Source organism: Arthrobacter sp. QXT-31, from assembly GCF_001969265.1.
Lineage (GTDB): Bacteria > Actinomycetota > Actinomycetes > Actinomycetales > Micrococcaceae > Arthrobacter.
Map to the genome: position 1 here is coordinate 167,193 of NZ_CP019304.1, position 115,343 is coordinate 282,535.

Below are 115,343 nucleotides of genomic sequence, written 5' to 3' on the forward strand. Positions count from 1 at the left end.
ACCATACGTTCCGCAGCCAGGTCGACTTCGCATCCGACCAGCCCCAGGAGGGCAGCCCCGAGACGGAGTTTAAGCTGAAACCGGATGTGTCCGTCGAGTTCGACTTCTTCAACCGGGAGCTCGCATTTCCGGATGGCTCGCGCCACGAGGTATGGAGCTTCGAGATTGGAGACTTGGGGCGTCAGTTGCCGGGCTCGACGCTGCGGCTGACGGAGGGGCAGCTCTTCCATGGCACGGTTAAGCCCAGCAAGAGCGTGCACACGATCCACTGGCACGGTATCGAGCCGGATCCGCGCAACGACGGCGTGGGCCACACCTCGTTCGAGGTCTCCGGGGAGTACACATACCAGTGGCGGCCCGATGTTGCCGAACGCGGCAACCCCAACCGTGGCTCGGCCGGAACGTACTTCTACCACTGCCATGTCAACACGCCCCTGCACGTCCAGTACGGCATGTTCGGGGCGGTCATCATTGATCCCCCCGCCAACCCCGCAGCACCCACGCCGGCAGGAACCCGTCGTCATTCGGCGGACGGTCCCCTGTATGACATCGCCACGGAAACCCTGCTCGCGCCCTACTCCATCGATCCGCGCTGGCATGACCTCAACCATGCTGCGGGGCTCTCCGGCGAGAATGCGGGCCTGAACCGCTTCGAGCCTAAACACTTCTTCGTCCTGGGCGGCGCGATCGCCAGCAGGCCGAAGGGAGACCGGGTCTGGGCCATCTCGCAGATGAAGGCTAACGTGGCGCGCGCCGGCAAGTACCCGACCCTGGTGCGGATGGTGAACGTGGACTACTTTCCCACGCTCACGAAGATCACGGACGCGGCGGGCAGGCCGGCGAGGATCGCCGAACTAATCGGTCACGACGGCCGGCCGTTCTGGACCACACCCAACCCCGCGGGACCGGCGGTTCAGCCCACGGCGGCCGGGCAGCCGCTCCTGACTGACATCATCAAGTCCGGCGCCGCGGAGAAGTTCGACTTCCTGCTGCGCCCGCCCGCACCCGGAAACTACACCATCACTATTCAATTCCTGCACTGGATCACCTCGAAGGTCCTCGCCACCCGGACGGTCACCGTCACGGCAGCCTGAGCCCTGCCGGCTGCTCCAGGGGGCGCTCCTCAATTCGAGCGATCAAGTGCTGGACATCGGCGCCCGAGGAGCTCGCCGCAGCGCAGTCAGGCGTCCGGGCATGCCAGTCCTGTGGTCAGCCACCCACGCGCGATCGTGTTCGCACCATGCGGGCATCAAGAAGAGATACTTCTTCGCCGGTGTATTCCGTGGAGTTGACTCGGAACGGCGGCTCGGGAGGTCTCTTCCGTTCTTGTCAGCCCTCCTCTGCGCCGTCGCGAACGCATACTGGCACACGGGGCGACCTGCGGTGTGTAAGTTGGTTGATTCGCGTTCGGTGAGCGTTCATGCCTTTCCGGCCGGATGCCGTGACCCAGGTAGGTTCTGACCAAACTGGCGCCATGGCCTCCCCATAGCGTTTTCCTAGCTCCCAGTGCGTTCCTGTTCGGGACGAAAAGTTGCAGCCACAGCGGGTCTTCCCGGCAGGAACACCCCCGAATGGCGTAGAGCTGCACGACCAATGCCGGTGAGGCGCCCCTTTGAGGGTGGGGCCACCTCATGGCCCCAATGTCGGATGGGCTTTCCCAAGGTCGGAGACAAACACTGGGATCGTTCTGAACCTGGTAGTGACTGATGACCTCCGCTGAGGCTCAGAACCGGCCGGGCCAGGCACCGCAGGAAAATGCGGTGCCTGGCCCGGTAACCACCCCTTCACCCTTCCCACTCCGCCGTGGTGCCCGCGCCCGGGGGCGGCTTCCGCTGCCTCCTGACGCCATCACCCCACGACCAGCCTGGCGGCACAGACTGCCAGGCGCTGGCACCGATCAACACGCCATGGGCTGAAACTGAGGCGTCACCACAAGGTTTTCCAAGCGGGAACCCAAGTGTTTCCCAAGCACCGCCGTACACATTGGATTCCATCGACATCCTTCGGAGGAGACAAGAATGAAACCCAACCCACCAAATTTGTCAGCACAGCGCCGGAGGCCGCGAAGGGCCACGCGCCGGGGCATCGCCGCCGTGGCCGCCGTCCTGCTCACCGCCACCGGCGCGGGCGCCTCGCTGGCCGCAACTCAGGTGACACTAAAAAACCCGGGAAAGCTGACGGCCGTCGGCCCCGTTAACACCGAGTACGGTTTCCCGTCCTGGTACGAGGACAGCAACAAAACCCGCCTCGAGCTCTGCCTGGACGCCGAGAACCCGCTCTGCGGTTTCCTGCCCGGTGACATCCCCGACGAGACCGCCCCCATATCGTTCCCGGACAACTTCCCGGAAGAGGCGTTCTACATGCTCGCCGGCTCCCAACTGACCCTCCCCGGCGGCGGACGCGCCGTCCTGGTCCTCGGTCTGGAGGCAGCGTTCGCCAATTCCGTCATCGAAGGTGACCAGGTGGTGTTCGGCCGGCAGCGCATCGACGTCAGGGACGCGCCGGCCAACACGACCCTGACGTTCAAGCACCCCTACGGCACCGTCACGATCGACACCGACGCCGCCGGCCGGGGCAGGCTCGTCGAAGACATCTCGCCTGCCGCGGGCAACTTCACCACCGCTTTAAAGAGCAACATCGGCCCGTTTTTGAAATGGGACCCGGCCACCGCACCCGCCGCCCCCGAGGGGTACCTCGGGGACCCGGCACAGGATCACACCGTCACCGGAAGCCCGTTCAACTACAACAAGTTCTCCGTCAACGGCGGCGGCCTGTCACTGGAAACCGACCAGTTCACGGTGATGGGCAAAATCTCAACCAACCAGGGCGTCAATACCGACAGCGCGGTCCTGAACGGCACCATGATCGACGTGTTCGCCAGCAGCGGCAATGGCGCCCAGCTCCAGGTCGACGGGCAGGCGGGGGCCTTCGAGACCACGCCTATGCTCAGTGATCCTGACACAGGCCGGTATTACGCCCGGGTCCAGTTCACCGGCACAGCGCCGACGTCGGTCAAGGTCACCAATATCGGTGACAAGCCCGCCAGCAGCAGCCAGATCAGCGTCAGCAAGCCCAGCGGCGTGATGATCACCAAGGCTGTCTTCGACGGAACGAATCTGACCGTCGGTGCGCTCTCGACTGTGGGCTACCCGCTGACGGTAACCGGTCTGGGAACCTTGGAGGAACCAGCTGCCGGAGCGCCGTCCGAGAAGACGTTCGCGGTGAAGGCTCCGCCGGCTACCGTCACGGTGAAAACCGCTGCAGGCGGGTCGGCGTCCCTGCCAGTGACGGTCGCCGGCGGCGCGGCAAGCCCCGTCGGGCTGGATCCTGTTACGCCGGCCCCGGATCCCGGCCCCGTGGTGGACACCGGCAGCGGACCGGTCGCCGGCGAAACGCAGCCGACGACGGCGGTCGCCACCGCCGCATCGGCCACGGTCACCCGCGGCGGAACGGTCCAGCTGGACGGCAGCGCTTCCACCGGCGCCGCCAACTACAAGTGGACCCAGGTCAGCGGCCCAGCTGTCACCATCACCGGTAACACCACAGCGAAACCCACCATCACCGTCCCGTACTACGCCAGGAGCACGGACACGGCACCCCTGACAGCCAAGTCCAACGACCCGATCAAGATCGAGCTGATCGTCACGGATAAGAATGGTGTCGGTAGCGCCCCGGCAACCGTCCAGCTCGCCGTCCAGACTGACACGCTTACGACGGTCGGGTCCCGCCACCGGCTCGGAACCGAACTGCGCATCACCGGCACCTCCACGCTGGCAGGCAACACGGCAGTGCTGATTCCGGCCACGACCGTGGTCATCTACGACACCACCCCGGGCCGGGCGGTGACCAAGATCGGCACGGCACAGGTCGACACCCTCGGCGCCTGGTCCTACCGGGTCAAGCCCGGACCGAACCGGCAGATCACCAGCGTCCTGGTCCAGTCCAGCCGCGGCGGCACCGCCACCGGCGCGGTAGCCACGCGCTAACACTCCACAACGTCGGGGTCCTGTCCGCCCAGCGGCCAGGACCCCGACCCGTGACCGGGAACCATTGAGCGAGGAAGGCCGGGACGCGCCGGCGCTTTGAGTCCCCACCCACGGGCCCCCACTGTGCGATTGGTCCCCGCAATACGGGTGGCTTGATGTGCAGAGCCCCAGGTCTTCCTGATCAAGCCATCTACTGTAGAAGGACAAGCTAGGACAGGAAGTGCCTGATCTTGCGGGGATGGCCGGAGCATCGGAACATGGGGCCGGCCTGAGCGAGTCAAGGAAAGCGCCGCTACTTGAAAGGACGGACCAGATGATGCCCCCGGAGCCGCATCCGGCCCCCGACTGCCCCTGGCATGACGCACCGCCGGTGGCCGGCAAGCCCTGCCGCCACGCCCCGCCGTGCCTGCCCGCCCGGGGCGGGATTCTTCGGCGGCAGGTTCTGCGGCTGATCCACGAAGTCCTCACCGACGAGACCCTGGACCCGGCCACCAGCGCCCGCCTGCTCGGGCAGTTGGCAGCGCACCGCGGACACCCGGAGCAGGCCCTGCTGGCCCATCTCCTGGACGTTCAGACCCAGGACGGGCGGGAAGAATGAGATCAGGCGAAACCAAGCCGGCACTGCGGAAGAAGTCGGGAGCCGCGCGTTCACAACTTCCCCTGCCGCCTGCCCGTGGACCCGGGGCGGCAACGGCCGCGCGGCATGGGCGGCAGGGGCCGTCTCCGCGCGGGCCGGCAGCACGTGCCTGGTCACGGGCACTCATAACCGGCCCGGCCTGAGCGCATGGACCCGGAAACGGTTCCTTGGTATTGGCGCTGCTTGGCGTGAGTCGATCGCCCGCCCGGATACGTGTCCTCCGTATGCAGATCTGGCTGCCCGACCACATAGCCGTCCATACCGTGTTGTGCCAGGTTACTGGCGGAACGGGCGGGCGATGTCCGGCCGGGTTGAGAAGTCTGGACCATGTGCGCTCGGGCTTGGGGTCCGGCCAGTTCCGGTGCAGCGGTGGTTTCAGCCGCTTTAGAGGGTGTTAGCGCGTATCGACCTGGCGGGTGGCCGTGCCGCCCCGGGTGGATTCGGCCATCACGGACGTGACCTGTTGTACCGGGCCGGGCTTGATCTTCAGTGACCAGTTACCCAAGGCGCTAATCGCGGGGGCTCCCAGCCTTCTTGCGGCTCGTCCGGGCGAAACATCATAAATGGTGACCCAGGCTGAGCCGGCGGGGAGGGTTCCGGTGGGCTTGGAGGTGCCGGTGAAAGTCATGTCCTTGTTGAGGCGGTGCCGGGCGGTGGCGATGGTGAGAACGTCGCCCTGCGGTGCCGGTGGTTCATCCGCCGGCGTTGGAGCCGGGGCGCTGGTGACGGGCGCTGGGACCTCGGTTGGCTGGGCCGTCCCGGGTGAGCCGTCCCCCGGTGCAGGCTGGATGGGATGCGGGCGTACGGCTTCGATGGGATCGTTGGGGTCGGGGTCGTTGGTATCGACGCCCACGCTGAACTGGGACATCATGGCGTGGTCCTCGTGCACGAGGTTGTGGCAGTGGACCATGTACCGGCCGCGATGGTGCTCGAACTTCATGAGCAGACGCACGGTCTCGTCCTCCCCGACGTAGACGACGTCCTTGGGCCCGCGTTCATAGGCGAAGGGCGGTTTGCCGTTGCGGCTGAGGATCTGGAAGTCCACCAGATGGATGTGGACCGGATGGAACCAGCCACCAGAGCTGTTTTCGATTTCCCAGGTTTCCACGTCGTCAAGGTCGGGATCAGCCAGGACTTTCCTGAAGCCGCTCTTGACCACGTCGTCCCAGGTCATGCCGCCGATGGTCCAGATGTCGTTGTCCCGCTTCACGCGCATGCGCCGGGTCTTCACCGACTGGGATAGTGTCAGGCTCATGGTGGTGCTCGAGGTGAGCAGCGTCGGCATGACCCTCGCGGCCGGCCCGGACGTATCGATCGCTTCATCCGAGACATCAAAGGCCATGACCTTGCTGGTGTTGTCGTAGTCCACATTGTTGTCGTTGGACAGGTTGCGCAGCTCCACGCGCTTTCCCGCCGGGTACTTGGAGAAGTCGATGAGGATCTCGTAGCGTTCGGCGCTGCTGTGCCGCCAGGAGGTTACCTGCTGGGCGGCGGGCATCAGGCCACCGTCGGTGGCGACCATGGTCACAGGATCTCCGGTGCTCAGGGAGAAGCGGTAGGAACGGGCGATCGAGGCGTTCAGGATGCGGAAACGGTAGATCCTCCGCTGGACCTTCATCACCGGCCACGGGGCGCCGTTGACCAGAATGACGTCGCCCCACAGCCCGGAACTGCTGTTGGCGTTGTAGCCCAGGGAACCGTCCCGGGCGAACATGGCGTCCGAGACGGTCAGCGGCACATCGAACCTGCCCTGCGGGAGCAGGTTGCGTTCGACGTCGTCGTGCAGGTGGTACTGGCCCGCCAGGCCCGAATACACGTTTGGTGCCGTGTTGTGGGCGGCATGGTCGTGGTACCAGAGGGTCCGGGCCGGCTGGAAATTCGGGTACTCGTAGTCTTTGCGGAAGCCATGCCCAGTCAGATCGTTGGCGTAGCCGTCGAACTGCGGCAGCGAGGCCGAACCGTGCAGGTGCGTGGAGGTATCGAGCCGGTACCCCCGCTGCGGGTGGAACAGTGGCAGCACGTTATCCATGACCAGCGTGATCCGCTCGCCCTGGTTCACCTTGATCGTCGGGCCCGGGAACGTCCCGTTGTAGCCCAGGATGGGCGTGCTGAGCCCCGGCACGATATTGGCCCAGCCGAGCTTCTGCTCGATGTGGTAATGGCGCCGTGTGTGGCCGTCGGCGTCCACCGTGGTGCCCGTGGGGGTGAGCTCCGCGGGGACCGGCAAGGTCCGCTGGTAGTGCTTGGGCATGTTGCCCGGATCGAGCAGGCTCGCGGACTTGGCATTGACCGAGGTCAACGGCACGGCCAGCCCAAAGGCGCCGATGGCTCCGACCCCACCTATTTGGATTGCCTGGCGCCGTGAAATTGACATGGACAAAGGGTGGGAGGATCACCCTGCAAAAACACTGGGGAGATGCGGGGACCCGCCACCTGCATCGCGCTCAACGGAGAACCAGGATGCTTCTTCACCCGTGCACCTGCGGGGGGCAAGAGGCCCGGCACGGGCGGTTCCTGCCGTCACCGTCTGCCCCGTGGTCGGCGATCAGGACCGGAGGTCCGATAGACCATTACAGCACAACGGCCCAAACCTTTCAGGGTTGCAGGGTGCAGCGCCCGGCAGACAATCCCTTGGATCAGGAATACGACAGGTTAAGGCGCTGGCAGATGTCGCCATCTGGGCCATGGAATTCTTTGACGCGCCCTGCACTCACCGGAATCCAGGGTTGGATGGCGGCGCGGGCCGGGCAGTTGGACAGGGCACCGGTTCGGCGGCCACCACCTTTATGGGTGGGCGCGCAGGCCACTCTCCAAGGTCTTTAGAAGGCGGTAACAACAAGCTGATGCCGTTCCATTCCCCTAGCGGCAGGTGTATGCCATGAAACTGTTAGCCTGGAAGTCAGGCGGGGGCGCGGGTCAAAGTCGATCTGCAGCCACCACCGTTCCACCCATCAGCGGGCGTCCACGACGCAGCGAACGAAGTAAGCAGCCGGCCTCCTTCAGGCTGCTTGCAGCGGCAACCACCCTGGCGATGCCGGCGGCCATGGGCTTGCCCGTGGTGGCAGCCAACGCGGTGCAGGGACCTGTGGGGGCCGGGTTCACCGTTACCCCCTCCGATCTTTCCTTCATCCTGAAGCAGATTAAGATCGCCGAGGCCCATGTTGCCAACACGACCTCTGAAACAGGACCATGCGGTGCCCTTGTCGGCACCGGCCCCAACCAACTGGCAAGCCCGCTGCTCTCGCTCGGTCTCCGCACGGTGGACGGCAGCTGCAACAACCTCCAGCCCGGCCAGGAGAATTTCGGGGCCACGGACCAAGTGTTCCCGCGACTGGGTTCGAAGTCTTTCGGCGACGCTGAGAGCGGTTCTTTCGGTGGCCCGCCGGTGGCGACCAGCTATAAGCAGAAGTCCGGGGTGGTTTTTGACTCGCAGCCACGCACGATCAGCAACCTCATCGTTGACCAGACCTCGACCAACCCTGCGGCCGTGGCGGCGGCCCGGTTCCCGGCGCGTACCCAGGGCAACGAAGGTGTTGTGCCGTGCACCACGGACCCGAACGCAACCGTTGAACCCCCTGTTGCCGGGGTTCCGGCCGGGTGTGTGCCGTCCGGTCAGACGCTGATGATCCCGAACGTGACCACCGACGTCGGACTTTCTCCGCCGTACAACTCGCTCTTTACCCTTTTTGGCCAGTTCTTTGACCACGGCGTGGACCAGACGGTCAAGGGTGGGGGCACCGTTTTCGTGCCGCTGAAGGCGGACGACCCACTCATCGCGGGTCCGGACCGCATCGCAGGCAACGCCGATGACCTTCCTCCGCAGAAGCGGTTCATGGTCTTGACCCGCGGCCAGAACCAGGCGGGCGCGGATGGCGTCAGGGGCACTGCGGACGACGTCCAGGACACGACCAACACCAACTCTCCCTGGGTCGACCAGAGCCAGACCTACACTTCCCACCCGTCGCATCAGGTCTTCCTGCGCGAGTATGTTAACAATGCTGCGGGCCGGCCGGTATCCACCGGCAAGCTTCTCGGCGGCCCGGCCGGGCCGACTTCCGGAGGCATGGCGACCTGGGCGACCACGAAGGCGCAGGCCTCGGCGCTGCTGGGAATCCAGCTTCTTGACCGTGACGTCGTGAACGTTCCGATGCTTGCAGTGGATCCTTACGGCAAGTTCGTTCCCGGCCCTGCCCGCGGCCTTCCCCAGTTCGTGACGGAGACAGGCCTCGTTGAAGCCGACCGGGCAGCAAACGGCGGCAAAGGAACCCTGGTTCCCTCGAATGTGCGGTATTTCGACACGCCGTTCCTGACCGACATCGCACACAACGCTGATCCTTCGCCGAAGGACAGCGACAACAACCCTTCCACCCCACCAGTCGTCCCCGTCCCGGACTCCGACGCCACGGCATCTGCTGACTTTGAGAATCAGCCAGCGGGTACTTACGACGACGAGATGCTGAACGCCCACTTCATCGCCGGTGACGGCCGCGTCAACGAGAACATTGGGCTGACGGCTATTCACCAGATCTTCCATTCCGAGCATGACCGCCTGGTCGGCGACATAAAAAAAGTCCTCACCAACGACACCTCCGCCACCGGTACTGCAGCGCTCGCCGAATGGAAGTCGGCGGACGGTGCGGACGGGTGGAACGGGGAGCGTCTCTTCCAGGCCGCCCGGTTCATCACCGAAATGGAGTACCAGCACCTGGTGTTTGAGGACTTCGCGCGTAAGGTCCAGCCGGCGATCAACCCGTTCCAGCCGTTCGCGTTCACGCAAACGGACATCAATCCGGCAGTGAAAGCCGAGTTCGCCAGCGCCGTCTACCGCTTCGGCCACTCGATGCTGACGGACACTATTTCCCGTCGCAACGAGGACCAGCCCGGGCCTGATGCCGTTTTTGGCACATCAGACGACATACCTGGCTCTCAGAACGATATTTCGCTGCTGGAGGGGTTCCTAAACCCCCCGGCTTACACCGACGGCGGCCCGGCGGGCCCGCTGACCTCAGAGGAGGCAGCCGGCAGCGTCATCATGGGCATGTCCGACCAAGTAGGCAATGAACTGGACGAGTTCGTTACGGAGACTCTGCGAAACAACCTGCTGGGTCTTCCCCTGGATCTTGCGGCCATCAACATCACCCGTGCCCGCTCCGAAGGTATCCCGACGCTGAACAATCTGCGCAAGGAACTGCACGGTTCGACCAACGATGGGCAGCTCAAGCCCTACACAAGCTGGATCGACTTCGGCGAAAACCTCAAGAATCCGGGGTCCCTGGTCAACTTTGTGGCCGCCTACGGCAAGCACCCGACCATTACCGCGGCCACAACGTTGGAGGCCAAGCGGACAGCTGCGCGGAAAATAGTCAGCCCGGATACCCTTGCAGGCGACGTCCCACCCGATGACGCCGCGGCATTCATGAACAGCACGGGTGCCTGGGCGAATGACGGGACGGTCTCGATCACCGGACTCGACAACGTCGATCTCTGGGTCGGCGGCCTCGCGGAACGGACCAACCTGTTCGGCGGGCTCCTCGGCAGCACCTTCAACTACGTGTTCGAGCAGCAGATGACGGAGCTGCAGAACGCCGACCGGTTCTATTACCTGGCCCGCACCCCGGGCATGAACCTCCGTGCCCAGCTCGAAGGCAACTCCTTCACAGAGCTGATGATGCGCAACACCAACGCCAAGGCACTGAAGGCCGACGCATTTGCCACCGCAGATTGCAAGTTCGAATTGAAGAACCTGGCCGGGACCGCAGCGGCATTCACAGCCTCGGGCAATACCGTGGCTGACGACCCGGCTTCGGAGTGCAACGAGGCGAAGGTCCTGATCCGCATGCCGGACGGCACGATCAAGTACCGGGCATCCAACACCGTTGACCCGGCAGGCATCAACGGCCAGGCGGTCTACAACGGCACGAACAGCGTGGATCGCATTTACGGTGGCGTGGACAATGACACCTTTTGGGGCGGTCCCGGAAACGACGTTATCGAAGGCGGTGACGGTGCCGACGTCGCTCTGGGCGGCGAAGGAAGTGACATCATCACCGACACGGCCGGCGATGATGTGCACAAGGGCGGCCCGGGCAACGACGCCATCGATGCCGGCCCTGGCCTGGACATCCTCATGGGCGGCGACGGTAATGACTTCACCAACGGCGGCGAGAACATCAACGAGACGTTCGCCGGTGAAGGTGACGATTTCGCGATCGCTGGCAAAGGCGAGGACGTTGTCCTTGGGGACGGCGGTAATGACTGGGCGGAAGGCGGAGACGGCCCTGACCTCCTGATCGGTGACTCGAGCAACCTGTTCTTCCTCGACGACTCGCAGAAGCCCGGCAACGACATCCTGTTCGGCCAGGGCGGCGATGACGACTACGACATGGAAGGTGGCGACGACATTGGTCTTGCCGGTCCCGGCGTCGAAAAGGTCGCGGGAGCCTCTGGGTATGACTGGGAGATTGGCCTGGCCGATCCGCAACCGCAGGACGCAGACCTGAACCTGCCCATCCTGCCCCTTGAGATCCTCCAGATTGGCGTTCGCGACCGGTACAACGAAGTTGAGGCGCTCTCCGGCGGCCCGCTGGACGACAAACTGAGGGGCGACGACGTTGTTCCGAGCCAAGTGGGAGGTGAAGGCTTTATCGGCTGCAGCGTTCTGGACCAGAACGGTGTCAACCGTATCGCCGGCCTGAACGAGCTGATCCCGACGCTGCCGACTCCGCTGGCCGACGTCGTGGCAGCCTCGGCGTCCAAGGACTGCCCGGTGCTCAGCGGCACGCACGTCTGGGGCGATGGCAACATCATCCTCGGCGGCGGCGGCAGCGACACCCTTGAAGGCCGCGGCGCCGATGACATCATCGACGGCGACCGCTACCTCAATGTCCGGCTCAGCGTCCGCAACGCTTCGGGCACCGAGATCGGCAGTGCCACGAGCATGACGGCGAAGTACCTGCGGGATGGGGCCGGCAACCTGATCGGCCAGACTCTTCAGGAAGCCGTCTTCGCCGGCACCGTGGACCCGGGCAACATCGTGGCAGTTCGCGAACTCCTTTCCGCCCCCGGCGGCACGGACTCGGCGGTGTTCTCCGACGTCGAAGCCAACTACACCGTGACCACCAACGGCGGAAACGGCCAGCTCGGCTCGCCGGGTTCGGTGACCACCGTGGTCCACAACGGCGGCACCGACGGCACCGATACCCTGCGGAACGTCGAACGCCTGGTGTTCTCCGACAGTGTTGCTCCGGCTGCACCCGTCATCGCCTCCGTAGTCGGCGGCAACGGACAGGCAACGGTCAACTTCACGCCTGCAGGAGGAGCGACCGCAACCGGTTTCAACGTCCGCGTTGTCAACGCAGCGGGCGCCCAGGTCGGCGGGCTCCGCACCGCGGACGCCGATGCCACCAGCCTGGTGGTGACCGGCCTGACCAACGGCCAGGCGTTCCGGTTCCAGGTGCAGGCGGAGAATGCCATGGGCACCAGCCCGTTCTCCGCCCTGTCCGCCGCGGTGACCCCGGCAGCTCCCGTCTTTGCGGGCGCTCCGACCATCGGCACGGCAACGGCAGGCAACGCGCAGGCCACGGTGAGGTGGACTGCCCCCGCGGCAGTTGCCAACGCCACGGCCGTCACGCAGTACCGGGTCCGGGTCTTCGTTGGAGCGGCCGCCACGCCGGCCCGCGAAGTTACCGTCGGCAACGTGACCAACACGGTGGTCACCGGCCTTATCAACGGCACCGGCTACACGTTCGATGTCGCGGCGATCAACTCGGCGGGCACGGGAGCCGCGTCGGCCCGTAGCGCGCTCACCACGCCGCGGACCGAGTTCGTGGCACCGACGATCACCGCCAGGACACCGGCTGTGGGCGCACGTTCGGCCAGCCAGACGGCGAACATCACCGCGACGTTCAGCGAGCCGGTGGCGAACGTCAGTGCCGGAACGGTCGTACTGCGGCTCAACGGCAGCGCGACTCCGATCCCCGCCGCGGTTACGTACAACAACACGACCAGGACGGTGACGGTGAACCCCAACGCCACGCTTCTGGCCGACCGGACGTACAGTATGGCGTTCTCGTCCATCCGCGACACCGCCGGAAACGCGCTGGTACCGTCGGGCTGGCAATTCACCACGGGCCCCGCGCCCACAGTGGCAGCGGCTTCGCCTGCGAACCGCGCGGTGGGAGTGCGGCGGAATGCGAATGTGACTGTCCGGTTCAGCGAGCCGATTGCTACGCCCACCACGGGAACCGTAGTCCTGAGGCTTGGGTCCAGCGTCATACCCGCCACGGTGACGTACAACGCGGCGACCAGGACGGCCACACTGAACCCGTCGGTGACGCTGCAGGCTAACCGGACGTACACGATGGCCCTCTCGGTACGGGACCTGGTAGGAAATCCGACGACCTCCGGGCCGTGGACGTTCACTACAGGTTCGGCGTTGTAGCCGCCTGACAGAAGGCTGGCGGCCCCGCAAGGGCCGCCAGCCTTGCTCCAAGAGCCCACGCCCGGCCCTCCACCACACCGCGCAGCCGCAGCGCAGAGGAGGGCCGGGCGTGGTTTTGTTTGCCGGCGTCTCAGTATTCGGGACAAATGTGGCCGTTCATTGGGTGGACATTATCCGTGATATGTCTGTTTCAACCCGAACCAGGATGGTGGACTTCCAGAACCTTTTCTGGACCAAATCCATCGAGCAGTCAATTGCCGACACCGATGAGCCCGGACGCAAGCTGAAGCGCTCCCTGAGCACCTGGGATTTGATGATCATCAGCACGGCCGTTGCCGTCGGCGCCGGCATCCTTTCGGTCAAGGCCGCTGCGAACTTCGCCGGCCCCGCCGTTACCAAACGGCGAACCACACGGCAACCCTTAGCGAAGCCGTGACGAGCCTGAGCACCGGAACAGTGGTCCTGAGGCTCAACGGCAGTGCCGCTCCCTATCCCCGCCTCGGTCCCGTACAACAACGCAACAAGGACGGTGACGCTCAACCCCAACGCCACCCTCCTCCCCGGACCGGACGTACAAGGTGGCCCTCTCGTCCACACGCGATACAGCTGGAAACACGCCGGCCCCGTCAGGCTGGCAGTTCACCACCGAGGCCCGCACCCACCGTGGTCACGGCGACGCCCGCGAACCGTGCTCTGCGAGTGAGGCGGACGGCAAATGTGACGGTTTATGTTCAGCGAACCGCTTCCTGCCCCGACCACCGGAACAGTTGTCCTGCGGCTTGCTCCCGGCGGCTCTGACTTACAACGCGGCAACTAGAACGGGGACCTTGAATCCGTCAGTTACGCTGCTGGCCAACCGGACGTACATGATGGTAGTATCCGTCCGCGGACCTGGCAGGAAATCCGACCACTACCACGCCGCGGACGTTCACCACAGGCCAGCCAGTCACTTCGGATCCGAACATCACGACAGCGTTAGTTGGCCCGTGCCGGATCAGCGGTCATCCGGCGCCGGAGTCGTCCAATCCACACCCAGCCACGCATGTCAGGTCCCAGCCATGGGCCGCAGTCCCACCCGCGCAAGAAGAACCCCCGCTGGCCATGTGGCTGGCGGGGGTTCTTCTAGCGGCAGGACCACCCGCACAAAGCGATGGGCCTGTCAAGAATTGTAATCTCAATCTTCGACGCTTCGCCATCATGACCGTAAGGACCCTTGCCGCAGCTGCGGCTGCATGCCTCCCAAAGGCTTACAGGAGCCTAGCTAGAAGGGCCGGGCGGAAGCATTTATGACGGTCAGGCGCCGAACAGCCGGGGCACGACCCCGGAGCTGGCGAGGATGAACAGGCCCAGCCCGATGAACACCGCAGGGACCAGCCAGTGTTCTATCTTCTCCAGGGTCTCGGTGACTTTCGGGTGGGTGCCCACAACGCGTCCCAGTACGCACCAGACGGCGACCAGGATGAGGAACACAATGATGGTGACCACGGTGTCCTGGGGGCGCATGGTGCGGAAGATCGGGGTGTAGATGGCGATGTTGTCCGCGCCGTTGGCGATGGTGATGCCGGCGACGCTGAGCAGACCGACTGCACTGACGGCACCTTCCGCTTCCTCTTCCCCGCGTCTGCGCAGGAAACGGATCAGCCCGACCACCCCGATGGCCAGCGGGACCAGGCCGAGCCATCCCACCCATTCGTCCGGGACAAGCGTCAGCCCAAGGGCGGCCAGGACGCTGATGCCGACCAGGGTGATGAATCCCAGATACTGCCCGCCGACGATCTCCCAGGGCCGGGGCCGGCCTTTAGCGGAGGCCAGGAACAGGACAGTCAAAACGACGATGTCGTCGATGTTCGTGGCGGCGAACATGGCTGCCGCGGCTGCGATGATGCCAAGCATGGGCCTGTACCTCTCAGTGTGTCCGGCCGCGGGTTGCATACCCGCCGGGTGGGTCAGATGGACGTCGTGAAGGTTCCGATCAGGTTCTGCAGGCTCAGGATCCAGGTGGTCCAGATGCCGGAGACCATCAGGATCCCGACGAGGATCAGGGTCGCGGCTCCTGCGAGGTTGAAGGCCCTGATGTTCCTGCGCACGAAGCCCAGGGTGCCGGTGACCCAGCCAAAGCCCCGGGCGACGAGGAGGAAGGGGATGCCCAGGCCGATGCAGTAGGCGAAGCCGAGCAGCGCCCCGCGCCAGGCCGAGCCGGTGGTGGTGCTCAGCGCCAGGACGGCACTGAGGGTCGGGCCGATGCAGGGGGTCCAGCCGAGCCCGAATCCGACGCCCAGCAGGGGGGCGCCGGCCAGGCCGGTGTTCGGTTTCCAGGCCAGCTTGGCCGTGCTCTGCAGGAACGGGATCTTCCCGGACAGGGCCACCCCCATCACGATCACGACCACACCCAGGACCCGGGTGATCACGTCGCTCCAGCTCACCAGCCAGTACCCGATGGTCCCGAAGGCCGCACCATACAGGGTGAAGACCGCGGCGAAGCCAAGGATGAACAGCCCCACGCCGGCGGTGGTCCGCCGGCGTGCGGCCTTCCCGTCGGTTCCGGCGAGACCGGAGACGTAGCCCAGATAGCCCGGGAGCAGGGGCAGGACACAGGGTGAGATGAACGAGACCAGACCGGCGATGACCGCCAGGGGCACGGCCAGGAGCAGGGCTCCGGACTGCACACCTTCGGCGAAGAACCCGCCCAGGCTCACGCCCTGTTCTCCGGGTCCTTACCGGGCCGCAACATTCCCAGCACCAGGACGGCGGCTCCCACTGTGACGAAGACGTCGGCGAGGTTGAACGTCGGGAACCATCCGCTGTGCAGATAATCCACGACCCCGGCCCCGTCTAGCCGGTCGATGAAGTTCCCGACGGCGCCGCCGGCAACGAGGATCCCGCCGGCAAAGGAGGTCCTGGACATCTTCGGGGCGCTGACGGTCAGCCAGGTCAGCAGAGCGGCGATGATGACCCCGGTACCGGCCACCACAACACCGGTCGGCAGGGAAGCGCCGAGGCTGAAGGCCACGCCTGTGTTGTACAGGAGCTTGATCGTCAGCAGCGGCGTCTCGATCACCTCTCCCCGGGAGAGGTTTGCCTCGGCCTGGGCCTTGATGAACAGGTCGGCTCCGGCCAGCAGGAGCGCGCCGATCAGCAGCCCGCCCCGGCGTATCCGCGGCCGGGACGGGGGCCTGTTCCGCACCGGTGTTGTCGCGCTCACCGGGCCGGTTCCAGGTTGGGGACGGTGTCCTGGGTGACCGGGATGGTGCCGTACTTGCTCACCCTGCCGGCGCGGACACCGTTGGCGATGACGACGATTTCGGCCAGTTCGTGGATCAGGACGACCGCTGCCAGGCCCAGGATGCCGAACAGGGCCAGCGGGATCAGCACCGCGATCAGGGCCAGGGACAATCCCACGTTCTGGAACATGATGCGGCGGGTGCGGCGGGCGTGCTCCAGTACCTGGGGCAGGTGGTGCAGGTCCTCACCCATCAGGGCGATGTCGGCGGTTTCGATGGCCACGTCGGTGCCCATCGCGCCCATCGCGATGCCGGTGTCGGCGGTGGCCAGGGCCGGGGCGTCGTTCACGCCGTCCCCGACCATGGCGGTCGGCTGCCGGTCCTTCAGGGTGCGGATGATGTCCGCCTTGTCTTCGGGGCGCAGGTCGGCGTGGACTTCGGTGATGCCCGCTGCCTTGCCCAGGGCCTCGGCGGTGAGCCTGTTGTCCCCGGTGAGCATGGCGGTGGTGTAGCCGGCGCGGTTCAGGCGTTCAATGACGGCCTTGGCTTCGGGGCGGAGTTCGTCCCGGACGGCCACGGCACCGATGAGGACAGATTGCTCCTCGACCAGGACCGCTGTCGCGCCGCCGGCCTGCATTCGCCGGACGGTTTCCTTCAGCTCCCCGGGGGCGATCCATCCGGGCCGGCCGAGCCGGGCACTGTGCCCGTCGATGGTCCCTTCGAGCCCGGCCCCGGGAACGGTGTTCAGGTCGGTGACGGTGGCCCGGTCGGTGGTGGCGGCGAGGATGGCCCGGGCGAGCGGGTGTTCGCTGCGTTCCTCAAGTCCGGCGGCGACGGCCAACACCCGCTCGGTGGTGGAGGAGGCGGTGGCGGCGACTTCGATGACTGCGGGTTTGTTCCGGGTCAGGGTCCCGGTCTTGTCCAGGGCGATGGTGCGGATTTTGCCCAGGGTTTCCAGGGCGCCTCCGCCCTTGATCAGGACACCCATCCGGCTCGCGGCGCCGACGGCGGCGACCACGGTCACGGGCACGGAGATGGCCAGGGCACACGGTGAGGCTGCCACCAGGACCACCAGGGCACGTTCGATCCACAGGAGCGGCTCGCCCACGATGAAACCGAAGACGGCGATGAGCGCGGCGGCGATCAGGATGCCGGGGACGAGCTTTTTGGCGATGGAGTCGGCCAGGCGCTGGCCGGGGCCCTTGCGGGACTGCTCGGCCTCCACGATGTGCACGATCCGGGCCAGGGAGTTGTTCTCCGCGGTGCTGGTGACCTGGACCTCGAGCGGGCCGGTGCCGTTGATCGAGCCGGCGAATACTTCACTGCCGGGTCCGGCCTCGACCGGGACTGATTCGCCGGTCAGGGCCGAGGTGTCCAGGGAGGTGCGTCCGGTCAGGACGCGCCCGTCGGTGGCCAGGCGCTCACCGGGGCGCACGACCATGGTCTCACCCAGCACCAGCTCGGACGGGGAGACGGTAACTTCGGTTCCGTTGCGCAGGACCCTGGCCTCGGAAGGGACCAGGTCCAGCAGCGCCCGCAGCCCGCGCCGGGTGCGCGCTACCGAGTATTCTTCCAGGCCCTCGGAGATGGCATAGAGGAAGGCCAGCATCGCCGCTTCCTCGATCTGGCCCAGGATGACGGCGCCCACGGCCGCGATCGTCATCAGCGTGCCGACACCGATTTTGCCCTTGGCCAGCCGGCGCAGGGTGGAGGGAACGAACGTCCACGCTGCGACCAGCAGCGCCGCGGCCTCCAACGGCAAGGTGACCCACTCGGATGCGTCGAGCAGCGACGCAATCCACGCCACCAGCAGCAGGACTCCGGAGACCGCGGCCGCGCGGACCTCGGTCACCTGCCAGAAGCCCTCGGCTTCTTCCTGGCCTTCTTCTGTTTCCGGCTTGTCATCGCCGCATCCGCACGCGTCGCTCACAGTTGCTCCTCTTTGGTGGTCGCGGCGTCGCGGGAAGCGTCGCCGTAGGTCGGGCACAGGCTCACGGCGTTGCCGGTGGCGGCCAAAAGGATCTCGGCCTGGGCCAGGACATCGATCAGTTCCGGACGGGTCAGGGAATAGAACACCTTCCGGCCTTCCGTCCGGCCCGTGACCAGGCCGCAGTCCCGCAGGCAGGCCACGTGCGCGGAGACCGTGGACTGCGCCAGACCCAGTACCTGGGTGAGGTCACCGACACGGGCCTCGCCCCGGGCGATGCGCTTTACGATGGCAAGCCGGGCCGGGTCGGCCAGGGAATGGAACAACGCGGCGGCCGGTTCCAGCCGGGTACCGCTCTTCGTATCAATCGTCATTCACCGATGATATCCAAAGTCGGTGATAGGTGCCAGCCGCAACCTTCATGGCGTTCCGCGTGCAGGTCCGGGGCCAGCGCGCGTGTGGCGCCGCGGCAGGGGTATGTGCGGAGCCGTGTCAGGGCGGCCCGGGCGTCCTGAGAGGATGAAGCCGCTTCGGGGCAGCGCGGGCATCCTGGTAAGGTCGATGCTCAGGTCCTGGGCCGGTACGGTCATGCCGGTCTCCGCGGCCAGTGCCCGGATGGCCCGTCGGATCAGGTCAACGGTGATGTCCTCGCCGGGGCAGCGGTGCCCGGTCCCGGGGTCGCCGGCACCCTGGGGAACCAGGGTGTGGGGGTCCGGCTGCCAAGCGCGGAACCGTGCAGGGTCAAAGCTCTCCGGGTCCTTCCAGATCCGGCCGTCGTGGTTCGTGCCGTACAGATCAAGCAGGGCCCATTGCCCGGCTTTGAACGTGTGCCCCTTCCATTCCAGCGCTTCCCGAGCTGTGCCGCCGACGAAGGGGAAGAACGGATAGTACCGGCGGACTTCCTGGGCGAAGCAGTCCACGTCCGCGTCCTGGCCCGTGTGCAGGAACTCTTTCCATTCCGGGTGCTGCTGCAGTGCCACGGCTGCAAAAACCATGAAGCGGCTGACCGCCACGATGGGCCGGAGCAAGTTGAGAAGTTCCACCGCCGCGATCTCAGCCGCCAGGGCGTTGCCGTGTTCGTCGGTGTGAAATGCGATCGCCGCGGCCGGAGTGTCCCCGGCCGCGTCCGGGCCGCTCCCGCGGAGGGTGCTGATGCAGTCGGCGGCCCATTTTTCGGTGGACCGGCGGCGCCACCGCGCATACCAGTTCGCCGGCCCGACCGCGCCGGCCTTTTCGATCATCAGGCTCAGTTCCCGGGCGCGGCGGCCCACGGTCGCCTGGTCTGCCGGCACTCCGGCCCACTGGCAGGCGGCTGCCGTGAGGATCCGGGACAGCTCCTCGTGGAGTACCACTTCGCCCGCGCCCCGCCACCGCTCCGCCGCGGATCCCCATTCGGTGTCGAAAGCGTGGCCGAGACGTTCCACCGATTCCTTGTTCATCAGTTCACGAAACAGCTGTTTCCGGTGCCGGTGGGCAGACCCTTCGAGGGACTGCACGCTCCCGGCGTCCTGCAGAAGGTGCTGGGCCGAGCGGGGCATGGCCCCCTTGCGGCCGAACCGGCCACCGCCGTAGAAGAACTCCGCCGCCTCCGCGCCGCGGAGGCAGACAACCGGGCGCAGCATCAGCGTTGTGCGGAACAGATCCGTGTCGAACCGGTCGCACCGGCTCGAAATGAACGTGTACCCCTCACGCAGAAGAGCAAGGGAACTCTCAGGCAACTGCACCGTCATGCTGGACCAGCCTTCTCTCGTGCCGCCCCGGCATGGCCGGCGTCAGAGGTGCGCAGGCGGCCCGGGCCCTTCGGGAACCCCAGCGTACCTCCCCGGCCGGGACGCCAGGCCGGGAGCGCCATAGCTTTTCCTAGACCTCAAGTGTGGAAGTGATCAGGGCTTTCAGGGTGCTCTTGTCCAGTCCACCCAGGATTCTTGCCGCGACACGGCCTTCTTTGTCCAGCACGAGGGTCGTCGGGACCGCCTGGGGCGGAACGAAGCGGGTCATGGCCAGCAGCACCTTCCCGTCCTTGTCCTGCACGCTCGGATACGTCACGCCGAAGGTCCGCTCAAAGGCCTCCGCCGTCGGCTTTTCATCCCGGACGTTGATCCCGTAGAACAAGACTCCCTGTGGAGCGAACTCCTGGTACAGCGATTCCAGGTGCGGGGCCTCCACCCGGCACGGGGCGCAGGCTGCGTACCAGAAATTCAGGACCGTGACCGCGCCGGACCAGTCACTGGAGCTGACGGGCGTGCCGTCATAAAGGTTCGCGTTCAAGGCCACCGGAGCGCCGCGCGTCTCCTCGGCGTATTCCTGCACCGATCCGTCACCGGCAATGTAGTTCTTGTTATCCCCTGCCGCCGCCTGCTGGGCGAGGGGGTCGGGTCCGGCGCAGGCGGCCAGGCCAAGGGAGGCCACAGCCGCCAGACCGGTAAAGATGCTGCGCCGGGTCAGTCTGCCGCCGCCGGATGGAGTGTTCATCAAATAGCTTCCTCGTATGACGTGGAGGGGTGGTCCGGGACGCCGCGCACCTGTCCTTCGGGCTGCGGGAACCGCCCCTGCCCGGGGTGCCTTTTTCACGCCACACCCAGGCTCAGCTTTCAACCGGAATCGGTTCAATCGTGTCTAGGCGATATTATCAGGAAGGGGGGTGGCGAAGCGCCGGCCACCCACTTGTACTAATTCTACGTAAGGTAGAACTGCGGGGTCGCAGGCCTCACCCGCTCTTGACACCCCGACTGGAAGGCAGCGATGTCCCTACCTGACGCCCCGGACGCTCCGACAGCGCCGGTCCCCCCGCCGCTGGGTCCCGCCGGGATGCTGCGCTGGGCGTGGACCCAGCTGACCAGCATGCGGACGGCGCTTTTTCTGCTGCTTTTGCTGGCCGTGGTCGCGGTGCCGGGCTCTTTGTTCCCGCAGCGCCCGGCGAACCCTGCCGTGGTGACCCAGTACATCAAGGACCGCCCGGAGTACGGAAAGATCCTTGACTCGCTCCAGCTCTTCGATGTCTATTCCTCGGCGTGGTTCTCCGCGATTTACATCCTGTTGTTCATCTCCCTCATCGGCTGCGTGATCCCCAGGGCCCGGGCACACTGGAAAGCCCTGCGTTCAGCCCCGCCGCGGACCCCCCGGAGGCTGTCCCGCCTGCCCGAATACGGCACGCTCGCGCTGCCGGCGGACGCCGCTGTCGGCCCGGGCGACGCCGTCCGGGACGCAGCCGCAGTACTGAAGAAACGCGGCTACCGGGTCGACATCCGCGACGCCGGCGCCGCGATGCCCTCCCTCGGAGCCGAACGGGGGCTGCTGCGGGAAGTCGGCAACCTCCTCTTCCACACCGCCCTGATCGGCGTGCTGGTTTCCGTCGCGGTCGGAGGGTTGTTCGGCTACCGGGGCCAAAAGATCATCATCGAAGGCGACACCTTCGTCAACACCCTCGTCGGCTACGACAACTTCACCCCCGGCACCAACTTCCAGTCCGCCTGGCTGGACCCGTTCGCCGTCACCCTGGACAAGTTTGAAGTCCGTTTTGACCGCGAATCCACCCGGCAGTTCGGCCAGCCCATCGATTTCAAAGCCTCTCTGACGACCCGGAACAGCCCGGACGCGGCCCCGCAACAGCAGGTCCTGAAAGTCAACGAACCGGTCTACTTCGGCGGAACCGGCATCTTCCTCGTCGGCAACGGCTACGCACCCATCGTCACCGTCAAAGACGGGGACGGGAACACCGCGTTCAGCGGCCCTGTCGTATCCGTCCCCAACGACGCCGTGTACACCTCCACCATTGTCCTCAAGGTCCCGGACGCCTCGCCCTCCCAGCTGGGTTTCGTCGGGTTCTTCCTGCCCTCGGCCATCAAGAACCAGGATGGTGTGTCCTACAGCTTCGACCCGGACCCGCTGAACCCGCAACTGAACCTGAACTCCTACTACGGTGATCTCGGGCTCGATACAGGCAAACCCCAGAACGTCTACAACCTGGACGTAAAGACCCTCACCCAGCTCAACGGCCGGGATCTGCCGGCCGGCGGGATTGTCCTGGACGCCGGGCAGAGCTACACCCTCCCGGAGGGTAAAGGCTCCATCAGCTTCGACGGGCTCAAACGCTACATCGGGGTGGACATCCGCACAGTCCCCGGCCAGGACGGGGTCCTGATCTTCTCACTGATCGCCGTCGCCGGGCTGATCGTGTCCCTGTACGTGAACCGCCGCCGCGTCTGGCTCCGCGCCGGCGCCCACGAGGACGGCCGAACCATGATCGAATACGGGCTGCTGGCCCGCGGCGAAGACCACCGGCTCGCACCCGAAGCCGCCGCCATCCGCGCCCGGCTCATGGCCCGCTGGAACCTCGCCGAGCCCCACGCGACCGACGCCGTCAACGCCCCTGCCCGCTCACCGAAGGAGCACTAATGCCGGACATCAACGAAACCATGGGCCAATACAGCGAGCTGTTCATGCTCCTGGCCGCAGGCACCTACACCGTGGCGTTCATCGCCTTCGCCTGGGACCTGGCCCGCAGCAGCAAGGTCCTGCGCGCGGTGGATCTCAAAGCCGCAGAGGCGGCCCCCGCACGTGCCGGCGTTCCGGTCAGCGCCGGAATCAGCGCCGCCGCTTCCGTTGACCGCCTGGCCTCCCACGTCGGCGGCCCGGCCGGCATAGCCGAACGCCCGAGCTCAACCGCCCGCCGAACAGGAACGGATGCGGCCGGCGCAGGCCAAACTGCCGAACCCGGCATGCGCTACGCCCCGGAACGGCGCGTCCCGGCCCGGGTGGCGGTGGCCCTCACGATACTCGGCGCCCTGATCCACGGCGCCGGCGTGGTCACCCGCGCGTTCGGCGCGGGCCGGGTGCCATGGGGCAACATGTACGAGTTCCTCACCACCGGCGCCTTCGTCGCCGTGGCGGTATTCCTGCTCGCGCTGATCCGGCGCGACCTGCGCTTCCTGGGCACCTTCGTGATCGGTCTGGCCATCATCATGCAGGTGGCCGCCTCGATCGCCTACTGGACGCCCGTGGGGCACCTCGTTCCGGCGCTGCAGAGCTACTGGCTGATCATCCACGTCTCCATCGCCGTGCTCTCCTCGGCACTGTTCACCCTGACCTTCGCGATGTCCGCCCTGCAGCTCGTCCAGTCCCACCGCCAGAAAACCGTAGCTGCCGGAGGCCCCGACAGGCTCGGGTTCATGCGTCTCGTTCCCTCGGCGCTCAGCCTGGAGAACCTGTCCTACCGCATCAACGCGCTCGGTTTCATCGGCTGGACCTTCACCCTGATGTTCGGTGCCATCTGGGCCGAAAAGGCCTGGGGCCGCTTCTGGGGCTGGGACACCAAGGAAGTCTGGACCTTCGTCATCTGGGTGGTCTACGCCGGCTACCTCCACGCCCGCGCCACCCGCGGCTGGACCGGAACCCGCGCCGCCTGGCTGTCCATCGTCGGCTACCTGTGCGTGGTGTTCAACTTCACCATCGTGAACCAGTTCTTCAACGGCCTGCACTCCTACTCCGGCCTGTGATGTCCTCACAGCTGCCCGGGCGTACCAACCGGCCGCGGCGGGACCAGGGCATGCTGCTTTCGGCGGCCGCCGTCCTGTGGCCGCTTCCTGATACCTACTTTCAGTGAGCTCGGACCATGCAATCGTTCTCCACGCAGGAGATCTTCCTGCCTTCACCAACGCTGAGCGCCGTCGCGCTCGGTCCCCTGACGATCCGCTTCTACGCGCTCTGCATCCTCGCGGGCATCGCTGTCGGCACCTGGCTGACCGTCCGCCGTCTCAAGGCCAGGGGCGGGACCTCGTCACAGGCACTGGACATTGTGATGTGGGCCGTCCCCTTCGGCATCGTCGGCGGCCGGCTCTACCATGTGATCACCGACAACCAGTTCTACTTCGGGCCCGGTAAGGACCCCTGGCGTGCCCTGCGGATCTGGGAAGGCGGCCTTGGCTGGGGCGCGGTCGCCCTCGGGCTGGTCGGGGCAGCTATCGGTGCCCGCCGCGCCGGAGTCCGCTTCGCCGCGTTCGCTGACGCCGCCGCTCCCGGACTGCTCCTGGCGCAGGCCCTGGGGCAGGTGGGGAAACTGGTTCAACAACGAAATCTATGGCGCACCCACGGACCTGCCATGGAAACTGCAAACCCACACCATGGACCCAACCACAGGACAGGCTGTTACCACTCCAGAAGGGGCCCCTGAGGTCATCGGCTAATTCCAGCCGACCTTCCTCTACGAATCCCTCTGGTGCCTGACCGCGGCGGCACTGCTGATATTGCTGGACCGCAAATACACGCTCGGAGCAGGAGCGGTCTTCTCCCTCTACATTGTTTTCTACACGGCCGGCCGATTTGCCTTCGAACTGATGCGCTCCGATGAAGCGAACACGATTCTGGGTGCGCGCGTCAACACCTGGGTAGCCGGACTCGTCTTCATCGCCGGGCTGGCCCTCTTCCAAACGCTCAGATCTCGTAGCCGGTCAAAGGTGGAAATGAACGGCACCCTGCCGCACCCGGCACGCTAAAGACCCGGAGGCCGCAATCGCTCCGCACATCATGCCAACGGAACAACCACCCGTCTGGGAAAGACCCCCTGAGGATCCGTATCAGGCATAATAACGGGACAGGACTCACATCCGGGGCCGTGTAGATGCGGGGCTTCATGGGCAAGGCACACTGGCCACCACGGCGACCTTCGGGGCTCCTGTGCTCCCCCTAGCTACGAACAACGCAGCTCCCTCCATCACGGATTCGCCCCTCAATTCGCTCCATCGGGAGGAAAACCATGACCTATGACCTCGTAATCCTCGGAGGCGGCAGCGCCGGCTACGCCGCCGCGCTGCGCGGGTCGCAGCTTGGCATGACGGTGGCCCTGATTGAGGGCGACAAGCTTGGCGGGACCTGCCTGCACCGCGGATGCATCCCAACCAAGGCGCTGCTGCATTCAGCAGAAGTGGCCGACACTATCCGGGAGAGCGAAGCATTTGGCGTGGAGAGCGCCTTCGGCCGCGTCGATATGGCGGGCGTGACAAAGTTCAAGGAAGGCGTCGTCTCGCGCCTGCACAAAGGACTCCAGGGTCTCGTCGCCTCCCGCAGCATCGACCTGCTCCAGGGATGGGGAACCCTTGCCGCTGCGGACACGGTAGAAGTCAACGGCACCCGCTACCAGGGCAAAAACATTGTCCTGGCCACCGGGTCCTATTCGAAGTCCCTGCCCGGCCTGGACATCAGCGGACGGGTGATCACCTCCGAACAGGCACTCGGAATGGATTTCGTCCCCAAGAGCGCACTCATCCTCGGCGGCGGCGTGATCGGTGTGGAACTCGCCTCGGTCTGGGCTTCCTTCGGCACCGAAGTGACCATCATCGAAGCCCTTCCGCGCCTCATCGCCAACGAGGACGAATCCCTGTCCAAAGGCCTCCAGCGGGCCTTCACCAAACGCGGCATCAAGTTCCTCACGAACACCATGTTCGCGGGCGTCTCCCAGAACGATGAGGGCGTTTCCGTCACCACAAAGGACGGCAAGACCCTGGAGGCCGACGTGCTGCTCGTGGCCGTGGGCCGCGGCCCCGTCACAGCGAACCTCGGCTACGAAGAAGCCGGCATTCCTACAGAGCGCGGCTTCGTGCCCACCAATGAACGGCTGCACACCGGCATCGGCAACGTATACGCCGTCGGCGACATCGTGCCCGGACTTCAGCTTGCCCACCGGGGTTTCCAGCACGGGATCTTCGTCGCTGAAGAAATCGCCGGCCTCAATCCGGCGTCCATCATCGAATCGAACATCCCGCGCGTTACCTACTCCGAGCCCCAGGCCGGCTCTGTCGGCCTCACCGAGGCCCAGGCGAAGGAACAGTTCGGCGCCGACGGCATCGAGACGGTCGAGTACAATCTCGGCGGGAACGCCAAAAGCCAGATGCTGCAGACCGCGGGCTTCATCAAACTCATCCGCCAAAAGGGCCCGATCATCGGCGTACATATGCTCGGCGCACGGGTCAGCGAGCTCATCGGCGAAGGCCAGCTGATGGTCAACTGGGAAGCCTATCCCGAGGACGTCGCCAGCCTCGTCCACGCCCACCCCACCCAGAACGACGCCATCGGCGAAGCCGCCCTCGCCCTGGCCGGAAAACCCCTGCACGCCCACGGCTGACCCGCCCAGCCTGGCTGGGCGTTCAGGCTGGCTTATAGATAGCGGAGCCCTTGGAACTGGCGCTTGTGTTAGGCGCGCTGCCGGGTGGGTTCCTTGGGCACAACCAGGGGAAGGAACCGGACGTAGAGGACCATGCCGATTAGTTCGACAAGAGTTTGGGTGACGACGACCAGCGCGGCCAAGGCCAGCGGCCCGGGAAGCGCCAGCGCCAGGGGCAGCACAACCAGCGAATTTCGGGTCGCGCCACTGAAGACGACGGCGCGGGTGGACGCAGGATCGAGACGGGCGCCCTTGGCCGCCAACACTCCCAGCGGAACCATCACAACCAGGAACGCCGCATAGATCGGAACCACCACAAGCAGCGAGCCGAGTTCCGTGGCGATTCCGGTGATCTGCGAGCCGACAACCACGGCCAGTGTGACCATCATGAGGGGAACCATCAAAGCCTGCATGACCGCCATGACCGCCCGACCCAGGCTTACCCGGCGGGCAAGCGCCTGAGTCACCGCCGCTGCGGCCAAAGGCGCGATGATCAGAACGATCAGGGCCTCGACAAACGGTGCTGGGTCAATGGCCGAAGCCACGTCGGGGCCGGTGAAGACCCACAGAAACACCGGTAGCAGGAGCATCTGAACGAGCATCAGTACCGGAGCAGCGGCCAGAAGCCGGTCACTGGCACCTCCGGCCAAACCCGTGAAGACAATAACGTAATCGATGCACGGCGTCAGGAGTACGAGCATGACCCCGACCACCAGCGCCAGATCTCCGGCGACAAACCGAGTCAGGCCAAACACCACAGCGGGAACGACGACGAAGTTCAGGGCCAGAACTGTCATCAAAAACCGCAGATCCCTGACTGCCGCACCCGTGGACGCAAAGGGAATCCCGAGAAAAGTCGCGTAGAGCAACAGGCCGAGGACGGGGTAAATCGAATGCTTCAGCGCCCCCACCGATCCGGGGGCAAGAAAGCCGATGGCAATGCCTGCGACGATGGCCAAAAGGTACAGGCCGATCTGATGACGCTCCATCCGCGCGAGGAGGTTCCGGGTATTCACCGAACCCATGCTAGGTGACGTGATCCTAGAACCAGATTTCCTACAAAAGGCGTCTGAGTTATCTCTTCTCCCCGGACGTGCGGACGGTCTTCTTCGTGGGCATGGAAGTTAGCAACGGCTCTTGGCGGTTGCTGAATGAAGGCAGCGCCGCGCTGATCAAGTCAACGACCAGCGCTGCTGCTCCCCAGCCGCGGCGAAATCCGGCAAAACGAATTGCATTGCCCGCGCCAATGTCGGCAGCTGGTGCACGGTCACGTTGCGGAGGGAAGATCGGCGCTAGAACCAGAAGCAGACTGAGGGCGCACAACGCATTTACCTGCTGAAATACTGGATTATGGACTACGAACTCCGGATCATCCCCGAATGCCCCAACAGCGCATTGGCCCTCAGCCTGTTCCACCATGCCTTGGCAGCGGAAAACTTGGACGGAGACATTCGCGTTGTTGAACTGGACAGCGAGGAACAAGCCGAGATGTTGCACTTCCACGGCTCACCCTCATTTATCGTGGACGGCCGTGACCTGTTCCCCTCAACAGCATCTCCAGCCCTGACGTGCAGGGTCTATGAAGGCGTTGACGGCTTGGCTGGGTTGCCGCAGCTTGTGGATGTTCAAGCTGCACTGCGTTTGGGGCCTAGCAGCCGGAACTAAGCGGAAGGCGTGACGTGGGGGCAAACAGAGCAGCCATCCTGGCCGAATACGATCGAGCACGAGCGGACCTCGATGCCTGGTTGACCAGCGCAACCGCGGAGGACCTTCGCTGCAAGAGCAACGGCACGAAGTGGACCAACGAAGAACTGCTCTTTCACATGGTTTTCGGTTACATGGTGGTCCGCGCACTGCTTCCGCTGGTCCACATCATTAGCCGACTCCCACCACCGGCCGGCAAGGCCTTCGCAGCGCTCCTGAACGCGGGCACCCGCCCGTTCGATGTCATCAATTACTGGGGCTCCCGCAGCGCGGCCCTCGTCTACAACAAGCGACGGATGGCCCGGAAACTTGAAAAGACCATCAGCGCCATCACCCGCAGACTCGAACGCGAGAGTACGAGATCGCTGTCACGAGCTCTGCCCTTCCCAGACCGGTGGGATCCGTTCTTCAAACCCTCGATGACACTCACAGACGTCTACGCGTACCCCACTAAGCATTTCGACTTCCACGCGCGGCAGTTAAGTCTCAGCCCACCAAACAGATAGAGAGTGCCGTCCAATTAGGGCGATGTGCATGATGCTCAGACACAGGGTTGACCTGCCTTCAACTTCCCGACGTCTCTCACCCTTGAGATACGAGACGTCTCGCAAGACGAGCGGTGCCGCCCTATGGCTCTGATCCAATTTTCATGGAATAGCATCAAGTGCGTAGTAGAGCACGCCCCACGCGGTGGTCTGGGTGATGCACAGCGCGGCGAGGCCTCCGCGCGGTGCACCTTCGGCGACCAGTGCCCGGGATACCGCGGGGGCGGGCGGCAGCGGACGGCCTCCGCTCATGGTTTCGCCAGGTGCCGGTAGATGGTGGGCCGGGTGACGCCGAATTCCCGGGCGATGTGCTCGACGGTGTGGGCCCGTTTCCCGTCGGGGCCCTTTTCTTCATACATGTCGCGGGCCAGCTTGACCTGGCGGGGACCGAGTTTTGGTTTCTGCCCGCCGGGCCGCCCGCGTGCTCGGGCCGCGGCCAGCCCGTCACGGGTCCGTTCGGACATCAGGGCGTGTTCGAACTCGGCGATCGAGCCGAGGATCTGGAAGAACATCCGTCCGAGGGCGGTGGAGGTGTCGATGCCCTGGTCCAGGACGACCAGGTCCACGCCGCGTTCCTGCAGCGTCTTGGACAGGTCGATGAGGTGTTCCAGCGACCGGCCGAGCCGGTCGAGCTTGGTGACGACAAGCTGGTCCCCGGAACGGTTGGCCGAGAGCAGGGCCTTGTCGAGTTCGGGCCTGCGGGCGAGTTTCCCCGAGGCCGTGTCGAGGAACACCTGTTCGCAGCCGGCCGCGGTCAGGGCGTCGTGTTGGGCTTCGGGGTGCTGGTCGCGGGTGGAGACCCGACCGTATCCGATTCGCATCACCAAAAGGTATCACCAACCTTGGTTGGCGTTACACAGGCGCGTACACGGAAACCATTACAGAATGGGTCCCGGGTTTCCGCGTCTCTTCAAACATGCCCGGGGTGTCTCGCGAACGATCGTTACCGTACGCCAACCGGCAGGTCCCGGCCACCCGGGACGGCCAGCCCGGGCCTCTCGACCAAAATGCTGGCCCTCCCCAATCAGCTCACTGACCCGGGCACCGAGCATATGCACCCCAACGATCGGGCCCTCCTTCTGCCGAATTAGTTTGCTGAAGCCCGCCGTTTGCAGCATCTGGCTCTTAGGGTTCCCGGCCGCCAGCCTTTCGGCTTCGGTGTAGTCAGAAAGCTGCAGGACAGCGGGCTGGTAATACACAAGCCATACGGGGACGTCGAGCTAACCCAGGGCTAGTGCCGCCGCTGGGCTGACAGGGCAATGATCAGTTGGTCCGGGTGCCGGGTGGACGCCAGCCAGTACGGGGTCCGGTCGGAGGGATCGGTTATCTGGATCCGGACCACCGGATCCACCCAGCCACGGATGCACAGAAACGCCAGGCCATTGAGTCGGGTGCCGCGTTCGGCCGTCGCTTCGGCGCGGCGGAACGCCGTCGTGGTGCCGACGAAGCTACGTTCGATAGTGGCCCGGCCCACACGCAGCGTTGAACCGGTCACCTGGATTGTCGGGGTAGTGCGGACCAGCACTACTGAAATGATGGCGAACAGCACAATGGCTCCGGTGATCCCGGCCGTGATGCTGATGGGCGCAAGAATCAGGATTCCGGCGCTCGATAAGCCCGCGGAGACTAGCCAGATCCAGAAGTTCGGCCAAACCTTTTCGGTGTAAAGAACGATGGCGTCACCGGGGGGACTCGTTGGGGTAGGCGCAACTCCGCTGGATTCAAGCATGGGACAAGCTTTCCACTTTTCCTGGACTACTTCGTCTTGGCGACGGCGGTGGCGCCCCGTGCTGTCTGTAACAGGTTACAACCCGCCCCGTCCTACCGCGGCCCACCCGAGCGCAGGGGCGGTGGGGCGGAAGATGACGGGTTATTACATCACAGTTTCGTTAGATATAGTTTGACCCAAGCATCGATACCAAAGCGTTACCTGATCCGGAGCCGAGCTCTGCCAGCGGATCAGGTGCACGAGTCACCAACTGGCAGAGGCGGAGGAACCACAACCGGCAGTCGCAGGACTGCCTTGGGGTGAAGTCCGTCAGCAGCAAGCCCTCTCTCAGCTAAGGATCCTCACGGGACACCTCTGCGCCAAAGTGCTTGTTACGGCGGACCGGGTCTTTGAACTCTCTGACCCGAACCCGACAGCTAACTTCGCAGGCTTCCCAGAGAGGAATAAGGCTTGGCCACGCAATACCCCAAGGGCCGCCGGCGCGCGACAGGCCCCGCTTCGGCGCCCAGTGCGCGCGGGGCGTTTACCGCCGGCAGGCCCCGGGATCCGCAGCGCGAAGCACGCCGTCGCCGGGGACCCTTCCGCCAGATTACTGATTTCGCCGCAGCCAGCGGCATGGGCCAGAAGGCCGGCATCGCTTTCGCAGCCACGGGCCTGGTACTGGCCATGACCGTTCCGGCGACCGGCCCGGTGATAACCTCGCAGCAAACCGGCCAGGCCGCGTCCGCGCTTTCCGCCGCCGCACAGCCTGAGATTTCCGCGACGGCGGGAGCCCGGATCGAGTTCAGCCGCTCCCAGGTGGCCACCAAGGCAGACCCAGACGGCAAGCTGAAACAGCTACTCAGCGCCCAGTCGGCCGGTGCCATCACCAGCGCAGCCTCCGCTGGAACTCTTGGCGCCCCGCTCGCTACGATGACCACGGTTTCGCCCTTCGGGTACCGGGTCAGTCCCATCACGGGCGGTTCAGGGGACTTCCATCGGGGACAGGACCTCGTGGCGCAGTGCAGCACTTCCGTCCTGGCCGCTGCCGCAGGCACCGTCACCTTCGCAGGTTGGCACCCGTACGGCGGAGGGAACCGCGTGGTCGTGGATCACGGCAATGGCCTGAAAACCACCTACAATCACCTGTCTTCCTTCAACGTGAGCCAGGGGCAGAAAGTGTCCCGGGGGGACGTTGTGGCCTTCAGCGGAACCACGGGCGCCTCCACCGGCTGCCACCTCCACTTCGAGGTTGAAGTAAACGGTGAAGTTGTCGACCCGAACGGCTGGCTCTAAAGTCACTGATGGCGAGCTCTCACATTGTTGTGACATGCCGTGTCCTGGATGTGACAATTGGTTCGAAACCCTGGTGCTGTAGCGCCATGGAGGGCCCGGACGGGACTTCCGCACTTAGCGCTGCCGAGAGATCGTCCTCCGCACTCGTCGCCTACCTGGCCTTGGAAGGCACCGACGCCTGGATGCGCCGGCACCAGGACCTCAGCAGCACCGGAAAACCCACGGCGTTGCCACCACGGCGGTTGGCCCTGCTCATCGCCAATCGGCATCGGATTGCACAACCTCGGCGAAGGCCTGGCCATCGGCTCCGCGTACGCTGTGGGATCCCTGGCGCTCGGGGCCACGCTGATTGTCGGTTTCGCCATCCCACAACACCACCGAAGGACTGGCCATCGTCACACCGCTGGCCAAGGAACCCGCTCGCCTGGGTGGCTCGCGGACGGTCGGCGAGGAAATCCCAAAGGGCGGCATCGTCATCGTATATTTTCCGCGCAGCGGGGGTGGGCTGCAGGACCCTTCAGCAATTGTCGCGGCAACGGTTGTTGCACCCTCGTTCGATGTGGCTGATGACCTTTCATCGGTTCACGCTAACATCGGGAGTGCCGGGGCCTCCGAGTAGATGGGCAAGCGGGGACTGATGCGCTGGCCGCGACACACGAGGATCCCACTACCTCTCAAGGCGCCCCTGGGCCATACTTGCGAGGTAGTCGTTGTATGTGTCGAGCTCTGCATCCTCGACGCGTTGTCGTTGCTTCGAGGTGCGCATCTCCCGGGTGCGCCAGCGGGAAAGGCAGACGATGAGTACCACGAATAGCGGTAGTTCTGCATAGGTCCATACCAGGGCCCCGGCGATCGCCTGATCGAGGATCGGATCATGGTCGCCGGTGGGGTTGGCGTATGCGCTGAAAAGCGGTGTCCCGGTTCGGAGCAGGATCAGGCCGAAGACGGCATGGATTTGGAGCTCGACGACGATGTCGACGAACCGCACAGCGAAGGGACACGTGGCAAGGGGTCGGACGACCATAGCGGTATCGCCGAGATGACGCCGAGGACGAGGAGGATGAACAACAGGGCGTCGTGGCCGAAGGGGATGCGCATGATGATGCTGATGACGTCTATGAGATAGAGAGCCGGGTACAGCAGGATCGCGGCGACGATGGCGACCACGGGGTGTAGTGCGGCGCGCCAGAATCGTGCTCGGAGTCCCGCGTGCGCGGCACGGAGCACGAGTCGTCCGAGGCCGGTGTGCGGTGTACTGCGCAGGAGAAGACGCCCCGGCGAGCCTGCGATGAGAAGCGGCGGGACGACGGTCAACAGGGTGATCTGTTGGAACACCAGGCCCGAGACGAACTCCTCGGCCAGGCGGTTCACGCCGAACGTCGTGACGGCAAAGATCAGGACGCATCCGGTCAAGAACGATGCCGTGCGGGCGATTGCCCAGCGACGGCGATGCCGCCACATCCAGATCGCCCCTCTCAGGTATAGCGCCGCGAGCAGCAGGGCGGCGACGGCGATTGGCGAGCCCGCGAGGGGTTCGAAGGCGACCCACTGGTCAATCGGTGGCATGGCAGGTTCCCTTCATCGAAGCGATGATACATCGTTATTTGGCCGCCGCGGTGCCGGGGTCAGGTGCGTCTGGAGTAGGAGTGCAGGCCGGGGAAGTACACGTTGACGACGGTGAAGTTGAAGACTACGGCGGCGAATCCGATGATGCACAGCCAGGCCGAGCGGTTGCCGCGCCCGCCACGTGCGGCCCGGGCGAGGATGTAAGCCGGCCTAGATGTACTGCCCAGGCAGCAGGGCGAAGTTCTTGGGGACAAGTTCGCCGATCACCATCGAAAAGATGGTGGCCAGGAAAATGCCGGCCACGGCGCCGATACCCGGCACTACGGCTTCGGGCAGTCCGGGTGGCCTTCCGCTGGCCACCGCCAAGATCGTGATTCCGTTCCAGGCCCTTTTCACGGCCGTGTTCAAGCCCGTGATCCTGCTATGCGAGCAGAGGCCCGCTGAGCATGCTGCTGATGGCCGGCTCGAAGGTGTAGCCGGTGAGAAGTGTGGTCAGCGTGATGCCGAGCTGGGCCCCGGAGAGGTGCGTCGAGGTGATCTTGAGGGCCTTGATGGTGGGCGCAAGGCGCTTCTCCCCGCGGGCCTGACGGGCTTCAAGATCGTTGCGGTCCAGATTGACAAGCGCGAACTCGGAGGCAACGAAAAATCCGGTGCCGACCGTGAGGACAAGGCCGACACCGAGCATGATCCATTCATACATTCGGGCGCCCCTCTCCCGCGATGGCCGGCGAACCGGTCAGAAGGTGGAGGGGCTTGGGCATATCTGAAGGAGGGTCATCCATAGTGCATGCAATTCTATCTATTCCATCAGGGGAGCTCAGCCGCCAGCGTGGCGGTTCCGGGTCGCCGCGAAATTCTGCGGAAACCGACGAAGCGATTTTGGAGGTTTCCGCGGCGCGGCTTGCCGACGGTGCCACCGGGCATTTTCCAGCAGTCCTGTTCGTAGCGGGCTTCGGGCTCGGCGGGGCCTGGAGGATCTCGGTTCCTCCCCCGACCGGCGCGGCAAGGTCGGTGCGCTAGCTTTAGTTTCTGTTGGTTCTGACGACTGCGATTGCGCCGATGAAGCCTGTGAGGGAGAGTAAGATCCCGACGGTCCGATCTGTGCTGTCGGCGGCCGCGGCGGTAGCCATCACTCCTATCAGTCCCAAGATGGCCATCGCGATGAAACAGAAACGTCGCATTGTTATCCTTGGGTTGAATAACTGGCGTGGACTGTCGGGGTAGGCACACTAATCACGGTACTCGTCCCGGCTGTGAACTGCAGGATCTTACCCCTGGGTGGTTGGCCGGGCACCGCCGCTGCTCACCGGCAGTGCCGGGGCTTGCGGCCAGGAGCGGCCGCTCCCGAGTCCTCAGCGGCTAGTTGCGCGCGACAAGGTGGTAGGCATAGAGGAGGGGGGCGTCCACGCTCGATGCAGCGATTTCCAGCGGGCCGGCTTCCGGGAGATCGATTTTGATGCTCTCCCGGGCGCCGTTGCAGGCTGCGCCGAGGCGGATCAATTCGCCCTCGCCGGCGCGTGCGGTCAGGAAGGCCTTGCCGCCGCCCTCGCACGCGAGCGTCAGGGTGTAGCTCCCCCCGGGCACGTTCTCCGTGCTGATAACCGGCTGTGTGTCCAGGATCCTGCCGGCGCCCTCGGCAACGGTGGTTGCGGTGGTGGGTAATGCCGTCGCCTCCCAGGAGGGGATATCGGCGGTCTCCACGGAAAGCTGCTGCGTGCAGCCGGTCAGGGAAGCAACGATCCCGGCGGCAGCCACCCATCGGAGGGCATGCGTCAGGGCTGAACATCGAAAGGACATGCCTCCAACTTACCCCGGAACCAGGAGTCCCGGACTGGCCCCTTGACCCGCAGGGTATGGTCGTCCAGGAAGTCCCTGACCAGTGCGGCGGCGGAAGCGTTCAGGAGACCCTGAGTGCATGGAGTGGATGGGTCGATGGATGGGTGACCCGGAACCGGCGGGGCAACGACAACGGTCAGGACGCCGGGCTGTTGTCCCGGGGGCCGGGACGGCTGCGGGTCAACCAGCGGTGCGTGGGGCCGGGACGCCGGCGAATACGCCCGGGTAGTTGTCCACGGGCCCGGTCCTGTTCGGCGGCCACGCGATCACGCTGGCCTTGCCCTCCACATCGGACAGGTCAACAAATCCACCGTCGGTGCCCCGATGCGCGCGTGAGTCGGCTGAGTAGTTGCGGTTATCACCCATCACCCAGAGTTTTCCGGGCGGGACCACAACATCGAAGGGCTGAACCCAGGCCGGCTCCGCGGCATTCAGGTAGGTCTCATTCAGCGCTGCGCCGTTGACGGTGATTTGCCCGGCTGCCGTGCAACACGTCACCCGGTCACCGGGGAGGCCGATGGCGCGTTTCACCAGATAGTTGCCCGATTTCTCGGGAAGGAGTCCCACGAAGCCGAGGGAGTCCTCAACGACGCCGCCAAGGCCGCGGTCCGGGCCAGGAGAGGTCTCCGGAAGCCAGTTCTTGGTATCGCGGAACACGATCACGTCTCCGCGCGCTAACCCAAACGGTTCCGGGATGAGAAGGTTGACGATAATCCTGTCATCGACCTTCAGTGTGTCCGCCATTGAAAAGGAGGGGATGAAGAATGCGCGGAAGAAGAAGGTTTTAATCAGGAAGGACAGGACGACGGCGGCCAGCACCACCAATCCAATCTCCCTGAACCAGGCCATGGCCCGGTGAGGGCCGGATTTGCCCGACGCTGCTTTTGCTGCCCTTAATCCCTGACGGGTCCGCGGCGTGTTTGTAGCGCTGTGTCGATCTGGTCCGTGCGCTCTTTCCTGGTTCCCTGGCATTCTTCGTCCCTTCTTCAGCAGCCGGTCTTGAAGGGAAAGCGGCCGCCGCCGGTCCCGACGGCCGGGCTAAAGGGGCCGGTCAAAGGAGAAGCCACAGGCGCACTGGTACGTCATAACACTTCGTAGCAGTTCCTGTGCGGTGTTCGGCGGTTCAGTTCCTGGCGATAACGGCATCTCTTCGGCCGTTACTAAGCGCATCGGCTTGCCGCAATGCACATGGGTGGCCAGCATATGGTCGACATCCGGATCCCGGTCCCTCCCGGCTGCTTCTATCCCGCCGATCGCAAAACCTTTCCGGATTGAAGCATCCTGCCCTGCCGAGGTTGCCGTGTATCGCTCAAGCGGTTGCTGTAAATCGTTCAAGGGGTCCTTCTTCGCCAGAAGGCCTCCAACTAATGACTCCTCCAGTGAAAGAACGCCCTGGACGCGATAGAGGTTCCCGCCACGGCTTCACGGCGATTAGAGAGTGGCCGCAGGAGATCAAACGATTGCCCGGCCACCAGGTTGCAGGGCCCGGACCCCCGAGGAACGGGGGTTTCCCTCTTCGCCTTGCAGTGCTTGCCCTATGCTTGTGGTCGTGCTGAATGAGTTTTGGGCCACCGCGCCGAAGTCCTATAAGGTCCTGGTCTTTAGTGCCATGGGCATGATCGCGGTGGGCATCGTGTTCACTGTTATCGGTTCCGCAGCCCGGCAGGAGTGGGCAGCCTTGGCTTCCCTGCCCCTGATTGGCCTGGGACTGGTGCTCCACAGTCTCGGTGTAGTGGTCCGCGGTCATAAGGTGCGCAAAAGCATCCCAAAGTGACTAAAAGTGGGCAGCCAGCCTCCAGCTCCTCCCGCCCGTGGCGGTGGCTCATGAAAGTCCGAGCGTACGGGGATATTCTCGGCCGTCAGAAGCGGTGGCGCGCTGCGGCCGGTGGCCGGTGGCCGGTGGCCCGCGAATGTTCTCAGTTAGAGAGCCGAACCTGTGGGCGATAGTGGAGACACCCGTCCCGAAGGGAGTACGCGGAGGCTGTTCAGCCGGCGGAACCGCTGGCCCTGGCCACGCGATGGCACGGAAGCAAAGCTCTTAGTGCCGAATGTTCTCCCCACCTCAAAGTTCAGGTGGGCTTAGGTGCAGGTTGTCTGCAAAATGAACCTACCAGGTTAGGGATAGATGAATTATTTGCTGCTGACGTCTGCTGAGCGTGGGCTCATGTACCTGACGGTGACTCCGAGCCCGGCACCGGGCCCCGGCCAGAATGGATTACGACCGGGGTTGAGCGCAGATCAGGTGACCCCCGGACTTCTCGGGTTCGTCATGACAGCCTTCATGGTCGTCGCAGTTGTCGCGCTCATGGTTTCCATGACCCGACGCATACGCCGCGTCCGGTACCGGGCGCAAGCAGGCGAAAGGCCCGGGAACACGGATGCACTCCCCACTGATGAAGGGAACGATGTCCTTCATCCTGAAGAGCCAGGGGATCCAGTGCTTCTCCCCGGAAAGACTGCTCCTGAAAAACAGGCCTAGCGTTCCTTGGTGTTCCACACTTTGACACTGATCTTGAGTTTTAGGCAGCCTGCTCAAACGAGTCCTTGCCGGGAGCCCTGGCTGGGGATCCTGGGTCAGGGCCGTCGCCCCTGCCGGCGGGCCCACCGGCGCAGAACCACAGCAGCCCCGCCTGCAACCACGCTCAGCAGGAGCAGCACCCAGCCGGCAACGGTGAGGGCGGAAGCGAGAACCACGGTGCCGGGTTCCAGGCTCTGGGCAGCCAAGGCGGTATCGACCGCGACGTTGGCCGATAAACGAATGATGATGAAGAGCAGGAGCAGTGCCCAGAGCAGACCGCGCAGGACCCTGTTGGCCACGTTTACGCCGATCAAGAGCAGCCAGCTGAAACCGAAAATTATGGGAAACAGGGTGCCGGCAGTCTTGTGAATATAGCTGAGCTGCCCGAGGGCGTCCTCGTTCATTCTCGCCCGCAGCTCGCCGACGTAGTCCACCGAGAAGCCGCCCATCAGGGAATCCGGCATCGCCAGGCCGCCGGAGAGCTGCGTCATCTGATTCAGCGTGAGCAGGTGCAGGTACCAGAAGAGGAACAGGCTGGCTGCCACCCCGGCGATCAGGATCACGTTGCCATTGCTTTGCGTTTTCTTCGATGGGTTGCCCGGGGTGGGTGTAATCACAGGCGGCAACTGGTGCTGCGGAACGGATGCTTTGCTGCCGTGTTTCCTGATGCGCTGGGCGGGTGTCTTGGACATGGCCTCATTATCCCGGCTGTTGAGGGACACGATGGACACACCTGATTGAGGACCTGGTGGTGCAGGCCCCTGCGTTGAGCACGTCGGGTCCGGGTCTTCGACGCGCTTCGGGTGGCGTCTTCGTGTAAGAACACAAATAGCGCCCGGCAACTGCAGGCAAGATAGGACCATGCTGGTACCTTCCCGCCGTCGTCTGCGGATCGAAGTCTTGATTGTTCTGGCGCTGTCGTTGGGACAGTCGGCTGTGTACTCTGTGGTGCAGCTTCTGGACAAGCTGACCAGCGCGCCGCTGGCCCAGGGCACTTCCACGCTCAACCGGTCGCAGAGCACACGCGAATACTTCGATCTGACGTATCAGTTGCTGGAAATCTTCTTTGCGCTGATGCCCGTCCTGCTCGTGATCTACTTCCTGACTGACCAGCGCCAATCACGTACCGTCACCGGTCACCGCAGTGGTTCGGTGTTCGAAAAGCTTGGCTTCAATTTTGCCCGCCCGGGAAGGGACCTGATTCAGGGATTTGGGCTGGCCGTCCTGATCGGTCTCCCCTCCCTGGGGCTCTATGCGGCTGGGCGCGCGCTGGGCATCACGACTGCGATTATTCCCAGCGCGCTGGACCCGTACTGGTGGACCGTTCCCGTGCTGATTCTCTCCGCAGTGCGGCACGCGGTCGTCGAGGAAGTCATCGTGGTGGGGTACCTGCTGGACCGTTTCGGGAAGTTCGGCTGGTCAGTACCGCTGTCCGTCCTTGCCAGCGCCACGCTCAGGGGCAGCTACCACCTGTACCAAGGCTTCGGGCCATTCATCGGAAACGCCGTCATGGGTGCGGTCTTTGCCTGGGTCTACACCAAAACCCGGCGCGTGATGCCACTGGTCATCGCCCACGCAGTGCTGAACACGGTGGCATTCGTAGGGTTCAGCCTCTTTGGCAAGGCAGCGGGGCTCGGGTAGACCCCACTCGCCGTTGAGAAAGCATGGCAGTTCTGGACGCTGTCCTCCCGGACGGTTATACCTGCTGGTCTCGGCGATGGTTGGGTCCAGCCGCTTCAGATCCCGCGATTTAGCACTCATGGAGAAACCGCCCGGGACAAGGGCGCTGCTCCGGCGTCGAGGTGCTGGATGGAGTCGGTGGTGATAAGGATCACGCGGGCCGTTGTGATGTCGAAGAAGAGTCCTGTGGCCTGCAGTTGGCCTGTCGCCAGTGCGGGGCCCGCGAGCGGGTGGTCTTCAAGTTTGCGCAGTTGCACGGCCACGTTGACCATGCCCAGCTGATCCAGCCGGCTGTAGCCTGCCGCTGCGGCCGCGGCTGCCACCGGGTGCCCGTCCAGTAATTCTTGGTGGCTTGGACGGGCGTGGCCGAGCCAGGTATTGAAGGCTTCGCCGAGTCCCAAAGAAGCGGGTCCGGTTTCTGCGTCGGCGATGACGGCCTTCATGGCTCCGCAGTTCGAGTGGCCGCAGATCACGATGGACTCCACGCCCAGCCCGGTGAGGGCGAAGGACAGGACCGATTCGATCGAGGCGTCCTCTCCGGCGTTGGACACGACGTTGCCTATGTTGCGCAGGGTGAGCAGGTCGCCGGGGCCGCTGCTGGTGATCAGGTTGGGGTTAACCCGGGAGTCCACGCAGGCCACGAACAGGGTGTCGGGGTTCTGGCCCTCCGCGAGGTCCTGGATGAGCGGGAGGACTTTGTCCGCATGGCGGCGGTGGTATTTGTCGACGCCCAGCAGGATGGAGCGCAGACGGAGATGCTCGACGTCGTCAATGCCCGCAGGCTGCCGGTTCGCCCTGGGTTGCAGCGGCAGCTCCAGTGCTTCCTGGCGTTGGGGGGTGTTGGCAGCTGCATCCTGGAATGCCGTGTTTCCATGCTCCTCGATCAGGACCGATCCTCCGGCCGCGGTGTGCTGCTTTTTCCAGGCGACCAAGGCCTCGTGAAAAGCATGATCCACGTAGTCCGCGCTGAGTTCGACCAGCACGTCCGTGCCTTCGGGGATCGAGTGCAGCACCCGGTTTAGCCGGGGCAGTGCGAAGAAACTGCAGGAACCGGCGATGCTGACGCGCCACTTGCCGTCCGGTCTGGAGGGTGAGGGCAGCGTAAGTTGGAGTTCAAGACCAAGAAGAGCGCCATGTGCAAGGAACCAGCCCCCCAGGCGTACCAATGCCTCTTCTAAGCGGAAAGGATTGAGCAATATGGATGGTTTCACGTGGGATTCCACTGTGTCAGACAAGTTCGACCGGCCGGATGAAGAAGTTGCACGGAATGGCTCTGTAGATGAGAGATCGACTCTAGCCCGACGCGAGAACCTGAGTCGGGAGGTCTTTCTCATCCTGGCTGACACAGACGAGATTGACGTCTGTAGCTCGCTCGCGATGAACTACACAACGCCCCCGGACATCTTGGACAGGACCGTGGAACGTTTCCCGGAGCTACGTGAATGGGCGGCGACCAACCCGAATGCATCCGCTGATTTGAAGAAAACAGCGCCGCTGGCTGAACACATCGCATTATCCATTGAGCGCTTTGTGGATCAGGTCGAGGCTACCGACGCAGAAATCCGGGAACTGATGAAGCGCTACTACAAGCTGCAGCCGCCTGGCGGCCCGCTCCTCGGGGACGTCTGGACTCAAATCCGCCCAGAACACTGAGAGGCGATATGAAGTCGACGGAGGGCAACCGAAAGGCGGATCTGCTGCGCCCAGATCCAAGGGCGTAACCGTTAATGTCCGATGCCCACAGCCGGGGACGGTCCTGATGGGTTATCCACCGCTGCTGCTCTGAGGGAGGTTTCCTGATGGCTCCGATTTTCAGCGGTAGATACCCCGGATTGACCCCAACCGGGGACAGATAACCCGTGTGGTCACCTTGAGTGCCGGCCAACAAATCAGCGCCTAGCTAGAGTAGACCTGCCCGTTCTTCAGTCGCCAGCCTCGGGCAGATCCAGAAGGCTGGCGACTGGGGTTGGCGTAAAGTCGAGCCCATCATCGCAAATCACGGGCATCATCAACACGACCAAACAAATGTTTCGTTCGTAAAAATTCGATGCCGATAGCTTGGTCCTCCATGTTGATGCGGGTGGCGAAATTAACCCAGGAGTACCCGCTCAACCGAGATTCTCGTCCATCAGTGAGGCACAATCTTGGTGCAAGAGTCAGGGCGTGGCTTGGCTGGAAGGCACACGGGCCCAGGAACGTGTGCTGGACGTACTTTTCCCTGAACAGGACAGCCCTCAACGCTGAGCCGTCTGAGTGGTATGACACGCCGCTTCCCTCTTCTCGGCAAATGTCTTTGCCCTGCCGAGGCCAAGGAAGTAAAAAACGTGCTTGGACAGCTTCCTTGCTGGCGAAGGACCGAGCCAGCTAAGAAGTCTGTTAGCGGCCATGAAAAACTGCCCGTAGGCGGCCACGAAAATGCCCACTGACGGCCAGTAAAACTGCCCACCGGTGGCCATGAGATCTGCCCACTTCCTTACTGAACTTGCCGCGTCTTAAGCGGCGGGGGCCTCTCCCCGGGATTTGATGACGGTGTCTAGTCGCACCAAATGTCGTCCCAGGAAGAGGCCCTGTATGAAGTCTGACGGAGAAATCATGGAAATTCTTGCTGCCTACGATCTGACCGGATCGTTGCGTGCCACGGCGGAACTGACGGGCTGTTCCCACCACACCGTGGCCAGACATGTTGCGGCCCGGGACGCTGGCCGGCCCATCGCCGAGCCAGCACCCCGAGACCGTGTCACTGACGCGTTTCTGCCCAAGATCGAGGAATGGGTTGAGGCGTCCAAGGGCCGGATCCGGGCCGACAAAGCGCACGAGAAGCTGCTCGCCCTGGGCTATACGGGTTCGGAGCGGTCCACCCGCCGGGCAATCGCGCAGGTCAAGGCCGCCTGGCGGCTGGGCCACACCCGCGTCCACCGGCCCTGGATCACCGAGCCGGGGATGTGGCTGCAGTACGACTTCGGCGACGGACCGCGCATCAACGGGGTGAAGACCATTCTGTTTGTGGCCTGGCTGGCGTTCTCCAGGTTCAGGATCGTGATCCCGCTGCGGGACAGGACCGCGCCCAGCGTGTTCGCGGCCCTGGACCGGTGCTTCCGGATCCTGGGCGGGGCACCGACCTACGTGCTCACGGACAACGAGAAGACCGTCACCACCGCCCACGTTGCCGGGGTGCCGGTGCGAAACCAGCAGACGCTGGACTTCGCCCGCCACTACGGCGTCACCGTGCTGACCTGCCAGCCCGCGGACCCCGCCACCAAAGGCGGCGTGGAAGCCTCGGTGAAACTGGCCAAGGCCGACCTCGCGCCCACCGTCACCAACCTCCGTGGCGAGTACGGCTCCTTCGCCGAGTTGGAGGCGGCCTGCGAGGCCTTCATGGACGAGGTGAACAACCGTGAGCACCGCACCATCCGGCGCAAGCCCGCCGCCGTGCTGGCCGAGGAAGCACCCCGGCTGCACCGGATCCCGGATACCGCGCACACGGTCGCGTTCGGACTCGCCCGGACCGTTCCGGAGAACACCCCGATGATCACCTTCGAAAACGCCCAATACTCTGTCCCGGCGCACCTGCTCGGAGCCCGGGTGTTCGTCCGCGCCCACGGCACCGGACCCGACGAGCAGATCATCATCATCCACCACAGCCCCGGCGGCCCTGTCGAAGTCGCCAGGCATGGGCGGGCGCGGCCTGGCAGCCCGGCCATCCATGATGAACACTTCCCCGGAACCAGGACCCGGACCCCTGGCGACTACGAGCCTAGGGCCCGCACCGCTGACGAGGCAGAGTTCCTGACCATCGGCAACGGCGCCGCGACCTGGCTGGTGGAAGCCGCCGCTGCCGGGACGGCACGGATGAACGTGAAAATGGCCGAGGCCGTGACCCTAGCCAAAATCGCAGGCACCGCCGCGGTGGACCGCGCCCTGGGCGACGCCGCGCTCCACGGCCGCTTCGCCCACGGCGATCTGGCTTCGATTTTGAACGCGAACATTAGACGCACCACCACCCACGCAGCGGACGAGACCCGGTCCCTGACCCAGGGCACCGGTGCCTGGGCTGGTCTGGGCGCTGAATCCGCAGCTGTGAAGGAGCAAAGCCGATGAGCCCGGTCAGCACCACGAACACCACCGCACCGCCGTTGGAGGCCGAGCTGGAAACCCTGATGCGGCAACTGAAAATGCCCCACGCCCGTGCCCTCGCACCGGAACTGATCGCGACCGCCCGCGCCCAGCGCTGGGAACCGGCAGAGATCATCAAAGCCCTCTTCGCCGAAGAAGCAGCCGGCCGGGCCCGGTCCATGCTCGCCACCCGCCGCAAAGCAGCAGGCTTCCCCACGGGCAAAACCTTCGACGCCTGGGACCCGACGGTTTCCTCCATTCCCGCCCCGACCCAACAGGCACTGCGCACCCTGGAATGGATCACCCGCAGGGAAAACCTCGTTGTCTGCGGGCCCTCCGGCACCGGGAAAACCTTCTTCCTCGAAGCCCTCGGCCAGCAAGCCGTCGAAGCCGGTATGCGAGTGGCCTGGTTCAGGCTCGAGGACCTCGGCGCCCTGATCCGCGCCCACCGCACCGACGACAGCGTCACCCGCGCCGTCACCAGGATCCTGCGCGCCGAACTCGTCGTGATCGATGACATCGGCCTGCTGCCAGTGGCCACCGACGCCGCCGAAGGCCTCTACCGGGTCGTGGACGCAGCCTACGAAAAACGCTCCGTCGCCATCTCCTCAAACCTGCACCCCGCAGGCTTCGACGAACTCATGCCCAAAACCCTCGCCACCGCCACCGTGGATCGGCTCCTGCACCACGCCCACGTCTGCCAGACCAGCGGAGACTCCATCCGCCTCACCCAGGCCCTCGCCGGAAAAGGAGTCACCCAACTGAACTAACAAAACCCGACGATGGCCAATCCCGCCGAACCAATCAGTGGGCAGATCTATTGGCCATCACCGGGCAGTTTTACTGGCCATCAGCGGGCACTTTAACTGGCCGCCGATGGGCAGAAACCAATGGCCATTGACAGAAGTCATCGTTCCGGGCATCGGCGCTACCGGACGACGGCCTCTGTCCCCTCCCACACCTGCCGGAGGGGAAACGGAGGACCGGCTAGAAGGAATGATGATTGCTGGGCGTCCAGGACTGTTGGCAGCCTAGCGTTGAGACCCTCTTGTTGGACGGGAAGCCGTCCCGCCATCGACGGAGAGAACGGCGCCCAGCAGCGGGCACTTGACTATGAGGATAGGAGGCGCCGGAACCAGAAGCATCACGGCCCCGAGGAATCATGTCAAGATGCCCGCCTGGGTTGATTCGTGGAATCATTTGATTTTGCCCGGATGGCGGGCTGCTTCTTGGGGCCTTGCTTGGCGGTGGTCAGGGTCAGGAGCTCTGTGCAGAGGGCCTGGATCTGGCGTTGGATGGCGGCCGGGTTCAGTGGCCGGTTTTCACGTTTCAGGCGGGCTTTGGTGGCTTTGGTGACGGTGCCGGTGTCGGCCAGGACGCGCTGGAACGGGGTGGCGGGCGCGTCGTAGGTCTTGGTGACCTTCGCGCCGGTCCGGACTTTCGCGACGAGTTTTTGCTGGGGTCCGAAGTGGTTGGTCAGCAGCCGCTGGAGCGCCCAGATCCGGTTCAGCAGTTCCAGCTCGCCGGGTGTGTCGTAGCGGTGGTAGCCGACGGTCTGACGGATGACGTGCCAGTTCTTCTGCTCGACATGGGCGCCGTCGTTCTTGTTCCCGGACCGGGACCGGGTGAAGGTCAGTTTCTCCTGCTCACACCAGCGGAAGAGTTCCCAGTTGATGAACTCCGAACCGTTGTCCGAATCGATCCCCAGGATCGGAAACGGGAACGCGGCGGTGGCGTCCTTGATCGCCGCGAAGACCCATTTCTGCGCCTTGTTCCGCACCGACCGGGTCTCCGTCCAACCGGTCGCGATGTCAGTGATATCAAGGGTGAAGCAGAACTCGCCCTGGTTATTGCCGCCCTCGTGGCCGACCAGATCGATCTCCACGAACCCGGGCACCGCATCATCCCACTCGGCCCAGGTCCTCACCGGAATCGAGTCCTTCAGCAGCGTTCCAGGTTTGGTGTGGGACCGGCCGCGGGGCTCCAGTTTCGCCCGGTCGGCCTTGAGCCGGCGGTCGATGGTCGCCGGTGAGATCGTCAGCAGCTGGGCCGCCGTGGCGGCGTCAATGCGGAGCTCTTTAAACCGCCGCAGCCGCGGGACCAGGTCCGGCAAAGCTGCCGCGAGGAGCCGCCCGCAGGGCGTTCCCTGGACCGCCCAGCAGAACCGCAGCGCCTCGGTCACCGGTTCCCCATAGAGCGGCGGCCGAGTCGGCCTGGGCAGCACGGCCCTCAGTACCAGCGCCTGCCGCAGGGCCTTGCGGGCGTGGTCGCGGTGCCATCCCGTCGTCGCGCACAGCTCATCGAGAATCTGCTTCTTCACGGCCCGGTCCGAGCGGGCGTAGCGGGTGGCGATGACCTTCGTGACAGCCCTGCGTTCACTCATCGAAAGCTCCATGGCTCACAGTGCCGACACGGCAAACGCCACCCCGGCGGACACGCCGCTACGCGGGCATTCTCAAATGATTCTTCGAATACCGCTACGCGGGCATCTTTCATGAGTCAACGCGCCCACTTCAACACGTCCCGCTGCCAGTCCAAAATGGCAAGGGGAGTGACCGCTAGGGCGTGTTGCTAAAGCTGGCTCCTAGCCAAGCAAGCGATGCGGCGAGCTGACGGCGGCCAGGAAGTTGCGGGCGGTTTTGTCGGATCTCATGGCGAGGCCGCGCCAGTTTTTGAGCCGGTTGAATCCACGTTCGACGACGTTGCGTCCTTTGTAGGCTTCGCCATCGAACGCTGGCGGCCGACCGCCAGAGGAGCCCTTCCTCTTCCGGTTGGCCGCTTAGTCAGATTTCTCCGGGATGGTGGCCTTGATGCCTCGGTCGGCCAACCAGGTGCGGTTGGCCTTGGAGGTGTACCCCTTGTCTGCAAGGAGCCGGTCCGGGCGGGTGCGCGGTCTTCCCCGTCCCGGGCGTGGAACCCGGATCTGTTCCAACGTGGTGGCCATCATGGTCGTGTCGTTGATGTTGCCGGCGGTCAGCACGGCTGAGAGCATGCGCCCCTTGCCGTCGGTTGCCATGTGAAGCTTGGACGTCAGGCCGCCGCGGGAGCGTCCGATCGCATGATCAGGCGGTTCAAGGCCGAGTTTCATGTAATTCGAGGGCTCCCCCTGTGTGGCGGGGAAGTGTCGCACCGTGCTGGTGGACGCGCACGATCGTGGAGTCAATTGACGCGATCCAGTCGAGGTCGCCGAGGGTGTCGGCACGGGTTTGGACGTGTTCGAGCACCCTGGTCCACGTTCCGTCTTTGGCCCAGCGGTCGAAGTTCTTGAAGACCGTGTTCCAATTCCCGAACCGCTCGGGAAGGTCCCGCCAAGGCGCCCCCGTCCGGAACTTCCACGCCGTTCCCTCCACGACGAGACGGCGGTCCGCGACCGGGCGCCCGTTGCCTTTCCAAGCCGGAAACAACGGTCCGATCACGGCCCATACTTCGTCAGACACCAGAGAACGATTGCGCACCACACCAGACAACCGCATCAGGGCCTAAAAGGGGTTTAGCAACACACCCTAGTACTACAGTCGCGTTTATTCTCTTCGCATCGGCGTTTTAACCGGGTTCAGCAGTGCCGCCGTGTTAATCCTGTCCGGTGGGTGATGATATTTGCGTGGCAGATGTACGGGAATGGGCCGATGGTTTGGTCGAGGTCGGGGAGCTGATCGGGGCGAGGTTCGCCCGGTCCGAGCCGCGGGCGAACGCGGTGGAGTACGTGCGCGGGCTGCTCTCCGAGGAGGAACGGAAGAACTCCTGGACGCTCTCGGAACGGGCCGGGCATCGGGTGCCGGACCGGATGCAGCGGCTGCTCTCAAGCACGGATTGGGACCCGGACGGGTTGCGGGACGATCTGCGGTCTTAGGTGGTGCAGAAGCTCGGGGACCCGGACGGGGTGCTGGTCGTGGATGAGACCGGTTTTCTGAAGAAGGGCCGTCGCTCTGCCGGGGTCGCCCGCCAGTATTCAGGGACCGCGGGGCGGGTGGAGAACTGCCAGATCGGCGTGTTCCTCACCTACGCGACCAAGTACGGGCGGACGTTTCTGGACCGGGAACTCTATCTGCCGAAGGAATGGACGGACGATCCGGACCGCGGCGCGGCTGCCGGCATCCCGGAAAGGCGCGGCTTCAAGACCAAACCGGCACTGGCCATCGACATGATCGAACGCGCCCTGGACGCCGGGGTTCCAGCGAAATGGGCTGCCGGGGATGCCGTGCACGGGCAGTACCACCGGCTGCGCCGCGCCCTGGAGGAACGCGGAATCTACTACGTCCTGGCGGTCCCGGTCTCCCAGCGCGTCGTGGTCAAGGACGGCTCCTTCCTCGGCGTTGAGAAGCGAGCCGACGCAGCGGTCGCGGACCTCGTCCCGACCGCGTGGCGGACCCGCTCAGCCGGCGACGGGTCCAAGGGAATCCGCCATTACGCCTGGGCGAGAGTCAGGATCAACGGCGCCGAAGACGGCCATGCCGAGCACTGGCTGCTGGCCCGGCGCAACCTGGCCACCCCTTCCGAACTCGCGTACTTCATCTGCCACACCCCCAAGCGCGTCGCCCTGGCCGAGATGGCCCGGATCGCCGGGGTCCGCTGGTCGATCGAGGAAACCTTCCAGACCGCCAAGGGCGAAGCCGGCCTGGACCACTACCAGGTCCGCCAGTACACCGGCTGGTACCGCCACATCACCCTGTCCATGCTCGCCCACGCCTTCCTCACCACCGTCAAGGCCAAAAAAGGGGCGCCGGAACCGGACCGGAAGGCCTCGTAGCGCTCTCCCTGCCCGAAATCCGGCACCTCATCACCCGCCTCGCCTGGGCCTGCCTCCCCGACCCTGGGCACGTCCTCAAACGATCGCAGTGGCGCCGAAAACATCAAGCGAACGCCCGCCAGCACCATTACAGAAAACGACAATCACGACAATAAACGCGACTGTAGTACTAGGGCTGCGAAATCCGTGTTATCAAGTTGCTTTCCCTCGTAGTATCTGAACAAGAAACGATGGTTCATTTTGGATCCGGGCCGCAGCCCAGCGGTAATTGCGGTCGACGAGCACGGTTCTGCCGTCACTTCGCTCGACAGAGAGTGGCTCTTGAGTACCGCGGCCTACTCGGCGGCCTTCGCTGCCTTGATCGTGGTGCTCCGCCGAGACCACCGGACCCGGACCCGATTCGGAAACAGGGCATCAAAACCGACGCTCGAATGGTTTTCCTAAAAGCCCACACGTGCTGCGTCGCGCCAGCATGGTTCTGGATCAGGCAGTCTCTGTGGTCCTGATTCAGGTTGACATACTGACCGCGGTTCGGGCGCCCCGCCCCCGTCCCTGCCAGATGCCAGAATCGCCAAGCCACTGTCAACCAGCTGGGAAAGTTCCTAACGGCCACGCAAAAGGTTCAGCGGTTCTTCCCGGGCAGGTTGCCCTTGTGTCGGACACCCACTCGGTAACCCAACCAGAACGCCAGTGTCAGCAGGCCTACAACAATAAGCAAATATCCAGCCCGTGCACCGGTGTCCATCAGGACGAGCTGATCCGATATGAACGTCTGGTCACTTGAAGAAACGTATGCGAACCATCCGATTGGCTCCCGAGGCACCAGAAGGGCCACAATTCCCGCGACCAACGCGGACACTGCAAGGACCGGTGTCAGCAGCAGCTGCCAGCGGCGGAGCGCAGGTCTGTTCGCGTCGTCTTCCCCCAAAGTCATGGCACTACCCTAGCCAATGCGACGACATGGCGACGCCTCGCGGATGGCAAAAGGCCAGTGTCGGTGGGCCCTTTCGGGTGACCTGAGGGGGTCATGCCAGGCAAGTGGCCTTCGCCTCCGGTCCGACTTTACGAAGTCGACGCTGATCCGCAGATGCTGCGCTTCATCAATGAGCTGGGCCTCGCCCCCGACACGTAGCTAAACGTCAGGGAACACCGCCCTTATGCAGATGTGACCACCATCCGGCCGCACGAACCCGACCGGGACACCAATCTGGGCGCGTCCGCCTCGCCAGCCATTTGGGTTGTCGGCGTATAGCCCGACCCAGCAGAGAGCCGCGCCGTCGTGTCCTAATCCGGCGATCATGTGCCGTCTCCAAAACCGGTCGTGTCATCGCCGGGCTGCCGGCGGCCAATCTTTCAGGCACAGCCGTCCTCCGCCCAGCCAAAAGGGTTCCATTATGGCGGTTCATTCGAGAGGGCCTGCCGGTCCGTAGAGGACCGGCAGGCAGCGGGAAGGCTGTCTTCCAGCAGTTCTAATCGTCGTCATCGCAGCAATCATCACAGCAATCGTCGCCGCGACAACCGTGCTCACAGCAGTCGTCGCCGCAGCATCCGGTGTTCATCCAGCTCACCTCCTCCCCTTTGTCGACGTGGACGTCACTAAAGGTCTTGCCCGACGGGCCGGTGACGTTGATGATGCGCGTCCGGTCCGGGTCCTCGGCCTCAAGGGCGGTTCTGCCATTCTGCTCACGTCAGGCTGGACGGAAACGTCTGGGTTTGTGAGGATTCAAGGCGCTCCTGCAATTCTGGGTGGTTGGTGCCGGTCGCGGAATCGGTGCGCGGAGTCATCACATGAATCGCCCGCCAAACGCGGCCGCCGTGGGAACCGAGGACTGAACGTCAAGGACAGGAAAAAGGGCGCAACAGATACCGTTTCAGGTTCTTCGTTCTCCTATGTAGGATAGTATCGCCGTTATCCTATGCAGGATAGTACTCCGCGCGCGGGGTGCCATGCCTATAGGAAGTAAGTACGCCGGCACCCGAATCGAGAATTATTGCGAAGGATCCTGCATGCGTATGCACAATGACCCCACTGAAATGACGGCCATGGAATCGGCCATTCCCCAGTGGCTGACGCCCGTCGCTTGGTTTTTTGTCACACTGGGTATTCTCTCGGCCGCTGTTGTTCTTTATGACGTATACGTGCGCCGTTACCGCCAAAGCGAACGCACGATGGAGGCGGTGTGGCCCATTACGGCCCTGTACCTCGGCCCCTACGCTCTGTGGGCCTACTACCGTGTGGGCCGCGCTGGCAGCCCGAAATGGCAGCAGGAGAACGCGGCGCTTCCTGAACAACGCCTGTCGTTGAAGGCGCTGGCCGGCGGAACTCCCGGCGGAGCAGCGGCCACGGTAGCGCACTTCGTTGGCGTTCCGCTGGTGATCGCCAGCGGCCTCACCATCGCCGGAACGAACCTGTGGGTTTTGATCATCTTCATTGCCCTGCTTGCGATCGCGATCCTGTTCTTCTTCGAACGTTTTGCCTCCCCTGTCTGGAAGGGTGGGTCTCAGTCCGGGAAAAGCGCAGGGGCTGCCTTCCTGGCGGCGACGGTGACAGTGCTGGCCTTTGACATCGGCATGGGCGGATGGATGATTTTCCTCCATTTCGGGATGCTCATGCCCGCGCCTACCGACGTGAATTTCTTTTTCCTGATGCAGATCGGAAACATCCTCGGCTTCGCTACCGCCTACCCGGCCGTTCGATGGCTGATTCGGCGGAGAAGCGAGGGACCGGCCCGTGAGACAGCCATTCCCGCATTCAGCGGACGCGCTAACTGATCGACCATCAGGGGCGTGTGCTCCCGGGCTGGCTAACATGAATACGAGGGCGGGAAAAGGGGTTTCTCCTCTCCGCTCAACCCGTCGATCACGCCGAAAACCAGTTCACATGACGTTCCTGATTCGCCGACGGCCAGCACCGTAGAACGAACGTCTCAGGGCCTTGACACCCGAAGGATTCCCAATGCCGCTTCCATCCGCAGTCCCGCCGGAGGGCGCCGAACCGGTTATTCCCCGGCTCCCGGCCGGATATCTATGGCTTGGTTCCGTTGCTGTTGTTATCCTCACTGCACTGATTTTTTTCGGTATTGGCTGGTCGTCCGCCACGCCACGGCCCGTGTCGGATACGGGCGCGGACGCCGGGTTCGCCCGGGACATGCAGGAACACCACGCGCAGGCTGTCGAGATGGCCCTGCTCATCCGTGACAAGTCCAGTAACGAGGAGATCCGGGCTATCGCTTACGACGTTGCCACCAGCCAGCAGCACCAGAAGGGGCAGATGTACGCCTGGCTGCAGGACTGGGGACTGTCGCAGGCGCGCCCGATCCCGCCTATGGCGTGGATGGAGTCAGAGTCCGGCGGTCATGGAAGCGCTTCGCCGCATGCCGCGCAGAGCGGCAGCGGCGGCGCTGACGGCGCGATGGAGGGCATGGCCACCCCTGAACAGATGCAGGCGCTGCGCAGGTCCTCCGGCGCCGAGGCGGACCGGCTGTTCACCGACCTGATGATCCGCCACCACCAGGGCGGCGTCGCCATGGCCTCTGCCGGGGTACGCCTGGCCGAGACCTCCACGGTACGGGATTTCGCGGCCCTGGTCGTGGACGCCCAGACCGCGGAAATCACCGCCCTCCAAGAGCTGCGCCGCAGCCTCTGACCGCCCTAAGGAAAGCGAGAACACAGATGCCGTCACCCAGGATGAGCGCCGAGGAACGAAAAGCCCTTGTCAAGGCAATGCAGGCAAAAAAACGTGCGGCCGATAGGCGCAAGGCCTGGTTGATCTATGGCACCGGCGGCGTCGTCGTCGCCTCCATCATCGCTGCCACGGCTTTCGTCGTCGTCGGCGAGGTCCAGAAACAGGAGACCGCCAAGGCTGAGGCCGCCCGGCCGGTGGAAGGCGTCCAGGACTTTCCCGACCAGTCGAGGAACCATACCCGCGAAGCCGTCAGCTACCCCCGAAACCCGCCCACGGGCGGCGACCATGCACCGGTCTGGACGAACTGCGGCATCTACACCACCCCGGTCGAAGCGACCCGGGCGGTGCATTCCCTTGAACACGGGGCCGTCTGGCTTTCCTACCGGCCGGACCTCCCCAAGGACCAGGTTGCCGAACTGACCTCGCTGGCCGGCGCCCAGGATTACCTCCTGCTCAGCCCGGTCACCGACCAGACCTCGCGTGTTACCGCAACCGCCTGGGGAAAACAGCTCTCGGTGGACAGCAGCAGCGACGAACGCATCGCCACCTTCATCAAAAAATACCGGCAAGGCCCCCAGACCCCGGAACCCGGCGCCGTCTGCACCGGGGGTGTCCAGGGCTGAGTGCGTGGCACTGAACGCCGGCAAAGATGGCAGATCCGCAGGCTCTGCGTCTGGTGCGTCTGGTGCGTCTGACCAACGTCGCGGTTCCGCGGTTGTGAAATCCACACCCGAGCGGCCCCGGAGACGATAGGGACTTCGAGGAGAACGCTTATCAGCACATCCGGCCGTCTTCGCGGCGGGATGTGCTTGTTTCCGAGGGGGCAGGCTATGGCACCTCTATCATCCGAGCGGGCGTCCCTCCGCCGGGCCTGCGGCCTCCCGACGCCTACTGGCCCTGCGCCATCAGTCCCATGAGAACGACCAGGTGTCCGGACGATGCATAAGGTCCCTTGCACCTCCTGTCCCCGACACCATCGAAAGAGGTGCACACGAAGCCGGCATCCGGGATGGGCGCCAGCCGCACCTACGGGAGCAAGGTGCCAGCCAGGGCTTGCTTCGGGAGCAAAGTAGTCCCGAAGCAAGCCCCATCGCAGGCTCCTGAAGGGTGGGAAAGAACCCTAGGGAGTCACGGCGTCAGGACTGGTTGTGCATGGCGAAATTGGCTCCGCCGTCCTTGGAGACCAGGACGCCCTCCCCCGTGGCGGCCCAGATGTTGAGCTGACCGTCGGCTGCCTTGGTCGTGGTGATGGCCTGGACCTCCCCGTCTACAGTGCCTTTACGGGTCCACGTCACGCCGCCATCCGCGGAGTAGTGGACTGCTCCGGAGGGTTCGATTCCGATCGCATCGGCGTTGTTGGCGAAGGCGGCGAACTGGATAAGCGGGGCCGAAGGCACCAGTTGCCACGTCTTGCCGCCGTCGGTGGACCGCTGCGGTCCTTGCTCCGTGGTGGCCAGGACTGTGTCGCTGCCGGGGTGTCCTGCCAGCACGGCCGGCTGGAACTTGGCGGTGGACGTGTCCCAGGTTTTCCCGTCCGGGCTGGTGCGGAGAACTCCGTCAAAGGCCACGATGCCACTGTTGGTCATGGTCATGGCGTGGAAGTCGGACTCACCCTGGCGCGAGAGCTGCTCCCAGGTCTTGCCGCCGTCACCGGACCGGATCAGGCCCACTGGATTCGGAAGGGTCGAGCCCTTGCCGGGATGACCGGAGGCGTAGAAGATTCCCGGATCTTCCGAGGGCGAGAAACCCATCAGGTCAATGGTCGGGCTGAGCTTGACGGCCGGCTTAGCCGTGACGTCGAAGAGGCCGTCGTGAGTGGCGATCATGATCTTGCCCGTCGGTTCGTCAACGGCGATTCCGTGGATGTGGGCGGACGGGTAGTCCTCGGCCGGTGTGGAAGAAGATGATTCACTCGGGGCTGCTGGCGCGGCACAGGCGGACAGCGCTAGCAGAAGTGCTGCGGCCGCCGCCGGGATTCCGGCGAATCGGATGGTGCATAAACGGGCGGGGGACGGCATGGAGGCTCCTGGAGGTAATTGTCATTGCATAAAGACGACGCATGGCCGGAACTGCGGAACGGATCCCGCAGAGGGCGTCGGCGCCCTGGGCCTTATGGAACTTCTTCTGTGCCCTCCGCGCCCCTGACGCCGGACGGGCTGAGCGGGAAGGGAAGCTGCGGCCGTTCTTTCCGGCCCTTGGAACCCCCGGTTATCCGGCCGGTCGCCGGGGGTGGCTCGGCTTTGATTCTGGTGCATAAGGTTTCAGCGGCTTCCTTGTGCCATACGGCTTTCGGATTCTTTTTCGTTTTGGAATCCGGTCGTCGCCGCGGTTTTGAAGGCGTTCAGGCGGGCGGAATTGACGACAACGCTGATGCTCGAGAGGGCCATGGCCACTCCGGCGACCATCGGAGACAGCAGGCCTCCCGTCACTGGATACAGCAGACCTGCCGCCAGCGGGATCGCGGCGGTGTTGTAGCCGAAGGCGAGCACAAGATTCTGTTTGATGTTCCGCATGGTGGCCCGGGAGAGCGCAATGGTGGTGATCAGCCCGGATAGTTCGCCGGACATGAGCGTGACGTCGGCGGCTTCGATGGCCACGTCGGTTCCGGTTCCCATGGCTATGCCGACGTCGGCCTGGGCCAGGGCGGGGGCGTCGTTGATGCCGTCGCCCACCATCGCCACCAGTTTCCCTTCATCCTGGAGAGAACGGATTGCCGCTGACTTGTCCGCCGGCAGCACATCCGCGAGCACGCGGCTGATGCCGGTCTGGCGAGCGATGGCCTCCGCTGTCGCCTTGTTGTCGCCGGTGATCATGACCACTTCGAGCCCGCGTTGCTGTAGCTGGGCGACGGCGGCCGCCGAGCCGGGCTTGAGGGTGTCTGCCACTGCGAGGATGCCGGCGGGTTTTCCGTCGACGGCAACGTACATGGGTGTTTTCCCGTCCCTGGCTAATCGTTCCGCCTCGGACTCCAGCCCGGAAGTGGGGATGCCGGCGTCGGCTAGGAGCCGGACGTTCCCGATCAGCACCTCATGGTTGTCCACTGTTGCCCGGATCCCTTTGCCGGTGATCGAGTCGAAGGCTGTTGCCTGCGGAAGGCGGTTTCCTTTTTTGCGGGCACCGGCGACGATGGCCGCAGCGAGGGGATGTTCGCTGTCCGCTTCCGCCGCCCCGGCCAGGCGCAGGAGGTCTTCGGCGTCGTACCCGGGGGCCGGGACGGTGTCGGTGAGTGCGGGTTTACCGCGGGTCAGAGTCCCCGTTTTATCCAGCACGACAGTGTTGAGCTTGTCCACCGTTTCCAGGGCGGCGGCATCCTTGACGAGCACGCCCAGGGAGGCGCCCTTGCCGGTGGCAACCATGATCGACAGGGGCGTCGCGAGTCCGAGCGCGCACGGGCAGGCAATGATGAGGACACTGACGGCCGCGACCACGGCCAGCGACAGGGAATCCCCTACCGTGAACCACAGAACGAAGGTGGCGATCGCGATGAAGACCACGGCGGGCACGAAGTATCCCGAGACGGCGTCGGCCAGGCGCTGGATGGGTGCCTTCGAGCTCTGCGCCTCCTGGACCAGCCGGATGATCTGGGCCAGCGCGGTGTCCGCCCCGACGCGGGTGGCGCGCATGGTGAAGGCCCCCGTGCCGTTGACGGTCGCGCCGATGACGGTGTCGCCGGCCTGCTTGGTCACCGGCAGGCTCTCACCGGTGACCATGGATTCGTCCACCGTGGAGCGGCCCTGGATGATCTCGCCGTCGACGGGGATCTTTTCACCCGGCCGGACCCGGATCTCGTCGCCCGGCCGGACTTCTTCGACCGCCGTCTCGATTTCTTGTCCGTCCCGGATCACCCGGGCGGTTGCGGGAGTGAGGGCTATCAGGGCCCGGATGGCGTTGCCGGTGCCGGCGCGCGCCCTGGCCTCCACGAGCCGGCCCAGGAGGATCACCGTGATGATGAAGGACACGACCTCGTAGTAGACGTCGCGGACATCGGCGGGCAGGACCTGCGGGGCGAAGGTCACGACGAGGCTGTAAGCGAAGGCGGCGGTGGTGCCGAGGGTGATGAGGCTGTTCATTTCCGCCGAACGGTTGGCGAGGGCGTGCCAGCCGATTCTGTGTACCGGCCACCCGACGACGAGCATGACCGGCAGAGTCAGCAGCAGCTGCATCAGCGGACTTTGCAGGGCATCCGGCACATACCGGTCGTCGATGAAGTACGGCCCCATTGCCCCGTACAGGACCGGCAGGGTGAGCAGTGTTCCCAGGCCCACGCGCCAGCGCAGATCGCGCAGTTCGGCTTCCCGGGACTTGGCCTCCGCGTCCTCGGTGTCCGTCGAGCCTGGCTGTGCCCGCAGCCGGGCCGGAAAGCCTGTGGCTTCGGTGACGGCGCGTTCGAGGGCCGGAACGTCCGACTGTTGCGGGTCGTAGAGAATCACGGCCCGCTCGGCGCCGAAATTGATGGTGGCGCTGTCCACGCCGGGGATCCGCCGGAGCACCGCCTCGGCCCGGCCCGTGTCTATCGGCAGGCTGCGCAGGGCGCCGGGAAGCATGAATTCGGCCCGTTCGGGCCGGCCCTGCTGCTCAACCATGGGCCCCACACCGACCGCCCGTGCCGTCTCCCCGCCCCGGTTCCGAGGGACCGACGGCTCGGACACCGGAACGGGATTGCCGCCGGCAGGCATCGGGTCCGCGGCCGCACGCCGCTCCTCCGTGATGTCGCCACGGTGCCCGTCGTCCGCTGTACCGTCAGCCGGTTCCACGGTCAGCCTGCCGTGGAGCATGTTCATGCCGCACGCCCAGGGATACTCGCCCGGTTCGTCAACGGTAAGGTCCAAAGCCGTCGTGTCGAAGGCCGCCAGAGAGACGCTTTTGCGCAGATCCGGGAAAACGACACGGCTGGTGCAGTCGCTGTTGTCCTGCCGGTCGAAACGAAGCTGCACGGGAACCCCGGCGGTGACGCGCACAAGGTCCGGCGAATATCCGCCCCGGACCGTAATGTCGACGACCTGCACACCTTCCCGGTACTCCGCCGAAGCGGCCCTGCGTGGAGCAAAGAAGTACCAGGCGAGAAAGCCGATCAGGACGGCGCCCGCCAGAATCACAACAATATCGACAAGATCCATCTGTGCCGTTCCCCTCTACTGGTACCGTTGCCCGCTTACCCAGGCCGACCCTGCGCTGTACGGCGACGTCCGGGCCATTTCAGCGGGCGGGCGGAAACGCGGGGTACTGAGGCAGGAACCCGGCCGCCGGCGGGTTGCACACGTTATTTCTCCAATACTATCCTGCTTAGTATAGTATCCTGCTGAGCCGCGGGCGCTTCAGAGCCACCATTGGGCGTCGCCCTTCCGCCATGTGCCCGTCGGCGGGGGTGCCAGGGGTGCTGATGGGATTCGAGGTCCCGGACTACCTGAGCCGGCTTCGGTCGGGCCCCGGGGCTGCTCTGCCCGCCAAGCGGTGCTGGCCGCTCATGCGGTCATGATGAATATCGTCGGTTGCCTGCATTTATTCCTAACACCCTGGCCCATGTTCCACGGGTGTCGTACCGCCATGCCGGGACCGGTGCCTGAGCGATTCGGTTGATGGCGGGTTGCTGCACCTCACGGGATCCTTCGGGGGCAACTGCGGAGCCTAAACCCGCCTAGTCCGGACCGTACCTTCCTTGCGGGCCAGCCTTCAGCCCGAGCCGGCGTCAGTGCCCGGACGTGCCGATGAAGACGGGAAGAAAGCGGAAGAAGAGGGTGGCGATGACGGCCACGTACAGAAGCGCCACCAGCATCCATCCGGTTTCCCCGATCAGTCGGGTGGTGCGCTCCGGCAGCTTGATGACCCCTGAGGTGATGTTTCTGACGGTGACCCAGACAAAGAGGGGGATCATCATGGCCCAGACCACCATGCAGTAGGGGCAGAGGATGCCGATTACATACAGAGCCTGGTACCACAGCCAGCCTACGAAGGCCATTCCGAGCGTCACGCCGACCTGCAGGCCGATCCAGTACCAGCGAGCGAGGACTGCCCCGGAGAGCAGGGCCATGCCGGTGGTGATGATCACGGCGAAAGCCGCGATGCCAATGAACATGTTGGGGAAGCCAAAGAGAGAACTCTGCCAGGTCTTCATCACTTCACCGCAGGAGATCCAGGGATTGATGTCACAGCTGGTGATGTGGTTGGGGTCCATCAGGGCCTCGAGTTTTTCGAGGGCCAGGATCCCGGAAGCGATCCAGCCGATGGTACCCGTGATCACCAGCAGCAGGCCAAGAGGCTTATCACGCGTGGTGGCGGGTACATCCCGATGTGCCGCATCGGGGTTCTGGGCTGCCTGGTCCATGGCTGACGAATGCTGTTCGGTTGTTCGCATCATGAAGTTGCGGTCCTTTGGCTCGGAGGATTCTAGCGGGGGTCGTTCCAGCGGCGCCGGGCCCGCTCCGCGACGAGATTACATGACCGTGTTGGCGCCGGCACCGGGCCAGCGTCAGGCCGAGAGCCGATGCACCCAGGAACAGGCCCAGAGGGGCCCCAAAAATCATCCCCCAGGCGGCGTCGGCGGAGTCTGATGGCGCGGGGACCGCTGCTGGCCCAGCCGAAGCGGCTTCTCTTTTCGGGACGGTGACAAATGAGGGAGCTGAGTCTGATGGATCGGGCTGACCCGCGACGGTCTTTTCGTTTCCGGTCCCGTGGATTCATGAGCGCCTGCCCGGAGAGCTCTCGGAGTTCCGGATGAGGTTGCGGATGGTGATGTCCGGGTGGGAATCGACCAGGCGGTCCTCGGCCTCGGCGTCCTCCCCTTCACTGTCGGTCCTCAGGGGCATGGCGCGGCCCCCGAATCGCGCCTGCAGGACGGCCGTGGCTGCATTGCGCTGCTTTTGGAAGAACAGGTAGCTGATGGCGAAGGAAATCAGCCCCCCGAAGACGACGGCCAGCAGCCATCCCAGCTGCAGGAAGACGAACAGGGCAAACAGCGGAACGAAGAGCGCAAGCCGGATCAGGAAGTATTTCACGACAGCCACATCCAGTACTATAGCGGATAGTAATAGCGGGCCTGTAGGTCCCCCATGACTTGCAGGAGCACAATGAGTCCCGGTGAATTCTTCGCACAGACTGCCCTGTCCGGCGCACTCCTGATCGCGATTCCTTTGGCCGTTATTGCCGGGATCGTCTCTTTCATCTCGCCTTGCGTACTGCCGTTGGTTCCGGGCTATCTGGGCTACGTTGCGGGTCTGGCCGGCACTGATGACACCCGTGCCAAGCGTCGGATCGTCATCGGGGTCAGTTTGTTCATTCTCGGCTTCGCGGTGGTTTTTGTGCTTTACGGAGCAGCGTTTGGGGCGGTCGGCGGCTGGCTGGCCCGCTGGCAGGACCTGCTGATCCGGGTTTTGGGCCTGGTGGTCATCGTGATGGGCCTGGTCCTCATCGGGCGTGTCCCGTTCCTGCAGCGGACGGTGAAACTGCCGTGGAAGCCGTCATCCGGGATTGCCGGCGCACCTTTCCTGGGTGTTGTCTTCGGCCTGGGCTGGACACCGTGCATCGGACCCACGCTCAGCGCCGTACTGGCTCTGAGTACGGCCAGTGGCTCTGCATGGCGTGGCGCCCTGCTTGCCTTCGCCTACTGCGTCGGCCTCGGAATCCCGTTTCTCATGGTGGCACTCGGAGTCAACTGGGTCAGCGGAGCGGTCTCGTTCATCAGGCGGCACATTCGTAAGTTCAACATCGGCGGCGGCATCATCCTGGCGGTCCTGGGTCTGCTTATGGTTTCCGGCGTCTGGACGCAGTGGATTTACCAACTCCAGAATCTGATCGGGACCTTCGCAACACCGGTCTGAGCCCTGCGGGCGAATCGCAGCAAACGCTGACTCACGCAGCAGTGGAATCTGCCCTGGGACCGCTTCGGGCCGCCCGGCTGCTACCCCTCGCCGGCGGGATGCACACCAGCCGCTTCTCCGCTACTATCGTAGATAGTAGTATTGTGGTGTACCTGTAGTTCGAGAGAAAGTGTGATCGACATGATGGGTTACGGCGACGGAATGATGGGCGGCTGGAGCGGAAACTCCATGATGGGCGGCTGGTCCCTAGCATGGAGCATTCTGGCCCTGATACTGGTACTCGCCGCCGTGGCGTCCGTGGCACTACTGGTCGCCTGGCTAGTCCGACGAGGTCCCGTCACACAGGGCGGGGTCCTGCGCGGCGGGCAGGAGGCCGGCGAGATCCTGCGCCGGCGCTTCGCGGCGGGCGAGATCGATGACGAAGAGTACAGGCGGCGCCTGACCGTGCTGGACGGTCCGTAGTACCCGGCTGCGGGCGGGGCTTTGGGTTCGGCGGGCTGAACCCTCGACGACTGCAGCGCGCATGTACTACTATATAGCTTAGTAGACTTGGCCGGTTGTCCCCTGGACCCCTTTCAGGGTCCTGCCGACCAGGCCGTCCCTGGCGATCACAGGACCGGGGCGACTGACCCAATAATCGTCTTCACCGATCACTGACACAAGGAGCGCAACAATGGAACAGATTTTCTACGGACTGGCAGTTTTGGCTTGCCCCCTTGGCATGGGTGCGATGATGTGGCTGATGATGCGTTCGGGCAAGAAAGCGTCCGCAGATGCCGCCCCTACGGAAGCGTCTGCGGCAGAGCTCGCCCAGCTGCGCGCCGATCTTGACAGGCTGCGCGCGGGCCAGAACCTCGCCCATGAAAGCGGCACCGCCGCCGACAAGGGAACCCGATGACCGGAACCGTCACCGCCCTCATCGTGTTGCTGCTTTCCCTGGCGGCATCATATTTCTTCTGCGTCAGGCCAATGCGCAAGGGCCACTGTGCCATGGGGCAGCTGGCCTCCGGCACGGGCACGGCCTGCCAGGACCGTGCGGCCATGGAAGAAGCTGCGCGTCTCAAGGCCGAGATTACGGCCCTGCGCACGCAATCGACCCAGCCGGACCCCAAGTAGCCCTGCCACCCACGGACCCACCACCAAAAGGTAACTCCATGCCCGGTTGTAAGCCGCGGGGCTCTTCCGGTCTGCCCCCTTCCGCTCAATGCCCCGTTACCGGCACTCTCCCTCCGGTTGACCCTGCGGACAGGCCGGCGGTGCTTCCCCCATGGAAGGGCCGGCAGTGACGTCCTCCCGGCCGGCCGGTGCCTCCAGACGGCGGCTGGCAGGGCAGGGACCGGTCCCTGCGGCCCCGGTGCTGCTCGTCCTGATCGCACTGGCCCTCTCTTTTGTGTGTGCCACGAACTTTTCACCGTCCGGCCCTGTATTCCCGGCCGTACCGGCCTTTGCGGCAGCCCCTCTTCCAGGTGTTCAGGAAGCGGCGGCGGCGCAGGCCCCGGATGACTCCTGCGCCGCCCCGGCAATCCAGAGTTCAGCCGCACCAGCTTCAGTTGCCTCCTGCGCGAGTGACGCGCCCGTCCCTGCCAGCGCCCGGGAACAGGCACAACCTGTCCAGCTGGCTGACGCACCGCCGCTCTCCCGCGAGATGCCAGCTCCGGGCACCTTTCCCGGGCCCACGCGGGCTATCCGCACCCGGGCTCCAAGCGCTCCGTCTCTGACGCAACTTTCGATCAGCCGGACATAAAAACCCGCTGTATCCAGGCACCGTCCGCCGTGGCCTTGCTGCCCGCCGACGTTCCTTGGCCTGCCCTGGCCGCCACGTTCATTCCGGCCCGGCGCCGGCTGCCGTCATCTCCCGACGAGTTCCCGCCTGCCCGTCTGCCGCAGGCGCACCCGCCCCTTCCGGAACCCTTCATGGTGCACATCCCGGACCACCCCAAAAGGACACGTTTTCATCATGACCAAGAAACGGCGCAGGCCGGTATCAAAGAGGCCGTCCGAGGCCACCACGAACAATCCCCGCCGGGGACCGGGCCCCGTCGCCGGCCTTCCCGGCGGGTTCGACATAGTCGCAGCGGTCGCGGCCAAGCAAAGTGTGTCCGCCGGCCCACGGCAGGACACGGATAGCACCGTCGAACGCGGCCTTCCGCACTCCCACCCGAAAACCGGACCGCGCCGGGCCCGGGGCATGGGCCCTGTGTCCACGCCGGCTCCGACTCCGCCCTCCCTGCCTCAGGCCGACCCGCCCCTACCCGCGGATGCAGTACCGGATCCCGCCGCAGGCAAGGAGCGCCGCGGATTCTTCGACAGCCTGGATCCGCAGGGGCTGGCGGCGACGCACTGGATCGACACCGACACGTGGGAGGGCCCGACAAGAGTATGGGTGCGCTTCTCCGGCATCAGGGCCGCCAGCGAACCCGGCGCGCCTTCCGAACAATTCGAGACATACGAAGACGTGGATTCCATCACGCCCGGAACCGGCAGGATCGCTGTCACCTCGCGAGTGACCGGGGTCGGCGCGGGAACCTGGAACGTAACATCAGTGCCTGTCGGCGGCGCGGTGAACGCCCCATCGCGCCCGGCCCGCAGGGTGCTTCCAGGAACGGTCCCGCTCTCCTCGACGGTTCACACCCGGTTTGCCGCTCTCGCCCAGGGACCGGGGGTCCATCTCGCCTCGTGGCCGCTGCTGGTGGCTCTGGGTGCCATCCTGGCCGTCGTGCTTCAGGCCATGTTCCTGAGCAGGCAGGGCATCGATCCCGCCGGGCCCGTCTGGCTGACCATCGCGGGAAACACCGTGGGAGGGGTGGGCGCCCGGCTGTGGTGGCTGGCACTGAAATGCCAGCCGCTGACAAATTTTCTTAAGGCAGGTGCCTGCATCCAGGGCTTCATCGCCGGGGCGCTGGCGACCGTCATTATCGGTTCGCTGATCCTTGGCCTGCCGACAGGCCGGATCCTCGATGCCACGGCGGCGGGACTCTTCTTCGGGATGGCGGTGGGGCGGCCCGGCTGCTTTTTCACAGGCTGCTGCGCCGGCCGCCTGACCGACTCACGGTGGGGACTGTGGTCCTCCGACCGCCGCCTGGGACGCCGCAGGCATCCGGTCCAGCTGTATGAGGCATTCCTGGCATTGCTGATCGGCCTCGGGACGCTGCCCTTCATGCTGGCGGCGCCACTGAACTTTCCCGGACTGGTCTTCGTAGCAACCGTCACGGTTTACACTCTCGGCCGGCAGTTGCTGTTCCCGCTCCGCGAGGACCCGAGGACGCGGCGGGGACGGGCACTGACCATCGCCGCGTGCATTCTCATCCTAGCTGCAGCCATCATGCTGGCAGCCGCATCCTGATATCGACCGGCCGTACCTGGCCTCTCTGGCGGGTACGGCTGCGTTCAGGCGGCCGTAGAGATGCCGTCCACCGGACAGGGGGGCATGGTCCCGGCGGCGGCGGCCGGCACAATGGCGAAGAACATCGGCAGGGCCAGGAGCGCGCCCGTTGCCATCGTTGCCACAACAGTCCGGCCCATCCCGAGAGGACGGGCCGGGCCGAGCAGGCGCCGGACCCGGCTCAGCGCCGACTCGCTGCCGGCGCCCAGGGCCGCTGCCGGGGTCACGCTACGCTCCGCCAGGCGGACGAGGGCAGTTGCCACGGTCATGCGGTCACTGCTTGCCGCGGCGTCGTCGTCGGCCATCATTTCCACCAGGCGTCCGAGCGCGGCGCGGGCATCGCGGAACGCCGGGATCCCGGGGAAAGCGTGCAGCAGGGCATCGGTGGCTGCAAGTATGAGGTGGTGGCGCCCGTGCAGGTGGGCGCGTTCGTGGGCGAGCACTGCCTCAACCTGCCGCGGGTCCAGGGCTGCGAGGGCCGCACTCGTCAGAACGATCTGGCTGTTCCGGCCGGGAAGGCAGTACGCGGCCGGTGCCGCGTGCTCGATGACCAGCGCGTCCAGGTTCTCGTGCGGGCTGGCGATCATGGCCAGTGCCTCCAGCTGCCGGATTCTGCTCCGGGCCGCAGCCGTCAGGCCCCTAACCAGGCTGTAGCCGACCCTGGCCATCACGGCGGCAGCGCCCACGAGGCCGGTGGTGCTGACAATGGCGCCGCCCGGGGTGGAATACTGCTCCAGGAGGGCCATCGTGCAGGCCCGGAGGAGCTGCGCCAGATCTGCTGTCCAGGGAATCACCGGAACTGCCAGGGACAGGCCGGCAAGCACGACGGTAGACACCAGGGAGAGGCTCAGAGCCTGCCATGCGGCAATACCCAGCCGCGGGGAGCGCTCCAGCCAGGTGCTGCGCTTCAGCACCATCGGCCCAAACACGGCCAGCACTGCGGCGAGGAGGATCAGAACGACCGGGGCAATCATTGGGCGTTTCCGCCCGGGACGTGCTCACCCAGCGCCTGGCGCAGGCGGGCTACTTCGTCAGCGGGTATTTGCTCCAGGAAGTGGAGCAGAGTCACCTGCCGGTCAGTACTGCCGGCCAGGACCTCGCCCATGAAGGCGGCGGTGTGCTGTTCGCGGGTCTGCGCCGGACGGTAAAGGTAGGCCCGGCCCTCCTTCTCGCGAGTGAGCACACCTTTGCGATGCAGGTTGTCCATGACCGTCATGACGGTCGTATAGGCCAGGGTCCTGTCGCGCTGGAGGTCTTCCAGGACCTCACGCACGGCAACAGGATGGTCCCAGGCCCACACCCGGTCCATGACCAACTTTTCCAGTTCTCCGAGCTGACGCACCACAGGACGAGCCTTTCCTAGTTCGGCCGGAGCGGCCGCGCTGAACTACCCTCCATAGTATCCCAGAGGAGCGCCGGGGCGCGTTCCTGGCGGCCCGCGGCCTCAACCCGCCCCGCGGACGCGCCTGCCCGGCCAGCGTGTCGATCTTCTCAATCGCAGGACGGGATGGCGGGGACCCGGACGGCCCGGTGGGCCTTGAACCCCGGTGCCGTTGTCAGTGACCGCCGGTGGGGCTCCACTGCTGGTTGCTCCCCGCTCCGCAGGCTCGATTGGGATTCTGCTTGCCAGGTTCCGCTTTGGCTGAGAGTTGTTTAACGTACGGGGGGCGGGGTGTGTGAGAGGTGGCGGCGGAGCTTCTTTTCCGACAGCCGCCCGTAGCTGAACAGCTCCCCGTTGATCAGAATGCCTGGTGCGAACACGACCCCGGCCCGGCCTGCAAGTTCACGCCCCTCTTCGGTCTCGAGGCTGACCTCCCGGATGTCGAGGGAGTGGTCTTCGCTCAGACCGGAGAGGACCGTCTTGGCCTGCTCGCAGGAGGCGCACGAGGCCTGGGTCAGGATGGTGATGTCTGTCATGTGCTGCCCGTCCGTCATTTGGTTGTCTTGCCGTTCAGGAGGTCCGAGAGGAGTTTGTTGACCGGGACGTACATGGTGTAGTCCGGGGCTCCCCCGTAGTCCGCGCGCCACTGGATGGTTCCGTCCGGGCCGACCAGTATGAAGCTGTGTCCGTTGCGGGAGTCGCCCATCATGCCGTACTTGTTGGCCTCGTACGTGCGGGAGATGTCCAGTCGGGTGTCGGCCAGGGCGATGGCGGATAGATTGTCATCGTCCATCTTCTGGGCGATGAGGTTGACCGGTCCGCTGGTGATGGTCAGCAACTGATCGATCCCGGCTGCTTTCAGCTGCGGCCGGGCCGCGTCCAGGTCGCGGATCTGGTCCCAGCACGGCTGGCAACCGAGGCCTTCATGGAAGTACAGCAGGACTGACTTGCCGCGGTAGTCGCTCAGTTTCACGGTGCTGCCGGAGGTTGAGGGCAGCGAGAAGCCCGGGGCCTGGGCGCCCGGTCCTGGGCTGCCGATCGCGTAGCCGGCAGCGGAGGACTGAGCGGGCCCGCCGGTGGTGGCAGGCGGCTGGTTGGTGGTGATGAGAAGAATGACGGCGGCCAGGACCGCCACGATGCTGGCGGCAATGCCACCCCAGAGCAGGCCCCGACGCTTCGGACGGTCCTTCCGGTTGCTGACGGGGTGGGGGTTGGTTTTTGTTGGGGCCATTAGTGGGTCTCCTTTAGATCTGCGGGGTTTTCCCCATCACGGGATGATGTCTGTGCTGCCGGTCGCGCCGGTTGGTTCTGTGCTGAGTCGGTCGGGCACGCGGTGCAGGATTCGGCCGGGGCTGTATCGCCTGCAGCCGGGTCGGCTGCCGGTTGCCGGCGCCGGATGGCTTTCCAGACCAGAACCCCGAGAACGGTGAAGACCGCGGCGGCGGAGAGCCAGCCGGGCACGAACGCAAGGAACTCTTCGATGTTGGATGCTGCGTGATTGAGGGCGGCGGTGACTTCCACCTGCCACCCGTCCGGAGCCATGCCCGGTCCCTGGATGGCGATGACGATGGTGATCAGGCCCATGCCGATCATCAGGACGCCCGAGAGCAGTGTCACCAGCGGCACACGCCTGCCCGCGCCCGGCCACAGCGGGACCGTCCGGGCCGAGAGCAGCCGGCTCGCGCCCCAGTTCTTTTTGTCCCACACCATGGCAAGGACACACAGCGGGGCCACCATGCCGAAGACATAGGCAATACCGACAGCCAAGGCGGCCGGGAAGGAAGATGCGGCGCCGGACAGCGCGGCGACGCCGGCCAGGACCGGCGCGCAGCAGGCACTGGCGGCGCCGGAGAACACGCCCAGCCCGTACACCGAACCGATGCCGGTGCCGCCGCCGCGTCCCGAGGGCATCGGCAGCATCATCTTCCAGCCCGCCAGAGTCGCGGCCCCGACGGCGATCATCGCCAGCCCGACCGCGCTGAAGATCCAGACGTGGTAACCGAACAGCATCCGGCTGATGACGGCCGCGCCCAAAGCGATGGGTAGAATTATTGTTCCTACCCCGGCGGCAAAAACAAGTGTCATGGCCAGAATCCGGCTGCGGCGGCGGAAGCTGGAGGCGAAGAACGCCGGAAGCATGACCGAGACGCAGCACGGCGCCATCAACGCCACGATGCCGCCGAGGAACGACGCCAGGATGGTTGTGGAGAGCAGAACCTGCTCCATGGACCAGCTCCAATCGGGATAGGCGGGCGCGCCCGCTCAATTACTATTGAACATAGTAGCTCATTTACTAGCGGGTATAGTAGAACAGGGTGTTTGATACGCCTCCGGGCACGGCCCAGGCCCAGGTCCGGCGGCGCCCGGCCCCAACGACAGACAGGGAAAAGAAGGCCATGCCATATGATGCAGGGCGCATGCGCGCCCGCCGCGGGACAGTTCTCCTGGCCCTCCTGCTGGGACTGGCGGCGACAGTGATCCCGACCGCCCCGGCATCGGCGCACACCTACCTGGAGAGCAGCGATCCCGCTCCGGACGCACAGCTGTCCGCCGCCCCGGACCGGGTGAGCCTGATTTTTGCTGAGGGAATCCAGGCCCAGTTCACGAAGGTGACCCTGGCCGTCGGGTCGGGCGCGCCGGCGACCTTGATGACGGACATCACCGACCAAAACGTTCTCGTCCCGGTCCCTGCCGGCATCGCGGGCCGTCAGCCGCAGGGCAGCACGGAACCGTGGAAAATTACCTACCGTACCGTGGCCGCAGACGGTCACCCCGTGGAGGGGACCCTGACGTTCTCGGTGACCGCATCCGCCCCTGCACCCGGCGGGCCTCAGCCCGCAACCGGGCCGGCCGAACCCGGGCCATCACCAGCGCAGGCCGGCGCCCCCGCCCAGCAGGTCCTGCCCGATGCCGCTGAACCTTTCCCATGGCCGGCAGTCGGTCTGCTCTCGGCAGTGACGTTGGCCGCGGCAGGCGTGTTCTGGCTGCTGGCACGGCGGGCACAGAGGGCCGGACGCCAGTGAGCCGTTTTGCCCGCGCCGGATTTGCCGGTGCCCTGGTCCTGTTTGTCCCCCTCACGGCCCTCTTTGTCCTGAATCTGGTTGGTGCCATGGAGGCGCCCTCGCCGGGGCTTCCGGACCCCGGGGACCTGACCCGGTGGGCACTGCCGGCATCCCGTGCCGTTCATGATGCGGCGGCGACCGTGACGATCGGCTTTCTTGCCGTCGCGGCCACGGTGCTGCCGCAGGACCCGGAACGGCCCGGCAGTCTCGGCCCGTCTGCCACTCGGGCCATGTTCTATGCCGCGATCGCGGGCAGCGTGTGGACTGTCACCGGCGCAGCGGCGCTGACCTTCTCCTACGCCGACATGGCCGGTACCGACCCGTTCGGTCCGGGGGCCTCCCTTGATGCGATGACGTCCTTCATTTTCGATCTTGCACTCGGCCGTTCGTTAGCCGTCAATGTCCTGCTGGCGGCTGCGGCTACGTCGGCAGCCTGGCTGGCCACCCGCACCACGACGGCCGGCGTGTGCACCTTGCTGGCTCTGGGCGCATTGTTCCCCTTGACGGTGACCGCCCACGGTGCCTCCAACCACGAGGACGCGGTCAACCTGCTGGCCCTTCACTTGATCGGCGCGACGGTCTGGGTCGGCGGCCTGGCCGCCATGTTCTTTTTGCGTCGCCAGGTGGGAGTGGACCTGGTGGTGGCGGTACGCCGGTACTCCCGGCTCGCCGGATGGTGCTTCCTCCTGGTGCTGCTCTCGGGCCTCTGGAGTGCTGTGCTGCGGCTGAATGGCGCCGACCTTCTGGGGAGCGCGTACGGGGTGCTCCTGGTCCTCAAGTCTGCGGCCCTGGTCCTGCTCGGGCTGGCCGGCTGGCTGCACCGGGCACGCACGATCCGGGCCCTGGAACGCGACCCGCAGCGTATGGCGGCCTTCGTCCGTCTGGCCGGGGTCGAGCTGGCCCTGATGGCCGTCACGGTGGGTCTGGCGGTCGCCCTGGGCCGCACTTCACCGTTTGCCACCAGCCCCGTGCAGAGCACCGCCGAATCCTTGCTGGGTTCCGAACTGCCGCCCTGGCTGGGCACCGCCGAGTGGTTTACCCAGTGGCATGCTGATGTCGTCTGGGCACCCGCGTTTGTGGTGCTCGCCCTCGGATACCTGGCCGCCGTCACCCGGTGGAACCGCAGGGGCGGGCCGTGGCCCCGTGACCGCACGTTTTCCTGGCTGCTGGGGTGCGTGTTCCTGGCCTGGGCCACCAGCGGAGCTCCGGCCGTCTACGGCCGGCTGCTGCCGGGTATGCACGTGCTCGGTGAAATGACCATAGGGCTGACCGTCCCCGTTTTGCTGCTCCTGGGCCGGCCCGGGATTCTCGCCGCCGCTACACTTCCCCGGCGCCCGGACGGAAGCCGCGGTGTGCGGGAATGGGCCGCGGTGTTCCTGAAATCCCGTGCCGTGCTCTGGCTCGCCCGGCCCGTGCCGGCCCTGGCCCTGTACGCCGTGTTCGTGGCCGGATACTACTTCACGCCAGTGCTGCAACTGTCCCTGAGCAACAACCCTTTCAGGCTCGCAGCCATGACCGCGGCCCTGGGCACCGGACTAAACCTGGGGGCGACCCTGCTCAAGTCCCGCGACCGAGGGACAGGGACCGCCGGCAGCAGGGCCATGGGGGTCCTGGCTATGGCCGCAGCCGTGCACGTTGCCGCGGGCCTGGCCGTCATGGCCGGCGGCATGCACGGCGATGACTGGTATGCCTACATCCAGTCGTTGTGGAACTACACCGCTACGGCACAGCACAGCACGGCAGGCCAGGTGCTCTGGGGCTCGGCCCTGGTCCCGCTGCTCGCGCTCGGCGCCGCTGTCATGCAGCCTTCGGCGATCCCCCCTAATCCCCTGCCGCCGTCAGCGGCCGATTACAGTGACCGGCCCGCCAATACAGTGGCCGGGCAGCGTACGCGCCGCTGATCCCACAGCACGGTGGCGGAGGGCCGCTGTGAGGGCAACCTGAATTGGCGGTGTGCAGGTTGCCCCAGGGGTTGGTGTCAGCCCGATGCCCGTGCCGGACGTGCATCCAGCGGCCTCCAGACCCGGGACTGCTCGTCCCGTGCCATGTGGAAGGTAGCGCAGCACTGCCGCTTCATCGGCGCCATCGTTCGGCATCGCCGGTCCCGAAACCGATGCCCGTCGTTGGTTCGCAGCATTTTCAGGAGAAGTCCGCCGTGCGCAGCCGCCGACGACATTCCGGAGCCACGTGAACCGATGGCAGCCCCGCGTTCGTCTTAGCAGCAGGAGGTGAAAATGCCTGACTGGCGGGAGGTGCGGCCGCTGACTTAATGACGAATCGCGGCCAGCCCCGCGATTCGTTTTAAGACCAAATGAAGTCCGCATCAGCGGATGATGCACGAATGTCCCCGGTTGTTGCTCTCAGCGACTGGCCGGGCGCGAGGCCTTCCGGCTGCAGCCCGAGAGTGCCTTCGCCGGCGGGCACGTCCGGACGCGAAGACTGTGCAGCCGGCGCCCGCACGGCCGACTGTCAACATGACTTTTGGAGACGCGCCGTCAGTTCCCAGGAGGTGCCATGCATGTTAGCGAGGAAGGTTCTACGGCATGAATACGAATGAGACCGATAGCTACCGGCATTGGGCCGCGGTCTATGTCCTTGGCGCGCTCGATCCCGGCGAGCGAGGCGAATATGAGACGCATCTGGCCATATGCGCCAAGTGCTCGGCTGCGGTGGCAGAACTTGCCGGATTGCCTGAGCTGCTGGACACCCTGGCCCCGGTAGAGGCGCAGGCCATCGGGCGCAGCACTCCACGACCGGATGTGTTCGGCAGGCTCGCGGGGAAGTTCCCGCGGGAGACGCGTCTGCTCCTTGCCGCTCTTGGGGCTGGAGTTCGCGCGGCGAACTGCGGCGGAGACGGCACTGCCCGCTCAGGCAGGCGATAGCTGGCCCGTGGGGTTTTTTCGGAGCCCGTCCCTTTCCGGCCGGGACGTGCCATGAAGCAGGCAGCCACGGGATGCGCGGCTGCCTGCTTCACGGGATGCGCGGCGGGCCCCCGGGTTTTTGGGACGGTCCTGCCCGCCCGCGGTGCGGAGGGTTTGAGCGGGGGCGCACCATGGTGTTTTTGCTGGCACGCCTATCGGTGGAACCGCCTGAGGAGGAGGGAGTTGCCGACGACAAGGACGGAGCTCAGCGCCATGGCGGCGCCGGCGATGATGGGGTTCAGCAGCCCCAGGGCTGCAATGGGGATCCCGATGGTGTTGTAGAAGAACGCCCAGAACAGGTTGGACTTGATCGTTGAGAGGGTCTTGCGGGAGAGCTGGATGGCGGTGGCAACCTGGCCCAGATCACTGCCCATGACGGTGAGGTCGGCGGCCTCAATCGCCACGTCGGTCCCTGATCCCATGGCGATGCCCAGGTCAGCTTGGGCCAAGGCGGCGGCGTCGTTGACGCCGTCGCCGACCATCGCGACCGTGGCTCCGGAGCTCTGCAGCTTCCTCACCGCGTCGACCTTGCCCTTGGGGAGCACGTCGGCAAAGACGTCTCCGGGGGCGATCCCTACTTTGGCCGCCACCGCGGCCGCCACGGCCGCGTTGTCGCCGGTGAGCAGGATGGGCCGCAGTCCCAGGGTCTTGAGCTTGGCGATGGCGGCTGCCGAGCCTTCCTTGACTGAGTCCTGGAGGCTAATGATGCATTCGACCCTGCCGTCCACGGCGACCCAGATTGCCGTGGCGCCCGAGGCCTGCTCCTCATGCAGCCTCCTTTTCTCCGCGCCGCTGGGAACAACCCCGTTCTCTTCCAGCCAGCCGGTCTTGCCAGCGACCACGAAGGAGCCGTTGACGCTTCCGCGGACACCGCCGCCGGCAGCGCTCCGGAAGCCCGAGACCGCGGCGAGCGGGGCGTGGCTCTGGGCGGCAGCGGTGATGGCGCGGGCAACGGGGTGTTCGCTGGCCGCCTCGGCTGATCCTGCCAGGTGCAGTGCCTTGTCCTGGCCCAGCCGTCCGAGGCTGACGATTCTGCTGACGGCAAGTTTGCCGGTGGTGACCGTGCCGGTCTTGTCCAGCACGACAGTGTCCACAGTGCGGGTATCCTCAAGGACCTGGGGGCCCTTGATCAGGATGCCCAACTGCGCCGCCCGGCCGGTGCCGGTGAGCAGGGCTGTGGGCGTGGCCAGCCCCAGGGCACACGGGCAGGCGATGACGAGGACAGCGACCGCGGCCAGGAGGCCGCCCTGCACGTCCTGGCCCACCAGGGCCCAGAGGATGAAGGTCAGAGCAGCGATTCCCAGGACGATGGGGACAAAGACGGCGCTGATGCGGTCGGCCAGGCGGGCGATCGGCGCCTTGCCGCTCTGGGCCTCGCTGACCAGCCGGCCCATCTGGGCCAGGGTGGTCTCGCTGCCGATTCTGGTGGCGCGCACGAGCAGCCGGCCATCGGTGTTGATCGTCGCTCCGGTGACCGTGTCGCCCGGGACCACTTCGACGGGGAGGGACTCACCGGTGATCAGGGAAGTGTCAACGGCTCCGTGGCCGTCGGTCAAAATCCCGTCCGTTGCGATCTTCTCCCCGGGCCGGACCAGGAACTCATCGCCGCGGACAAGGTCCTCAATGGGGATGCGCACCTCTGCACCGTCACGGATCACGCTGACGTCCTTGGCTCCCAGATCCAGCAGGGCCCGGAGCGCGTCGCCTGCCTTCCGTTTGGCGTTGGCCTCCAGGTGGCGACCCAGCAGCAGGAAGGTGATGACCACGGCGGTGACTTCATAGTACAGCGGAGCGTGGTCCCCGTGGGCCGGATCTTCCGTCAGCGTCGGGTTGGTGAACAGCATATAGGTGGAGACGAGGAACGCGGCGCTGACGCCGATGGACACCAGCGTGTCCATCGTCGAGGCCAGGTGGCGGGCGTTGACGATCGCTGCCCGATGGAACGGCCACGCCGACCACGCCCAGACAGGCAGCGTCAGGGCACCGACGACCCACCCCCAGTTCGGGAACTGCACCGGCGGCACCATGGCGATGACGACGACCGGGACCGTCAGCGCCGCGGCCACCAGCAGCCGCAGCAGCAACAACAGGTCCGCCTGGCTGCGACCGCGCGGCAGGCCCCGGGCGGCCGGCCGGTCTGCCTCCGCCGGAGCCCCGGCCGGCGGGGACGTGCTTTCGTGCGCTTTGGGGCGCGCCGTGTAACCGGCAGCTTTCACGGCATCCAGGATCTGCCGGTCGCTGATCCCCTCCGGCACCGACACATGCGCTGACTCCAGCGGCAGGTTTACCGCTGCTTTCACCCCCTCAAGTTTGCCGAGCCTGCGCTCCACCCGGCCCACGCAGGAGGCACAGGTCATGCCGTCTATGTCGAGCTCGATGATCCGTGTCCGGGGCTGGTGAAGGAGTTCTTCGGTTCTCATGATCGGTCCTTTGTTGAAAGGTGGTCCTAGGCGTCGCCGGAGACGACGGCGTAGCCGGCCGCGGCCACGGCTTCTGTGAGCCGTGCGGCGGGAAGTTTGCTTCCGGCGATGACGGCGGCCCGGGAGATCCCGCCTTTGTTCAGTTCCACGGTGACGCTGATGACGTCCTCCAGCGCTTCAAGCTCTTCCGTGACGGAAGCCACACAGTGCCCGCAGGTCATTCCGGAGATATTGAGGGTGGTGGTGACAGGGGACATGGAAATGCTCCTCAGGGCGGTAGTGGTGTTTTCAGGGTCAGCGCAGCAGCCGGGCAATGGCATCGGAAGCCTCGCGGACTTTGCCCTCGATGAGTTCGGTCCTCGTGGCCGTGTCAGCCTCGGCGGCGGCACCGGCCACGCAGTGGGCGAGGTGCTCCTCCATGAGGCCGAGGCTGACGGCGTGCAAAGCCTTCGTGGCGGCCGAGACCTGCGTGAGGATGTCGATACAGTACTTGTCCTCATCGACCATCCGGGCAATGCCACGGGCCTGTCCTTCGATGCGTTTGAGCCGGAGCAGGTAGGCGGCTTTGTGGGGTGAGTATCCCCAAACTGCCGGTTCTGGATCAGATGCCTGTCCGGAGCTGGCCGGGTCACTCATGGCGTTCCCTTCACAGAGTTGAATAGACTTAAAGATATACCCCTAGGGGGTACTGGTCAGGTACCCCCAGGGGGTATGACGCATCCGGCTGGTGCCCCAGGCGGGAGGGTCCCGATCCCGCACCCTCCCCCTAGGAGGGAAGAGTGCGGGACGCCTCCTACTATATGTCATAGTAGTGGCGTATTCTACCGATCAGGGACGCCACAGGGCCCGTGCCGGTCGGGGCAAGGGGGACATCTTTCTCCGGCATCGGTACCGGCAGAGCACCATCACCGGCGTCGGCCCGGCCTGAAGGAGCGCACCCCCGACGTCCAGATCGTCGCGGCTGAGCCCAAGGACTCCCCCATCCTCAACAGCGGCGCCCCGGGTCCCCAACAAGATCCAGGGCCTGGGCGCCAACTTCATTCCGGAGCTGCTGGACACCAACGTCTACGACGAGGTCCTGGACGCCACGCTGAAAGACTCCCTAGCCGTGGCCCGCGCCCGGGCGTCAAGGAAGGCATCCTGGGCGGCATCGCCTCGGGAGCCATTGCCTGGGGCGCGCCGGAGAACGCCGGAAAACTGATTGTGGCGGTCGTCTGCGACTTCGCTGAGCGTTACATCTCCGCCGTCCCCTATTACGACATCCGGGGCTAGCGCCGCCACGGTCCCTGGGCCGGACTCAAGCCGGCCCCTGCCGGGACCGGGAGCCTGCGCGTGCGCCTACTGCGGCGCCTCCATGATGTCCTTGTGTGCGAGTATCCGGAAGACGATGCCGTCTGGTCCCCCTCGAAGAACTTCGGAGGCCGTGAAAGCGGCCGCAGTGAGGTACGGCACCGGATTGCGGGCGAGGTGATCGGCGCCGAAGCGGACGCTCCTTGGTTCGATCGCGCGCATGAGGGCGAAAGCCATCGGGTGCCGGGACGGTCCGTGTCCGGCCAGTATGAACGTACCGCCAGGGCGAAGTACGCGGTATGCCTCCCGGCTGGCGGCCAGCCGGGTCGGGGATGGTGCAGAACGTGAACGTGGAGATGACAGTGTCGGCGCTTTCCGACGGAAGGTCCAGGGCCTGCTCGTCGCCCTGGCGCAACTCGACGTTTCCAAGTTCCTGGCCGCTGGTGCCCCGACGGGCGATGGCGAGCGTTCCCCGGAGAGCTCAATTCCGGTCACATGGTGCACCGCCGGACCGTATAGCGGCAGGTTGAGTCCCGTGCCCACCGCGATCTCGATGACTGCGCTGCGGGGCCTGGACACAGCCCAGGCCCTGGCTCCCACGAGAACGTGGCGCTCTGCGAAACCCATCCGCCGGTCATAGCCACCGGCCATCTTGTCGAAGGTTTTCCTGATTTCTTCGTTGCTGGGATGGTGCACGGCATCCTCCCGGAAGGCGTGTGGCTCATTCGGTAACGCCGTGGCGAGCTCGAGGGAAACTCTCAAGACGATCCTTGATGGAACCTCACCCGGCAAGCCGGCATCCGCCCTCAGGGGGAGGGGCGGATGCCGACCATGTATTACTATATCGCCTAGTAGATATGATGTGTCTGTCTGGCCGAATGGACGCCGGCGGGTGGCCGGTGCAGGCCGGATGCCCCGGGGCCGAGATTATGAACGTGAGGGTGCAGCAAGAAATGATGAGTCATTCCCCAAGAAGTACGACCGCCGCGGAAGCCAAGCGCGAGCGTTCCATGACCGGGCGGCCCGGGCTTCACCAGGCGCGCGCTGTTGCCGCAGCGGTTGTGTTGGGGCTGGCGCTCAGCTCTTGCTCCGCAGCCAATGACTCGCTTGCGCAGCAGGCGGCGGCGGGCGATAACAAGAACTATGTTGCCGGTGACGGCTCCGTCACTGAATATTCTGCCGCTCTCCGGGGAACGCCCATTGAGCTGGACGTGCCGATGATGGACGGAACACAGCTGACCTCGGCAAACCTGCAGGGGAAGGTGGCGGTGCTTAATTTCTGGTACGCCGCCTGCGCGCCGTGCCGGCTCGAGGCCCCGACGCTTGAGTCTCTGCATCAGGAATTCACTCCCAAGGGAGTGGTTTTCAAGGGCGTCAACATCCGCGATGAGGCTGCGACCGGGGAGGCGTTCGAGCGGTCCTTTGGCATCAGCTATCCGAGCGTGCTGGACAAGTCCGGCACTGTGCTGCTGGCCATGAGCCAGTACGTTCCGCCGCAGGCCGTGCCCACGACGCTGGTGATTGACAAGCAGGGGCGCGTGGCCGCCAGAATCCTGGGCGTGGCCGAAAAGAGCACCCTGAAAGCCCTTCTCACCGACGCCATCGCTGAACCGGCGTGAGAAAAGGGCGAGGAACGCGGCAGCAGCTGAGCGAATGCGGCCCAAGAGTCAGCCCGGTGCTGGCGTCCGCGGGCAGGACATCCGATGCGTGGCACCCGCAGGACCCGCCGGACCCGTGCTCGACGCCGCTGGTACTCCACCACGGCGGGCTGTCCCCTGTGCCTCCGTCCGAACCTGGCTCATGAAAACATTTGCGCACGAACAGACGCTGTCCCTGGGGACCGCTTCCCCGCGCGCCGACCGAAGGTAGCCGATGTCCGTAGATCCAGCCCCTGACGGGGACCGCCCTCCCACGGGGGTGGGCACGCCGGTTCTGCCGCCGCTGGGCCCATCGGGCATGCTGCGCTGGATGTGGACTCAGCTGACCAGCATGCGCTCCGCCCTGTTTTTGCTGTTGCTGATGGCTATCGCCGCGGTCCCGGGTTCGCTGTTCCCGCAAAGACCCGCAAACGCCGCTGTCGTCACGCAATATCTGAAGGACCATCCCGACTACGGTCCCTTGCTTGATTCTTTCCAGCTGTTTGACGTCTACTCCTCGGTGTGGTTCTCCGCAATCTACATCCTGCTGTTCGTCTCACTGATCGGCTGCGTGCTACCCAGGGCCCATGCGCACTGGAAGGCCCTGCGCTCGGCTCCGCCGCGCACTCCCCGGCGGCTGTCCCGACTGCCGGAATACGGAACGTTCACCCTCCCTGCCGGAGCCGGAGTCCCACCACGGGAAGCGATCCGGAGCGCGGCGGCGGTACTGAAGAAGAGAGGCTACCGCGTCGATGTCCGAGATGCTGAAGCGGCGATGCCGTCTCTGGGAGCCGAACGCGGTCTGCTCAAAGAAGTCGGCAACCTTCTCTTCCACACCTCCTTGATCGGTGTGCTGATCTCCGTCGCGGTTGGCGGGCTGTTTGGCTATCGGGGGCAGAAGATCCTCGTCGAAGGCGAAACGTTCGCCAACACTCTCGTCGGCTATGACGCCTTCACCCCGGGGACAAACTTCGATCCGACAAAGCTCGACCCGTTCGCCATCACTCTGGACAAATTCGAGGTCCGTTTCGACCGGCAATCCACTAGACAGTTTGGCCAGCCGATCGACTTCAAAGCTACGGTCACGACGAAAGACAGCCCGAATGCCGCTCCCAGACAGCAGCTCCTGAAAGTCAACGAACCTGTCTACTTTGGCGGCACCGGCATCTTCCTCGTCGGCAACGGCTACGCGCCAGTGGTCACCGTGAAAGACGGCGGCGGGAACACCGCGTTCAGCGGTCCCGTCGTTTCGATCCCCACGGACGGTGTTTTCACATCGACCATTGTGCTCAAGGCCCCCGACGCGAGCCCCTCTCAACTGGGCTTTGCCGGATTTTTCCTGCCCTCTGCGGTCAAGAATGAGGATGGAGTCTCATACAGCTTCGATCCGGACCCTCTGAACCCCCAGCTCAATCTGAACTCGTACTACGGCGATATCGGACTGGACAGTGGAAAGCCGCAAAACGTCTATGAGCTGGATGTACAGAACCTCACGCAGCTCAACGGCCGTGATCTGCCAGCCGGCGGAATTGTCCTGAATGCCGGACAGACTTACACGCTGCCCGAGGGCAAGGGATCCATCAGTTTCGACGGGCTCAAACGATACATTGGGGTGGACATCCGTACTGATCCGGGCCAGGCAGGAGTCCTGATCTTCTCGCTGGTCGCGGTCGCCGGCCTGATCACCTCCCTGTACGTGAACCGCCGCCGCGTCTGGGTCCGCGCAGCCTCCCACGAGGACGGCCGGACCATAGTGGAATACGGCCTGCTGGCCCGCGGGGAAGACCACCGGCTCGCCTCCGAAGCGGCCACGATCCGCAGCCGGCTCGCCGCACACTGGGATCTTGATGCCTCCCTGCCTGCCCCGGCCGCCACAGTCCCCTCCGAATCAACGACGAAGGACCGCTAATGCCCGCCATCAACGAAACCCTGGGCCAGTACAGCGAACTGTTCATGCTGCTGGCCGCCGGGACCTACACGGTTGCCTTTATCGCCTTCGCCTGGGACCTGGCCAGAAGCAGCAGCGCTCTCCTGCGCGCCCGGAACCTGTCGGATGCGCAGGCAGGTCGCGCGGCCTCACCGTTCCCGGCCCAGGACAAGGTGGCGGTCGGGGCCGGAACGGGAACGCCAGGAGCCCGCCGTGCCAGCTCAAGTGCCGCCGGTCCCGCGGACCGTGCCGAGCGTCCGACGTCAACGAGCAATCAAGGCGATGAGCCGGGCAAGCCGGGAGTAAGCGCCGACCCCAGCATGCGTTACGCCGGACGCCGGGTTCCCGCCCGCGTCGCCGTGGGGCTGACGGTGCTGGGCGCCGCGATCCACGCTGTCGGCGTCCTGACCCGGGCCGTGAGCGCCGGACGCGTGCCTTGGGGCAACATGTACGAGTTCCTGACCACCGGAGCCTTCGTCGCCGTGGCCGTGTTCCTGGTGGTGCTGATCCGCCGCGACCTGCGCTTCCTGGGCACGTTCGTGGTCGGCCTGGTGATCATCATGCAGGTGGCTGCGTCCGTGGCCTACTGGACCCCTGTGGGCCACCTCGTCCCGGCCCTGCAAAGCTACTGGCTGATCATCCATGTCTCCATCGCGGTGCTCTCCTCTGCGCTCTTCACCCTGACGTTCGCCATGTCCGCACTTCAGCTCCTGCAGTCACACCGCCAGAGGGCTATGGCGGCCGGCGGTGCGGACAAGCTGGGCTTCATGCGCCTTGTGCCATCCGCCCTGAGCCTGGAAAACCTCTCCTACCGCTTCAACGCGCTGGCTTTCATCGGCTGGACCTTCACCCTCATGTTCGGCGCCATCTGGGCCGAGAAAGCCTGGGGACGCTTCTGGGGCTGGGACACCAAGGAAGTATGGACCTTCGTGATCTGGGTGGTCTACGCCGGCTACCTGCATGCCCGGGCCACCCGCGGCTGGACCGGGACCCGCTCCGCCTGGCTCTCGATCGTGGGATACCTGTGCGTGGTCTTCAACTTCACCATCGTGAACCAGTTCTTCAACGGCCTGCACTCATACTCCGGCCTGTGAAGGCAACAGCTCATGACACATTTCAGGAAGGCCCCTGCCCGGCCGTCAGGGCCGTGTCCGGCCCCGTTCACCGCATTCGATCTGTTCGCCGCGGTCCGTGAGACGCGCAACGTGCCGCTCCGGCCATATCGTTCCGCCGCACCAACAACAGCCGCATGCGCCTTTAACGCGCTGCAGAAGCCGGCAGAGGTCCATTCGTGGTTGGAGGGAATCAATCGGATTGCCACCGACAGGATCAGTAGGGAGACGTCGTGATCCTGCGCAGGGCAGTGCAGATTTTCGGAGAGCTGCTCATCACCGCGGGAATTGTGGCGCTGCTCTTCGTCGCTTGGCAGCTGTGGTGGACCAATGTCGAATCCAACGCCACTCAAAGCGAAGCGGTCCGGGACTTCGCCCGGGAAATGGGCGGACAAGCGTCGCCCGCGCCCGGTTCCGGTGCGGCGGACCCCGTCACCGGCACGACTGATCACGGTACGCCTGTGGTTTCCGAGGCGCCGGGCCACGGCGGGACGATTGGCATCATGTACATACCCAGGTTCGGAGAGAACTTCGCGCGGCCGATCGTTGAGGGAACCACTACCGACCTGCTGGATACCCTGGGCCTTGGGCATTACAGCGAAACCTCCATGCCCGGGGCGGTGGGCAACTTCGCTGTCGCCGGCCACCGGCAGACCCACGGGGCGGTCCTCGACAATGTCCACGCGCTGGTGCCGGGAGACCGGATCTACGTCCAGACACGGGACGGCTATTACGTCTATGTTTACCGGAACAACCGGATCGTGCTGCCATCCAGCGTCGATGTTCTGCTGCCGGTACCCTCACAGCCGGGAGTCAGACCGACTGAAAGGATCCTTTCGTTGATCACTTGCAACCCCCGCTTCGGATCCGAGGAGCGCTTCGTCGCATACTCCGTTCTGGATCACTGGCAGCCGGCTTCGGCCGGACCTCCGCCGGAAATCGCAGCCCAGGTGACTCGTGCTAGCGGGGAAGGCTGAGAACTGTGTACACCTGGATTTTCCGTCACCTGCCCGGCCCTCTCTGGTTCCGCATTGTCACCTCACTGGCGCTGATCGCCGGCGCGGTGCTCCTAATGGTCGAGTTCTTCTTTCCCTGGATGTCACAGTTCACCCAATTTACGGATTCCACGGTGGGTGCAGTCGGCAACTCATGAGAGTGCCCCGGAACGTCATCGTGGGTATTCGCGAGCCCGTTATCGGCTGTGCTTTCTGCTCCGGAGGCTGTCAGCAGACTAAGGAGATAGGCCCGGCACCAAGCAGGCTTAGCCTCAGACCCGGACGCCATCTTCCGCTCCTCCAACCGACAGTCGACAGCACGGGTTCGAGGAGATCCTTCGGCCACAGCAGCCCCGGCTGATTTGTGCGGCAAGCTCGGGCCGCTGTCAGCCCGGCGGACCCTTACGTAGTCACGCACCGTGGAATACGCGTAGGACCGGAATTCCGTCGGAGTAGGCCACACCCCAACCTGACGTCAGGCAGGCGGGCGCGCGGATGTCAGAATAGGCTCTGATTCTTCTTTTTCTGACAACATCTTGAGAGCCTCTTAGATTTCAAGCTGACATCTGTGCCGCAGTCCTTGACGGGCTCACGATAGATCACGTGCTGTTTGCCGCCTCGACCTCGATCATCGGTCGCATGTCTTGAAGGAGAACTTGGGGGCCTGCAGCCAAGGAGGTCGTGCCAAGATAGCTACATGCCCCCACGCCTTTTCGACCTCAGCTCCACCTGGCACCTTCCCGTGCCGCCAGAGAAGGTATGGGCCATCATTGCCGACATCAACATGAGCTGGCCCAGCTGGTGGCCGCACTGCAGTTTCGCCGGGCCGCTGGTTCGCACCAAACCCGAGAGCAACTCCCAGGAACACATCCTCAAGGCGACCACCGCCCACCTCAACTTCAAGGCATCGCTGGGTTACACGCTCACCATCAGCATCCACCCGACAGATGTCACCGCACCTCGAGAGATAGACTTCAACGCCGGTGGACATCTGGACGGGACAGGGCGAGTCGTGCTCACCCCCGAAAAGCTAGGCGAAGCAACGCGCATGGACATCGAGTGGCGCGTCCGCCCTACTCAACGATGGATGAATCTCCTGACGCCGATCGCCGCACCTGTCTTCACGGCCGCACACGCCCTCATGATGAGACAGGGAGAAAAGGGCCTCGTAAAAGCCCTAGCGAAGCAGGCAACAGCGAACGCATAGTAGACCCGTCTACAATCGACTAGCCACGCGGATTCAACAGTCCTACCATGGAGGTGGTCAGCCGAGCTGGGGAGCTGAGGCCCCTCCTTCGAGCGCGGACTTTCAGGCACGGGAAAGGGGCACGATGAATCTTCATGAGTCGCTCGCCGCGAGCCTCCGCCACCAGGAAGGTGCCCAGCCACAAGACTGGGAAGCCACCTTCCGCAACATGGCTCTCTTCGACCTCGCAGCGGACATGGAACTCGGCTTCTTCCTTTCGTACTACCGCAATTTCGCCATCCCGAGCATCGCTTCCACTCTGCACAGCAACGCGGAAATCCAGCAACGCCCCATGAAGCGCTCCTACGACACCGCCATCGTCATCTACGAACTGATCGCCACAGGACTGGACAGCGAGCGCGGCCGCGAAATGGTCGCCCTGCTCAACCGGGTCCACCGCAACGTCCCCGGAAGCAAAGACGATTTCCTCTACGTCCTCCTCACGCTGCTGGTAGTTCCGATCCGCTGGACCCAGCAACACGCCTGGCGCCACCCCACAGCTGCAGAGCTCGCGGCCGCCTCACGCTTTTTCGCCGAGCTGGGCTCCCGGATGAACATCGCAGACATGCCCCGAACATACGCTGACGCCGAGGCTTTCTTCGACGCCTACGAGGCCGCGCATGTCGCGCCATCCCCCGAGGGTCAGCACCTGATGGACGCCACGGTCCAGGTCTTCCAAAGCCGGTTGCCGGCGCCCTTGCGCCGCTTGGCGAAACAGATCATCAGCACAATGCTCGACGACGACCGCCTCACCGCGGCGCTCGGCCTCCCCAACTCGAGCCGGACTTCCCGAGCCGCCCTCAAAACTGGACTGATAATTCGCAACGCGATCCGCCGTCGTCGTCCGCTGAAAGAGCAGCCGCATTTCACGCCCGGCAAAGCCGGGTCGTCCCTGTACCCGAACGGGTATTCCCTGGACCAGATCGGTCCGGTCAATGTTCCCCACTCCCCCACGGCCCGAAGCAATGAACTATCGTGAAGCCCGAAAGTTAGCCCGGCGAGCGGAGCACGGCTTCGGTCTGCCCGACGACGCGACGCTTCTGTACATTCAGAACAAACTGGAAATGCAACGCGGGCGGCCCATCATCGTCGACGAACTCCCCGGCATGCGCGGATCAGAATTGTGCGGCGTCTGGCTCATCTGCGCCGACCGCGACATAGTCCTGCATGCAACAGTGAAATCCAGCTGGCATCGGCAACAGATCATCCTGCACGAGTTCAGCCACATGATCCTCCAGCATGACCTCTTGGAACCTACCGAAGACTTGGTCACGGCATTCCTCCCGGACCTCGGCGTCGAGGTTCTCCGCGCTCTCGGCCGCCGCAGCTACACCGACGACGCCGAATTCACAGCCGAGGCCCTCGCCGACCAGCTTGCAATGCGGATCATCAACAGCGAGGTACCCAGCCTGCCCGAGCCTCTGGCCTTTCGCCGAGTGTTCGGCTGATGGAAGCCGTCCCCGCAGCCGCGCTGTGGGTGCTTACTGTCCTTCGGCTGCCCATCGCCCGAGATCCTGACCGCGGTAGCGTATTTCGCGCGACTATCCTGGCCGCAATTGCCTGCACACTTTATGTCCCCGCCGTCTACTACGGCATCGACCCGGTTCTCGGTGGTCAGAACCGCGTTGGGCTTGCCACTCTCCTATCTCTGCTCCTTGGGTTTTGGCAGTTTCGAACTGCCATCCTCCTGGCTGCGGTCACGGATAAAGAAGTACGACGGCGGCAACTCACGTTGGGACGATGGGGTGCGGGCGCCGCCTGCACGGCTGTTACTGCAGGATTTCTCACCAGCCGCGTAGATGTCACCGATCCCAACCTGCCACTTACATACGGTGATCAGCCCGGGATGGCAGTCTTCCTCTGGACCGGCTCGGCCTTCATCATGTGGATCTGCGTCGACATAGCCCGGGTATGCAGGAGCAACGTTCCGCATATGCATACCCCGGTGTTTCGATCGGCGTTCACCCTCATCGCCGTCGGTTGTGTCTTGTTCGCTCTTGTTCTGCTCGACCGGCTGCTCTACGGGGCGGTCATCAACGTTGAAGGCACCGCCAGCCCGACGGCTGCTGTCCTCACCAGCTTCTATTGGGTGGGCGAAACGTGCGCCGTACTCCTAGTCAGCCTCGGGCTACTTCTCCCCCGGCTGGCGGGGCGACTCAAGCACGGCACGTTCGGGCTGCGCACCAGACTGTTGCTGTGGGAGATCAGTCCCATATGGAACCGCATAGCCTTTGGCCAGCACGAGTTAGTTTTGCAGGATAGACGCGCCAGCCGGCTGTCGTTCTTCTGCAGGCACGCCGAAACCCAGCTTCACCGGTGGTTGGTAGAAATACGTGACTGTGAAATGGCCAACCCCGAAGCTTCACGGCGCCTGGACGCCCACGACCGGACCGTCGTCGAACGCGCCGAACATGCACTCGAAGGGCGATCCGCGCACAGCTGACCCAATAATCCTCCCCAGACGAACTGCGGCCTCTAGGGTCATGCCGTGGTGCCCGCGCTTACCCATGAATGAGAAAAAGCAACTTCGCTGTTTGTCATTCCGATCCCGATCATCGCTGGGCAGGTCCTTCGCACAACTGGGGCAGCGCGCCGTTCACGAACAAGTTCGTTCGGTGCTCCTCCGTCGCTTCGTCCGGACTCGAAAAGGCCAGCCGTGGCTCTCCAATCAGAATGGCGCCGAAATCTGGCGGCGCATCCGCGGTCCGCCGGCCGATGAAGGAGAAGGATCATGGAAGAGCTCACCATCCGCACCCCAGCCGACGTTCTCAGTTTCGTTGGCCACACCCTGGGTTTCTGGCCTCGCGAAAGCCTGGTCTGCATCACTTTGTCGGATAAGCACGTTGGCGCGACACTCCGCGTTGATCTGCCGAAGCCAGGCACTGAGATCAGTTACGCTCAGACCGTCGCTGGATACCTGGCCCATGACACCAACGCCGAAAGTGTGCTCTTTGCCGTGTATACCTCCCAAGCCGAGCAGGCCGGGCCGGTCAAGCCGCAGGCGGCAACTATTGCGGCGCTGACTGGTGCCCTCGCCGAACGCGGGATGTCCATCCGAGATGGCCTCTTGGTCGGAGACGAACGTGTCTCTCAATACGATGGAAGCCCCGAGGAAGGTCGGTCGCTCCCACTGGCTGCCACGCAGTCCAGCCAAATCAACGCGGAATTCGTCTACCGCGGCAGCACCATCCAGCCGACCAACCGGATCACTTTGCCGGCCTCAACCAAGGAAACGGAAACCACGGACGCTGTCCGCGACCGTGTAGCGGAACTCGGAGGTCTGAAAGTCGGGGAAGCGCTCGAGCAGGCCAGGGCGCGCTGGACGGAAATGCTTGAGTCGCACAGCTACCCGGACCGGGATGAAATCGTGAACCTGATTGCGGATCTCCAATTCCCCGTTATCCGTGACAGGCTGATGGCCGACATCCCGGGCATTGACGAACGAATGGACCGGATCCTCCTAGCCCAGACCCACGACAAGCCACAATGGTCTCGCGTCGAATGGGCGCAGCAGCTGCTCCTCCATGCCTACACGCACAGCAGCACGAAGCATTCGGCTCCCATCCTCACGGCAGTGGCCTTCATCAACTGGTGGGAAGGCAGAGGCAGCAAGGCGCACCAGTTCCTCCAGCTCGCCCTCGAGGCTGACCCTGCCTACCACTTGGCCAGGGTCAGCGATCTCATGATCGGCTCCGGAGTGGTGGCCGGCTGGAACATGGACAAGGGAACGGCTTACCGGGATCCAGGGCTGGGAGTCTGACGTGGTCTCTTGGTCTGCGTCCCAGCACGATGAACCACAGTGTCGCAAGGACTGAGATCATGGGTGCCGCTGCAGGCGGCCTGTTGCAGGCGTATACCTCCGACTGGGCCGACTTGGTTCAGTCGGAGGACCGACTGCCTGACGACGTCAAGGACCTTCTCCGCGTCTGTCTGCCCTCCAGCTCCGTGCTGCGTGTCGACGGTGCCCAGGCCTGGTCTAGGGGGCATGTCCGGGAGAGATTCGTCAGCGCGTCGACCGTTTGCCCTGACACGGATCACGAACCATCCGGCGTCAATAAGGGCCTTTGTCTTGGCGATGTCTTCCGTGAGCTGATCGCGGTGATAGAACCAGCCGTCGTACTCGATGACTAAGCGAAGTTCGTCTGAGAGCATGTCACACCTGGACCAATGTCGTTGCCTGGTGCTCCCCCACGGGACGGGCAGGGAGACGTTGAGCTGAAGATCCGGGATCATTTCTGAAAGCTGGTTGAACAACTCCAGTTCTGGCTTGGAGATGCGGTTTACACATCGGGGGCAGCCGGCCCCAACACCGGTCCGGCTGCTGATGTTCGCAAGCCACTCATGGCCGCACTTGCCAAGCCACCAAACCTTGAGGTTGAGGCCGGATGTGACCTCCGTGGGTTGGAGAGCTCCGTTTTTGGTCGGGTGCCATTCCGCGGCGACGTCGGGGAACCTGGATGCGAAGTCGTTGTCGCCCACTGCGATCTGCAGTCCGCGGCAGAACGGACAGCCAGTTCCAGCGTTCGCCCTCAGGGTGACCGTAGCCTCCCACTCATGGCCGCAGGTTCCCGACCACCAGACTTTTTTCATACTCCCGTGGGTGACCTGTTCCGGCGTGAGTGAACCATTCTTCGTCTGATGCCACTGGGCCACAAGCTCTCGATTCCTGGAAGCAAGGTCGTTATACCCGGGAAGGACTTTCAGTCCGCGGCAAACGGGGCATCCCCTGCCGGAGGTGATCTTGTAGGGGCTCGCCTCCCAGTCGTGGCCGCAGGGCCCCGACCACCAGTACTTTTTGCCGGATCCGGCTGTAACGTCCCGCGGCGTAATCGGGCCGTTCCACGTCGGGTGCCACCACGCTGCTGCGTCCGGGTGTGTCGTTTCAAGGTCGTTGGCACCCGGAAGGATTCTTCTGACTGAACAGATCGGACATCCGTTGGCGCCGTGAGTACGGTCGACGGCTCTTGCTTTCCAAGGGTGACCGAGACGGCAAATCCACCAGTACGACGTTGTGCTGCCAGGCGATACCGATTCGGGACTGATGTCACCATTTCTAGACAGATTCCATTCAGCAGCAACCTCAGGGAATCTCGCCTTCAGGTCATTGAAGCCCGTGAGGAACTTCCTGCTCGAGCAGTAGGGGCAGCCGGACCGCATGTAAGTTCGACCACTGACGGAGGACTTCCACTCGTGGCCGCAGCTGCCCAGCCACCAGACCAGCCGGCTGGTACTGCTTGCGCACTGCTCGGGACGGGACGCGCCGTTCTTTGATGGGTGCCACTCTGAAGCTATTTTCGAATAGATGGTGGCCAGATCGTTGATACCGGAGACAATCAGGTGGCCCGAACATACAGGACACCCTGCGCCTTTGGTGGTGCGGCTCCTGTATTCTGACTTCCACTCATGGCCGCACGGACCCAGCCACCAAACCTTCTTGCCGCTCCCATAGGATAGTTCCCCGAACCGGAGTTCGCCGTTTTTCGTGGGGTGCCACTCGTTCGCGAGTAATTTCGCCAGCTCTCGTCCCGCATGTGCTGCCCCCGCGGTCGGCTCTCCTATTCCCATCTCATGTCCGGCCAGACAAATACGTTTTCCACCGTTCCCCTCAATCCTTACAGCCGCGGTTCACCCGTCCGTGAGTCAGCCGCGCTGAAGGTATGCCAGCATCTCTGGCGTGGTCAGGAGGACCCGCGGCGATGCAGATTTGCTCTGGATAATGATGCCGTCCAGCTTCTGTCCGGAGTCCAGTAGTTTCGCGACCCATGCGGCCCGCTGTTTGTTCACGTACCCAATTTTCTTCGCTGGACGGCCTATGTAGATGGCGACGGCGTTGGCGTCGTGTTCATTGTCGGGTTCACGTACTGCCTGGATGCGCTGTCCGTTCCGGAACCTGAAGGGCTTGTCCGGGTCCTGGTAAAAGCCCAGGCCAACCAGGCGGAACGCGAAAATCTTGAAATGGCGCAGGGCGAGGATCTTGTAATCGACCAGCTCCCCGTCGGGCAAGGCCAGGTCGAGACCGTTGTTGGAGGCCACCAGCCGCAGAGGCGGCATACCGTCAGAGCCGGCCACCAGTTGGCCCTTGGCAGCTTCCGGCGGAAGATAGCCCGCGCGGTAGCTTTTGACGCTTTGACCGGCGGCTGTCGCCCTGGCTTTCTCTGCCTCGTAGTTGCGCACTGCCGGCGGGTGCGGCGACGGAACCCTTGGTTGTTCACGTACCCGTTCTGCAACCACAGCAGGCGGAGTTGCCCTTTCCGGCGTTCCCGCTGACAGAACGTCATGCTCGGACACCGTCACGGATTTCGCGGGCCCGCCGAAGGCGGCCCTCACCTTGTCCCAAATCCCCATGCGCAGACTGTATCGACTATTGCAACGAATGCCGTGCCCGAACCGCTGGAAGCAGTCCTTTTGCCTAAGTGACGCATCACCACTGTTGGTCAATGGGGAGGTCACGTATTCGCGACAGGCGATTATCCGAGGCTCTCGAACACCATAGTTGCTTGGATGCGGTCACCGCCGGCGAGACCCTTGCTTCCGCTGCTCGCAGTGGTAATCGTGTGGAGCCGATAGCCCTTCGCGGCCTGAGCGTTGATGGTCTTCTCCAACTCAGTCAGGTTACCCGCACCGGTTCCCCACAGTTTTTCTTTCAAAATCACCTGCAGGACGACATAGTGCACGGCACAGCTTCCTTCCATCGCTGGTCAACTGGGAGCAATGCTAATTGATGCTTCACGCTCCCCAGCGGCGGATGGCGACGGCGCGTCGTCAGTTTCCAGCGTGATCAATCATTGACTCCTTCACTGATGCGGCCGACAGGGGGATCTGGTTCAGCATCCCACTCAAGGTACCCGTTGTAACGATCATTCTCGTATACGCCGACGCCTCGGACGTTTCCTGCTTCATTTGCTGCATTAGCGATGGAACGGCTAAGCGCGGTATTTCGGTGAGGCCAACAGACAGCTTGATCACGAGCGGGGTACCTCGTCGCTCTGCTAATGACAGGGGAATATCCATCGTTCGGACAGACCGCTTTTGTGAGGCCTTATCTGCCGTCCTTAATGGACGCTGCTCACCATTGTCCCTGGGTGTTCAAAGCATGCAGGTTGTCCCCAACAGCAGCAAAACGCCTAACGATGGAGGCTGCCCTCCAGTCCCGCCGGCGCAAGCCGGAAGGCACCCGACCGCCGTTCCGGTGGCCAATCTTCCGAAACCAGTGTCGTCTCCGCAGGGGTCTCCAAAAAACCGGACCCGGCCGGACTCTGCATTGGCTCCCAGTGCGGCTCTGCTTCCCAGCGCGTCAACTTCCTCACACCTCTGGCATCCAAGGCGGCCGTCGTGAGGGCGGCTCACGGACAAATCATGTTGCAAGACAAAGCCGCGCTTATGAATGAGCGTGCGTAAAAGAATTTGTTCCGAATGCCGAGAGAGCTTCGAACCGAGTCGCTCTTCTCAACGCTTCTGCTCTATTCGCTGCGCCAACAGACAGCGCGATCGGCGACGTCGGCAGCGGCTCTCCGGATCAACACCGATAGCCTCCGCGGCATCACGTGACGGGTCCGAACTCGCCACGCCCACGCGTCGAGACCGAGCAACAGCCGGAGCGACTCGCGTCCAAGGCCCGAGCAGCAGAGTCGTGGCTTCGCTCCACGCCCAGCTCCGACTTCAAGCCGTAGACATCGAGGGCCTCGAAGCCGAGGCCGCGGAGCAACGGGCCACGGCCCAAGACCTGCGCCGAGAGCTAGGCCGACTCCAAGCCATTCAGAAAACTGATGCCCAGGATCTGGTCCACGTCGCCGGCAAGCTACTGGCCCTCAGTCGGGCCGCCGGCATCGAACTCGACCCCAAGTCCAAGGAGCTGTTCCGCCGCCGCGGATGGAGCAGCACGGCCCAGAGAGGACAACAGCCATGACCATGTCCATCGCCCGTCTGTCCGCCCAGTCTGGCCTGAAGTACCTGTTCAAGACCACCATGATGGATGACCTGAAGATTGCTCCCGTGGATGCCACGAATTACTACCTGAAGTCGGGAACGCCGCCCGGCCGCTGGGTAGGTTCCGGCCTACAAGGAATCAGTCGTGCAACTGGAGACGTCGTCACGGAAACGGACGCCAAAGCCGTCTTCGACGCTGCAGCTCATCCGGACACCGGCACCCCCCTGGGCCGTCCCCACGGCCAGCCGACGCTCGTCCAAAAGAGCGGGGGACGAACCGAAGCGCGTCACGCCGTCGTCGGATTCGACCTCACATTCAGCGTCCCAAAATCCGTCTCGGCCCTCTGGGCTCTCAGCCCACGGAGCATCCAGGGCCAAATCCTCGAAACCCACCACCAAGCCGTCAGCGCCACCCTGCAATGGCTCGAAGCGTCAGTCATCCACACAAGGGCAGGCCGCAACGGCGTCGCTCACATCGGTACCCGGGGGGTGATTGCCGCCGCCTTCGACCACTGGGAATCACGTGCCGGCGATCCTCAACTGCACACCCATTTGGTCATCGCCAACCGAATCCAGCGCATCACCGACGGTGGCTGGGTGACCCTGGATTCTCGGACGCTCTACAAAGCGGCAGTCGCGGCCAGCGAGCACTACAACGGCCTCCTCTTCGACGCCCTGTGCCGGAACCTCGGCACAGAGACGGACTTCCGCAAGCCCGCCGCGAACACACACAATCCCAGCCAGCAACTCGCCGGCGTCGACGATGCGCTGATTCGCGAGTTCTCCAACCGCTCCCGCCTCATCGACCTCGAAACCGACCGCCTCGTTGCCGAATGGACCGCCAGCCAGGGCACTCCCCCATCCGCGACAACCATCATCAAGCTCCGGCAGCAGGCCACCCTTTCAACCCGGACAGCCAAACCGGAAACAGTCGCACCGCTCCACGAACTCTCAGCGCGATGGCAGAAACGAGCAATCAACAAAGGCTTCAGCCCAAGCCATACTCTCGCCGCAACCGTTCGGCGCTCCCACAGAACCCCATTCCGCTCCTGCGACTTCGCTCCATCCTGGATCGACGCCGTCGGGTCGCTGGCACGGGAGCGCGTAGCAATCAAACGCGCCACCTGGAACCGGTGGAACCTCCTCGCGGAAGCCGAACGTGTTTGCGCCGAAATTCGCTGCAAGACAGCGGAGGACCGCAGCTCCATGATCGATGCTGTGGCCACGGCCGCGGAAAACCAGTCCGTGGCGCTCAACGAGCGCCGTTACACCGTCCCGGTCGATGCGCACTCTGATCTTCATTTCGCAGGACATTCGGTCTTCGATTTCCAGGGCTCCCGCCTGTTCACGGATGCAGGAACTCTTGCCGCCGAGGATGCCGTCATGGACGCAAGGAACGACGACCGCGGTCCGGCCGTGTGTGCGGAAGTCACCATGGAATCGCTCGCCAGCTACAAGCACCGTGGGCGTCTTGGACTGCACACGGACCAACGCGCGGCTGCAGCCACTGTCCTGCTCAGCGGCAACCGGCTCGACGCCATCGTCGGCCCTGCTGGAACTGGCAAGACCACCACACTCGGTGCGGTCAAGGCAGCTTGGGAAGCAGAATTCGGCACCGGTACCGTGGTTGGCCTGGCACCGGCAGCAGCAAGCGCCGAGGTTCTGGGGCGAGAGCTTGCAATGACCACTGAGAATGTCGCCAAATGGCTCCATGAGTCCGCCGGCCAGGGAGCCGGCAACCGGGCTGTCCAGTTCTTCGATGTGGAGCGGCGTCTTACTCGTCACCAGGGCGACAGGAACCCCCACACCGTCCGGCTAGCGCAGAAAGCCGCATTGCTCGCTGCCGAACAGGACAGGTGGCGTTTTCATCGGAACCAGCTGGTCGTCGTCGACGAAGCCTCGATGGTGTCTACTCTTCAGCTGGCCGCCTTGGTACAGCAGGCGCGAGACTCCGGGGCGAAGGTCCTGCTGGTGGGCGACCCGGGACAATTGGACGCCATTGATGCCGGCGGTATCCTTGGCTGGCTGGACCGTCAAGGCAAGACGTCCCGGCTGACGACTATTTGGCGGTTCGAGCAGGCCTGGGAGCAAGGTGCATCGCTGATGCTCCGATCGGGAGATTTTTCCGCCGTTGCTGAGTACAACCGTCACGGTCGCCTTCGACACGGCTCGTACCTGGACATGGTTGATCAGGCCTATCTCAATTGGCAGGCGGACATCAAAGCGGGCAAGTCCTCCATTCTCATTGCAGCCGAGAATGACACGGTAAGCATGCTCAATCAGCGTGCCCAGGCTGACCGGGTAATCCAAGGTGACGCAGATGCAGAGCAAGCCGTGCCGATCGGGAATGGATCACATGCAGGCCGCGGTGACGCCGTCATCGCCCGCCAGAATGATCGCACAATCGTGGACAGCAACGGAGACTTCATCCGGAACGGAACAATGCTCGACGTCGTCCGTTCAGACCGGCGCCACGGTTCCCTGACCGCCGTGCGCCGGGACACAGGTGCAACCATTTCCTTGACCCGCGACTACCTCGAGAGTTCAGCTGAGCTGGGATATGCGACAACTGCCCACCGTTCGCAGGGCCTGACGGTGGACACAGGACATACCGTCGTGACGCAGGGTCGTCTCACACGAGAGCTGCTGTATGTGAGCATGACCCGTGGACGCGTGGGAAACCATGCCTATGTCAGCGAGAGCAATCCGCTGGAGGACGAACCTCTGGACCCCGCCATGCAAGCCACATGGCAGCAGATCCTGGGCGAGGTCCTTGCTGCCGAGGGCGCTGAACGGACGGCCCACGAAGTCCGCGACGCGGAAAGGACGAAAGCGGATAGCTTGCAGCGCCTCAGTGCTGAGTTCGACTATCTCGCGCAAATCGCCGCTGCCGAGGACCTGCCGGCATTCCTCGAGACGTACTCCCCCGGCTCAGTGGCTGAGCTGCAGCAGTCTCCATCCTGGGGCGCGACTGTTGTGGCCTGGCGCCGCTCTGTTCAAGTCAGCCGTCCAAGCGCCGAGCGTGTAGTGAAGGTCGCCCTGGGAACCAGCGAATCGGCCAAAGACGTGGCAGCCGTGGTCCATTCCCGGCTCCGGCGTTTCCTGTCCGAGATGCCCAGTATCGAGGAAGATCTGTTGGCGCCTGTGCACACCTCACGCCCTGACCTGACTAACCTGCTCAGCCAGGTCCAAGAGCGGATACAACACAGGACGGATCAGGTCACCAAGGACGCCCTCATGCACGACGCTGAATGGAAACGGAATCTTATGGAGAGTCTGGACGTGGACGTCCGGTCAGATGACGCACTCGACGTCGTAAGCCGAGTCGCGACCTTCAGGGACAGATGGGGCATTGAAGATTCACCGCTTCCTTTGGGACCCGTTCCTGCAGCGCACGAGTGGGAGCAACGGGAGCAACGTGCACACGTTGAACGCTTCATTGGTCAATTGCGTCATCGGTCAGCTGGCCAGCCCCACGGCCAGGTTTGCGTTGGAGAAGCGGTTACACAAGCTGAACGGCTAATGAATGTCGGATGGCAGCTCTAAACTGGACGCGGGGGTAATCAGTGGGTGTGAATCCAGTCCTGAAGCCGAAGCTTGCGACACCCGCACTGATCCTCATCAGTGCGGCCACGCTGATCTGCGTCGTTACTCTTCTAGTGTCTATTGCGGCAACCTGGCCGCCAGAGCGGCCCTCCGTGATGTCGGCTCTTGCACTTCTTCTCGCAGTGATCACTGTTGGTGCAACCTGGCTGACTCGGGTACGTCGGCTGCGTACTTGGACGGCGGCGGCAAGGGAGAGGTGGAAGAACTTCGATGAGGCGAAGCACCTACACGGCACGACGGCGGAGGTCACCGTGCTGAGCGTCGATGCCCTTGAGCCCACAGGATCTTGGATCACCATCAAGTGGAACCGCTTTGACCATATTCAGACAGCCTGGATCGAGGCGTTGAGTGAACCAATATGGCCAGGCTCCGTGCTACTGATCTCGCCAGACGTGGCCCAGGTGAGACCCGGAGCGCCGTGGCCACGCAGTTACTACATTCAGGCTTCCGCTTGTATTGCGTGGGCGCCAAGCACCTCAATGATGACACGGCCTCATTGATCTCCCGTCAAATGCTGCACACAATCTGCCGAAGCCCGCTAGTTCTCGGGCGATAGGCCGCGCTACCTATGTGGGTGGGCATGCCCTGAGAATCTGGCCAGCGGCCGGCCCACCCCCACTTCGGCATCAGGGTGTCCGGGGTGACCCGTACACCCTGCTCACACACGCTAGGGACTTCTCGCCGTGCTACTCGGCAGCGATGATAGGGCGGTCAGTAACCGACTCCAGGAGAGTTGCCGGCTCCGGACGGCCAAACAGCCCGGCTACCGGTGACTGACGCTTCGACAAGGAGTCCTGCCTTCATTAACCAATGAACAGACTCATTGCTAGATCGTTGGTATTTATTTACTTTCGCCTGTGCCGGTACTGCCGCCAATGAATCCCCTCGCCCTCGCCGCTTGCACTATCGGTTGAACAGCTGTATCGCCGAGGGCGCCGCGTAACGCATCGATCAGCTCTTTCACCTGATGAACGATGGAGTAAGTGCTAGGCGAAGAGTTGCGAATGCGTTCCGCGAAGTGTGAAACCACAACCGAGCCATGAGCTGAGAGCGCATCTTCCGGGAAGTGCGGGACGAAGAACCGACTGCCCAGACCGATGCTGTGGTCGCCGAGCAGTTGGATCACCTCAGGAATAGCATCGCCAAGGTAAGGGACGACGTCAGCCCAGGTGGTCAGTTCTTCTACGTCTTGGGTCCTCGGCACGCCGCTCAATCTAGCGGTGAGGTGGTCGCGAAGCCATCGCTTCCACACTTCGGCGCCGTCAATCCCGTCGGCACGGAGGAACCGGGCAACCGCTTGAGCAAACTCCGCTGCGTAGGCCCCGTTGTCGGCGAGCACACTCTGATCGAGCAGTGATTGGCGCGATTCTTGAGTGATGCCAGCGAAAGACACGATTGAGGCGACTAGAGCGAAGAATTGACTGCGGAGATGGGACCCCAGCGGGTCCAGCCGGGACCACTCTGCGATCGTGCTGTCTAGGAGACCGGCCTCGAGCAGTTTGTCGTTGTAGCGGGGGTGATGTAAGTAAGGATTCCAAGCCAACGCCGCAGTCGTGTCTTCGCGGAATAGTGGAAGTACATGCTCGGTGGTGAACGTCGCGTCGGCGGCGAATAAAAAGAATAAGTGGCTCGCCACAGCAGGTCGAGTGGCGTCGAGCGCGTGCGGCGGCCCCTCTAGTAGTTGTGTCAGCGCGTCGCGCTCGTCATCGTTGAGGCCTGACCAGTCATCACGATGTTTTCGCCAGCGCCGATCAACCTCGACCATCCAGTACTGGGCAAGGTCTCCTGGCCAGGAATTGAGGTAGAGCGGTGCCATCCCGTTTGGGTCTACCCCCGAGGAATAGGTGAATGAGTGGCCGCGTTCCTTCCAGAGCTGAAGGGCGATGCGACGCATGGCAGCGAGGGCCGGTGTCTCATCATTCTCGATCTGCTTGCGAACCTGCTCCAGTAGGAAGCGGCTGACTGATCGAGCGAATTCCGGATTTGGGACTACTGTTGCAACTCGTTCGACGATAGCGGTGGCGGTCCCACCCAAGGTCGCCTTTGCCCAGCCGTCGACAGTAGCTCGGCGAAGGTCGTTTGCCAGAGCATCAAGCTCGCTCCAGTCATCCATGAGTGCCCAGAGTTGTTCGCCGAGTTCTGGTCGGGCCTCAGCCACCCTGCTAACGAGAGAAAGAGCGTCGCGCCAGTCCGGTTCGTCGAAGTTCCGTTCCGAGTAGTCCCGAGCGAGGAGGTCTTCGACGGCGGCGGCGGGGTCCGTTTCAAAGGACCTTATGAAGTCTTCCGGTTCCATCGGCAGTTTCCCGCCCCAGGTGCCGCTCGTCGTCCAGCTGTCGAAATCGGGATGCTCACGCGGGGCGAAGTCAGGGTTTGTCGCCTGTACTGCTGCAAGTGCTGTGCCAGCCTCTGACCATCCAGGCGCGATTTGGGCCAGCCATACCAGCAGGTTGTAGATTGCGTATTGCCTGTGCCGATCAATGTCGGGGATGTCTTCGGGGAGGCTTGGCCCTGCCTGCACGGCCGCAAGAAGGTGATCGCGGGCTGCTTTCGATGCTTTTTCAGCCGCCACCTCAAGCACGCGGTAGGTCTCGTGTTTGAGGCCGGTTTCAAAGAGAACAAATCGTTCGAGCAACCAGGAGATCTTCTCATCGGCTGTCCGCGAGGCGTCAATGACGATCAGATGTAGCGCGAGACGACGGAAGAGTGTTCGGCCGAGCGACCACCACCGCTCGGGCAGGTCAGGCCGTGCTGGCAGGGCTTTCTCACCGTATCCCCGTAGTCCATCGATGACTGCGTCGATGGGGTCGCGAAACTGATCTTGCTCGTGTGGTTCGATTGCCGAGCGACTGAAGTTCAGCGGATCCCACACGCGCTGGCCGTGGTAGGCATCGAGCAGGTCGTAAGCGGCACTCAGCGATTCTTCCAACAATGCTTCCAGCTTCAAGTCGCCAGGTGGCGTCACCTCGACGACCTTCAGTACGTGGGCAGTGAGGCTGTCCTCCTCGGTGTTCCAGTGCACTCCGGCGTCGGGAAAAGTTGTGAGATCCTCGGAGTCATCAAAGTGCCATCGTCGTTTGAGGACGAGATAAGCCCTCAGAGCTGCCCGAAGCACCGTTGGGTCCTCTGGAGAGTCTTCTGGCAGGTATGACAGAAGACTCTCGGTGGTAACCGGCGCGGAGTGACCGCGGACTGAGGTCGTGAGGAACGCCTTCCACCGACGCCCGGCCTCAGCATCCAGCTTGCTTAGTTCGCCCGCTGCCCAACCGGCAACACGGAAGAGGCCGTTGCCAAACGCTTGGCCCAACCGCTGCACCGTCTGAAGCGCGGCTCCGTGAAGTTCCGGTAACGCGATGAAGCTGTGGCAGAACCAGTTTCCGAGGATGGTAGCCGCGGCGTCTCCGTCCTGACCATTGAAGATCGCCTTAAACTCCGGCAGACCCTCCGCCCAGTGGAGCCATGCGACTTGTAGACTCGGTTCAACAGCTGTGACCGCCTGGACGAATTCGCGAGCACCGCTAGCTGTCTGAAGTTGATCGACGAGGTAGTCGTAGTCGACTGGGGTGAGCGTTGGGCCGCCCTCAACAACTTCGACAATCCGAGCGCTGTGCTCGGTCTGGCCCATCCGGGCGCGGAGATCCCACGCCTCGAGTGCAGCCACGAGCGCACTGTGATCGTGACCTTGGACTGGGTAACCTATCGGCTGCACTCCGAGCCTGGACCACTTAGAGTGATTGACCTCGTCGGCCTTGGTGAAGGCGTATCGCGGCGTTCCTGATGGCAGCCCAAGCGCGAGATATCGCATGATTGGGTCATCGTGGCTGTATCCGACGAAGAGCACCGTGAATCTCTGAAACATCGGCAGCAGGAACCGGGTAGCCCATGCACCAGTGAGGTACGCCCGACCGAAGTCTCGGTCGGTAAGAACAAGCTCCCTAGGTTCGCGGAGCACCGAACCGTGAAGATGGACTATACCGGTGAAATCTTCACCGAGCGGTAGGGCTGGGCCGATCCACGTGTCGGAAACCTCAATGCCTCCAGCGGTTGCCGCTGACGAAAGGTGGCTATCGAAGTTCGTGGTGACGAGCCGCAACTGTCCGACTGAAGAAGCGATCCGAACGAGCGCTGCGTGGGTGCTGTTCGGGGCGGAGTCCTGACGAGCGATGAGATCGCGGGTGTGTCTGTGCGTGTCGAAGCCCTCCGGCAGCGATCCCAGAAAGAAATCGAGCGCAACTCCCTCGTCGAGGGGTACGCGGGCCATTTCAGCCAACTGGCCAGCCAGCTTGTCGAAGAGCGGAAGACCTGACGGAGCGTCGACCGAAGCCCCCGCGCCAACGAAAAGTACCAAGCGCCCTTCAGATTGTGCGTCGAGAACGGGCTGCGGCAAGTTAACATCGCTCGTTATCCACATTTGGCGTCCCCCCATGTCTATTGCAAGCGACTGCCGCAGTCTACCCGCTCGCTTCGACGATAGGACACATGAGGACCATGCATGTATTTCCGCCGCACGATCGGTTTGGTCCGGCGAAATGGCTCGCGGCCGAGGCAGGCGAGTGATCTGGCCTCCCACAAAGTTGAGGCCAGATCACTCACTTCGCTAGAAGTTGATCTCATTCCGCGCTTTTGCCCCTAAAGGGGGCAAAAACACCGGACCCTTGAGAGAGACGTTGTACGCCGGTCCCTCAGGTTCTGTCGGGGCCGCTTCACGCCCGGTTTGAATCTCCGGAGACGGCGCCGCAGCTGCGGCATGCGACGAACGCTGGTACGCCGCCGTGCCAAACCGCAGATCGGGCCCGATGGTGTCGGCGACAATTCGGCGGGCTTCGCGGCGTTCGCCGTCCTTCTCATACGAACGGAATTCCAACTCACCCGCGACGGTGACCGGGTCACCCTTCTTCAGCGATGTCGCCGCGTTCTCTGCCAGCGCTCGAAACGCCGAGACGTTGTGGAAGACGGGTTCCCCGTCCTGCCATGTGCCGTCCGCCCCCTGGATTCGCTGATTGACAGCGACCCTCAGCTTGGCGTGCGCCACCCCGCTTTCACCAACGGTCAGCTCAGGATCGGCAACTAAGTTGCCCGCGATGTTGATCGGGATCTTCGTACCCATTTACTTCTCCCTTCAGGAGCCAGCGGGACTCTCCCGCCGGACAGATATACGCAGTCAACGTCAGGGTCCAGCCATCACCGGCCCATCGGTCGACGGCGGCCGCCCCACCCCGACGTAAGTCGCCGTAGTGTCCAGCCGCGGGTCCGCCTCGACGACCGTGATTTTTCCGCCGAATCCCCGCGGATGCGTTATTTCGAGAATTCCCTTGCTCGCAGCAGTAACGCGGCCCAGTACCGACTTCGCGATGTCCACGCGGGAGCCAGGAAGCTTGCTGCCCGTCTCTTGGGAGATCACATCCTTCTCCGCGTCGAGGACGGCATCAGCCCAACCAGCCAGGTAGGTGGCCGATTGGGGGCCTCGGTCGATTCCATGGACCTTCAGCACCGTGTACGCCACTGATTCGGCTTCAACTTCGGCCAGTCCACGGTGGTCGGCACTGCTCCCGTAGAGGCGTCCCAGCCTGTCATCGGGCCCATGAAGCAGCACGTGCCCGAGCTCATGTGCGAGGACCGCTGTCCGCTCCTCAGAGCTGAGCCAAGCACCAACCTGTACCCGGTGTTCGGCGAAATCCGTGAAGCCACTGGTCAGCCCATACTGCGCATCCGTGACGTCGACCTTGAATCCATGACTCCTCGCTACAGCTTCCAGAGAACCCCATAGTTCAGCGGCATCAACCCCGGATCCGAGACCCCGCGGCACCAGCAGCGGAGTACCCTGCGTCTGAGACACATCGAAGACTGCCTGGCCGCGCCATCCAGTGATGACCGTCTTCTTTCCTTCGTCGACCGCTCCGCGTGGCAGCTGCCCGTCCATAGGGATGCGCTGCCGCGTACCGTCGGGAAGCGTCACCTGCTGCACTCGCGCCGTGCGTGGAGCGATCACCCAGAGTGCGTGTTCGCCTCTCGTCACCGTACGGCCGTGGCGGGACCACTCCTTATACCCAGCGACAAGCGTGGGTTCCTCGGTGCCGCGTTGGGCCATCTGCATCATGAGCAATGCGACGTTGCCGCCCGAGTATCGCCACAAAGTTGACGAGGCGTTCAGTAGAACCTGCCAGTGCGACGGCGACTCCACAGCCTTCTCCAGGATCTTGTGGAGACCCTCCGTCAAAGTGGAGATGCGCTCTTCCGGTGTCATACGCGTAGTGCCGGACTCCTTGGCGTCAGTCGGGACATCGGCCGTAACGGCGCTCCATGCGTCTTCAGGTTTAGGGGCCACGACAGCCGCCTTCCTTGCTCCTTGGGAATCCGCGGGAACCTCTTTGCGGATACCAATTCATGTCGTCACCTGCGCCAGCAACATGACCTCAGAATTCGTACCCAAGCTGCTGTGACGCCGCCTGCCACTCGCTAAACTCCGGCGTGTCCGTCAGGAGGATTCTCGGCGTCGGGTCCTTATGAGCCTGCAGCCCGACACAACCGGCAGTCCTGGTATGAGTCCGCAGACGTTCGACGGCGTGGGGCAGCCTTTCGTGAAAGGCCAAGGGTCCGAAACCAGAATCGTCGCTGGCGTACGAGGCCAGTTCCGCGCGTTGCAGGGCATAGAGCTCAGCGACGATCTCAGAGTGGCGCCACCAACAATCCGGGATTACCGACGTTGTCAGCTGATAGGTGGCCACCAGCCAGCGGACCCATGCTGCCAGAGCGGTCCACACGCTTCGGGCTTGCTCGCCGGTCAATTCACGCCAACGATATGTCACACCGGCGGTCCGGCCAGGTGGACGCAACGCAGAGCGAAAGAGCTCCGCGGTCAGCTCGTCGTCGTCCCCTCCGACTGAGGGGATCTCAAAGTGTTCGACGTCGTCACTACTGATCATCGTTCACGTCACCTGCCGCTTGCTGTCTCAAGATATGACCGTCTGCCAGGGCCTGTTCGACCTCCCGTTTGGAGCGGCCAAGCTCGGCGGCGTCTTTGCGCTTGTGCCATTCCCGCAGATCCAGGAGGATCGGGCGGCTTCGTCGTCCGAGCATGAGCGCGGTGCCCGCCGGTAGGCGACGGATCTCGTGGAGCGGAAGAACCGGGCTTTCTCGGATCTGCTCCCCGTCCTGACGCCCTTGCGAGGACCAGGACCGGGTGTTGAGGGTGATGCTCCGTTCCCCCAGCAGTCCAGCCAGGGAGCGCAGATCACGTTCGTCGGAGCCGCCGCCGAAGATCACCTTGATGATGGCGGAGTCCCAGATGGTGGCTGCCTCATCGACGGACCAGCCGGTGCGTGCCTGGGAGAGGGACTGCAGGACAACAAGAGTGGAGATCCCGATGCCACCGCCGTCAGAAAGTACGATGGGCAGCCCCGGCCACGGAGCCAGGTTGGCAATCTCGTCAAGGATGAGGGACAGCGGTGGGTCGAGCCTGCCTCCCGGCGCCACAAAGGCCATCTCCCGGGCAGCGTTGTCGATGTCATCGATCAAGGCTGAAAGATATGGCCCCGCCGCTGCGGCTCCCGCCCGGGTGCCGATCAGATAGAGGGTGCCGCGGTCCCGAATGAACTCCTTGGGCTCGAATTCCTCAGATTCGTCCTGGGGATCCAGGGCGGCAAGCACTTTGGGCGACGACAGGGGCGCAACCGCCGCCGAGACGCCGATCCACGAGTTGGAGGTGTTTCTCGGGTCGTCCTCGAGGATACCCATCAGATCTGCCTGCCAGCCCAGCGCTGCTTCTTTACGGCTCAGGATTTCGAGTGCTTCCCGTGCAAGAACCGGGCTGGACGACCAGCGGCGAAACGCGCGGACCCCTTCCCCGGACAAGGCGGCGGCGTGGAGAAGGCACTGCAGGATGATCAGCGAGCGCTTCTGCCATGCGGCGTTCTCGCCTTTCATCTCGGTGTCCGCGGTGATGACGAGGGCGCGGCGGGTGGCGATGTCGGGGTTTTCGCATCCGCGGACAGGTGACCAGCGGAGGGTTGACGGCAACCCGGACATACCCTGCGGGTCGAACACAGTAACTGGCCGGCCACCGGTAGATCGGGCTTTCATGGTCACGGCCAGGTTGTCGGCACGTGTGGACGTTGTCACCACAGCACCCGGCGCATCGAGGATTGCGTTGATGATCACGTAGAGCCCCTTACCTGAGCGGGGAGCACCTTGGATGACCATCGACTCCTCCGTGGAGACATGGATCGTGACACCGCGGGAACGGCCCAGCGTCCAGGCCACGTCCTGAATCCGGGGCTTGGTCAACCCTGGCCTTGTGACCTTTCCTCGTCTCCGAACAGCTCGGCTTCCGAAGTCCTGTTGAATTTCCGCGCGTCGGGCGATTCCTTCGCGGTTGAGAATGTCCAGGCGCAGCCATGCGCCTGATTGCTTCCACCTTCGCCATAGCACCCCACACCCAACGGCGAGCGCGGCCAGGGTGAGAAGCACTGGCCCGACGATCCACCAGATGGTGCCGGTCCCGACGTCGCACTGCTTCGGCTCACGGATGATCCAATCGATTCGGCCGGCAAAGAGCCCGACGACGGCGGCAGGGTTGAACGGCGGCGGCCTACTACCGCCGCAGCGCCAAGACATAGCCAGATTTGCAGCGGCCTGGACCAGGAAGCAGAGACAGATGTAGCCGGCCGCGGAAACGAGTCCGGCGGTGAGCAGAGGATTTTCGGTACCTCGACGGGAACTCATGGGCAGTCCTCAGAGCATCCGGGCGTCGGTGCCGAATACTTTCAACTCATCGGTCGTCACTCGGTTCGCCACGATGAAGGACCGGTTTCCAACCTTCCAGAGTCCAACGCCCTTGGGGAGGTTCTCTACGTGCTCGCATTCAGCCTCAGAAAGTCCAAGTGCTTCCTTGGTCAGACGCATGGCATCGTGCTTTTGCCGGTAGATGATCCTGGTATCTGCTTCAGTAAGCAGGCCGAGGGCTTTCTGTCGGTGACCGCTGGTGCTGTCGCCGATTTCATTGAGGTCAGCCACTTTGTGCATGATGAGCAGGTTCGCGATGCCGTACGTCCGCGCCAGGCGCCACTGTTCGCTCATCTTGGCGAGCATGTAGGGGTCGGCCAGCATGCGCCAGCCTTCGTCGTAGACCACAAGCCGTTTGCCGCCGTCGGGATTGGTGACGGCCGCCTCGAGCCATGTGGCACCGCACGCGGCCGCGAGCGCGAGTGCTTGTTCGGAAGCGCCGATAAGTGCTGACGTGTCCATCACCATCATGGGTGCGTCGGCGTCGAAGGCAACGGTGGAAGGAGCGTCGAACATTCCTTCCAGGTCACCGGAGACCGTGCGCCGGAGAGAGTGTGCAACCGCCAGTCCGCCATCCTTGCCAACCAGCCCGACTGTTTCCTTGGACGGATTCAGGAGGTGGTCAAGCACCATCGGCAACGTCGGGTTCGAGTTCTCGGCAACGGTCTCTGTCAGTGCCATGTCCAAGGCCGTGTGCTCCACGGGCCGTAACGGCATGCCCTGCCGCATCAGAGAGACCAGCGCCACGAGCAGGTAGCGACGGCGTTGACGCACCACAGCCTGCCACTGGGCCTCGCTCAGGGCACTTGAGCGCGGACCGGCGTCGAGCGGGTTGACGCGGGCCGGCCGGCCTGGACCGACTGAAATGACCTTGCCGCCGACCGCGTTGGCAACTGCGACCCATTCGCCCTTGGGGTCTGATGCGACGGCGGCTTTCCGCCCAAGGGTTATGGACCTGGCAACCAAGGACTTTCCGCACATTGACTTCCCGGTCCCGACGGTTCCTATGACGACGATCGAGGGGCCACTGATGACGCCCTTGTCATAGAGAATCCATGGGTCGTAGGAAAACGCCCCCGACCCGAAGACGTCCGTACCGATGTAGGTACCCTCGTGGCCCAGTCCTGATTCGGTGATAAACGGGTAGGCCGCTGCGAAAGTCATCGTGGACGCGCGGTGGGGTGCAGGGCGCAGGCGGTGAGGACCGCGGAGGGACTTCGGTTCTCGGCTCCCCCAGTCGCCGCCGCGCTCAGTCTTATCCAGCCGGGCGCCAAGCTTCTCGCTGAGGTTCTGAATCAGGGACCCGGAGACCGGGCTTGCGTTGGCGTCCTTTAGCCGTGGTCCCTTCTGCCGCCGCTTCGCGCCCGATGGCATGTACTGAACAGCCTGCGTTGCGCGCTTCACCGTAGCCCCCGCCCGAACGGGAGCCCCCCGGCCACGAACGCTGCCCACTGCTGGCCAGCCAGCAGCCGCAATTCAACGAAGGCGCCCGCGGCGGCCGACTCCAGTTCTTGCCTGTACCGGGCCAGATCTTCGATCGTCGATCCGGTGATCGTCACGTAAGCGGCTGGCCGCACATCCCCGTGGCCCGCCACGATCTCTTCTTCGCGCTGTGCGACTTCTTCCTCCTCCGCCTTCTGCTCGCGGGTAAGTGGTCTGTCGAAGCGCGTGTTGATCCGTCTCCGGGTCTCATGGGCCTCCTGGGCAGAACGAATGTCGCGGAGTGCTTCAGTTGTCGGCACAGTCCGGATCACCTGGGTCACCGTGTGGCGGAATTCACCGACGTAGATAAGGGGGTGGAGAAAGCCCGGGAAGACCTTCTGCCGCGGCCATTCGGCTATCCAGAACGTTTGGTGAAAGCCGGTGTCCGTCCGCACATACGTCCAGTGCTCCTCGACCGCCATGGGCGCAGCGAGGACGCTGGAAGTGGGCTCCGGCTGGTTCTGCCCCTCCGGTTCCGTTAGTACGCCGGCTTGTTGCCTGCCCGTGGTTGCTGCGGATGCTGGATCAAAGGCAGCCCGAACGATGTTGAGAAGGCCTGCCTCCGGCAGCCACTGGTCGACGCTGACGCTGTGTGTTCCTAAGGCGGTAGTCATAGCCTCGACTTCCAGCCGGAGTACCCGTTCGACGCCGAGGACTCCCCCGCCTGCCTCCCGTATCCGACGTCGGGCCTTGGCAATGTCCAGAACCAGAGTTAGCAACAACTCGTGACTCATGGCGGAACCAGCGGCAGCAATCAAGTCCTCGTAAGAGCGCTCGCCCCAGGTGCGTTCGTCGGAGTCACCGGTTTGCCGGCGGACTGTGCCTTCGTAGAAGTCACGAAGGGCCGAGGAGGGATACGGGACCGTGTAGTCCTGAACGGCGATCCTGGCCACGCAGCCCCGCTGGGCCAATCCTGCCTGTACCCTGGACCACGCCTGCACGGCCCAGGCTTTATCGTCGCCGTCCATGAGTGCGAACGACTTGGTGCTGCAGCGCAGTACGGCTATTGCCTCTTTGCCGCGGGAGTCCACTACGAACGACTCCCCGCGGGAAGCGCGGCGCAGCTCCAGGTTCCCCAACCCGCCCGGAAGCGCCAGCCGCCCAGCAAGGACAGGCCGCTCCGGCCGCATCAGGTAGCGGGTCTGTTTTGCGGCCAACCTGTAGAAGAACAGCACGGCATGGCTGATCCACACTGGGTAGGGAATCCGTGAGTACTGCAGCAATCCGAGCAGTATCAGAACTAGCCATAGCGGCCCGGCCGTGAAAAGGCCAACGGGTCCGCGCACTGCCGAAGCCACACAGCCCACGAGAACACCGGCCGCGAGCAGGAGCAGTTGGTACCATTTCAGGCCCATGAACAGGCCTCGGCGCTCGTACCGGGGGAACTTGACGGGTTCAAGAGTTCGAGAGTTTTCAGACATGGGTATCACTGTCAATCGGAGGCTTGGCCGTGGTTGGGGGGCGGATGGGAGAAGGCGGCGCAGCCGCATCCGGAGAAGCAGTGGCAGCGGTGGGCGCCTTCGAAGGCGGGGACTGCGGCCCTTCCCTTATGGCGCTTGGCGGCGTTCCATTGCCGGACGCTCCCGGGTTCCAGTCCGGCTCACTGACGCCGCGTCGCGCTCGCGGAAACGATGCACCCTGACCCGACGTACCGCCGCCGAGCATTAGAGCCGTGGTGTTCCCGCCGGAAGTGCGGGACGGCGTAGTGCCCATCAGTTGTTCCGGCAACGGCACCCTCGGCGGCAGCGCCCGAGTTGGAAACTGAGGCCGGCTCGACTGAACCGGCCGATTTGCGGCCGAGCGGCTGGCCAAGGCAGCCAGCGTCAAGTGTCCGCCCGTTTGGCGGGTGATCTGCCTGGCAGCAAAACCGGAGCTTCGGGAAAGGACATGCCCGCCGCCAGCGGTTTGGGCGGCAGCGGCCAGCTCGCCACCAGCGAAACTAACGAGTCGCAATGCCATCAATGGTGCGCCACAGGCCAGTGCCATGCCTACGACGCCGGCAGCGAGTCCGGCGAACGACTTGGAGTCGGCGAAAAGCTTGATGGCCACGGCAAGCACCGTCGCGGCGAGCGGTTTGGCGATAAGCAAAGCCACCACAATCTCGCCCCACCGCCGCGCCCACGATTGCGTCTTCTCCCAGGGCATCAGCATGAGAGCCACGGGTGCGACGGCGGCGAGCAAGATGAGGGCGAAAGACCGAAAGATCATCGAGCACATCAGGATGAAGGCCAGAATCCAGACAACGATAACGGCCATCGCCGTCACGACTACGGCACCCCCTGCGCCCCCACTTGTCCCGGGAGCCAACGAGACAACATTCCAGTCTCTGCCCGAGTCTGCCGGCGCCTTCTCGAAGCCGAAGAGCCGCATGAACAGGACATAGGGGTCCGTAGCCAGGGAGTCCAGAAGCGCTGTTGCGGCCAAATCCCCAACCTTCGTGAGCTCCCGGACCAGGTAGACAGCACCGGCCACCATCGGAACCGCGGCGGCACCGCCAACCAACGCACGGATCAGGCGGCGGGGCTGCTGGCTGATCAGTCCGGACAACAACTGGAGGATCATGGCAATGACGAGCGGTGTCATCATGACGACGACCCACCAGTTCGTCAGCCCCTTGACGGAGTCCCACTGGGAATCGTCAATGTCAGACGCGCCAAACGCACCCGTGATGAAGGACCATATCCAGGAAGCGACGTTTTCGAGAAGGTCGGCGAAGAACGCCGTGATGGAACTCTGGACACCGTCGTTCGCCTGCGAGACGAGACCGCAGCCGGGCGGCCACCATCCGTTCAGATCGCACTCAACCGGCATGACCGATGTTGCCTAGAACCCGAGCGGGAACGCTGTCTGGGACCAAAGGATGTAGCCATTGATGCCGCCCAAAATGGCAGCTACGGGGCCAGTCCAGAGCAGGATCATGCCGCCCCCGGAAGCCAACCGAGAGGACTGGCTCAGCTTGCCGGCGAGGAGCATGGCTGCTCCGATGATCGCCACGATCGCGATGACGACGAAGGCTCCTACGAGGATGCCGCCGCCGATCTGTTTGAGCGACTCAAGAAAGGGAAAATCAGCGTTTGGGGTGATGCCAGGATCCACCGCTGCGAGAAACATTGCACGCTCCGTCTGTCGACTTCCATGGGAATGAGCAGATTGGCTCACGACTTCATGGAGGTGGTGGGGCCGCGGAACATGACTAGACGTAGATTTGGCAGGTTCAGATTCAAAACGTTTCTCAGCCACCGGTGCTAGAGGCTTGGTCAGTCGAGAGTCGGCCCTACTATTCGAATATATGTTCTAAGATTGGTCCTGTGATCAAGAGTGGTTCCCCTGACGACCTCGAGCGAATGATGGCCCGCATGGACGCCGACAAGAGCCGGCCGATAGATGACCCGGCCCCAATCAGGGACTTCCCTAAGTATGGCCGGCCACTCGTGTACGTAAGCGGCATCTACGGGAAGGCCGTGGCCTGGACGCACACGTACGGTCTGATTGAGTGGCTTGACCCCTCGGGCAAATACCATCTGGGATGGGCCCACTCATCAAGCATCAAGCGGGTTACGCCGGAAGAGTGGAAGGGCAGCAGCAAACTCTAGGGTGTGGCGTCAGCGGGTCAGCGATCTAGCCTTCATGGCGCGCATCGAGGTCCGGAACAGCGTCCAAGAATTTCACACTGTTCCAAAACTTGGGACTGGCGTGGTCACCATGAATGGTAGGGCCCATGCTGAGGTCATGTCGCGTCGCCGGGATAGGCCCCTCGGCAGGCCGCCGTATCTGCCTCATAACTAACAATGATTACGGTGATTTCATCTGAAAGTTGCGAGACATAGTTGCGAGAATTTCCTGATCGCAATGGAACTTGCAGGGTTCCGCGGAAGTCAGACCTATGCCGTGGAAGCACCTAGTCGCCAGTGAGACGTCTCGTAGCCCAAGGGTTGGGAGACATAGTATGCGCACCGTATGCGCCAACCGCCATTTTGAGCTGCGATACGTCCAGATTATTTTTAATAAGTTCACTGATTATTCCTCGCCGGTGAATCTGTCGCTCCGGCACGAAGTGCCCTAAAGGCGCAGGCTGCAGCGGACCGCAGTTCTGGCACGGGACGCCTCTGGCCGCGGACCGCCGCCTCCTGCCGAGGACCCCTGGGCCGGCCGACCGGGGGGTTCTTATCCTCGCGAAAGCTGTCCAAGAGGCATGGCGGGGATGGGGGGGCGGGCTGGAACGGCCACTTGCGCGGTGTTAACTGAAGTGCTAAAAAATCTATATCAGCGGATAGAGATTATCCTTTTTACTGATGATCTGGGAGGTATGTGATGTTGATGATGAATGATCCGTTCCGGCAGCTGGACCGGCTGGCCCAGCAGATGCTGGGCACGGCCGCGCACCCGGCGGCCATGCCACTGGATGCCTGGCGGGAAGAGAACGAGTTCGTCGTCGCGGTCGACTTGCCGGGCGTGGACGTGGACGCGATCGATGTTGATGTTGAGCGGAACGTCCTGACCATCCGGGCTGAGCGGAAGAACGGCGCCCCCGAAGGTGCCGAGCTGGTGGCCGGTGAGCGCCCGCAGGGCGTCTTCAGCCGGCAGCTGGTTTTGGGTGAGGCGCTGGATGCAGACAACGTGAAGGCCGGATATGACGGCGGGGTGCTGACCCTGCGCATCCCGGTCGCCGCCAAAGCGCAGCCGCGGAAGATCGAAATCACCAGCGGACACGGCGCCCAGCAGCAGCTCAGCGCCTAACCGCGGCAGCCAGGGTGGTGGTGCGTTCCCCGGTACCCGGGGAACGCACCACCAGCCCCTTTCGGGGAAGGTAATTACTCCGGGCATAGGGGAGGAAGTGTTTTGCCGCGATGCCAGTCACACGCAATGTTGCCTGGGACGGGCGTTTGGAGTCATTCAAGGGCAGGGATACCGTGCAGTACGTGCTCACTGCTGCCTCCATGGCCAGCACGTGCGCCGCCTGCAGGACGCCTTTGGAGCCCGGTGAGCCGCTCTCACTGCTGGTGAACGTGACAGAAAGCACTGCCCCGGACGGGACCCATTACGTCACCTTCACCGACTGCGTCTGTCACCGCCGCTGCAGCGGCCCTGGCCTGAGCGTCGAGCAGGGCCAGTGGGCTCCCAACGAACTCACCCCCGTGGCCGCACGGATGGTTTTGACGCAGGCGTCCGGCAGCGGGCGGGAACGGCCGGTACCGGTGCTGGCCTACACCCTGGTCCCGGTGGTGGCGTTCCGTGAGGGTGGTGGTGACCTGACCTCGGCGCTGGTCTCGGTTCTGCTCTTTCACGGTTTTCAGCTGGCCTTGAGTCCGGATTTCGGCGACCTGGTCGAGGATGCCGTGGAAACGTCGGCCAGCTGCAGCATAGCTGTCACACGCGAGGGTCTGATGACCTTCAGCATCGGCGGCAGACTCCTGTTCCGGGATCAGCTGCGCCCCGATAATCCGGATGACGCCCTGTGGCTTGAGGGGGTGCGGGGCGGCGACCATGTCCTGGTCATCAGCGGGGACAACCTGGTCATCACAGCGGCCGGCCTGGACCTGCGTCACGCCGCCGCCCAGGGCACACTGGTCGCCGGTGCAGTCCCTGTACGAACGGCCCCGGTGCGCACCTAGGCATCAGTCCCCACAGATCAGCCCCCAAAGAGGCGCCTCAGTCCACGAGCGGTGGTGGGCCGAAGAGGAATTCGTTGGCGTGGGACACGGCCTTGCGGAACGCGTCGTTCCTTAGGGTCACCAGATGCTCGGAATCTTCAATGCCGGGTTCCAGGAAGCCGGTAAAGCCGGGCCGCAGCATCCAGATATCCCCTGCCGGCGGCAGGTAGAACACCCCGAAGGAACGGTGCTGGCTGTCCTTCTCGTCGGTCCAGATGGGGACCACGGCCAGGGCGGCGCCGGTGGCGGGGTTGATCCACTGCGCCCGGGGCAGTGGTTCCTCGTGGGCCTCGGGATCCAAAAACGGTGCCGTGCCCTTGCCCCAGCGCTCCTCGAAGCGCTCGTGGAAGGCCGGGATCAGGTGGGAGTCGTAGCGGCGCCAGTCGCTCATCGTAAGGGTTCCTCCTTCAGATTCGGCATAGTGTTGCTTAGCTCCACGGGCCGCTCTCCCAGCGGACCGGAGTGACGCGCAGCGGCGGCTCCCTGCGCCGGACTATGCGGACCGGGACCACCTGCGGGCCGCTGGCGCGGCGTCCTTCCGGGGTCGGGCGTTCCTCCCGCTGCCCGGACACCGCAGGGTCCCCCGTTGCCGTTTTCTGCTGGTCCGGAGGGCGGCTTTCCCCGGCCTCGGGTCCGGTACGCCTGGTCCGCGCCGTTTCCCGGTCGTAGGCGTGCCGGCGCCCGGGGTCCCGGAGCACGGAAAAGGCTTCCATGATCAGCTGCAGTTCCGCCGGTACGGCGTCAGCGCCGCCGACGTCCGGGTGGTGGCGGCGCACCAGCGCCCGGTAGGCGCGCGCGATTTCCTGCGGCGATGCGCCCCGGGAAACGTGCAGCACCGCGTAATGGTCCGGGACGGGAACGGTCATCATGAACACCCCCAGCCACCGAAAGGGCCGGTGCAGGGCAGCTTTCCGGCGGCCCGGTCCCCGGTCTGAGCCTCTCCCGGGCCGGGTGAAGTCCCAAGCCGGGGAACGGGCGGCCGCCCCCTCGCATGCGCCGCAGGGGCTAGGTTTCGATCTGCTGTTGCTGGCCCTTGCTTTCGATCTCGATCTTCCGCGGCTTGGCCTGCTCGGCAACCGGAATACGCAGCGTCAGCACGCCGACGTCGTAGCTGGCCTTGATATTGTCCGTATCCAGGGTGTCACCGAGAATGAGCTGGCGGCTGAAGACACCGCGCGGCCGTTCGGAAACCACCAGCTCGACGTTGGGCTGCGTGGCGTCACGGCGCTCCGCCCGAACGGTGAGGACGTTCCGTTCAACGTTCAGATCCACGTCGTCAGGAGAGATCCCGGGCAGGTCAAACGCCACCACAAACTCCCCATCTTCCTGCCACGCGTCCATCGGCATGGCCGCCGGACGGGCCGCTGTTCCGAAGACCTGCTGGGTGAGCCGGTCCAGCTCACGGAACGGGTCAGTACGGATCAACATCATTTCCCACTCCCTTCAGCATCCAGGTTTCATGGCTACCCACCGCCATGGTTTATCTGTGACGGTGAATATAGATTTTTTATAGCACCAGTGCGAAACTGGTGCAAGAGGAACAGCGGGCATTGACGGGACAGCAGATGACAAACCAACGCAGCAGCGGGCGCGCCCTGTACGCCATATCGGTCGTGGCGGAACTCCTGGGAACAGGCCAGCAGAACATCCGGCTCTATGAACGCCGCGGCCTGCTCACCCCGAAAAGGACCGAAGGCGGCACCCGCCAATACAGCGAAGCGGACCTTGCCGTTCTGCGTCGCATCGGAGAGCTCCTGGATGACGGGCTCAACCTCGCCGGCGTTGCTAAGGTGCTCGAACTGGAAATGGACAACGCACGCCTCCGGCGCCTACTCAAGCGCGCCCGCACCTCCGCGCAGCAGGACAACCAAAAGGAATAGGGCAAAAGGTGACGATTAGCGCGGTGCTGGCTGTCGGTTACGACGGCTCCGAACAGTCCCTCCTTGCCCTGAAGTGGGCGGCGGATTACGCCACGGCCGCACGGACCGGGCTGCGGATCATCCATGCCTGGATCTGGCCACTCTTCACACAGGACGTGGGACCGGTCAAAGGGGTGGCTGACAGCGGATTGCGTCACGCAGCCGAAGTCATTCTCGACGAAGGCTGCAAACTCGCAGCGGAAATCTCACCAAACCTGAAGGTGGAGCCCCGCATGGTGGCCGGACTGCCGGCGGCCGTCCTGCGCCAGGAGTCCCTCGACGCAAGCCTGCTGGTGGTTGGAAGCCGCGGACTGGGCGGCCTGCTCGGCAAACTGGTCGGTTCCGTCTCCCTTGACCTGGCCGGAGGATCCCCCTGCCCCCTCGTCGTCGTGCGGAGCCGGCGCGGGGAAGGCCAACCGGTAGTCGCCTGCGTGGACGGGCACCTGCGCAGCAGCAAGGTTCTGGAGCAATCAGTGCGTGCAGCCCGGGCCCTTGACACAGGGCTGCAGATCGTTCATGCAGAACAGCCCGAACCGCCCTGGAAGGCACACACTGCCCCGACAGCGCATTCCAAGGCTGTGCTGCACAACGCCATGCTCTGGGTACAGGCGATGGACCCGGACCTGGCCGCCACAGAACAACTGCTGAGCAGGCAACCCGTGTCGGCCGCGCTGATCGATGCAGGGGCAGACGCCGAACTGTTGGTCCTCGGTGCCCACGGACGGCAAGGCCACCCCGGAACGCTAACGTCTGTTCTGACTCAGGCACGCTGCAACATCCTGATCGCCCGATAGCGCTTGGGCCAGGGTCCCGGGGACAGTGGCGGGCTCAACGTAAGGTTCTTGCAGTTAAGGGCTATGTGGAACCCTGCTACGGGCTTGACCGTCAGCCCTCCCGGTCCGCGGGGTGACACGAGTGTCAACGGCAATTTTGTAATGAACCGGGCGCGGCATGTTGGTTTACGGCGGCCCTTGGCTGCACGAAAGTCACCGCGGGCGTGTTGCGGCTGGCCTTTAGTCATCTCCGCCCGGGACCTCCGTCTGGTTCGGGCTGTCCAATGGGCGGTTACGGCCGGAGCTGGATCGGGTTCTCTCCTGCGCTGGTCCCAACGCTCAGCCGGTCAGGACGCGTCCTTGCCCTGATGAGCCTCCGGCGTGCCGGAGGCCCCCGCCGGCGGGATGGACTGCCAGCCCAGCGGCCTGAAAGCGGTGACTCGCTTAAACCGCAGGCAGATGGCCGCCGTTCGTCAGGATCATGTTTTGGGTGGGCGGCCGGTGGTGGCCCGGGAGATCCATGACCTGATCCCTGGGTGCCGGCCGGAGGGTGCCTGCGGCAGGTTCCTGGTCTGTTCGTCGGTGAGTGAACAGTAAACGTGTGTGGTTGTCATCCGCTCGATGGAGTCGCGCGCCACGAACCTGGGTCCCTGGCCCGTCCTGACGATGATTCCGTGAAGGATGAGACCTTTGTCGTCGTCCAGGACACGGTCCAGTGTTCCGAAAGCGCGTCCTGACCGGGAGACAACAGGTGTTCCTCTCCCCAGTGCCGTGTACGCAACCGGGCGGCCTTCTTCCATTACTCCCACACCTCCTTCGCCGGGTGACCGCGGCCGCACCGGGAGCGGCAAGCCGGGAGGATGACTGTAGCCCCCTGGCCCAGGCCGCGGATGAGCCGGCCCGGGCAGGCGGCGAAACGGTTCCCGGCCAGAACTGGCCGGAAACCGCCGGCGGGACGGCCCGTGCGCTGCTGCTGCATGTGCGCTAAATAGGCGCGGTGGCGTTCCTTCTGTGCCTTCCCGCCCAACGAGGCAGCGTTGGCGTGTAACGGGAACCGTCCCGGTCTGTTAGGCAGCGTCAATCTGGCGCTGCTGGCCTCCTTTGACTTCGATATCGATCTTTCGCGGCTTTGCCTGCGCCGCGACGGGGATGCGCAGGGTCAGGACGCCGGCGTCGTAATCGGCCGTCATCTTCTCCGTGTCCATGGCATCCCCCAGGATGAGCTGGCGGCTAAAGACACCGCGCGGCCGCTCCGACACGACCATCTCCGTGCCCTCCCCGGCAGGGTCCTTCCGTTCTGCGCTCACGGTCAGGACGTTCCTGTCCACGCCCAGGTCAATGGAGCTGACGTCCACGCCGGGCAGGTCCAGTGCAAAGATGTAGTCATCGCCGTCGCGCCAGGCGTCCATTGGCATGGCCGCCGGGTGGGCGACGGTGCCCAGCACCTGCTCGGCCAGGCGGTCCAGCTGACGGAATGGATCGAGCATCAACATGGCATACCTCCTTGATCACCATCGATCCAGATCTGTATCCGCTGACATAGATTTAATAGCACTGCCCCGCCCGGTCCGCAAGGGGTATCCGGCAATTTTTTGGCCGGTGGCCTCTTGCTTGCGCCCGTCGGCGGTGCTAATAAAATCTATAGCGGACGATGCAGATTGACTGGGGTTGGCGAGTGAACTGTCGGGAAGCAGTGATGGGATGCTTTCAGGCAAAGGTGCACCTGTAGCTCAGCCGGTAGAGCAGGGGACTTTTAATCCTCGGGTCGTGGGTTCGAGCCCCACCGGGTGCACCCCTGAATGCGCCTGCTGCGCCGGCCGCTCCCGCTTTCCAGCCGCTGCCCTTCGTGCCGTGCAGCCCATGAAAGGTGGTGGATGCAGATGAACGCGGAACTGCAGCGGTTGCGCGCCCTGGCGGCGATGATGGCAAACGCCGAAACTACCCTGGACGTGGCCCGCCGGACGCTGCGGGAATGCTCGGCGGCGCTGCTGCGCACCGGAGAGGCCACCCTTGCCGAGGTCAGTGAAGCCACCGGCCTGAACCAGGGCGAACTGCTGGACCTGCTCAGCCGGAACCATCCGGGAAGGGAACCGGTCTGGAATAAACCTCGGCCCGGCGGTCTGTCCTGACGGTCAGGGCGGTGCACCAGCGGACATCACATCATCCCGGGATGACCAGCCAGCACCTGGCCACAGTGCGTTTTCCGGGAATAAACAGAGGTGTGAAATCCATGCCGGAGCCCGGCGCCGCCCGCAACGTCGTCACGCCAGGCAGGAACGCAGGAAGACACCCTTCCACAAATCCGGGCACGCCCTGCCGGGGAATGCTGCAGCCAGGAGCCGACCCGATAAGGAAAATCTCCATCATCCCCAGGGGGTCGGTCCCCGGGAGTGACCCTGTCATGAGGCAGCAGGCATCCGGCAGTACCCCGGCAGCCGAGGCAAGCGGGCCAGCGGCGGGCCACGCCAAGCCGCCGGCCGGCCCTGCCCAGTCCGGCACGAGAGGTACATTCCCATGCTTACGCTCGGCACCGACAGCCGCACCCCGCACCTGAGACCTTGTGAGGAGGCCAAGGCCCAGGCGGCCTGCACCCGCTGTGGTCGCGGAACGGCGGTTATAAAAATCTCTTGCCAGTAATTTGCTGCCGGTGCTATTTAAATCTATGGCAGCGGATACAGATCAGACGTCATTTCAGATTTGCTCCGTATCAAGACGGGAATCGATCAGGGAGGGAACCATGGCGATTCAATACATGGATGACGGTTTTGCCCCGCACGTGGACCGCGGGCTCGCCACAGCAAGGACCCGGCTTGAACCAGGCCAACTGGGCCCGGACCGGAACGGGGAGGCTGAGAAGCATTCGCGGTCCATGGTCGAACACATCCTCGCCCTTGAACCCGAACGTGTCCCGGCCGTCACTGCCGAACTGTTCACCGAAGCGATTGCCATCGCCAATGCAGTCCGCCAGGCACAGGGACGGGGGCCGGTCACTTCCTTCCGGGCAAGGGACTTCTGGGAAATCCTCAAAGACCTAATCGACAGTGTCCTGGAACAGTAAACCCGGGCGCAAGGGACGCCGCGCCGACGCCGGTCCGGACAGCGGGTCGCACAGACAGGACACCAATGTTGCGGTGAAGCCGTTACCGAGAGAGGTGTTACAGGTGGTGAGGATCGCCGTGGCAGTGGGCAGTACCCGCCCCGGGGCGCCGAGGAAGGGAGGTCGCAACCTGAGTCATGGCCCGGGCAACCAGCCGGGGAGGTGCCGACTTCGAACTCCTTGACCCGGCAGACTACAACCAATCATCTGCGGCGCTGTAGTCGGGCCAATCGACCGGCCGACTGAAATCGTGGCAGGTCTTCCGATTGACGGGGCATTGCGAATCGTACGCCGGTCTTCGGTCCTGTGCACTTCCGATAGCCAGGTGCTAGCACAATGGCTTAAACCCCCCGAAGGTCCCCACCCCTGGCCGGAGATGGTGAAGGGCAGCACACTTGACCGATTCAACCGCGATGCATCACCAGTAGCTTTGACACTCGTGGAGCCGGTCGTCGTCGAGGTATCCGCGGACAGTTCCTGGTCGGGACAAGCCTTCAGACACGCTCTGCGCTCCATAAGGGTTCGCCCGGAGCTTCCGCCGGAGGAGGTTCCGCTGCCGCGCTAACTCCAGCGGCACAACTTCACCTCAACAGATCGAAGTACGCGGTGTCCGAATTCCAAGCGATTGGGTGCAGCAGAGTTCCCACCGCGGGATTGAGGGCGCTGTACATCTTGCCGTCGCCGGCGTAAATGCCCACGTGCCCCCAGTTGTTCGGGCCCTGGGCGTTCTGAACAACCAGGTCCCCCGGCTGTGGGGTGCGAGTCCTCACGCCCACCCTCCACTGCTCGACGCGCGGTAAATTGATTCCTGCCTGCCGGTAGATCCATTGCACGTAGCCGGAGCAATCCCATGCCTTGAACGCCGTTCCGCCCCAAACGTACTTGCCCCCGAGACCTTCCTGAGTGAACCGCAGTATGTCCTTTCGGATCTGACCAAGATGCGCGTGCTGTAGGGCCGACGTGGAGGCATCGGGCGCCTCGATGCAGCTATTTGTGGCCACACCGTCGCCGAGCGAGTCGACAATGGCGGAGGCCTGACGCTCCCACCGGGCATACAGCTCAGGAAATGCTGAAACCTGAACCGCCTGTGCAGCCTGACCTTTACTCATAAACTGCCAGCCCGGAACATCCAGCAACCCTCGAGGGCTGCCGTGATTCGG

Annotated in this window: 89 protein-coding genes, 1 tRNA gene, 9 pseudogenes and 1 riboswitch (2 of these 100 cut by a window edge); of the genes and pseudogenes, 47 read left to right on the forward strand and 52 right to left on the reverse strand. The window is 64.2% G+C overall.

Features of this window, described 5'->3' with window-relative positions:
- The 3 genes from BWQ92_RS00865 to BWQ92_RS00875 form a co-directional block, all read left to right on the forward strand.
- Positions 1-1,094 carry the 3' portion of a multicopper oxidase domain-containing protein gene (locus BWQ92_RS00865; RefSeq protein ID WP_076797818.1) on the forward strand. The gene continues 1,255 nt to the left of window position 1, outside the view, so the window shows 1,094 of its 2,349 coding nt (coding positions 1,256-2,349); its start codon lies off the left edge, out of view; the stop codon is at positions 1,092-1,094.
- Between the two features lie 924 nt (positions 1,095-2,018).
- Complete coding sequence (locus BWQ92_RS00870; RefSeq protein ID WP_157365068.1) at positions 2,019-3,986, forward strand: PKD domain-containing protein; 1,968 nt, start codon at positions 2,019-2,021, stop codon at positions 3,984-3,986.
- A 313-nt stretch (positions 3,987-4,299) separates the two neighbouring features.
- Positions 4,300-4,584, forward strand: coding sequence for a hypothetical protein (locus tag BWQ92_RS00875; protein ID WP_076797820.1), 285 nt, complete (start codon positions 4,300-4,302; stop codon positions 4,582-4,584).
- A gap of 433 nt (positions 4,585-5,017) precedes the next feature.
- Here BWQ92_RS00875 and BWQ92_RS00880 read toward each other — a convergent pair whose 3' ends face one another.
- Complete coding sequence (locus BWQ92_RS00880; RefSeq protein ID WP_076797821.1) at positions 5,018-6,997, reverse strand: multicopper oxidase family protein; 1,980 nt, start codon at positions 6,995-6,997, stop codon at positions 5,018-5,020.
- Between the two features lie 681 nt (positions 6,998-7,678).
- Here BWQ92_RS00880 and BWQ92_RS00885 point away from each other — a divergent pair.
- Together BWQ92_RS00885 and BWQ92_RS00890 are read left to right on the forward strand one after the other, a co-directional pair.
- Positions 7,679-13,063: a peroxidase family protein gene (locus BWQ92_RS00885; protein WP_236783068.1), complete on the forward strand. Its 5,385-nt coding sequence runs from the start codon at positions 7,679-7,681 to the stop codon at positions 13,061-13,063.
- 205 nt (positions 13,064-13,268) lie between these two features.
- Positions 13,269-13,460 (forward strand): annotated as a pseudogene (locus BWQ92_RS00890) (amino acid permease); the annotation flags it as partial.
- An 896-nt stretch (positions 13,461-14,356) separates the two neighbouring features.
- Here BWQ92_RS00890 and BWQ92_RS00895 read toward each other — a convergent pair.
- The 7 genes from BWQ92_RS00895 to BWQ92_RS00925 all read right to left on the reverse strand — a co-directional run bounded on the left by BWQ92_RS00895 (position 14,357) and on the right by BWQ92_RS00925 (position 20,683).
- Positions 14,357-14,956 (reverse strand): cadmium resistance transporter, encoded by a 600-nt coding sequence (locus BWQ92_RS00895; protein WP_076797823.1) that lies wholly within the window; start codon positions 14,954-14,956, stop codon positions 14,357-14,359.
- A gap of 53 nt (positions 14,957-15,009) precedes the next feature.
- A complete protein-coding gene (locus BWQ92_RS00900) occupies positions 15,010-15,759 on the reverse strand; it encodes a cytochrome c biogenesis CcdA family protein (RefSeq protein WP_076797824.1) in 750 nt (249 codons plus the stop codon).
- Positions 15,756-16,265, reverse strand: coding sequence for a signal peptidase II (gene lspA / locus BWQ92_RS00905; protein ID WP_076797825.1), 510 nt, complete (start codon positions 16,263-16,265; stop codon positions 15,756-15,758). The genes BWQ92_RS00900 and lspA overlap by 4 nt, the downstream gene beginning before the upstream one ends.
- Positions 16,262-18,214: a heavy metal translocating P-type ATPase gene (locus BWQ92_RS00910; protein ID WP_076797826.1), complete on the reverse strand. Its 1,953-nt coding sequence runs from the start codon at positions 18,212-18,214 to the stop codon at positions 16,262-16,264. The genes lspA and BWQ92_RS00910 overlap by 4 nt, the downstream gene beginning before the upstream one ends.
- Positions 18,211-18,585, reverse strand: coding sequence for an ArsR/SmtB family transcription factor (locus BWQ92_RS00915; protein WP_076797827.1), 375 nt, complete (start codon positions 18,583-18,585; stop codon positions 18,211-18,213). Before BWQ92_RS00915 ends, BWQ92_RS00910 begins: the two co-directional genes overlap by 4 nt.
- A 45-nt stretch (positions 18,586-18,630) precedes the next feature.
- A complete protein-coding gene (locus BWQ92_RS00920) occupies positions 18,631-19,941 on the reverse strand; it encodes a cytochrome P450 (RefSeq protein WP_236783069.1) in 1,311 nt (436 codons plus the stop codon).
- A 130-nt stretch (positions 19,942-20,071) separates the two neighbouring features.
- Complete coding sequence (locus BWQ92_RS00925; RefSeq protein WP_076797828.1) at positions 20,072-20,683, reverse strand: TlpA family protein disulfide reductase; 612 nt, start codon at positions 20,681-20,683, stop codon at positions 20,072-20,074.
- Positions 20,684-20,953: 270 nt separating this feature from the next.
- Between BWQ92_RS00925 and resB (BWQ92_RS00930) the strand changes: the two genes are divergently transcribed.
- From resB (BWQ92_RS00930) to lpdA, 4 genes and pseudogenes are all read left to right on the forward strand, one after another.
- The gene (gene resB, locus BWQ92_RS00930) at positions 20,954-22,606 is read left to right on the forward strand and encodes a cytochrome c biogenesis protein ResB (RefSeq protein WP_076797829.1); all 1,653 of its coding nucleotides are present in this window, start codon (positions 20,954-20,956) and stop codon (positions 22,604-22,606) included.
- On the forward strand, positions 22,606-23,706 hold the full coding sequence (ccsB, locus tag BWQ92_RS00935; RefSeq protein WP_076797830.1) for a c-type cytochrome biogenesis protein CcsB: 1,101 nt from the start codon (positions 22,606-22,608) through the stop codon (positions 23,704-23,706). The genes resB (BWQ92_RS00930) and ccsB (BWQ92_RS00935) overlap by 1 nt, the downstream gene beginning before the upstream one ends.
- A 116-nt stretch (positions 23,707-23,822) precedes the next feature.
- Positions 23,823-24,702, forward strand: a pseudogene (gene lgt / locus BWQ92_RS24650) (prolipoprotein diacylglyceryl transferase).
- A gap of 260 nt (positions 24,703-24,962) precedes the next feature.
- Positions 24,963-26,327: a dihydrolipoyl dehydrogenase gene (gene lpdA, locus BWQ92_RS00945; protein ID WP_076797831.1), complete on the forward strand. Its 1,365-nt coding sequence runs from the start codon at positions 24,963-24,965 to the stop codon at positions 26,325-26,327.
- A gap of 68 nt (positions 26,328-26,395) precedes the next feature.
- Here the strand turns inward: lpdA and BWQ92_RS00950 are convergent, their stop codons facing one another.
- Both BWQ92_RS00950 and BWQ92_RS23380 read right to left on the reverse strand, forming a co-directional pair.
- On the reverse strand, positions 26,396-27,391 hold the full coding sequence (locus BWQ92_RS00950; RefSeq protein ID WP_083706182.1) for an arsenic resistance protein: 996 nt from the start codon (positions 27,389-27,391) through the stop codon (positions 26,396-26,398).
- Between the two features lie 49 nt (positions 27,392-27,440).
- Positions 27,441-27,869 (reverse strand): hypothetical protein, encoded by a 429-nt coding sequence (locus tag BWQ92_RS23380; RefSeq protein ID WP_157365071.1) that lies wholly within the window; start codon positions 27,867-27,869, stop codon positions 27,441-27,443.
- A 176-nt stretch (positions 27,870-28,045) separates the two neighbouring features.
- On the opposite strand from BWQ92_RS23380, the gene BWQ92_RS00960 reads away from it, so the two are divergent.
- A complete protein-coding gene (locus tag BWQ92_RS00960) occupies positions 28,046-28,576 on the forward strand; it encodes a DinB family protein (protein ID WP_076797833.1) in 531 nt (176 codons plus the stop codon).
- 141 nt (positions 28,577-28,717) lie between these two features.
- Here the strand turns inward: BWQ92_RS00960 and BWQ92_RS23385 are convergent, their stop codons facing one another.
- The 3 genes from BWQ92_RS23385 to BWQ92_RS00975 form a co-directional block, all read right to left on the reverse strand.
- Positions 28,718-28,867 (reverse strand): hypothetical protein, encoded by a 150-nt coding sequence (locus BWQ92_RS23385; RefSeq protein ID WP_157365072.1) that lies wholly within the window; start codon positions 28,865-28,867, stop codon positions 28,718-28,720.
- Entirely contained in the window at positions 28,864-29,436 is a 573-nt protein-coding gene (locus BWQ92_RS00965; protein ID WP_076797834.1) for a recombinase family protein, read from the reverse strand. Before BWQ92_RS00965 ends, BWQ92_RS23385 begins: the two co-directional genes overlap by 4 nt.
- 410 nt (positions 29,437-29,846) lie before the next feature.
- On the reverse strand, positions 29,847-30,344 hold the full coding sequence (locus tag BWQ92_RS00975) for a DUF3093 domain-containing protein (protein WP_076797836.1): 498 nt from the start codon (positions 30,342-30,344) through the stop codon (positions 29,847-29,849).
- A 225-nt stretch (positions 30,345-30,569) separates the two neighbouring features.
- A riboswitch (cyclic di-AMP (ydaO/yuaA leader) is annotated at positions 30,570-30,790 on the forward strand.
- A 4-nt stretch (positions 30,791-30,794) separates the two neighbouring features.
- On the opposite strand from BWQ92_RS00975, the gene BWQ92_RS00980 reads away from it, so the two are divergent.
- Entirely contained in the window at positions 30,795-31,619 is an 825-nt protein-coding gene (locus tag BWQ92_RS00980; protein WP_076797837.1) for a M23 family metallopeptidase, read from the forward strand.
- Between the two features lie 667 nt (positions 31,620-32,286).
- Here the strand turns inward: BWQ92_RS00980 and BWQ92_RS00990 are convergent.
- The 5 genes and pseudogenes from BWQ92_RS00990 to lepB all read right to left on the reverse strand — a co-directional run bounded on the left by BWQ92_RS00990 (position 32,287) and on the right by lepB (position 35,843).
- A pseudogene (locus BWQ92_RS00990) lies at positions 32,287-33,185 on the reverse strand (cytochrome c oxidase assembly protein).
- A 59-nt stretch (positions 33,186-33,244) separates the two neighbouring features.
- Positions 33,245-33,388 (reverse strand): annotated as a pseudogene (locus BWQ92_RS24105) (c-type cytochrome biogenesis protein CcsB); the annotation flags it as partial.
- A 28-nt stretch (positions 33,389-33,416) separates the two neighbouring features.
- A pseudogene (locus BWQ92_RS23090) lies at positions 33,417-33,885 on the reverse strand (CNNM domain-containing protein); the annotation flags it as partial.
- Between the two features lie 659 nt (positions 33,886-34,544).
- Positions 34,545-34,982 (reverse strand): hypothetical protein, encoded by a 438-nt coding sequence (locus BWQ92_RS01010; protein WP_076797841.1) that lies wholly within the window; start codon positions 34,980-34,982, stop codon positions 34,545-34,547.
- Positions 34,983-35,201: 219 nt separating this feature from the next.
- Positions 35,202-35,843: a signal peptidase I gene (lepB, locus tag BWQ92_RS01015; RefSeq protein WP_335633090.1), complete on the reverse strand. Its 642-nt coding sequence runs from the start codon at positions 35,841-35,843 to the stop codon at positions 35,202-35,204.
- A 727-nt stretch (positions 35,844-36,570) separates the two neighbouring features.
- Here lepB and BWQ92_RS01020 point away from each other — a divergent pair.
- Entirely contained in the window at positions 36,571-36,795 is a 225-nt protein-coding gene (locus BWQ92_RS01020; RefSeq protein ID WP_076803437.1) for a DUF3188 domain-containing protein, read from the forward strand.
- Positions 36,796-37,595: 800 nt separating this feature from the next.
- On the opposite strand, the gene BWQ92_RS01025 is transcribed toward BWQ92_RS01020, so the two are convergent.
- Positions 37,596-38,231, reverse strand: a complete 636-nt coding sequence (locus BWQ92_RS01025; protein ID WP_076797843.1) for a hypothetical protein — start codon at positions 38,229-38,231, stop codon at positions 37,596-37,598.
- 169 nt (positions 38,232-38,400) lie between these two features.
- On the opposite strand from BWQ92_RS01025, the gene BWQ92_RS01030 reads away from it, so the two are divergent.
- The gene (locus BWQ92_RS01030; RefSeq protein WP_076797844.1) at positions 38,401-39,180 is read left to right on the forward strand and encodes a CPBP family intramembrane glutamic endopeptidase; all 780 of its coding nucleotides are present in this window, start codon (positions 38,401-38,403) and stop codon (positions 39,178-39,180) included.
- A gap of 116 nt (positions 39,181-39,296) precedes the next feature.
- Here the strand turns inward: BWQ92_RS01030 and BWQ92_RS01035 are convergent, their stop codons facing one another.
- Positions 39,297-40,385 carry a carbonic anhydrase gene (locus BWQ92_RS01035; RefSeq protein WP_236783072.1) on the reverse strand — a complete coding sequence of 363 codons (1,089 nt, stop codon included), beginning with the start codon at positions 40,383-40,385 and terminating at the stop codon, positions 39,297-39,299.
- 31 nt (positions 40,386-40,416) lie between these two features.
- Here BWQ92_RS01035 and BWQ92_RS24115 point away from each other — a divergent pair, with 31 nt between their 5' ends.
- From BWQ92_RS24115 to istB, 3 genes are all read left to right on the forward strand, one after another.
- Positions 40,417-40,872 (forward strand): hypothetical protein, encoded by a 456-nt coding sequence (locus BWQ92_RS24115; protein ID WP_076797845.1) that lies wholly within the window; start codon positions 40,417-40,419, stop codon positions 40,870-40,872.
- Between the two features lie 918 nt (positions 40,873-41,790).
- A complete protein-coding gene (istA, locus tag BWQ92_RS01050; RefSeq protein WP_076797847.1) occupies positions 41,791-43,317 on the forward strand; it encodes an IS21 family transposase in 1,527 nt (508 codons plus the stop codon).
- A complete protein-coding gene (gene istB / locus BWQ92_RS01055) occupies positions 43,314-44,102 on the forward strand; it encodes an IS21-like element helper ATPase IstB (protein ID WP_076797848.1) in 789 nt (262 codons plus the stop codon). Before istA ends, istB begins: the two co-directional genes overlap by 4 nt.
- Before the next feature lie 395 nt (positions 44,103-44,497).
- Here the strand turns inward: istB and BWQ92_RS01060 are convergent, their stop codons facing one another.
- Both BWQ92_RS01060 and BWQ92_RS23105 read right to left on the reverse strand, forming a co-directional pair.
- Complete coding sequence (locus BWQ92_RS01060; protein ID WP_216639963.1) at positions 44,498-45,715, reverse strand: integrase catalytic domain-containing protein; 1,218 nt, start codon at positions 45,713-45,715, stop codon at positions 44,498-44,500.
- A 201-nt stretch (positions 45,716-45,916) separates the two neighbouring features.
- Positions 45,917-46,805: pseudogene (locus tag BWQ92_RS23105) on the reverse strand (IS5 family transposase).
- Positions 46,806-46,927: 122 nt separating this feature from the next.
- On the opposite strand from BWQ92_RS23105, the pseudogene BWQ92_RS01075 reads away from it, so the two are divergent.
- From BWQ92_RS01075 to BWQ92_RS01095, 4 genes and pseudogenes are all read left to right on the forward strand, one after another.
- Positions 46,928-48,079, forward strand: a pseudogene (locus BWQ92_RS01075) (IS701 family transposase).
- A 2,007-nt stretch (positions 48,080-50,086) separates the two neighbouring features.
- Positions 50,087-50,851 (forward strand): DUF4396 domain-containing protein, encoded by a 765-nt coding sequence (locus tag BWQ92_RS01085; RefSeq protein ID WP_172804232.1) that lies wholly within the window; start codon positions 50,087-50,089, stop codon positions 50,849-50,851.
- Between the two features lie 184 nt (positions 50,852-51,035).
- Entirely contained in the window at positions 51,036-51,725 is a 690-nt protein-coding gene (locus BWQ92_RS01090) for a DUF305 domain-containing protein (protein WP_083706187.1), read from the forward strand.
- Positions 51,726-51,844: 119 nt separating this feature from the next.
- On the forward strand, positions 51,845-52,387 hold the full coding sequence (locus BWQ92_RS01095) for a DUF3105 domain-containing protein (RefSeq protein WP_236783074.1): 543 nt from the start codon (positions 51,845-51,847) through the stop codon (positions 52,385-52,387).
- A gap of 513 nt (positions 52,388-52,900) precedes the next feature.
- On the opposite strand, the gene BWQ92_RS01100 is transcribed toward BWQ92_RS01095, so the two are convergent.
- The 4 genes from BWQ92_RS01100 to BWQ92_RS01115 all read right to left on the reverse strand — a co-directional run bounded on the left by BWQ92_RS01100 (position 52,901) and on the right by BWQ92_RS01115 (position 58,765).
- A complete protein-coding gene (locus tag BWQ92_RS01100) occupies positions 52,901-53,782 on the reverse strand; it encodes a F510_1955 family glycosylhydrolase (RefSeq protein WP_076797853.1) in 882 nt (293 codons plus the stop codon).
- A 243-nt stretch (positions 53,783-54,025) separates the two neighbouring features.
- Positions 54,026-56,881: a heavy metal translocating P-type ATPase gene (locus BWQ92_RS01105; RefSeq protein ID WP_083706188.1), complete on the reverse strand. Its 2,856-nt coding sequence runs from the start codon at positions 56,879-56,881 to the stop codon at positions 54,026-54,028.
- A 569-nt stretch (positions 56,882-57,450) separates the two neighbouring features.
- Positions 57,451-58,086, reverse strand: coding sequence for a vitamin K epoxide reductase family protein (locus BWQ92_RS01110; RefSeq protein ID WP_236783179.1), 636 nt, complete (start codon positions 58,084-58,086; stop codon positions 57,451-57,453).
- Between the two features lie 352 nt (positions 58,087-58,438).
- A complete protein-coding gene (locus BWQ92_RS01115; RefSeq protein WP_076797854.1) occupies positions 58,439-58,765 on the reverse strand; it encodes a DUF4229 domain-containing protein in 327 nt (108 codons plus the stop codon).
- 63 nt (positions 58,766-58,828) lie between these two features.
- On the opposite strand from BWQ92_RS01115, the gene BWQ92_RS01120 reads away from it, so the two are divergent.
- From BWQ92_RS01120 to BWQ92_RS01140, 5 genes are all read left to right on the forward strand, one after another.
- Positions 58,829-59,578 (forward strand): cytochrome c biogenesis CcdA family protein, encoded by a 750-nt coding sequence (locus BWQ92_RS01120; protein WP_076797855.1) that lies wholly within the window; start codon positions 58,829-58,831, stop codon positions 59,576-59,578.
- Positions 59,579-59,758: 180 nt separating this feature from the next.
- On the forward strand, positions 59,759-60,040 hold the full coding sequence (locus BWQ92_RS01125) for an SHOCT domain-containing protein (RefSeq protein ID WP_236783180.1): 282 nt from the start codon (positions 59,759-59,761) through the stop codon (positions 60,038-60,040).
- Between the two features lie 211 nt (positions 60,041-60,251).
- On the forward strand, positions 60,252-60,476 hold the full coding sequence (locus BWQ92_RS01130; RefSeq protein ID WP_076797856.1) for a hypothetical protein: 225 nt from the start codon (positions 60,252-60,254) through the stop codon (positions 60,474-60,476).
- Positions 60,473-60,694 carry a hypothetical protein gene (locus BWQ92_RS01135; protein ID WP_076797857.1) on the forward strand — a complete coding sequence of 74 codons (222 nt, stop codon included), beginning with the start codon at positions 60,473-60,475 and terminating at the stop codon, positions 60,692-60,694. Before BWQ92_RS01130 ends, BWQ92_RS01135 begins: the two co-directional genes overlap by 4 nt.
- Positions 60,695-61,535: 841 nt before the next feature.
- A complete protein-coding gene (locus BWQ92_RS01140) occupies positions 61,536-62,921 on the forward strand; it encodes a prolipoprotein diacylglyceryl transferase family protein (protein WP_083706189.1) in 1,386 nt (461 codons plus the stop codon).
- Between the two features lie 44 nt (positions 62,922-62,965).
- Here BWQ92_RS01140 and BWQ92_RS01145 read toward each other — a convergent pair whose 3' ends face one another.
- The 5 genes from BWQ92_RS01145 to BWQ92_RS01165 all read right to left on the reverse strand — a co-directional run bounded on the left by BWQ92_RS01145 (position 62,966) and on the right by BWQ92_RS01165 (position 66,567).
- On the reverse strand, positions 62,966-63,934 hold the full coding sequence (locus BWQ92_RS01145; RefSeq protein WP_076797858.1) for a M56 family metallopeptidase: 969 nt from the start codon (positions 63,932-63,934) through the stop codon (positions 62,966-62,968).
- Positions 63,931-64,305, reverse strand: a complete 375-nt coding sequence (locus BWQ92_RS01150) for a BlaI/MecI/CopY family transcriptional regulator (RefSeq protein ID WP_335633091.1) — start codon at positions 64,303-64,305, stop codon at positions 63,931-63,933. The genes BWQ92_RS01145 and BWQ92_RS01150 overlap by 4 nt, the downstream gene beginning before the upstream one ends.
- Before the next feature lie 308 nt (positions 64,306-64,613).
- Positions 64,614-64,877 (reverse strand): glutaredoxin family protein, encoded by a 264-nt coding sequence (locus BWQ92_RS01155; RefSeq protein WP_083706417.1) that lies wholly within the window; start codon positions 64,875-64,877, stop codon positions 64,614-64,616.
- 14 nt (positions 64,878-64,891) lie between these two features.
- A complete protein-coding gene (locus tag BWQ92_RS01160; RefSeq protein ID WP_076797860.1) occupies positions 64,892-65,572 on the reverse strand; it encodes a peroxiredoxin family protein in 681 nt (226 codons plus the stop codon).
- Positions 65,572-66,567, reverse strand: a complete 996-nt coding sequence (locus BWQ92_RS01165) for a cytochrome c biogenesis CcdA family protein (RefSeq protein ID WP_076797861.1) — start codon at positions 66,565-66,567, stop codon at positions 65,572-65,574. Before BWQ92_RS01165 ends, BWQ92_RS01160 begins: the two co-directional genes overlap by 1 nt.
- Before the next feature lie 170 nt (positions 66,568-66,737).
- On the opposite strand from BWQ92_RS01165, the gene BWQ92_RS01170 reads away from it, so the two are divergent.
- The 3 genes from BWQ92_RS01170 to BWQ92_RS01180 all read left to right on the forward strand — a co-directional run bounded on the left by BWQ92_RS01170 (position 66,738) and on the right by BWQ92_RS01180 (position 70,285).
- The gene (locus BWQ92_RS01170; protein ID WP_083706190.1) at positions 66,738-67,364 is read left to right on the forward strand and encodes a copper resistance CopC family protein; all 627 of its coding nucleotides are present in this window, start codon (positions 66,738-66,740) and stop codon (positions 67,362-67,364) included.
- Complete coding sequence (locus BWQ92_RS01175) at positions 67,361-69,304, forward strand: cytochrome c oxidase assembly protein (RefSeq protein WP_076797863.1); 1,944 nt, start codon at positions 67,361-67,363, stop codon at positions 69,302-69,304. Before BWQ92_RS01170 ends, BWQ92_RS01175 begins: the two co-directional genes overlap by 4 nt.
- 642 nt (positions 69,305-69,946) lie before the next feature.
- Positions 69,947-70,285, forward strand: a complete 339-nt coding sequence (locus BWQ92_RS01180) for a zf-HC2 domain-containing protein (RefSeq protein ID WP_076797864.1) — start codon at positions 69,947-69,949, stop codon at positions 70,283-70,285.
- A 191-nt stretch (positions 70,286-70,476) separates the two neighbouring features.
- On the opposite strand, the gene BWQ92_RS01185 is transcribed toward BWQ92_RS01180, so the two are convergent.
- From BWQ92_RS01185 to BWQ92_RS01195, 3 genes are read right to left on the reverse strand one after another with little or no spacing between them, the layout of a single operon-like run.
- Positions 70,477-72,744, reverse strand: a complete 2,268-nt coding sequence (locus BWQ92_RS01185; protein ID WP_076797865.1) for a heavy metal translocating P-type ATPase — start codon at positions 72,742-72,744, stop codon at positions 70,477-70,479.
- Positions 72,745-72,770: 26 nt separating this feature from the next.
- Positions 72,771-73,001 (reverse strand): heavy-metal-associated domain-containing protein, encoded by a 231-nt coding sequence (locus BWQ92_RS01190; protein WP_076797866.1) that lies wholly within the window; start codon positions 72,999-73,001, stop codon positions 72,771-72,773.
- Between the two features lie 37 nt (positions 73,002-73,038).
- Complete coding sequence (locus BWQ92_RS01195) at positions 73,039-73,380, reverse strand: metal-sensitive transcriptional regulator (RefSeq protein WP_076797867.1); 342 nt, start codon at positions 73,378-73,380, stop codon at positions 73,039-73,041.
- Between the two features lie 223 nt (positions 73,381-73,603).
- Here BWQ92_RS01195 and BWQ92_RS24120 point away from each other — a divergent pair.
- Positions 73,604-74,016: pseudogene (locus BWQ92_RS24120) on the forward strand (pyridoxal-phosphate dependent enzyme); the annotation flags it as partial.
- A 66-nt stretch (positions 74,017-74,082) separates the two neighbouring features.
- Here BWQ92_RS24120 and BWQ92_RS24125 read toward each other — a convergent pair.
- Both BWQ92_RS24125 and BWQ92_RS24655 read right to left on the reverse strand, forming a co-directional pair.
- On the reverse strand, positions 74,083-74,271 hold the full coding sequence (locus BWQ92_RS24125; protein ID WP_236783075.1) for a hypothetical protein: 189 nt from the start codon (positions 74,269-74,271) through the stop codon (positions 74,083-74,085).
- Between the two features lie 94 nt (positions 74,272-74,365).
- Positions 74,366-74,494: pseudogene (locus BWQ92_RS24655) on the reverse strand (hypothetical protein); the annotation flags it as partial.
- Between the two features lie 550 nt (positions 74,495-75,044).
- On the opposite strand from BWQ92_RS24655, the gene BWQ92_RS01210 reads away from it, so the two are divergent.
- The 10 genes from BWQ92_RS01210 to BWQ92_RS01250 all read left to right on the forward strand — a co-directional run bounded on the left by BWQ92_RS01210 (position 75,045) and on the right by BWQ92_RS01250 (position 84,711).
- The gene (locus tag BWQ92_RS01210; RefSeq protein WP_076797868.1) at positions 75,045-75,653 is read left to right on the forward strand and encodes a TlpA family protein disulfide reductase; all 609 of its coding nucleotides are present in this window, start codon (positions 75,045-75,047) and stop codon (positions 75,651-75,653) included.
- Between the two features lie 253 nt (positions 75,654-75,906).
- Positions 75,907-77,580 (forward strand): cytochrome c biogenesis protein ResB, encoded by a 1,674-nt coding sequence (gene resB / locus BWQ92_RS01215; protein ID WP_076797869.1) that lies wholly within the window; start codon positions 75,907-75,909, stop codon positions 77,578-77,580.
- Entirely contained in the window at positions 77,580-78,692 is a 1,113-nt protein-coding gene (ccsB, locus tag BWQ92_RS01220) for a c-type cytochrome biogenesis protein CcsB (protein ID WP_076797870.1), read from the forward strand. Before resB (BWQ92_RS01215) ends, ccsB (BWQ92_RS01220) begins: the two co-directional genes overlap by 1 nt.
- Positions 78,693-78,943: 251 nt before the next feature.
- Positions 78,944-79,687, forward strand: a complete 744-nt coding sequence (locus tag BWQ92_RS01225; protein WP_076797871.1) for a class E sortase — start codon at positions 78,944-78,946, stop codon at positions 79,685-79,687.
- A 5-nt stretch (positions 79,688-79,692) separates the two neighbouring features.
- The gene (locus BWQ92_RS23790; RefSeq protein WP_172804233.1) at positions 79,693-79,863 is read left to right on the forward strand and encodes a hypothetical protein; all 171 of its coding nucleotides are present in this window, start codon (positions 79,693-79,695) and stop codon (positions 79,861-79,863) included.
- Positions 79,864-80,402: 539 nt separating this feature from the next.
- On the forward strand, positions 80,403-80,912 hold the full coding sequence (locus BWQ92_RS01230; protein ID WP_076797872.1) for an SRPBCC family protein: 510 nt from the start codon (positions 80,403-80,405) through the stop codon (positions 80,910-80,912).
- Between the two features lie 124 nt (positions 80,913-81,036).
- Positions 81,037-81,930 (forward strand): oxygenase MpaB family protein, encoded by an 894-nt coding sequence (locus tag BWQ92_RS01235; protein WP_076797873.1) that lies wholly within the window; start codon positions 81,037-81,039, stop codon positions 81,928-81,930.
- On the forward strand, positions 81,917-82,399 hold the full coding sequence (locus BWQ92_RS01240; protein ID WP_076797874.1) for a hypothetical protein: 483 nt from the start codon (positions 81,917-81,919) through the stop codon (positions 82,397-82,399). Before BWQ92_RS01235 ends, BWQ92_RS01240 begins: the two co-directional genes overlap by 14 nt.
- Positions 82,399-83,394, forward strand: coding sequence for a hypothetical protein (locus tag BWQ92_RS01245; RefSeq protein ID WP_157365075.1), 996 nt, complete (start codon positions 82,399-82,401; stop codon positions 83,392-83,394). Before BWQ92_RS01240 ends, BWQ92_RS01245 begins: the two co-directional genes overlap by 1 nt.
- Positions 83,395-83,682: 288 nt before the next feature.
- On the forward strand, positions 83,683-84,711 hold the full coding sequence (locus BWQ92_RS01250) for a DUF4192 domain-containing protein (protein ID WP_076797876.1): 1,029 nt from the start codon (positions 83,683-83,685) through the stop codon (positions 84,709-84,711).
- On the opposite strand, the gene BWQ92_RS01255 is transcribed toward BWQ92_RS01250, so the two are convergent.
- The 3 genes from BWQ92_RS01255 to BWQ92_RS01265 form a co-directional block, all read right to left on the reverse strand.
- Positions 84,684-86,516, reverse strand: coding sequence for a zinc-ribbon domain-containing protein (locus BWQ92_RS01255; protein WP_076797877.1), 1,833 nt, complete (start codon positions 86,514-86,516; stop codon positions 84,684-84,686). The genes BWQ92_RS01250 and BWQ92_RS01255 overlap by 28 nt on opposite strands.
- A 75-nt stretch (positions 86,517-86,591) precedes the next feature.
- Positions 86,592-87,125: an HIRAN domain-containing protein gene (locus BWQ92_RS01260; protein WP_076797878.1), complete on the reverse strand. Its 534-nt coding sequence runs from the start codon at positions 87,123-87,125 to the stop codon at positions 86,592-86,594.
- Positions 87,126-87,418: 293 nt separating this feature from the next.
- Positions 87,419-87,625, reverse strand: a complete 207-nt coding sequence (locus BWQ92_RS01265; protein WP_236783076.1) for a DUF4177 domain-containing protein — start codon at positions 87,623-87,625, stop codon at positions 87,419-87,421.
- A gap of 1,195 nt (positions 87,626-88,820) precedes the next feature.
- Here BWQ92_RS01265 and mobF point away from each other — a divergent pair.
- Positions 88,821-92,423, forward strand: coding sequence for a MobF family relaxase (gene mobF, locus BWQ92_RS01275; RefSeq protein ID WP_083706193.1), 3,603 nt, complete (start codon positions 88,821-88,823; stop codon positions 92,421-92,423).
- A 901-nt stretch (positions 92,424-93,324) separates the two neighbouring features.
- On the opposite strand, the gene BWQ92_RS01280 is transcribed toward mobF, so the two are convergent.
- The 8 genes from BWQ92_RS01280 to BWQ92_RS01320 all read right to left on the reverse strand — a co-directional run bounded on the left by BWQ92_RS01280 (position 93,325) and on the right by BWQ92_RS01320 (position 105,854).
- A complete protein-coding gene (locus BWQ92_RS01280; protein ID WP_076797882.1) occupies positions 93,325-96,891 on the reverse strand; it encodes an SIR2 family protein in 3,567 nt (1,188 codons plus the stop codon).
- Between the two features lie 186 nt (positions 96,892-97,077).
- Positions 97,078-97,587: a single-stranded DNA-binding protein gene (locus BWQ92_RS01285; RefSeq protein WP_076797883.1), complete on the reverse strand. Its 510-nt coding sequence runs from the start codon at positions 97,585-97,587 to the stop codon at positions 97,078-97,080.
- 60 nt (positions 97,588-97,647) lie between these two features.
- Entirely contained in the window at positions 97,648-98,805 is a 1,158-nt protein-coding gene (locus BWQ92_RS01290) for an ArdC-like ssDNA-binding domain-containing protein (RefSeq protein WP_076797884.1), read from the reverse strand.
- Positions 98,806-99,392: 587 nt separating this feature from the next.
- Positions 99,393-101,201, reverse strand: coding sequence for a type IV secretory system conjugative DNA transfer family protein (locus BWQ92_RS01300; RefSeq protein ID WP_076797886.1), 1,809 nt, complete (start codon positions 101,199-101,201; stop codon positions 99,393-99,395).
- Positions 101,202-101,210: 9 nt separating this feature from the next.
- Complete coding sequence (locus BWQ92_RS01305) at positions 101,211-102,635, reverse strand: hypothetical protein (RefSeq protein WP_076797887.1); 1,425 nt, start codon at positions 102,633-102,635, stop codon at positions 101,211-101,213.
- 26 nt (positions 102,636-102,661) lie between these two features.
- On the reverse strand, positions 102,662-104,164 hold the full coding sequence (locus tag BWQ92_RS01310; protein WP_076797888.1) for an SCO6880 family protein: 1,503 nt from the start codon (positions 104,162-104,164) through the stop codon (positions 102,662-102,664).
- Positions 104,157-105,554: a hypothetical protein gene (locus BWQ92_RS01315; protein WP_076797889.1), complete on the reverse strand. Its 1,398-nt coding sequence runs from the start codon at positions 105,552-105,554 to the stop codon at positions 104,157-104,159. Before BWQ92_RS01315 ends, BWQ92_RS01310 begins: the two co-directional genes overlap by 8 nt.
- A gap of 12 nt (positions 105,555-105,566) precedes the next feature.
- Positions 105,567-105,854: a hypothetical protein gene (locus tag BWQ92_RS01320; RefSeq protein WP_056345693.1), complete on the reverse strand. Its 288-nt coding sequence runs from the start codon at positions 105,852-105,854 to the stop codon at positions 105,567-105,569.
- Positions 105,855-107,054: 1,200 nt separating this feature from the next.
- Between BWQ92_RS01320 and BWQ92_RS01330 the strand changes: the two genes are divergently transcribed.
- Both BWQ92_RS01330 and BWQ92_RS01335 read left to right on the forward strand, forming a co-directional pair.
- On the forward strand, positions 107,055-107,480 hold the full coding sequence (locus BWQ92_RS01330; RefSeq protein WP_076797890.1) for an Hsp20/alpha crystallin family protein: 426 nt from the start codon (positions 107,055-107,057) through the stop codon (positions 107,478-107,480).
- A gap of 110 nt (positions 107,481-107,590) precedes the next feature.
- The gene (locus tag BWQ92_RS01335) at positions 107,591-108,355 is read left to right on the forward strand and encodes a hypothetical protein (RefSeq protein WP_076797891.1); all 765 of its coding nucleotides are present in this window, start codon (positions 107,591-107,593) and stop codon (positions 108,353-108,355) included.
- Positions 108,356-108,392: 37 nt separating this feature from the next.
- Here BWQ92_RS01335 and BWQ92_RS01340 read toward each other — a convergent pair whose 3' ends face one another.
- The 3 genes from BWQ92_RS01340 to BWQ92_RS01350 all read right to left on the reverse strand — a co-directional run bounded on the left by BWQ92_RS01340 (position 108,393) and on the right by BWQ92_RS01350 (position 109,822).
- A complete protein-coding gene (locus tag BWQ92_RS01340) occupies positions 108,393-108,785 on the reverse strand; it encodes a hypothetical protein (protein ID WP_076797892.1) in 393 nt (130 codons plus the stop codon).
- A gap of 37 nt (positions 108,786-108,822) precedes the next feature.
- Positions 108,823-109,263: a J domain-containing protein gene (locus BWQ92_RS01345; protein ID WP_236783077.1), complete on the reverse strand. Its 441-nt coding sequence runs from the start codon at positions 109,261-109,263 to the stop codon at positions 108,823-108,825.
- A gap of 136 nt (positions 109,264-109,399) precedes the next feature.
- Positions 109,400-109,822, reverse strand: coding sequence for an Hsp20/alpha crystallin family protein (locus BWQ92_RS01350; protein WP_076803446.1), 423 nt, complete (start codon positions 109,820-109,822; stop codon positions 109,400-109,402).
- 137 nt (positions 109,823-109,959) lie between these two features.
- Between BWQ92_RS01350 and BWQ92_RS01355 the strand changes: the two genes are divergently transcribed.
- Both BWQ92_RS01355 and BWQ92_RS01360 read left to right on the forward strand, forming a co-directional pair.
- Positions 109,960-110,274: a MerR family transcriptional regulator gene (locus BWQ92_RS01355; protein WP_076797893.1), complete on the forward strand. Its 315-nt coding sequence runs from the start codon at positions 109,960-109,962 to the stop codon at positions 110,272-110,274.
- Positions 110,275-110,282: 8 nt separating this feature from the next.
- The gene (locus BWQ92_RS01360) at positions 110,283-111,107 is read left to right on the forward strand and encodes a universal stress protein (protein ID WP_076797894.1); all 825 of its coding nucleotides are present in this window, start codon (positions 110,283-110,285) and stop codon (positions 111,105-111,107) included.
- Positions 111,108-112,153: 1,046 nt separating this feature from the next.
- Here BWQ92_RS01360 and BWQ92_RS01375 read toward each other — a convergent pair.
- Positions 112,154-112,579 carry an Hsp20/alpha crystallin family protein gene (locus BWQ92_RS01375; RefSeq protein ID WP_076797897.1) on the reverse strand — a complete coding sequence of 142 codons (426 nt, stop codon included), beginning with the start codon at positions 112,577-112,579 and terminating at the stop codon, positions 112,154-112,156.
- Positions 112,580-112,805: 226 nt separating this feature from the next.
- On the opposite strand from BWQ92_RS01375, the gene BWQ92_RS01380 reads away from it, so the two are divergent.
- The 3 genes from BWQ92_RS01380 (at position 112,806) to BWQ92_RS01390 (ending at position 114,144) form a co-directional block, all read left to right on the forward strand.
- Positions 112,806-112,878 (forward strand) — tRNA-Lys (locus tag BWQ92_RS01380).
- A gap of 82 nt (positions 112,879-112,960) precedes the next feature.
- A complete protein-coding gene (locus tag BWQ92_RS01385; protein ID WP_076797898.1) occupies positions 112,961-113,215 on the forward strand; it encodes a hypothetical protein in 255 nt (84 codons plus the stop codon).
- Between the two features lie 608 nt (positions 113,216-113,823).
- Positions 113,824-114,144 carry a hypothetical protein gene (locus BWQ92_RS01390; RefSeq protein WP_157365078.1) on the forward strand — a complete coding sequence of 107 codons (321 nt, stop codon included), beginning with the start codon at positions 113,824-113,826 and terminating at the stop codon, positions 114,142-114,144.
- 620 nt (positions 114,145-114,764) lie between these two features.
- Here the strand turns inward: BWQ92_RS01390 and BWQ92_RS24130 are convergent.
- Positions 114,765-115,343: the 3' portion of a C40 family peptidase gene (locus tag BWQ92_RS24130; protein ID WP_236783078.1), read on the reverse strand. The gene runs 354 nt beyond the window's last position; 579 of the gene's 933 nt are visible here — the last part of the coding sequence; its start codon lies off the right edge, out of view; its stop codon occupies positions 114,765-114,767.

Bases quoted from the DNA above. Each gene is read 5' to 3' on its own strand.
- BWQ92_RS01145 (WP_076797858.1), bottom strand. From the start codon at position 63,934: ATGATTGCCCCGGTCGTTCTGATCCTCCTCGCCGCAGTGCTGGCCGTG.
- BWQ92_RS01335 (WP_076797891.1), top strand. From the start codon at position 107,591: ATGCCAGTCACACGCAATGTTGCCTGGGACGGGCGTTTGGAGTCATTC.
- istA (WP_076797847.1), top strand. From the start codon at position 41,791: ATGAAGTCTGACGGAGAAATCATGGAAATTCTTGCTGCCTACGATCTG.
- BWQ92_RS01105 (WP_083706188.1), bottom strand. From the start codon at position 56,881: ATGGATCTTGTCGATATTGTTGTGATTCTGGCGGGCGCCGTCCTGATC.
- BWQ92_RS01010 (WP_076797841.1), bottom strand. From the start codon at position 34,982: ATGTCCTTTCGATGTTCAGCCCTGACGCATGCCCTCCGATGGGTGGCT.
- BWQ92_RS01230 (WP_076797872.1), top strand. From the start codon at position 80,403: ATGCCCCCACGCCTTTTCGACCTCAGCTCCACCTGGCACCTTCCCGTG.
- BWQ92_RS01255 (WP_076797877.1), bottom strand. From the start codon at position 86,516: ATGGGAATAGGAGAGCCGACCGCGGGGGCAGCACATGCGGGACGAGAG.
- BWQ92_RS01140 (WP_083706189.1), top strand. From the start codon at position 61,536: ATGACCAAGAAACGGCGCAGGCCGGTATCAAAGAGGCCGTCCGAGGCC.
- BWQ92_RS01280 (WP_076797882.1), bottom strand. From the start codon at position 96,891: ATGTGGATAACGAGCGATGTTAACTTGCCGCAGCCCGTTCTCGACGCA.
- BWQ92_RS01250 (WP_076797876.1), top strand. From the start codon at position 83,683: ATGGAAGAGCTCACCATCCGCACCCCAGCCGACGTTCTCAGTTTCGTT.
- BWQ92_RS01375 (WP_076797897.1), bottom strand. From the start codon at position 112,579: ATGTTGATGCTCGATCCATTCCGTCAGCTGGACCGCCTGGCCGAGCAG.
- BWQ92_RS01355 (WP_076797893.1), top strand. From the start codon at position 109,960: ATGACAAACCAACGCAGCAGCGGGCGCGCCCTGTACGCCATATCGGTC.
- BWQ92_RS01320 (WP_056345693.1), bottom strand. From the start codon at position 105,854: ATGTTTCTCGCAGCGGTGGATCCTGGCATCACCCCAAACGCTGATTTT.
- BWQ92_RS01185 (WP_076797865.1), bottom strand. From the start codon at position 72,744: ATGAGAACCGAAGAACTCCTTCACCAGCCCCGGACACGGATCATCGAG.
- ccsB (WP_076797830.1), top strand. From the start codon at position 22,606: ATGCCGGACATCAACGAAACCATGGGCCAATACAGCGAGCTGTTCATG.
- BWQ92_RS01310 (WP_076797888.1), bottom strand. From the start codon at position 104,164: ATGTCTGAAAACTCTCGAACTCTTGAACCCGTCAAGTTCCCCCGGTAC.
- BWQ92_RS01155 (WP_083706417.1), bottom strand. From the start codon at position 64,877: ATGACAGACATCACCATCCTGACCCAGGCCTCGTGCGCCTCCTGCGAG.
- BWQ92_RS01345 (WP_236783077.1), bottom strand. From the start codon at position 109,263: ATGATGACCGTTCCCGTCCCGGACCATTACGCGGTGCTGCACGTTTCC.
- BWQ92_RS01210 (WP_076797868.1), top strand. From the start codon at position 75,045: ATGACCGGGCGGCCCGGGCTTCACCAGGCGCGCGCTGTTGCCGCAGCG.
- istB (WP_076797848.1), top strand. From the start codon at position 43,314: ATGAGCCCGGTCAGCACCACGAACACCACCGCACCGCCGTTGGAGGCC.
- BWQ92_RS01160 (WP_076797860.1), bottom strand. From the start codon at position 65,572: ATGGCCCCAACAAAAACCAACCCCCACCCCGTCAGCAACCGGAAGGAC.
- BWQ92_RS01245 (WP_157365075.1), top strand. From the start codon at position 82,399: ATGGAAGCCGTCCCCGCAGCCGCGCTGTGGGTGCTTACTGTCCTTCGG.
- BWQ92_RS01235 (WP_076797873.1), top strand. From the start codon at position 81,037: ATGAATCTTCATGAGTCGCTCGCCGCGAGCCTCCGCCACCAGGAAGGT.
- BWQ92_RS01385 (WP_076797898.1), top strand. From the start codon at position 112,961: ATGCAGATGAACGCGGAACTGCAGCGGTTGCGCGCCCTGGCGGCGATG.
- BWQ92_RS01285 (WP_076797883.1), bottom strand. From the start codon at position 97,587: ATGGGTACGAAGATCCCGATCAACATCGCGGGCAACTTAGTTGCCGAT.
- BWQ92_RS01350 (WP_076803446.1), bottom strand. From the start codon at position 109,822: ATGTTGATCCGTACTGACCCGTTCCGTGAGCTGGACCGGCTCACCCAG.
- BWQ92_RS01165 (WP_076797861.1), bottom strand. From the start codon at position 66,567: ATGGAGCAGGTTCTGCTCTCCACAACCATCCTGGCGTCGTTCCTCGGC.
- BWQ92_RS01135 (WP_076797857.1), top strand. From the start codon at position 60,473: ATGACCGGAACCGTCACCGCCCTCATCGTGTTGCTGCTTTCCCTGGCG.
- BWQ92_RS24125 (WP_236783075.1), bottom strand. From the start codon at position 74,271: ATGGCTTTCGCCCTCATGCGCGCGATCGAACCAAGGAGCGTCCGCTTC.
- BWQ92_RS01240 (WP_076797874.1), top strand. From the start codon at position 81,917: ATGAACTATCGTGAAGCCCGAAAGTTAGCCCGGCGAGCGGAGCACGGC.
- resB (WP_076797829.1), top strand. From the start codon at position 20,954: ATGTCCCTACCTGACGCCCCGGACGCTCCGACAGCGCCGGTCCCCCCG.
- BWQ92_RS01060 (WP_216639963.1), bottom strand. From the start codon at position 45,715: ATGAGTGAACGCAGGGCTGTCACGAAGGTCATCGCCACCCGCTACGCC.
- BWQ92_RS01305 (WP_076797887.1), bottom strand. From the start codon at position 102,635: ATGCCATCGGGCGCGAAGCGGCGGCAGAAGGGACCACGGCTAAAGGAC.
- BWQ92_RS00925 (WP_076797828.1), bottom strand. From the start codon at position 20,683: ATGAACACTCCATCCGGCGGCGGCAGACTGACCCGGCGCAGCATCTTT.
- BWQ92_RS01125 (WP_236783180.1), top strand. From the start codon at position 59,759: ATGATGGGTTACGGCGACGGAATGATGGGCGGCTGGAGCGGAAACTCC.
- BWQ92_RS01170 (WP_083706190.1), top strand. From the start codon at position 66,738: ATGCCATATGATGCAGGGCGCATGCGCGCCCGCCGCGGGACAGTTCTC.
- BWQ92_RS00915 (WP_076797827.1), bottom strand. From the start codon at position 18,585: ATGACGATTGATACGAAGAGCGGTACCCGGCTGGAACCGGCCGCCGCG.
- lpdA (WP_076797831.1), top strand. From the start codon at position 24,963: ATGACCTATGACCTCGTAATCCTCGGAGGCGGCAGCGCCGGCTACGCC.
- BWQ92_RS01340 (WP_076797892.1), bottom strand. From the start codon at position 108,785: ATGAGCGACTGGCGCCGCTACGACTCCCACCTGATCCCGGCCTTCCAC.
- BWQ92_RS01300 (WP_076797886.1), bottom strand. From the start codon at position 101,201: ATGAGTTCCCGTCGAGGTACCGAAAATCCTCTGCTCACCGCCGGACTC.
- BWQ92_RS00965 (WP_076797834.1), bottom strand. From the start codon at position 29,436: ATGCGAATCGGATACGGTCGGGTCTCCACCCGCGACCAGCACCCCGAA.
- BWQ92_RS01315 (WP_076797889.1), bottom strand. From the start codon at position 105,554: ATGCCGGTTGAGTGCGATCTGAACGGATGGTGGCCGCCCGGCTGCGGT.
- BWQ92_RS01025 (WP_076797843.1), bottom strand. From the start codon at position 38,231: ATGTCCAAGACACCCGCCCAGCGCATCAGGAAACACGGCAGCAAAGCA.
- BWQ92_RS01100 (WP_076797853.1), bottom strand. From the start codon at position 53,782: ATGCCGTCCCCCGCCCGTTTATGCACCATCCGATTCGCCGGAATCCCG.
- BWQ92_RS01190 (WP_076797866.1), bottom strand. From the start codon at position 73,001: ATGTCCCCTGTCACCACCACCCTCAATATCTCCGGAATGACCTGCGGG.
- BWQ92_RS00875 (WP_076797820.1), top strand. From the start codon at position 4,300: ATGATGCCCCCGGAGCCGCATCCGGCCCCCGACTGCCCCTGGCATGAC.
- BWQ92_RS01390 (WP_157365078.1), top strand. From the start codon at position 113,824: ATGGCGATTCAATACATGGATGACGGTTTTGCCCCGCACGTGGACCGC.
- mobF (WP_083706193.1), top strand. From the start codon at position 88,821: ATGGAGCAGCACGGCCCAGAGAGGACAACAGCCATGACCATGTCCATC.
- resB (WP_076797869.1), top strand. From the start codon at position 75,907: ATGTCCGTAGATCCAGCCCCTGACGGGGACCGCCCTCCCACGGGGGTG.
- BWQ92_RS01110 (WP_236783179.1), bottom strand. From the start codon at position 58,086: ATGGACCAGGCAGCCCAGAACCCCGATGCGGCACATCGGGATGTACCC.
- BWQ92_RS00920 (WP_236783069.1), bottom strand. From the start codon at position 19,941: ATGACGGTGCAGTTGCCTGAGAGTTCCCTTGCTCTTCTGCGTGAGGGG.
- BWQ92_RS24115 (WP_076797845.1), top strand. From the start codon at position 40,417: ATGGATGGTTTCACGTGGGATTCCACTGTGTCAGACAAGTTCGACCGG.
- BWQ92_RS01085 (WP_172804232.1), top strand. From the start codon at position 50,087: ATGCGTATGCACAATGACCCCACTGAAATGACGGCCATGGAATCGGCC.
- BWQ92_RS00870 (WP_157365068.1), top strand. From the start codon at position 2,019: ATGAAACCCAACCCACCAAATTTGTCAGCACAGCGCCGGAGGCCGCGA.
- BWQ92_RS01030 (WP_076797844.1), top strand. From the start codon at position 38,401: ATGCTGGTACCTTCCCGCCGTCGTCTGCGGATCGAAGTCTTGATTGTT.
- BWQ92_RS00880 (WP_076797821.1), bottom strand. From the start codon at position 6,997: ATGTCAATTTCACGGCGCCAGGCAATCCAAATAGGTGGGGTCGGAGCC.
- BWQ92_RS01130 (WP_076797856.1), top strand. From the start codon at position 60,252: ATGGAACAGATTTTCTACGGACTGGCAGTTTTGGCTTGCCCCCTTGGC.
- BWQ92_RS01330 (WP_076797890.1), top strand. From the start codon at position 107,055: ATGTTGATGATGAATGATCCGTTCCGGCAGCTGGACCGGCTGGCCCAG.
- BWQ92_RS01090 (WP_083706187.1), top strand. From the start codon at position 51,036: ATGCCGCTTCCATCCGCAGTCCCGCCGGAGGGCGCCGAACCGGTTATT.
- BWQ92_RS01195 (WP_076797867.1), bottom strand. From the start codon at position 73,380: ATGAGTGACCCGGCCAGCTCCGGACAGGCATCTGATCCAGAACCGGCA.
- BWQ92_RS00975 (WP_076797836.1), bottom strand. From the start codon at position 30,344: ATGCTTGAATCCAGCGGAGTTGCGCCTACCCCAACGAGTCCCCCCGGT.
- BWQ92_RS00950 (WP_083706182.1), bottom strand. From the start codon at position 27,391: ATGGGTTCGGTGAATACCCGGAACCTCCTCGCGCGGATGGAGCGTCAT.
- BWQ92_RS23385 (WP_157365072.1), bottom strand. From the start codon at position 28,867: ATGAGCGGAGGCCGTCCGCTGCCGCCCGCCCCCGCGGTATCCCGGGCA.
- BWQ92_RS00895 (WP_076797823.1), bottom strand. From the start codon at position 14,956: ATGCTTGGCATCATCGCAGCCGCGGCAGCCATGTTCGCCGCCACGAAC.
- BWQ92_RS01180 (WP_076797864.1), top strand. From the start codon at position 69,947: ATGAATACGAATGAGACCGATAGCTACCGGCATTGGGCCGCGGTCTAT.
- BWQ92_RS01120 (WP_076797855.1), top strand. From the start codon at position 58,829: ATGAGTCCCGGTGAATTCTTCGCACAGACTGCCCTGTCCGGCGCACTC.
- ccsB (WP_076797870.1), top strand. From the start codon at position 77,580: ATGCCCGCCATCAACGAAACCCTGGGCCAGTACAGCGAACTGTTCATG.